At 72.4% G+C, this 115,343-nt stretch carries 85 protein-coding genes and 2 pseudogenes (1 of these 87 cut by a window edge); 35 read left to right on the forward strand and 52 right to left on the reverse strand.

What is annotated here, in order from left to right; genetic code table 11:
- A protein-coding gene (locus tag WMF28_RS25350) for a glutamate synthase subunit beta (protein ID WP_437595882.1) crosses the window boundary here: on the forward strand, positions 1–668 show its 3' portion. 772 nt of this gene lie to the left of the window's left edge; only the last 668 of its 1,440 coding nucleotides appear in the window; its start codon lies off the left edge, out of view; the stop codon is at positions 666–668.
- 9 nt (positions 669–677) lie between these two features.
- A complete protein-coding gene (locus tag WMF28_RS25355) occupies positions 678–1,667 on the forward strand; it encodes an MDR/zinc-dependent alcohol dehydrogenase-like family protein (RefSeq protein WP_437595883.1) in 990 nt (329 codons plus the stop codon).
- A 108-nt stretch (positions 1,668–1,775) separates the two neighbouring features.
- Here the strand turns inward: WMF28_RS25355 and WMF28_RS25360 are convergent, their stop codons facing one another.
- Both WMF28_RS25360 and WMF28_RS25365 read right to left on the reverse strand, forming a co-directional pair.
- On the reverse strand, positions 1,776–3,092 hold the full coding sequence (locus WMF28_RS25360; RefSeq protein WP_437595884.1) for a GRAS family protein: 1,317 nt from the start codon (positions 3,090–3,092) through the stop codon (positions 1,776–1,778).
- Positions 3,093–4,097: 1,005 nt separating this feature from the next.
- On the reverse strand, positions 4,098–5,492 hold the full coding sequence (locus tag WMF28_RS25365; protein WP_437595885.1) for a sigma 54-interacting transcriptional regulator: 1,395 nt from the start codon (positions 5,490–5,492) through the stop codon (positions 4,098–4,100).
- A 206-nt stretch (positions 5,493–5,698) separates the two neighbouring features.
- Here WMF28_RS25365 and WMF28_RS25370 point away from each other — a divergent pair, with 206 nt between their 5' ends.
- The gene (locus WMF28_RS25370; RefSeq protein ID WP_437595886.1) at positions 5,699–6,346 is read left to right on the forward strand and encodes a hypothetical protein; all 648 of its coding nucleotides are present in this window, start codon (positions 5,699–5,701) and stop codon (positions 6,344–6,346) included.
- Between the two features lie 128 nt (positions 6,347–6,474).
- On the opposite strand, the gene WMF28_RS25375 is transcribed toward WMF28_RS25370, so the two are convergent.
- From WMF28_RS25375 to WMF28_RS25405, 7 genes are all read right to left on the reverse strand, one after another.
- Positions 6,475–7,893, reverse strand: a complete 1,419-nt coding sequence (locus tag WMF28_RS25375; protein ID WP_437595888.1) for a T9SS C-terminal target domain-containing protein — start codon at positions 7,891–7,893, stop codon at positions 6,475–6,477.
- An 82-nt stretch (positions 7,894–7,975) separates the two neighbouring features.
- Positions 7,976–10,912, reverse strand: a complete 2,937-nt coding sequence (locus WMF28_RS25380) for a TonB-dependent receptor domain-containing protein (RefSeq protein WP_437595889.1) — start codon at positions 10,910–10,912, stop codon at positions 7,976–7,978.
- 197 nt (positions 10,913–11,109) lie between these two features.
- Complete coding sequence (locus WMF28_RS25385) at positions 11,110–11,541, reverse strand: ExbD/TolR family protein (RefSeq protein WP_437595890.1); 432 nt, start codon at positions 11,539–11,541, stop codon at positions 11,110–11,112.
- Positions 11,542–11,551: 10 nt separating this feature from the next.
- Complete coding sequence (locus WMF28_RS25390; RefSeq protein ID WP_437595891.1) at positions 11,552–12,013, reverse strand: ExbD/TolR family protein; 462 nt, start codon at positions 12,011–12,013, stop codon at positions 11,552–11,554.
- The gene (locus tag WMF28_RS25395) at positions 11,964–12,674 is read right to left on the reverse strand and encodes a MotA/TolQ/ExbB proton channel family protein (RefSeq protein WP_437595892.1); all 711 of its coding nucleotides are present in this window, start codon (positions 12,672–12,674) and stop codon (positions 11,964–11,966) included. Before WMF28_RS25395 ends, WMF28_RS25390 begins: the two co-directional genes overlap by 50 nt.
- Before the next feature lie 57 nt (positions 12,675–12,731).
- Positions 12,732–13,502, reverse strand: a complete 771-nt coding sequence (locus WMF28_RS25400; RefSeq protein ID WP_437595893.1) for an energy transducer TonB — start codon at positions 13,500–13,502, stop codon at positions 12,732–12,734.
- A gap of 177 nt (positions 13,503–13,679) precedes the next feature.
- Positions 13,680–14,387: a response regulator gene (locus WMF28_RS25405; protein ID WP_437595894.1), complete on the reverse strand. Its 708-nt coding sequence runs from the start codon at positions 14,385–14,387 to the stop codon at positions 13,680–13,682.
- Positions 14,388–14,576: 189 nt separating this feature from the next.
- On the opposite strand from WMF28_RS25405, the gene WMF28_RS25410 reads away from it, so the two are divergent.
- On the forward strand, positions 14,577–15,149 hold the full coding sequence (locus WMF28_RS25410; RefSeq protein ID WP_437595895.1) for a serine O-acetyltransferase: 573 nt from the start codon (positions 14,577–14,579) through the stop codon (positions 15,147–15,149).
- Between the two features lie 41 nt (positions 15,150–15,190).
- Here the strand turns inward: WMF28_RS25410 and WMF28_RS25415 are convergent, their stop codons facing one another.
- From WMF28_RS25415 to WMF28_RS25460, 10 genes are all read right to left on the reverse strand, one after another.
- Positions 15,191–16,429 (reverse strand): PrsW family intramembrane metalloprotease, encoded by a 1,239-nt coding sequence (locus WMF28_RS25415; protein ID WP_437595896.1) that lies wholly within the window; start codon positions 16,427–16,429, stop codon positions 15,191–15,193.
- Between the two features lie 716 nt (positions 16,430–17,145).
- Complete coding sequence (locus WMF28_RS25420) at positions 17,146–17,835, reverse strand: LolA family protein (RefSeq protein WP_437595897.1); 690 nt, start codon at positions 17,833–17,835, stop codon at positions 17,146–17,148.
- Positions 17,836–18,093: 258 nt separating this feature from the next.
- Positions 18,094–18,633: a crossover junction endodeoxyribonuclease RuvC gene (gene ruvC / locus WMF28_RS25425; protein WP_437595898.1), complete on the reverse strand. Its 540-nt coding sequence runs from the start codon at positions 18,631–18,633 to the stop codon at positions 18,094–18,096.
- A 3-nt stretch (positions 18,634–18,636) separates the two neighbouring features.
- Entirely contained in the window at positions 18,637–20,145 is a 1,509-nt protein-coding gene (locus tag WMF28_RS25430; protein ID WP_437595899.1) for an FAD-binding oxidoreductase, read from the reverse strand.
- Between the two features lie 49 nt (positions 20,146–20,194).
- On the reverse strand, positions 20,195–22,393 hold the full coding sequence (locus WMF28_RS25435; protein WP_437595900.1) for a hypothetical protein: 2,199 nt from the start codon (positions 22,391–22,393) through the stop codon (positions 20,195–20,197).
- A 41-nt stretch (positions 22,394–22,434) separates the two neighbouring features.
- On the reverse strand, positions 22,435–22,635 hold the full coding sequence (locus WMF28_RS25440; RefSeq protein ID WP_437595901.1) for a hypothetical protein: 201 nt from the start codon (positions 22,633–22,635) through the stop codon (positions 22,435–22,437).
- A gap of 235 nt (positions 22,636–22,870) precedes the next feature.
- Complete coding sequence (locus WMF28_RS25445) at positions 22,871–24,376, reverse strand: PQQ-dependent sugar dehydrogenase (protein WP_437595902.1); 1,506 nt, start codon at positions 24,374–24,376, stop codon at positions 22,871–22,873.
- A gap of 392 nt (positions 24,377–24,768) precedes the next feature.
- Positions 24,769–26,310 carry a serine/threonine-protein kinase gene (locus WMF28_RS25450; RefSeq protein ID WP_437595904.1) on the reverse strand — a complete coding sequence of 514 codons (1,542 nt, stop codon included), beginning with the start codon at positions 26,308–26,310 and terminating at the stop codon, positions 24,769–24,771.
- Between the two features lie 341 nt (positions 26,311–26,651).
- A complete protein-coding gene (locus WMF28_RS25455) occupies positions 26,652–27,737 on the reverse strand; it encodes a tetratricopeptide repeat protein (protein WP_437595905.1) in 1,086 nt (361 codons plus the stop codon).
- Positions 27,738–27,838: 101 nt separating this feature from the next.
- Positions 27,839–29,398: a serine/threonine-protein kinase gene (locus tag WMF28_RS25460; RefSeq protein ID WP_437595906.1), complete on the reverse strand. Its 1,560-nt coding sequence runs from the start codon at positions 29,396–29,398 to the stop codon at positions 27,839–27,841.
- 244 nt (positions 29,399–29,642) lie between these two features.
- Between WMF28_RS25460 and pdxH the strand changes: the two genes are divergently transcribed.
- Both pdxH and WMF28_RS25470 read left to right on the forward strand, forming a co-directional pair.
- Positions 29,643–30,230, forward strand: a complete 588-nt coding sequence (gene pdxH, locus WMF28_RS25465) for a pyridoxamine 5'-phosphate oxidase (protein WP_437595907.1) — start codon at positions 29,643–29,645, stop codon at positions 30,228–30,230.
- Between the two features lie 62 nt (positions 30,231–30,292).
- The gene (locus tag WMF28_RS25470) at positions 30,293–30,436 is read left to right on the forward strand and encodes a hypothetical protein (protein WP_437595908.1); all 144 of its coding nucleotides are present in this window, start codon (positions 30,293–30,295) and stop codon (positions 30,434–30,436) included.
- Positions 30,437–30,468: 32 nt separating this feature from the next.
- On the opposite strand, the gene WMF28_RS25475 is transcribed toward WMF28_RS25470, so the two are convergent.
- A complete protein-coding gene (locus tag WMF28_RS25475) occupies positions 30,469–30,927 on the reverse strand; it encodes a globin domain-containing protein (protein ID WP_437595909.1) in 459 nt (152 codons plus the stop codon).
- Between the two features lie 294 nt (positions 30,928–31,221).
- Here WMF28_RS25475 and WMF28_RS25480 point away from each other — a divergent pair, with 294 nt between their 5' ends.
- The gene (locus tag WMF28_RS25480) at positions 31,222–32,817 is read left to right on the forward strand and encodes a sigma 54-interacting transcriptional regulator (RefSeq protein ID WP_437595910.1); all 1,596 of its coding nucleotides are present in this window, start codon (positions 31,222–31,224) and stop codon (positions 32,815–32,817) included.
- 100 nt (positions 32,818–32,917) lie between these two features.
- Here WMF28_RS25480 and thpR read toward each other — a convergent pair whose 3' ends face one another.
- Complete coding sequence (gene thpR, locus WMF28_RS25485; RefSeq protein WP_437595911.1) at positions 32,918–33,505, reverse strand: RNA 2',3'-cyclic phosphodiesterase; 588 nt, start codon at positions 33,503–33,505, stop codon at positions 32,918–32,920.
- A 17-nt stretch (positions 33,506–33,522) separates the two neighbouring features.
- A complete protein-coding gene (locus WMF28_RS25490; RefSeq protein WP_437604310.1) occupies positions 33,523–35,430 on the reverse strand; it encodes a M2 family metallopeptidase in 1,908 nt (635 codons plus the stop codon).
- Positions 35,431–35,651: 221 nt separating this feature from the next.
- Here WMF28_RS25490 and WMF28_RS25495 point away from each other — a divergent pair, with 221 nt between their 5' ends.
- Both WMF28_RS25495 and WMF28_RS25500 read left to right on the forward strand, forming a co-directional pair.
- Positions 35,652–35,912, forward strand: coding sequence for a hypothetical protein (locus tag WMF28_RS25495; protein WP_437595912.1), 261 nt, complete (start codon positions 35,652–35,654; stop codon positions 35,910–35,912).
- Positions 35,905–36,945 carry a phosphatase domain-containing protein gene (locus WMF28_RS25500; protein WP_437595913.1) on the forward strand — a complete coding sequence of 347 codons (1,041 nt, stop codon included), beginning with the start codon at positions 35,905–35,907 and terminating at the stop codon, positions 36,943–36,945. The genes WMF28_RS25495 and WMF28_RS25500 overlap by 8 nt, the downstream gene beginning before the upstream one ends.
- 73 nt (positions 36,946–37,018) lie before the next feature.
- On the opposite strand, the gene WMF28_RS25505 is transcribed toward WMF28_RS25500, so the two are convergent.
- From WMF28_RS25505 to WMF28_RS25540, 8 genes are all read right to left on the reverse strand, one after another.
- On the reverse strand, positions 37,019–37,852 hold the full coding sequence (locus WMF28_RS25505) for a glutathione S-transferase family protein (RefSeq protein ID WP_437595914.1): 834 nt from the start codon (positions 37,850–37,852) through the stop codon (positions 37,019–37,021).
- A gap of 41 nt (positions 37,853–37,893) precedes the next feature.
- A complete protein-coding gene (locus WMF28_RS25510) occupies positions 37,894–39,363 on the reverse strand; it encodes an alpha-amylase family glycosyl hydrolase (RefSeq protein ID WP_437595916.1) in 1,470 nt (489 codons plus the stop codon).
- A 252-nt stretch (positions 39,364–39,615) separates the two neighbouring features.
- Entirely contained in the window at positions 39,616–40,575 is a 960-nt protein-coding gene (locus WMF28_RS25515; RefSeq protein ID WP_437595917.1) for an MYXO-CTERM sorting domain-containing protein, read from the reverse strand.
- A 64-nt stretch (positions 40,576–40,639) separates the two neighbouring features.
- Complete coding sequence (locus WMF28_RS25520; RefSeq protein WP_437595918.1) at positions 40,640–41,245, reverse strand: hypothetical protein; 606 nt, start codon at positions 41,243–41,245, stop codon at positions 40,640–40,642.
- 59 nt (positions 41,246–41,304) lie between these two features.
- Positions 41,305–44,445 carry a hypothetical protein gene (locus tag WMF28_RS25525; protein ID WP_437595919.1) on the reverse strand — a complete coding sequence of 1,047 codons (3,141 nt, stop codon included), beginning with the start codon at positions 44,443–44,445 and terminating at the stop codon, positions 41,305–41,307.
- A 179-nt stretch (positions 44,446–44,624) separates the two neighbouring features.
- Positions 44,625–44,753, reverse strand: a complete 129-nt coding sequence (locus WMF28_RS25530; protein WP_437595920.1) for a hypothetical protein — start codon at positions 44,751–44,753, stop codon at positions 44,625–44,627.
- 186 nt (positions 44,754–44,939) lie between these two features.
- Complete coding sequence (locus tag WMF28_RS25535) at positions 44,940–48,116, reverse strand: hypothetical protein (RefSeq protein WP_437595921.1); 3,177 nt, start codon at positions 48,114–48,116, stop codon at positions 44,940–44,942.
- Positions 48,113–51,265 carry a hypothetical protein gene (locus tag WMF28_RS25540; RefSeq protein ID WP_437595922.1) on the reverse strand — a complete coding sequence of 1,051 codons (3,153 nt, stop codon included), beginning with the start codon at positions 51,263–51,265 and terminating at the stop codon, positions 48,113–48,115. Before WMF28_RS25540 ends, WMF28_RS25535 begins: the two co-directional genes overlap by 4 nt.
- A 191-nt stretch (positions 51,266–51,456) precedes the next feature.
- On the opposite strand from WMF28_RS25540, the gene mug reads away from it, so the two are divergent.
- Positions 51,457–51,969 (forward strand): G/U mismatch-specific DNA glycosylase, encoded by a 513-nt coding sequence (gene mug, locus WMF28_RS25545; RefSeq protein ID WP_437604311.1) that lies wholly within the window; start codon positions 51,457–51,459, stop codon positions 51,967–51,969.
- A 165-nt stretch (positions 51,970–52,134) separates the two neighbouring features.
- Here the strand turns inward: mug and WMF28_RS25550 are convergent, their stop codons facing one another.
- A complete protein-coding gene (locus tag WMF28_RS25550) occupies positions 52,135–52,653 on the reverse strand; it encodes a hypothetical protein (protein WP_437595923.1) in 519 nt (172 codons plus the stop codon).
- A 252-nt stretch (positions 52,654–52,905) separates the two neighbouring features.
- Between WMF28_RS25550 and WMF28_RS25555 the strand changes: the two genes are divergently transcribed.
- From WMF28_RS25555 to WMF28_RS25565, 3 genes are all read left to right on the forward strand, one after another.
- Positions 52,906–55,452 (forward strand): PAS domain S-box protein, encoded by a 2,547-nt coding sequence (locus tag WMF28_RS25555; protein ID WP_437595924.1) that lies wholly within the window; start codon positions 52,906–52,908, stop codon positions 55,450–55,452.
- 275 nt (positions 55,453–55,727) lie between these two features.
- Positions 55,728–56,222: a YtxH domain-containing protein gene (locus WMF28_RS25560; protein ID WP_437595926.1), complete on the forward strand. Its 495-nt coding sequence runs from the start codon at positions 55,728–55,730 to the stop codon at positions 56,220–56,222.
- A gap of 10 nt (positions 56,223–56,232) precedes the next feature.
- On the forward strand, positions 56,233–56,781 hold the full coding sequence (locus tag WMF28_RS25565) for a hypothetical protein (protein ID WP_437595927.1): 549 nt from the start codon (positions 56,233–56,235) through the stop codon (positions 56,779–56,781).
- 120 nt (positions 56,782–56,901) lie between these two features.
- On the opposite strand, the gene WMF28_RS25570 is transcribed toward WMF28_RS25565, so the two are convergent.
- From WMF28_RS25570 to WMF28_RS25580, 3 genes are all read right to left on the reverse strand, one after another.
- Entirely contained in the window at positions 56,902–58,014 is a 1,113-nt protein-coding gene (locus tag WMF28_RS25570; protein WP_437595928.1) for a CBS domain-containing protein, read from the reverse strand.
- Positions 58,015–58,358: 344 nt separating this feature from the next.
- Complete coding sequence (locus WMF28_RS25575; RefSeq protein ID WP_437595929.1) at positions 58,359–58,592, reverse strand: hypothetical protein; 234 nt, start codon at positions 58,590–58,592, stop codon at positions 58,359–58,361.
- The gene (locus WMF28_RS25580) at positions 58,589–58,804 is read right to left on the reverse strand and encodes a hypothetical protein (protein ID WP_437595930.1); all 216 of its coding nucleotides are present in this window, start codon (positions 58,802–58,804) and stop codon (positions 58,589–58,591) included. Before WMF28_RS25580 ends, WMF28_RS25575 begins: the two co-directional genes overlap by 4 nt.
- A 405-nt stretch (positions 58,805–59,209) precedes the next feature.
- Here WMF28_RS25580 and WMF28_RS25585 point away from each other — a divergent pair, with 405 nt between their 5' ends.
- The 9 genes from WMF28_RS25585 to WMF28_RS25625 all read left to right on the forward strand — a co-directional run bounded on the left by WMF28_RS25585 (position 59,210) and on the right by WMF28_RS25625 (position 74,772).
- Positions 59,210–59,830 carry a hypothetical protein gene (locus WMF28_RS25585; protein ID WP_437595932.1) on the forward strand — a complete coding sequence of 207 codons (621 nt, stop codon included), beginning with the start codon at positions 59,210–59,212 and terminating at the stop codon, positions 59,828–59,830.
- 489 nt (positions 59,831–60,319) lie between these two features.
- Positions 60,320–64,780, forward strand: a complete 4,461-nt coding sequence (locus WMF28_RS25590) for a response regulator (RefSeq protein WP_437595933.1) — start codon at positions 60,320–60,322, stop codon at positions 64,778–64,780.
- Between the two features lie 320 nt (positions 64,781–65,100).
- Positions 65,101–65,538 carry a hypothetical protein gene (locus tag WMF28_RS25595; protein ID WP_437595934.1) on the forward strand — a complete coding sequence of 146 codons (438 nt, stop codon included), beginning with the start codon at positions 65,101–65,103 and terminating at the stop codon, positions 65,536–65,538.
- Between the two features lie 275 nt (positions 65,539–65,813).
- On the forward strand, positions 65,814–67,622 hold the full coding sequence (locus WMF28_RS25600) for a protein kinase domain-containing protein (RefSeq protein WP_437595935.1): 1,809 nt from the start codon (positions 65,814–65,816) through the stop codon (positions 67,620–67,622).
- 558 nt (positions 67,623–68,180) lie between these two features.
- On the forward strand, positions 68,181–68,552 hold the full coding sequence (locus tag WMF28_RS25605; protein WP_437595936.1) for an STAS/SEC14 domain-containing protein: 372 nt from the start codon (positions 68,181–68,183) through the stop codon (positions 68,550–68,552).
- A 534-nt stretch (positions 68,553–69,086) separates the two neighbouring features.
- Complete coding sequence (locus tag WMF28_RS25610) at positions 69,087–70,697, forward strand: tryptophan halogenase family protein (RefSeq protein ID WP_437595937.1); 1,611 nt, start codon at positions 69,087–69,089, stop codon at positions 70,695–70,697.
- 31 nt (positions 70,698–70,728) lie between these two features.
- On the forward strand, positions 70,729–71,802 hold the full coding sequence (locus WMF28_RS25615) for a monodechloroaminopyrrolnitrin synthase PrnB family protein (RefSeq protein ID WP_437595938.1): 1,074 nt from the start codon (positions 70,729–70,731) through the stop codon (positions 71,800–71,802).
- 102 nt (positions 71,803–71,904) lie between these two features.
- The gene (locus WMF28_RS25620; protein WP_437595939.1) at positions 71,905–73,602 is read left to right on the forward strand and encodes an NAD(P)/FAD-dependent oxidoreductase; all 1,698 of its coding nucleotides are present in this window, start codon (positions 71,905–71,907) and stop codon (positions 73,600–73,602) included.
- Between the two features lie 57 nt (positions 73,603–73,659).
- The gene (locus WMF28_RS25625; RefSeq protein WP_437595940.1) at positions 73,660–74,772 is read left to right on the forward strand and encodes a Rieske 2Fe-2S domain-containing protein; all 1,113 of its coding nucleotides are present in this window, start codon (positions 73,660–73,662) and stop codon (positions 74,770–74,772) included.
- Positions 74,773–75,071: 299 nt separating this feature from the next.
- Here WMF28_RS25625 and WMF28_RS25630 read toward each other — a convergent pair whose 3' ends face one another.
- Positions 75,072–75,230 (reverse strand): hypothetical protein, encoded by a 159-nt coding sequence (locus WMF28_RS25630; RefSeq protein ID WP_437595941.1) that lies wholly within the window; start codon positions 75,228–75,230, stop codon positions 75,072–75,074.
- 360 nt (positions 75,231–75,590) lie between these two features.
- Here WMF28_RS25630 and WMF28_RS25635 point away from each other — a divergent pair, with 360 nt between their 5' ends.
- Both WMF28_RS25635 and WMF28_RS25640 read left to right on the forward strand, forming a co-directional pair.
- On the forward strand, positions 75,591–75,800 hold the full coding sequence (locus tag WMF28_RS25635; RefSeq protein WP_437595942.1) for a hypothetical protein: 210 nt from the start codon (positions 75,591–75,593) through the stop codon (positions 75,798–75,800).
- A pseudogene (locus tag WMF28_RS25640) lies at positions 75,791–76,015 on the forward strand (YetF domain-containing protein); the annotation flags it as partial. The gene WMF28_RS25635 and the pseudogene WMF28_RS25640, both read left to right, overlap by 10 nt.
- Before the next feature lie 72 nt (positions 76,016–76,087).
- On the opposite strand, the gene WMF28_RS25645 reads toward WMF28_RS25640, so the two are convergent.
- From WMF28_RS25645 to WMF28_RS25665, 5 genes are all read right to left on the reverse strand, one after another.
- Positions 76,088–77,593 carry a DUF2330 domain-containing protein gene (locus WMF28_RS25645; protein ID WP_437595943.1) on the reverse strand — a complete coding sequence of 502 codons (1,506 nt, stop codon included), beginning with the start codon at positions 77,591–77,593 and terminating at the stop codon, positions 76,088–76,090.
- A 162-nt stretch (positions 77,594–77,755) separates the two neighbouring features.
- On the reverse strand, positions 77,756–79,192 hold the full coding sequence (gene trmFO, locus WMF28_RS25650; protein WP_437595944.1) for a methylenetetrahydrofolate--tRNA-(uracil(54)-C(5))-methyltransferase (FADH(2)-oxidizing) TrmFO: 1,437 nt from the start codon (positions 79,190–79,192) through the stop codon (positions 77,756–77,758).
- Positions 79,193–79,229: 37 nt separating this feature from the next.
- Positions 79,230–81,821, reverse strand: a complete 2,592-nt coding sequence (gene topA / locus WMF28_RS25655) for a type I DNA topoisomerase (protein ID WP_437595945.1) — start codon at positions 81,819–81,821, stop codon at positions 79,230–79,232.
- A 131-nt stretch (positions 81,822–81,952) separates the two neighbouring features.
- A complete protein-coding gene (locus tag WMF28_RS25660) occupies positions 81,953–82,924 on the reverse strand; it encodes a DNA-processing protein DprA (protein ID WP_437595946.1) in 972 nt (323 codons plus the stop codon).
- 82 nt (positions 82,925–83,006) lie between these two features.
- The gene (locus WMF28_RS25665; protein ID WP_437595948.1) at positions 83,007–83,810 is read right to left on the reverse strand and encodes a hypothetical protein; all 804 of its coding nucleotides are present in this window, start codon (positions 83,808–83,810) and stop codon (positions 83,007–83,009) included.
- A 79-nt stretch (positions 83,811–83,889) separates the two neighbouring features.
- On the opposite strand from WMF28_RS25665, the gene WMF28_RS25670 reads away from it, so the two are divergent.
- Both WMF28_RS25670 and WMF28_RS25675 read left to right on the forward strand, forming a co-directional pair.
- Positions 83,890–84,894: a hypothetical protein gene (locus WMF28_RS25670; RefSeq protein ID WP_437595949.1), complete on the forward strand. Its 1,005-nt coding sequence runs from the start codon at positions 83,890–83,892 to the stop codon at positions 84,892–84,894.
- Positions 84,891–85,694 (forward strand): glycerophosphodiester phosphodiesterase, encoded by an 804-nt coding sequence (locus tag WMF28_RS25675; RefSeq protein WP_437595950.1) that lies wholly within the window; start codon positions 84,891–84,893, stop codon positions 85,692–85,694. The genes WMF28_RS25670 and WMF28_RS25675 overlap by 4 nt, the downstream gene beginning before the upstream one ends.
- Positions 85,695–85,740: 46 nt before the next feature.
- Here WMF28_RS25675 and WMF28_RS25680 read toward each other — a convergent pair whose 3' ends face one another.
- From WMF28_RS25680 to WMF28_RS25690, 3 genes are all read right to left on the reverse strand, one after another.
- Positions 85,741–87,225, reverse strand: a complete 1,485-nt coding sequence (locus WMF28_RS25680; protein WP_437595951.1) for a serine/threonine-protein kinase — start codon at positions 87,223–87,225, stop codon at positions 85,741–85,743.
- Between the two features lie 139 nt (positions 87,226–87,364).
- On the reverse strand, positions 87,365–88,252 hold the full coding sequence (locus WMF28_RS25685) for a LolA family protein (protein WP_437595953.1): 888 nt from the start codon (positions 88,250–88,252) through the stop codon (positions 87,365–87,367).
- A 169-nt stretch (positions 88,253–88,421) separates the two neighbouring features.
- Complete coding sequence (locus tag WMF28_RS25690) at positions 88,422–90,284, reverse strand: HTH domain-containing protein (protein ID WP_437595954.1); 1,863 nt, start codon at positions 90,282–90,284, stop codon at positions 88,422–88,424.
- 548 nt (positions 90,285–90,832) lie between these two features.
- Between WMF28_RS25690 and WMF28_RS25695 the strand changes: the two genes are divergently transcribed.
- Complete coding sequence (locus WMF28_RS25695) at positions 90,833–91,225, forward strand: hypothetical protein (protein WP_437595955.1); 393 nt, start codon at positions 90,833–90,835, stop codon at positions 91,223–91,225.
- 48 nt (positions 91,226–91,273) lie between these two features.
- Here WMF28_RS25695 and alaS read toward each other — a convergent pair whose 3' ends face one another.
- The 3 genes from alaS to WMF28_RS25710 form a co-directional block, all read right to left on the reverse strand.
- Positions 91,274–94,027 (reverse strand): alanine--tRNA ligase, encoded by a 2,754-nt coding sequence (alaS, locus tag WMF28_RS25700; RefSeq protein ID WP_437595956.1) that lies wholly within the window; start codon positions 94,025–94,027, stop codon positions 91,274–91,276.
- Positions 94,028–94,192: 165 nt separating this feature from the next.
- A complete protein-coding gene (locus tag WMF28_RS25705; RefSeq protein ID WP_437595957.1) occupies positions 94,193–95,008 on the reverse strand; it encodes a HEAT repeat domain-containing protein in 816 nt (271 codons plus the stop codon).
- 279 nt (positions 95,009–95,287) lie between these two features.
- On the reverse strand, positions 95,288–97,474 hold the full coding sequence (locus tag WMF28_RS25710) for a TIGR04551 family protein (RefSeq protein ID WP_437595958.1): 2,187 nt from the start codon (positions 97,472–97,474) through the stop codon (positions 95,288–95,290).
- A gap of 391 nt (positions 97,475–97,865) precedes the next feature.
- Here WMF28_RS25710 and WMF28_RS25715 point away from each other — a divergent pair, with 391 nt between their 5' ends.
- The 8 genes from WMF28_RS25715 (at position 97,866) to WMF28_RS25750 (ending at position 108,467) form a co-directional block, all read left to right on the forward strand.
- On the forward strand, positions 97,866–99,932 hold the full coding sequence (locus tag WMF28_RS25715) for an OmpA family protein (protein WP_437595959.1): 2,067 nt from the start codon (positions 97,866–97,868) through the stop codon (positions 99,930–99,932).
- A 134-nt stretch (positions 99,933–100,066) separates the two neighbouring features.
- Positions 100,067–100,858, forward strand: coding sequence for an OmpA family protein (locus WMF28_RS25720; protein ID WP_437595960.1), 792 nt, complete (start codon positions 100,067–100,069; stop codon positions 100,856–100,858).
- Positions 100,859–101,136: 278 nt separating this feature from the next.
- Positions 101,137–101,460, forward strand: coding sequence for a hypothetical protein (locus WMF28_RS25725; RefSeq protein ID WP_437595961.1), 324 nt, complete (start codon positions 101,137–101,139; stop codon positions 101,458–101,460).
- 1 nt (position 101,461) lies between these two features.
- Entirely contained in the window at positions 101,462–102,826 is a 1,365-nt protein-coding gene (locus WMF28_RS25730; protein WP_437595962.1) for an efflux RND transporter periplasmic adaptor subunit, read from the forward strand.
- Positions 102,827–102,835: 9 nt separating this feature from the next.
- Positions 102,836–105,970 (forward strand): efflux RND transporter permease subunit, encoded by a 3,135-nt coding sequence (locus WMF28_RS25735; protein ID WP_437595963.1) that lies wholly within the window; start codon positions 102,836–102,838, stop codon positions 105,968–105,970.
- 3 nt (positions 105,971–105,973) lie between these two features.
- Entirely contained in the window at positions 105,974–106,552 is a 579-nt protein-coding gene (locus tag WMF28_RS25740) for a TlpA family protein disulfide reductase (protein WP_437595964.1), read from the forward strand.
- Positions 106,553–106,600: 48 nt separating this feature from the next.
- A complete protein-coding gene (locus WMF28_RS25745) occupies positions 106,601–107,224 on the forward strand; it encodes a methyltransferase family protein (protein WP_437595965.1) in 624 nt (207 codons plus the stop codon).
- A 130-nt stretch (positions 107,225–107,354) separates the two neighbouring features.
- Positions 107,355–108,467: a hypothetical protein gene (locus WMF28_RS25750; protein ID WP_437604385.1), complete on the forward strand. Its 1,113-nt coding sequence runs from the start codon at positions 107,355–107,357 to the stop codon at positions 108,465–108,467.
- A 95-nt stretch (positions 108,468–108,562) separates the two neighbouring features.
- On the opposite strand, the pseudogene WMF28_RS25755 reads toward WMF28_RS25750, so the two are convergent.
- From WMF28_RS25755 to WMF28_RS25780, 6 genes and pseudogenes are all read right to left on the reverse strand, one after another.
- Positions 108,563–109,135: pseudogene (locus WMF28_RS25755) on the reverse strand (serine/threonine-protein kinase); the annotation flags it as partial.
- A gap of 68 nt (positions 109,136–109,203) precedes the next feature.
- A complete protein-coding gene (locus tag WMF28_RS25760; protein WP_437595967.1) occupies positions 109,204–109,539 on the reverse strand; it encodes an NAD-binding protein in 336 nt (111 codons plus the stop codon).
- A complete protein-coding gene (locus WMF28_RS25765) occupies positions 109,524–110,465 on the reverse strand; it encodes a universal stress protein (RefSeq protein WP_437595968.1) in 942 nt (313 codons plus the stop codon). Before WMF28_RS25765 ends, WMF28_RS25760 begins: the two co-directional genes overlap by 16 nt.
- Before the next feature lie 165 nt (positions 110,466–110,630).
- On the reverse strand, positions 110,631–113,330 hold the full coding sequence (gene valS, locus WMF28_RS25770; protein WP_437595969.1) for a valine--tRNA ligase: 2,700 nt from the start codon (positions 113,328–113,330) through the stop codon (positions 110,631–110,633).
- A gap of 188 nt (positions 113,331–113,518) precedes the next feature.
- The gene (locus WMF28_RS25775) at positions 113,519–114,256 is read right to left on the reverse strand and encodes a ferredoxin--NADP reductase (protein ID WP_437595970.1); all 738 of its coding nucleotides are present in this window, start codon (positions 114,254–114,256) and stop codon (positions 113,519–113,521) included.
- Positions 114,257–114,489: 233 nt separating this feature from the next.
- Entirely contained in the window at positions 114,490–114,696 is a 207-nt protein-coding gene (locus WMF28_RS25780; protein WP_437595971.1) for a hypothetical protein, read from the reverse strand.
- Between the last annotated feature and the right edge of the window lie 647 nt (positions 114,697–115,343).

The following is a 115,343-nucleotide window of genomic DNA, read 5'->3' on the forward strand; positions in this document are numbered from 1 at the left end:
TGGATTTCCTGACGCAGCAGAACAAGCGGGTCGCCGGCGACGTGATCCCCGACAGCGAGGCGATCCTCGCGACGGGCAAGCGCGTTGTCGTCATCGGCGGCGGCGACACCGGCTCGGACTGCCTCGGCACGAGCCACCGGCACAACGCGGCGCACGTGACGCAGCTCGAGCTCCTCCCCCGCCCGCCCGAGCAGCGCTCGCTGACGAACCCGTGGCCCGCGTGGCCGCTCATCCTCCGCTCGTCGTCCTCACACGAGGAGGGCGGCGAGCGCGACTGGTCGGTCTCGACCACCGCGTTCCTCGGGGACGAGCACGGGCACGTGCGCGCCCTCAAGGCGACGCGGGTGAGCCTGGAAGGCGGGAAGTTCGTGCCGGTCCCGGGGAGCGACTTCGAGATCCCGTGCGAGCTCGTCCTTTTCGCGATGGGCTTCGTCGGCTCCGAGCGCGAGGGGCTGCTCGAGCAGCTCGGCGTCGCGATGGACCAGCGCGGCAACGTGAAGGCGCCGGGCGGGTGCACGAGCGTGGAGGGCGTCTTCGCCGCCGGCGACATGTCGCGCGGCCAGAGCCTCGTCGTGTGGGCGATCGCCGAGGGGCGCAAGGCCGCCGAGGCGGTCGACGCGTACCTCATGCAGCCGGCGAAGCGCCGGCTGGCGCTCGCGGCAGGCTAGAGCTCGCCCGTGCGAGCGCTGGTCTGGGACGGCACGGCGGCGCGCGTCATCGACCGCGACCCGCCCTCGATCACGGCCGGCATGGCCGTGGTCGAGGTGCGGTGCGCTGGGATCTGCAACACGGATCTCGAAATCACCAAGGGTTACATGGGTTTCCGCGGCACGCTCGGGCACGAGTTCGTCGGGGAGGTCGTGGACGGGCCGGCCGCCTGGCGCGGCCGTCGCGTGGTCGGGGAGATCAACTTCGCGTGCGGCCTCTGCACCACGTGCGCGCGCGGGCTGGGGCGTCACTGCCCGGCGCGCACGGTGATGGGCATCGTCGGCGCCGACGGCGCGCTGGCGGAGCGCGTCGCGGTGCCCGTGGCGAACCTCCACGCCGTGGACGACCGGGTGGACGACGAGGAGGCGGTGTTCACCGAGCCGCTCGCGGCGGCGTTCGCGATCCTGGAGCAGGTGCGCGTGGCGCCGGGCACCTCGGCGCTCGTGTTCGGCGACGGGAAGCTCGGCCTGCTCATCGCCCAGGTGCTGCACCAGGCCGGCGCCCGCGTCCTCGCGGTCGGCAAGCACGAGGAGAAGCTCGCCCTGCTGCGCGCGCAGGGCATCGCGACCGAGCTCTTTCGCCCGGTCGCGCCGGCCGACACCGGCGCCGCGCCTCCTCAGGGCACCTGGGCCGGCGAACCGGCCGAGCTCGTGGTCGAGGCCACCGGCACGGCCGAGGGGTTCACGAGGGCGGTCCGCGCGACCCGGCCGCGGGGCACGCTCGTGCTGAAGAGCACGGTCGCCGGGCTCTCCAGCGTCCACCTCGCGGACCTCGTCGTCCACGAAATCACCGTGGTCGGCTCGCGCTGCGGGCTGTTCGACCCAGCCCTGCGCGCCCTCAAGGGCCGGACCGTCGACGTCCGCTCGCTCGTGTCGGCCCGCCTCCCGCTGGAGCGCGCCGAGGAGGCGCTGCGGGCCGCCGCTGCGCCGGGCGCCCTCAAGGTGCTCGTGACCCGCTGAGCTCATCCCTGAGCTCGGCGGTGGCACTTGCTCTTACCCATCTCCCGAGATGCGACTGCGGCCACAGATGCCGTGTGCAACGGCGAGGCGTCCCCGACGAGCGAGCGCTCAGCCGGCCCGGCGGAACAGCCCGGAGATGAACCGCGATGGCGGCGGCACCGGCCGCGGGCGCCACGCCGACGCGGACACGATGGACACCCCATTGCGCATGAGCAGCAGCGCCGGCTCGTCCGCCCGGACGTCGAAGCCCTGGCTGAGGCGCAGCCCTCCGCGGACCGGCGGCTCATGCTGGGAGACGCGCAGCGGCTCGAAGCCGTTCATACGGAGGCGGCGCTGCCAGGCGCCGCGGCGCTCGTGCCGCTCGACCCGCGCCGCCCCCTCGCCCACCACCACGTTCATCACCTCCTGACCGAAGAAGACCTGCTCGATGGTCTCGCGCGCGGCGATGTGCGGCGGGAGCAGCGCCTCGAGCGCCTGGAATACCGCATAGTAATGGCCGATCGCCTCGGAAAGGCGCGGGAGGAACTGGAGCGCGTTGTGCTCCACGTCCGGCTCGACGAGCGTCAGCACGCGCGGCGACAGCGCGCGGATCCTCGTGAGGATTGTGTCGCGGTTCGCGGTGGCGTGCACCGAGGCGTCGGGTACGTGGTGCAATGCAAACGCCGCATTGACGGCGATGGGCGCCGTCGCGCGGGACGCAATACGGCTCCAGTCGACGCGCTCCACCGAGGACGCGACGCCGTGGAACTCGAAGGGGACCTTCAGCCGCTCCGCCCATCCCCCGATGAACGCGCCCGCCCAGCGCAGCCGCTGCTCGGGATCCGGGCCCCGACACGGCAGGTCGATCCCGGTCAACCGGACCCGCGGCGGACCGCCGGGCCGCGTCGCCAGCCGATGTAGCAGGAACGGCCACTGGGTACCGCCCCCGACACCGATGTCGATAACGTGGATCTCCTGCTCGTCCTGGAACGCCTCGACGATCGCCGCGTTCGCGCTGAGATATCCGAAACGGATGAGCGGCGTCGCGTGCACGAGCAGCTGAAACGCCGCGAGCATGTCCCGCGGTCCAGCGCTGCGCAGGTAGAGGTTGCCATCGCCGGAGCGATCTCCGTCCAGACGAGCGAGCAACGCTCGGCCGAACACACCTGAAATGCGCTCCGACGCGTCCCCCGTATCGGGCTCCGCCCGCAGGATGCCCTCCAAGAGGGCCCTCGCGCTCTCGCCATCCCCTGCGTCGATCGCCTCGCCCGCCGCCAGCAGGCGGCTCAGGAACGGGCGGCGCCGGGAGTGGGTCTGCCGGGTGCCCGAGCTTGGCTGCTGTCCGAGCCCGGGTCCGGACGCGGCCGAGCTTGTCGGCCCCTCGATGTGCTCTCGTAGGCTGACAGACGCCTCTTCGGCCGATGCGTGTCTACGGATCGCGTTCATGGTGTCCAGGGCTGTTCAACCAGGCAGCCCGCCGTCCTGGCTGGGCTCTCCGCGATCGGCCGAGTTCAAGCGCGAACGCATGACGTCGATCACCTCGCAGGAGCCGGGGGTTTCAATGTTTGCTGATGTCGCTGCGGGAGAGCCCGACGGCGAGCCGGGAGCAGGCGTTCGGCGGCCGCGCGCCCGCGGTAACGCTGCGAAGCGCAGCGCACGCCCATGACACGACGGGACCTGAGCTCGCACGAGGGCCCGACAGACAACTCTCTGTACATCGATGAAGCCGCTCGTCCGGTCAAGTCCAAGATCATGATTGTGCATCGCGCTCCCTTCTTCGCGCGCCTCGCACCGTCCGAACCTGCCTTCTGGCGGCAGACGTAGGCTCTCGTAGGCACCGCGCGAGGCAACCGCGGCCGCCTCCCAGGAAGGAGTCCCCGCCCGCCGCGGGGCGCGGGCGGACCGCGATGCGCGCGGCCTCGACGTCGCGGCCTGGCGGCTCGCGCGCAGCGCGACGACGCGCGCCACGCGCAGGACACGGCACACCTTATCGCTGCTTTCTTCAGAGCGCATCGCGCCCTCCGACCTGGCGCGCCGCGCGCGCGCCGGACTCGTTGACTTGACCCTGGTCGTGACAGCACCTCGGGAGACGGGGCTTACACTCCACATTACAACCCGCAACACCACGTCTGTAAAGTCCCTATACATGGGCGCTCGGTCGATCGAGCCGGCGTTGCGTCGCCGGATGGAGGCAACCCTGCGACGACCGGCCTCCTCGACGCCCGGGCCTGGTTCGCCGGAGAGGAGCGGCGCCGCGGCCCAGCAATCGCCCGAGGGAACCAGCGCGCTTGCTGGAGGCAATGTATGGAACGAACGTCCTGTCGGCCTCAGCAGCCTACGCCCGGAGCGACTTCGTCATCGAGGCGCAGCGCGGCGGGCAGGCGCTTTCCATCGATGCCGTGCCGCCATTGACGTGCTCCTGTACCTGTGCTTACGAGGCCGGTGAGCTGCTCAGTCGTTATCGGACAGATCGCTCCCATCGGCGAAGTGGGAGCGATCCACGCCATTCTTCTCTAGCCAGCGCCGAACTCGATTCCTGTGCACGCCGAGCCTGCTGGCCGCACGAGACACATTGCCTCGCTCGAGGCGAAGCGCCTCGGCGATCTCATCTTCGGGCGGCGCCTGGCTCGCGCGCGAGGGGCCCGGCCTACCATCGCTGCCTGTCTGCCGGGTGCGCGGCTCCAGCGTCTCCGGGCCCAGCCCGATGCCCGCGAGCGGGTCGAGATCCTTGGCCTCGACCGTGCGCCGGCCCTCGTCGAGCGCGCGCGTCACGGCGCGCCGGGCCTCGCCGACGAACTCGCGCAGGTTCCCTGGCCAGCGGCGCATCGCGCACGCGATGATCATCGAATGGTGAGTCGTCGGCGGCGCCTTGCCGTAAGCCGTGCCGACCGCCTTCGCGCATTGCGTGAGCAGCCAGGGGATCTCCTCGGTGCGCTCCCGGAGCGGCGGGAGTCGGACCTCGGGCCGGCCGATGCGGTAGTAGAGATCGTCCCGGAAGCGGCCCTGGGCGACCCGCGCGCGCAGGTCGTGTGTCGCGGCGCAGATCCGGATCTGCACCGGGCGAGGCGCGACCGCGCCGAGCTCGAGCACCTGCCGGGTGTCGATCGTCCGCAACAGCTTCGCCTGGACGGCCGCGTCGAGCTCGGCCACCTCGTCGAGGAAGAGCGTGCCCCCGTGGGCGGCCTGCACGTAGCCCTCGGTGTCGTGCGTCGCGCCGGAGTAGGCGCCGCGCCGGGCGCCGAAGAGGAGCCGCTCGGCCAGGCCCTCCGGGATGGCCGCGCAGTTGACGGCCACGAACGGCCCGCGCGCCTGCGGCCCCGCCTCGTGGTAGGCGCGCGCCGCGAGCTCCTTGCCCGTGCCGCTCTCGCCCGTCACGAGGAGGCTGTCGCCCGCGGCCGCGGCGCGGAGGATGGTGTCGTAGACAAGCTGCAGCCTGGGCCCGAGGACGCTCTCCTTCTCGAGCTGCACGCCCCCGCGCGAGAAGCTCCGGATGTCGGCGAGCGCGAGGAACACCGACGTCCCCGCGCCGACGATCTGGATCGCCTCCCTCCGGACCTCGCCGCGGATGGGCTCGCCGTTGACGGACGTCCCGTTGGTGCTGCCGAGGTCCTCCACGGTCCAGGCCGCCCCGTCGTACGCGATGCGGGCGTGTCGCCGCGACATGAGCGAGTCATCCACCAGGGGCACGCCGGCGACGCCCCCGCGCCCCAGCACCACGGCGCCACGATCGAGGGGGATCGGCGCGCATCGCGGCTGATCCCCCGAGAAAATCAGCACGATTCCGGGAACAGGCTCGGCGACCGAGGTCTCCGGGGGAACCGAGACGCGGACGGTGGAGTGGTCCATCAGGATCTATCTTACCTGTTCAAGAACCTGGCCGGCCAGTGGCCGGCCATCCCATCGGTCGCTTCGGGCTACCAGGGCAGAACTCCTGGTAAATCAAGGTCCTCCCGTTCGCCAGGCTCGGCACGAGTTGTGCTTGTTTTGCCGGTATGGTGGCCTCTGCAAGAGCTCGCATCCATCGGGAACGGGGGTCCGCCCTCGAGGTGAACATGGGTTCCGGCCGCAACATCGACGACGCGGGCCGCCGCTCACCCCGGCGTCTGCACACATCCCGCACCCTGCCGAGCTTCCCTACCCATCCCGGCCTCCAGAGCATCAGCGGCCTCCGCGGCGCGCTCGAGTTCCTGGAGTGGCCGGCCTCCGAGTGGACGCTCACAGACCTCCAGGATTGGTTCGTGGACAACCTCGTGAGCCCGGGTCTGATGAAGCGCCCGCAGATCGTCCGCGAGCCCGGCGCGACGCCCGTCATGCTCGACCCGCGCGCCGACGGCGGCAGCAACCTCGAGGAGCTGATCCACAAGGCCCGCGGTCGCGTCATCACGGCGCTCCGGGGCCTCATCGCTCCCGTCGCCGACGATCGATTCCTGAACGCGGCCATCTACGGGGGCAGGGTCCGCCGGGCCGCGGTCGGCGGCCGTCCCGTCTGGGTCGCCTCGCCGCGCGAGATCGACTTCCTGGGCGACATTGTGCTCAGTTTGCTCGCCGCCGACATCCTGCTCGATCGCGAGTTCTATCGCGCACACCTCTGCATCTGTGAGGTGTGCGGGAGGGTGTCATTCAAGGACAACCCGGACGCGCGAGGCGTATGCAGCGAGCACCGGAGCAGCGTGTCCGGGTTCACGCCGCGGGTGCGCTGAGCGCCTGCGGCGGAGGCGTGATGATGGAGACGATAAAGGCCGGCTGAAGAGCCGGCCTTCGTCATTTCTCTCGCCACGGATCCCGTCCGCCCGTCACGCGACGACGCGCCCGCGTGGACGGCGCGGCGTCAGTTCGCGTCGAACGAGACCCAGGCGCCCGCCGCCCAGGTGTCATCCGCCTTGAAGGCGCCGATGTAGCTCGCCTCCGCGTCGAAGAAGCCGTCGTCGGGCGGCGTCGCCGCGTTGTCGACGAGCGTGACCGCCGGCCGGAAATCGGGCGCCTTGGCGAAGCAGTCGGCGAGCCCCGGATCCTCGACGCTGTTGGACGCCTCGCCCTCGAACCACGCGATCTCGTCCGCTCCCGCGTCGTCGTCGTCATCCAGCTTCGACTCGGTGGTCTCGTTCGCGTCGCTCTCCACGTGGGCGATGTTCGCCGCGATGTTGCCGAAGAAGATCGAGCTCGCGAGCTCGACCTCGGTGAGCTCGTCGCGGAGGTCCACGCCCGCCTCGAAGCCGGTCACGATGATGTTGAAGAGGTGGGCCTTCGTCGCGTGGCGGAGCAGCATGCCGTACTGCTGCTTGTCGACGTCCTTGTTCTTGCCGCACAGGGTCGCGTTGTAGATCGTCGGCTCGCTGACCGGCGTGTTGGTCGATGAGTCGGCGTCGTTGTCGCCCTCGAAGCCGTTCGTGTCGTCGGCCACCGACGGATCCTGCTGGACCGCGATGAACTGGAGCTTGCCGACGTAGCCGAGGTCCCAGTCGATGCCGTCGTCGCCGTTCTGCGCGCAGATGAGGTGCTTCGCGTTGACCGTGCCGCCGAAGAACTCGAAGCAGTCGTCGAGCGTGTGGTGGACCATCACGTGATCGACCGTCGTCCCGGAGCCCACCCCGGCGAAGGTGAGGCCGTTCACCTCGTTGTCCTGAGAGAGCAGGATCCCGCTGTACTCGATGCGCACGTACTCGAGGACGCCGCTGTTGTCCTCCGGCTTATCGCCGCCATACTCGGTTCCTTCGCCGGTGATACCCTCGACGGCGGCCTTGCCGCCTTCGACGTTGATGGGCGCCTCGCCGAGCAGGATGACGCCGCCCCAGTCGCCCGCGGCGCGGTCCCCCTTCTCGCCCTGGCTCGTGAACACGATGGGCTTGTCGGCGGTGCCCTTGGCGTGGAGCTTCGCGCCGGGCTTCACGACCAGCGTCGCGAGGCTCACCTTCTCGCCCATGATCGTCGTGCCAGGCTCGACGGTCAGCGTGGCGCCGGGCTCGACGAAGACGATCCCCTTCATGAGGTAGCACCTGTCGGCGGTCCACGTCGCGTCGGCGGTGATCGCTTTGGTGACCTCCACCGGGGCGGCGCAATCGGCACCACCACCACCACCACCACCACCACCGCCGCCGCCGCCGCCGCCACCACCACCACCGCCGCCGGAGCCGCTCGTGGACGAGGAGCTGGTCGTGGTCGGGGAGATCGACTCGTCGTCCCCGCAAGCGGCGAGCGCCGCGACGGAGAGCGCCGAGGCGCAAGCCAGGGTAATTCCTAATGTACGCATGCTATTTACCTCCTGGCGACCCAACATGCATCACGCGGGCGAAATCGCGGCGATCGCCGCGTGACGATTCAATGGCACGCGCTCAATAGGTGTACGAGGCGCTCAGCGTCACGGTCGTTCCGGTATTGTATTGACTGACGATCTTGTCGTCGTCGTTCGCTTTGCCCTGCGTGACGCGAACCGGAGCATCGATGAGGTTCTCGCCGGCGAGCTTCAGCTCGACGTGCTCGCCGATGCGCTGGGCGACGGTCAGGTCGATCTGGTGCCGCGGCTGCTCGTACTCGTCCTCCAGCCCTTGGCTCCCCACCCTCCTGAGCCGGGCGCCGAATACGTTGTAGAGGAGCCGGGCGCTCGCTCCGGTCGACTCTCCGGTGTAGTCGAGCCCCAGGTTCACGACGAAGGGGGATTGCCCGTGGAGCGGGTGCGCCGGATTGCTCTGGATTTTGACCCCGCCCGCGCTGGCCTCCGGATCGACCGTCACCTCCGAGGTAACGAACGTGAGGTTGCCGAGCGCGGTGACCTCCCGCAGGAGCGGGGCGATGAAGCCAAGGCCCTTCCTGAGCTCGATCTCGACGCCGGCGACATGGCCCACGTCTCCGTTCACATAGGTGAGCCTGCCCCTGCCGCCGTTCGGGAGGATGACCTCCTCGATCGGCCCCTGGAAGTGCTTGTAAAACACGCTGACCGCAGCGACCTCGCCGGCCGTCGGGAAGATCTCGAAGCGGAGATCGCCGTTCACGACGCTCGTCCGCCGGAGCTCGGGATTGCCTTGCGCTTCTCTGCCGCTATAGCCCTCCTGATACAAGGTCGGGCTGAGCTCGCGGAGCTGGGGACGAGCCAGCGTCCTGGCCACGCCGAACCGGACATTCGAGTTCGAGCTCGCCTTGACGATGATGTTGACCGCGGGCAGGAGATCGATCTTGGCGCTCTCCACGTTGGTCTCGGGGTTCGCCGGAGAGTACCTGTCGAACGCCCTCAGTGACAGCGCGGAGGCCTCGATCCGGGCGCCGAGCACCGCGCGGAGCCATCGCGTCGCGGCGGCGTCGGTCATCACGTAACCCGCGTAGAGATCGTCGTTCGCCGTATAGGAGTCGGTCTCGCGCGTGATCTCCTCCAGCTCGAGCACCGCGCCGATGTTCTCGTCCGAGAACAGCCGATCCGGCTCCTGGCGCAGGAGCATCGAATCCGAGCCAGGACGCTGCTTGAACCGGAACCGGCGCGCGTTGAACCCGCGCTCTCGACGGTTGAGCAGGCCGCCCACCTTCAGCCGGGTCGGGGTGTCCCCGCGGACGAGGGGCTGGGTATAGGAGAGCTGCCCGCCGTGGCTCACGTCGCTCATGTCGCTGAAGAAGTGCGCGCCGCTCAGCGTGCCCTCGTCCCACGAGAAGGCGCCGCTCGCGTCGTCCCGGATGTAGACGGCTTCCCTCGTGTCGGGCTCGTCCGAGGTCGCGAGAGAAATCGATGCTTTCCAGTCGACGGTCCCGCCGAGGAGCGTCCCGATGCGATGCTCTCCCTGGAGCTGACCCAGGGTGAGCGATCGCGAGATGAACCGCAGCAGCGTGTCGCGAAACGCGCTGTCACCGCGGCTCGGGTTCCCGTCGGCCTGGCTGGCCAGGTCGTCCGACGAGCGGCTGTGGAGCCCGGTGAGCGTTACCTTGTGGTCCGGAGCCGGGTTGTAGGTGACGCTGGCGAAGCTGCCCCAGGACACCTGATCACGGATGCTCCCCGTCGCGATGTCGCTGGCGCGAATGGGCTCGCCGCCTCGAGGGTCGGGGTCGAAGTCGCCGAGGGCCTCGTTGGCGCGCGGAGAGAACTTCCGGCCGTAGCTCAGGGTGGCGATGTAGCCGAGGCGCTGCTCGCCGCCGAGCTTCAGCGTGTCGCCGACGACCACGCTGCCGCTCCCGTTCGGCGGAGTGAACGCCCGCGTCGTCGCCATCGACGAGTTGATCGCCCTGCCGTAAGCCGTCATCTCGTCCCTCGTGAGGGTGCCGCCGCCCGGCTTGGGGCCGAGGCGCACCAGCTTGTAATCGGGGATCTCGCCCGGCAGCGCGCGGGCGCCGCCGTCGATCCCGAGCCAGTCGGTCCCGGATCCGGCGTAGCTCATGCGATCCCGGAACGTCGCCTGGCTGTTCAGGCCGAGCGACAGCGAGGCCTGGAAGAGGAACCTGGTCGGGAGCTCGCGCGTGTTGACCTGGACCGAGCCGCCCGCGAAATCGCCGGGGATGTCGGGGGTGAACGTCTTGACGACGGTGATGTCGCTGAGGACCAGCGACGGGAAGAGATCCAGCGGGACAGCCTGCCGGTCGGGCTCGGGGCTCGGCAGCGGGGCGCCGTTCAGGAGGGCGTTCGTGTAGCGCTCGCCCAGGCCGCGCACGTACACGTATCTGCTGTCCACCACGGTCGCTCCGACGATGCGCTTCGCGGCCTCGGCGGCGTTGCGATCGGGCGTCTTCGCGATCTCCTTCGCGCCGACCGCGTCGCCCACGTGCGCCGCGTTCTTCCGGATGAGCAGCTGCGCCGCGACGCTCGCCCGCTCCGGCTCGAACTCGACCTCGATGACCTCCTCCGCCTGCTGATCCGGATCGAGGCCGACATCGATCTGGCTCACTTGCCCGGCGGTCACGCGCACGTCCTGCACGCGCCGGGGCCTGTACGCCTCGTACCAGATCCGAAGCTTGTAGCTCCCCGGCGGGAGCTCCAGGCGGTAGCGGCCGTCGAGATCCGCGATGGCCTTGAGCTTCGTCCCGACGACCGACACCTGGGCGTCGAGGAGGGGCTCCTTCGTGGCGGCGTCCGTGATGACGCCCCACACGGCGCCCTTCCCCGCCGGCGGCGGGCGCGACGGGCTCGGCTCGTCGAGGCCCCCGGCGTCCTCCGCCGCCGGGGCGCCGGCCGGGGTCCCCGCGCCTTCGGGCGGCGGCGCGGCCGCTCCAGGGTCGCCCTGGGCGAGGGCCGTGGCCCCCCAGCAAAGCGGCGCCACGAGCGCTGCGACTACCCCCGAGATCCTTCTGCGATTCATGCACCTGTCCCTTCACGCCCCGAGCTCGGGCGCGCCTGTCGATCCGATGGCTGGGCGCACCTGCGCCCGTCGATGAGGAGAGCGGAGAGCCAGCTACCCGCCGCCCTCTCCTGTGCGCCGCGCCGCGAGCGCGCCCTGGGACGTCGGCCCCGCGCGCGCCCTGTCAGCGCCGCATCGGGGCCGAGCGCCGCGCCGGCTCAGCGCCCGGTCTTCTCTGTCAGGACGGCGATCGTCTTCGCCCCGCCCATGCGCGCGGCGTCCATGGCCTCCACCGCGACCGCGTAGACGGCCTCGTCCTCCGCGTCGAAGTAAAGCACGCTGTCCGAGCGCGCCGCGAAGATGCGGGCGAGCCGCTCTCTCAGCTCGCCGCGCTGCACCTCGGCCTGGTTGATGCGGATGACGCCGCGCTGATCCACCGTGAGCACCACGGGCTTGCTGGCGTCGTCGGGGGGTGGCGCGAGCTTCGCGGTGTCGTCCTTCTTGGGCAGGTTCAGCCAGAACTGCTTCGCGAGCAGCGGCGTCACGACCATGAAGATGATGAGGAGCACGAGCACCACGTCGACGAGCGGCGTCACGTTCATGCTCGGCGCGACGCCGCCCCTCTTGCCTCCGCCCTGCGAAACGCTCATCCCCACGACGCTAGCCCTCCTCCGGCTCCGGGGAGGCCCCGCCGCCCCGCTGGCTCACCTGCAGCGAGATCCCGCCGAAGCCGACCTCCTGGCACAGCGCGAACGCCTCCCGCACGCGACCGTACTTCACGGAGGCGTCGCCCTTGATGACCACCCGGCGCTCCGGCTCCGCGGCGCGGATGGCCCGCAGCCTCTCTCCGAGCGACGGGAGGTCGGCTACGGCCTCCTTCTCCAGGAACACGGTGCCGGCGCCGGTGATCGTCACGTAGATCGGATCGAGCGCCGATCTCGACCTCCGATCGGGCTGAAACACCGCCGGGAGGTCGACCCGCTCGCCGTGCTCCATCTGGGGCGCGATCACCATGAAGATGATGAGGAGCACGAGCACCACGTCGACGAGCGGCGTGACGTTGATCTCCGGCTCAGGCGGCGGCTGCCGACCCGAACGACCGCTCTCCGCTCGAACGCCCATGCTCGTTCTCCATTTCATCGATGAGCTCACCCGCGCTGCGCTCGAGCGCGAGCTCCACCGCGGCGATGCGGGTGGTGAGGTAGTTGAAGCAAAGCACCGCCGGGATGGCGACGCCGAGCCCGAGGGCGGTGACGATGAGCGCCTCGGAGATGCCGCCGCTCACGGCGCCGAGGCCGCCCGAGCCGGTCGAGGCGATGGTCTGGAAGGCGGTGATGATGCCGATGACCGTGCCGAGCAGCCCGACGAACGGGGCCACCGAGCCCACCGTCGCCAGCACCGAGAGGCCGCGGCGCAGGTCGGCGGAGATCGCCTCGCGGCGCCGCGACACCTCGCGGCGCGCGAGCTCCACCGGGGGCACGCCGCCCTCGCCGGCGTCGACGGCGCGCTGGAACCGGCGCACCGCCGCCGCGACGAGCCGGGCGAGCGCAGAGCGCCCGTACCGGTCGGCGATCGCCGCGAGCCGCGCCGTGTCCCACGCTTCCATCACCGGCCGCGCCTCGCTCGCGAAGCGCCGGCTCTCCGAGGCTTGACGCGCCAGCGCGATGAGCCGCTCCACCACGACAGCGACGCTCGCCAGCGCCATGAGCACGAGGGCGAACGCGACGAGCTTGCTGAGGAGCCCCATGGTCGCCCAGATGTGCCCGAGATCAAACTGCATCATGGCTCTACTCCTTCACTCCTCTCGCGAGACGCCGCCTCCGCGGCCGCGCGCTCGACGTCATCTCTTCGCCTTGAAGGGGATCCTGACCGTCTTGAAGGTCGACACCGGCCTCCCCTCGTGAACCGCCGGCCGGTAGCGCCACGTCTTCACCGTCGCGAGGACCACGTCGTTGAAGAGCGGATGGCCGCGGACGATGGTGACGTTCGTGACCTCGCCCGTCTCGGTCACCACGAACCTGACGACCACGGTGGCCTCTACCCCTGCGCTCAGCGCCGCCTCGGGGACGGAAGGAAGCGCGTTGGAGAGCGCGACCGGCGGCGTCGCGTTCTCGGGGAGGTGAATCGGCCCTCTCGGCGGCGGCGGCGGCGGGGGTGGCGGCGGCGGCGGGGGCGCCGCCACGGCGGCCGTTCCCGTGCCGCCGGGGACCCCGCCGGGCACGCCGCCCGGCGCACCGCCCGGCTCTCCGTAGGTGTCGTCGTCGCTCGCCGTGGCCTGGCTCGGGTCCGCCTCCGCCGGCGCCTCGGAGGGCACCGTGGTCGGCGCGACGAGCGCCGGGCGCCGGGGCGCCGCGGGGCGAGGCGCCGGGGCCTCCGCCGCCGGCGGCGGGGGCGCCGGCGCCGCTGCGACGGGAGGCGCCTCGGGGAGCCGGGCGGCGAGCTTGACGTCGACGACCTCCTCCTCGGGCGGAGGCGGCCGGATCGCGCCGCTCAGGCGGGCGGCGGAGAGCGCGATGCCCGCGAACAGCAGGAGCCCGGCCGCGTACCCGATCGCGAGCCGCCTCGCTCGGTCAGGATCGGCCTCCCCCGCATTCCACGTCTCAAGGTGCATCGAGGCTCCCGGCGCCAGCTAGCGAAAAGACCAGAGCTCCACCCGAGCTCCAAATAAGGACGAGCGGCTTCAATGGGTTATCCCATCGTGGGATTCAACATTCGCACTGTATACCAGCTTGCGTTACGGCAGAATGGCGTGGCGGCAACGATTGTCGCGGATCGCCCGGCATCGCGATCACGCGCTGCGGCTCTCGGGCACGTCGGGCGACGCGGCGAATCGATAGCCGATACCGCGGACGGTCTGGATGTAATCGCCCGCGCGGCGCAGCTTGTCGCGCAGGCGCTTGACGTGGGTGTCCACGGTCCTCGTCGTGATGCTCACGTCGATGCCCCAGACGCCGTCGAGGAGCGCGGTGCGCGTCTGCACGCGCTCGCGCGCCTCGTACAGCGCGACGAGGAGCTTGAACTCGAGGAGCGTCAGCTCGACCTCCTCGCGATCGACCCACACGCGATGTGCGCCCTCGTCGATCCGGAGACACCCGAACTCGATGCACCGCTCCCCGTCCCCGGAGGACTTCGCGCGGCGGAGCACGGCCTGCACGCGCAGCACGAGCTCCCGCACGCTGAACGGCTTGACGACGTAATCGACGGCGCCGAGCTCGAAGCCGACAATGCGGTCGACCTCGTCCCCGCGCGCCGAGACGATCATCACGGGGATACGCTGGGTGTCGTCGCTCTGCTGGAGAGCGCGGCACACCTCGGTGCCCGAGATGTCGGGCAACATGAGATCGAGCAAGACGAGATCGGGTCGCTGGTCCAAGGCCAGCCGGACCCCCTCACCGCCCTGCCCCGAGAGGAGCACCTCATGCCCGGCTTGCCTGAGGTTGTAATCGAGCACCTTCTGGAGCGCCGGCTCGTCCTCGATGACCAAAATCCGCGACATGCTGAATAGCGCGTGTACCCGAGCGATGTGACGGGCCGATGACCGGAGGGCAACAGCGCGGTGCGCCGGCTCCTCCGGAGGAGAATGCGCCGCGGTCTCTCCTGGAGGTGGGCCCGCGCAGCAGAGGGGGTGCACGGTCGCGCGGCGAAAGCTCGCACGGTCGGGGCGAGGTGCGCTAGTCTCGCGGGGATGCTGCGGACTTTGCGACTCATCGCTGCCGACGTGCGCAAGAAGGCGACATGGTGCTACGGCAGCGACCCATTGCCGACGCTCCTGAAGACGCTGGCGACCGACGGCACGGCGGCGATGGTCCTCTACCGGTTCACGCAGGCCGCGCGAGCCCACCGGATGCCCGTGGTCGAGATGCTGCTCAACAAGGCGACCAACCTCGCCGGCGGCTGCGTCATCGGGCGGGGCGCGGACTTCGGGCCGGGCTTCGTGCTCATCCACTCGAACGGTGTCGTCATCAACGGCAACGTCCGTGGTGGCACGAACGTGCTCATCGAGCACCAGGTGACGATCGGCGCCGATCGGCGTCAGACGCCGGTGCTCGGGAGCGACCTCTTCATCGGCGCGGGCGCCAAGATCGTCGGCGGCGTCACGGTCGGCGACGGCGCCCGGATCGGCGCCAACGCCGTGGTCGTGCACGACGTCGCGCCGAACACGACGGTCGTCGGCATCCCCGCGAAGCCCGTGCAGCGGCGCGAGGACCGCCCCGCCCCCCGCCCCATCACAGACGACACAACCGGCTCACAGAGCTGACCCCCCACCGCGCGCCTGGGCTCCAGCTCCAGAGCGGCAGTCTAGCGAGGAGAGCGGGCGTGGAGCTCTTGCCGGAGCTGCGCGATCTCGTGGCGGAGCGGACCGATGAAGTCGGCGCTGATCGTCCGGTTCCGCCCCTCCAGCGCGCGCGCCGTGTGCCACTTGCTGAGCGCGAGCCGCGCGCCGGCGCGGATGAAGCTCCGCCCGGTGGCCCCGCGCCAGCCGAGGGTGCACCGGAGCCGGCCGATCGGCGAGCAGACGAGCTCGAGCTCGTCCTGGGTGAGCATGCCGAGCGCGACCTCGTCGCGCAGATGATCCCGGATCACCCAGCCCTTGCGGACGACGAGCGCCACGATGATCCCGAAGAACGACGCGACGAAGCATAGCCAGAGCAGCAGCCACGGCATGAAGAGGTCCCCCATCGCGCGCCCCAGCGCGGTCGGGAGGAAGTTCCACACCGCGTGCAGCGCGACGCCGAGCAGGTAGCCGCCGATCGGGGCCGCGACGCGCACCCAGGTCTTCGACGACTCCCGGGCCAGGCCGAAGCCGATCCCGGTCATCGACGTGAACAGCGGGTGGAGCCAGGGCGTGAACACGCCGCGCAGGACGAAGGTCCCGGCGAGCACGTCGCTGCCCTGCATCGAGGCGCGCGCGTAATAGAGCACGTTCTCCACCGCGGCGAAGCCGAGCGCGCAGAACGTGGCGTAGATGATGCCGTCGACGATGCCGTCGAACTCCCGGCGCAAGAAGTAGAAGAAGCCGAACACGCCGAGCCCCTTGAAGAGCTCCTCCGCGAACGGGGCGCTGACCGACGCGCTGACGAGCTCGCCCACCGGCTCGCCGAAGTTGCTGGAGACGCCGACGTGGACGCCGGTGTTGATCAGGATCGAGAAGCCGGTCGCCGCGAGCGCACCCCACAGGAACGCCATCAGCAGGCACCACCACGGCTCAGGATCGTACCGATCGATGACCATCGGGACGAAGAGGTAGAGGACGAGCGGCGGGAACGCGAAGAGCGCTCCGACGAGCATGGCGCTCAGCATGCTCCCCCCGGACTCGATCACGCCGAAGAGCGTGAAGATCAGGTTGAGGACCGCGCCCGCGATGATGCCGTTGGCCCACAGCCACAGCCCGGCGATGCGCCGCCGCCGATCCGGGTCGGGCCTTCGCGCTACCCGGATGACCGCAGGGTAGCCGGCGTGGGGATGCGCGGGCGCAGGGTGCGCGGCGCCGTACAGCGCGGGAGCGCCGTGCGGCGGAGCAGGGCCCTGCGCTGGCATCGGCGCACGGGCTGGCGGCCAGTAGCCCGGCGGCGCGTGCCCGTAGCCCGGAGGCGCATGCCCGTGTCCCGGAGGCGCATGCCCGTGTCCCGGAGGCGCATGCCCGTGTCCCGGAGGCGCATGCCCATGTCCCGGAGGCGCATGCCCATGTCCCGGAGGCGCATGCCCGTGTCCCGGAGGCGCATGCCCGTGTCCCGGAGGCGCATGCCCATGCTGCCCGTGCCCCTGCGGCCAGTGCGGCGGCTGTCCCGAGGAGAGCTGCCCCGCGCCGTGCGCCGGGGACCCCGAGCGAACCTGCCCGCCACCAGGCTGGGCATGCTCGCTCGGGCGCTCCGCCGGCCGGGGTTGCTGCGGCAGGCCGGGGAAATCGGGACGGCGTCCGTGGGCGTTGTTCATGGATCGAGCGCTCTCGCGAAATCCTCGTGACAGCGGGTGACCTTCAGCCGAGACGAACCGCCACCGCACACGTGGAGCCGCCAGAAGCGGCGACGATCCGAGGCGGGCAACGGCAGTCTCGGAGCTGTCGCTCACACCCGTCGGATCGAAGCATCACACGATATTTCTACCACGGCAGGGACGCGCCGGGCAGATCTCCCAGCAGCATCGGCACGTCGCGCGGCCGGCTAGGAGCGCGGGCGCCGTGACGCTCCGCTTCCTCGATCTGTGGGCAGTGGCAGCGCGGCGGGGCTCCGCGCCGGAAACATGGCGGGATGACGTCAGGGGCGGACGACGCGCGTGCCGGGAGGGGGCGTGAAGTCGAACTCGTTCTTCGCGGTCGGCTGATTGACGACCGGCGACGCGAAGTCGAACCGATTCCGGTTGCCCTGCGCGTCGAGGATCAGCACGCGCCGGACCTGGTTGGTCTGCCCGTCCACGTAGAGGAGCATCTTCTGATAGGCAGGGGTCGCCTCCTTCGGCGTCCCCTCGAGGACATAGCCGCCCTCGAACTTCATCTGCGCCGGGTCGAGCAGGCGCAGCGAGAAATCCTTCGTGAGCTGCCCCTTGCCCATCAGGAACGAGAGCGCCGCCGGGTACTGGGAGCCCTTCACCGGCGTCTCGAACATCTGCTCGTTGTCCTTCTCGTAGACCTTGATCGTGACGCCGTCGGAGACGACGCGGTTCCCGTTCGGCGCGTCGTAGACCCAGCTCATCTTGCCGGGCTTCTCGAAGATCACCTTGCCAGTGGAGACCTTCTTCACGTCCTGGACCTTGATCGTGTAGGTCTGCGTGAAGCTCGCCTTGAAGGTCTTCGTGGAGTCGTAGAACTGCTGGACGCGCCTGCCGAGCTCCTCGGCGGTAGGGCCCGCTGCCTGGGACTCGCCGGCGGTCGCGAGCACGACCGTGACAGGCGCCGTCAGCCCGATGAGGCACGCGGCGGCCAGGCGGTAAAGTGAGGTTCGCGTCATCCTTCCCGATCTCCTTTGATGTCCAGAGGCGTGTCGCCTCCGCGCTTCGTGAGACAGGGGCGCCGGTGATGCACCGCCGGTTCCCCCGGCGACCGCCGCCCTCGCTGAAGCCGGGGCGCGCCGCACGTTTTCACCTTGGACGCGGCGCGGGCGCGTCCGATGCAGGCTCCATAGCACACGGGGTGTGCGCCCGAACCGCCCGGGTCGCGCCCGGCGGATCCACGTCGAGCCCAGCCGCCGCGCCCCGCAGGCCCACGCTCAACCCGGGCGCGCCCGTCGCGGTCTGGCCCGGGACCGGACGGGCGCGCCGGACGCCGCCAGCGCGGCCGCGAAGCCCGCGGCGCTGAGGTGGGTCATCGCGATGGCGAGCGCGTCGGCCGCGTCCGGCCGCGGGGGCGCGGCGAGGCGCAGGACCGCGGTCATCACCTGCGCCACCTGCGCCTTCTCGGCCGCGCCCCGGCCGACGATGGTCCGCTTCACCAGCGCCGGCGCATACTCCGAGATCGGCACGCCGGCGCGCGCCAGCCGCAGCAGCACGACCCCGCGCGCGTGGCCGAGCTTCGCCGCGCTCTGCGCGTCCTTCGCGAAGAACAGGCTCTCCACCGCCGCCGCGTCGGGCGCGTGCGCGGCGATCACCTTGCCGAGCTCGTCGTCGATCTCCACCAGCCGGCCGGCGAACGTCCCGGTCGTGTCGACGTCGATGACGCCATGCGCGATGTGCTCGATGCGCGTGCCCTGCCGCACGAGCAGGCCCCAGCCCAGGTGGCGCGAGCCGGGATCGATGCCGAGGACCCGCATCGACTAGCAAGCCCCGTGCGACGGCGCCGCGACGTGGGTCGGGAAGCCCGGCGCGCGCTCGGTCCCCCCGTCGCGCTCGCCCCGCTCGACCGCGGTGAGCGCGCGCCGCGGGAAGATCTTGTGCGGGTTGAGCAGGCCCTTCGGGTCGAAGACCGCCTTGATCCGGCGCTCGAGCGCGATGAGCTCCGGCGACTGCTCGAGCGCGAGGAACTCGGCCTTCGACGTCCCGATGCCGTGCTCGCCGCTCAGCGTGCCGCGCATGCCGATCACCGCGTGAAACAGGCGCGACAGCGCGATCTCCACCTGGGGGACGAGCTCCGGATCGTTCCAGAGCAGGTTGACGTGGAGGTTGCCGTCCCCGGCGTGGCCGTACGTCAGCATGCGGACGCCGGTCGCCGCCGAGATCTCCGCGACCTCGTCGAGCAGCGCCGGGATCTTGTTGCGCGGGACCACGACGTCCTCGGAGATCTTGTAGCGCGCCATGGCGCGCGTCGTGGGCGAGAGCTGGCGGCGCGCCTCCCAGAGCCGGTCGCGCTGCGCCTTGTCCTGCGCGACGAGGACGTCGAGCGCCCCGGCGTCCATGCAGACCTCCCCCACCCGCTCGGTCTGGACCTCGCAGTCCGCGGGCTCGCCGTCGACCTCGATGATCAGCATCGCGCCCGAGCGCTCGTCGACCCCGACGCCGCGCGCCCGGACCGCGTCGAGCGTCGAGCGGTCGAGCAGCTCGAGGCAGCGCGGCACGACGCCGGCCGCGACGAGGGCGCTCACGGCGCGCCCGCTCGCGTGCACGTCCGGGAACAGGCAGAGCAGCGTCATGACCGACGGGGGCTTCGCGATCAGCCGGAGCGTCGCCTCGGTCGTGATCGCCAGCGTGCCCTCGCTGCCGACGAGCAGCGCCGTGACGTCGTAGCCCGTCACGCCCTTCACCGTGCGCCGGCCGGTGCGGAGGCGCGTGCCGTCGATGAGGATCGCCTCGAGGCCGAGCACGTACTCGCGCGTGACGCCGTACTTGAAGGCGCGCGGGCCGCCGGCGTTCTCGGCGATGTTGCCGCCGAGCGCGCACATCTTGAGCGAGTTCGGATCGGGCGGGTAGAAGAGCCCCTCGGCCTCCACGGCCGCGTGCAGGTCGGCGAGGATGACGCCCGGCTCGACGACCGCGACCTGCTCCTCGCGGCTGATCTCCTTGATGGAGCTCATGCCGATGGTGGCGATGACGATGCCGCCCGCCACAGGCACCGCGCCGCCCGACTTGCCGCTGCCGGCGGCGCGCGGCACGACCGGCACCTCCGCCTCGCTCGCCGCTCGCACCGCCTTCTCGATGTCGGCCGCCGAGGACGCGAGCACGACCGCATCCGGGCTCACCGGCGGCTGATCCGACTCGTCCCCCGCGTAGGCGGCGCATCCCTCGGCCGACGTGATGACCTTCGAGGGGCCGAGCGCGCGCTCGAGGAGCCGGCGCGCCTTGTCGATGGCCGCCGCCGACGGGCGCGGGAACGTGGGGTGAAGTCGCATCTCGCCTATTTACCGCGGATCGCGCGGCGACGCTGCGGGATCCGCGCGGTCAGAGTAGATCGAGGAAGGCGAGCAGCGCCTCGATCGCCCCGGCGTCCAGCGCGCCGAGGTCCTCGCCCGCGGGGGCGCCGTCGTGAAAGAAGGCCCCCGACGCGGCGGCGGCGCTCGGCCCGCCGTCGGCGGCGGCGCGGCCGCCCGTGTCACCGAAGCGCGCCCGCTCGAGCACCTCCCGCAGGCTCTTCGCCGAGCCGTTCGTGAAGTACGGCCGCTTCTTGTAGAGCCGCCGGAGCGACGGCACCCGCGCGCCATCCTCGTGCACGTACGGCACGACGCCGGTCTTCTCGTACCCGGCCCGGCCCCACACGATCGCCCCCTCGGGCGCGAGCACGAGCTCCTCCCAGCGCTCGAACGGCGCCGCGGAGCCGGGATCGTCGCTGCGGAGCACGGGCGCGTGGCAGCGCGCGCAGCGATCCCGGAACACCCGGGCGCCCTCGCGCTCGAGCGGGGTGAAGCGCGAGCGGCCGAGGGCGGCGGGGTTCGCGCGGTGCGAGAACGCCATGAGAAAGCTCATGAGCGCGCGGCGGAGCGCCTCGGGCGGCAGCCCGGCGCGCGCGGCGTCGGCCAGCCCGAGATCGACGAGCCACGGGGCGTCGGCGGCGGAGAGGGGGAACCACGGGTCGTGGCCGCTCAGCGCGCCGGCGACGCGGAACTCGTTGTCCGCCACCGCGGTGAGATCCGGATCGAGGGCGCGGGAGAAGTGGGGGCGGTTGTTGAACAGGCCGAGCAGCGGCTTGGTCGTGGCGCGCACGTCGCCGCGGCCCGTGTGGTGCGTGCGGCCGTCGACGTAGCCCTCGAAGTGGCACGTCTCGCACGTGAACCGGCTGAGCGGCCCGTCGGTCCGGTTCCAGGGCGCCATCAGCGACGTGAAGAAGAGCGCCTCTCCGAGGCGGAGCTCCTCGGAGCGAGCGTCCTCGCCGCCGTCCTGGACCGGCCGCTTCGAGACGCTGCCCTCGTCGCCCGCGTCGAGCAGCCACGCGTCGAGCAGGGGGTTCGCATAGGCGAAGGCGCCGCCGCCGAGCGCGACCATGCCGGCGACGCCGGGGGCGAGCGGGCGGGTGGAGACCTCCGGCGCGGCCGAGAGGCCGGCGTCCGTCGCGCGGAAGAGGAGCTCGGCCCGGCGGTCGCCGCCGTAGCCGGTCGCGACCACGCGCACGCCGGCCGCGCCCGGGAGCGCCGAGAGCGCGATCGCCTTCGGGGTGAGCACGCCGAGCTCCGAGACGTTCACGGCCGAGAGGCGCGCCGCCTCGGGCCGGGCGCCGGTGGTGACGCGGTAGAGGAAGACGAACGAGTCGATGTAGCCGAACGAGCCGCCGGTCCGGTCGAGCGGGCGATCCTCGACCCCGCCCGCGGCGAGCAGGAGCCCGCCCCCGGCGTCGGCCGTCTCGAGCGCGTCGAAGCTCCAGATCGGGCCGTCGTGGCGGATGCGCGCCGCGCCGCCCGGAAGCGGGCGGCCGTCGGCGCCGACCGGGAGCACGACGAGCGTGTGGTCGAGGAGGCAGTCGACGATCAGGTGGCGCGCGAGGCGCACGACGCGGAACGGGCCGGCGCCGATCGGCTCGTCCCAGCGCTCGACCTCGAGGCGCCCGTCCGCGCGGGCGGGACCAGGGCGCAGCGTGAGGAGCGCGCCGGCGCGCTCGTCGAGCGCATAGAGGACGCCCTCGGGGCCGGCCGCGACGTCACGGACGCCGTGGAGTCCCGCGAGCTCGATGCGCCCCGCGGGCTCGAGCGAGGCGCCGCGCACGACGTAGCGGAAGAGGACGGGCGACGCCTCGCCGCTCGCGAAGATCTCGCCGGACGGCATGACCGCGACCCCCGTCGGCGAGGCCGGCGCGGGGGCCCGGGAGAGCTCGCGCAGCGACGCGTCGAGCAGGACGAGCGCGTCGCGGCCGCGGAGCGGCGAGAGCAGCGCGGGCGCGCCCGGCGCGGCGGGGCGACCCCGCGGATCCACGGGGCGAAGCGCGATCGGATCGGGCCCGAGCAGCCGGTCGGAGCTGGGCAGGCGGGAGAAGTCGGTCGCGGCGCGCCGGGACGCCTCGAAGCGCCGCAGCGGATCGAGCGGGTCGGGGCCGCCGCCGCCGGGGGCAGGCGCCACGGAGCCGGGGCCGCCGCCGGGGGCAGGCCCCGCGGGGCGGCCGTCGCAGGCCGCGGCGGCGAGGCCGAGCGAGAGCGCGAGGCGGAGCGCGGCCATGCGCCGATGCCACGGGGCAGCGGGCCGAGCCGCCGCGCCGATCACCAGCCGCCGGTGCTCGCCGGCTTGGCGGTCTCGGCCGGCGCCGTCTGCGCGGGCTCGGCCGCCTTGGGCGCGGGCTTCACCGGCTCGGCCGTGGTCGCGGCCTTCGCCGGCTCGGGCGTCGCCTGCTGGTGCTTGTCCTCGCAGCCGATGAGACACACGGCGCCGAGCGCCACAAGCACGGTCAAGACATTCTTCATGGGGCTCCTCCTGAATGAGCGGCGCAAGCGAAGCACATTCGCTGGGCGCTCGGAAGGGGGGCGCTGCGCCCGCGGCGAGCGGACGCGGCACGACGGTTGCTGCGGCAATGGAGGGTTGCTGCGGTGATGCGAAGCGGACGCGCATCGACGCGCGCGCCGGGATGTGCGCGCACAGGCGGGCGCGCGCTGGAGGCAGGGCGCGAGGCGCCGGCTATCCGGCGCCCTGCGCGCTCGCTCACGTCCCGGGGACGATCTTCACGAGGCTGTTGCGGTTCGCCACGAAGTAGAGCTCGCCGGCGTTGTCCTCGACGATCGCGGTGAGCGCCTGGAACGCCGGCAGGCCGCCCTGGCGCGTGAACGCCGGAGCGTTGGGCGTGTTCGGATCGGGGTTCTTGTTGAGGAGCGTGAGGGGCGACGTCTTGTCCCCGCACTGGACGAGCGCGCCCATGCGCGCTCCGGTGTAGTCGCCGAACAGGTACACACCCTTGAGCTGCGGCACCTCGCTGCCCCGGTACACGAAGCCGCCGATGACCGATACGTAATCGCGGAACGGCCCCGTCGCGCTCCGCCGCCGGTCCATGTCGACGATGGGCCGCGTGTGCGTCGTGCCCTCACGCAGGTTGCGTCCGGGGCAGGTATCCGCGTGGTCGCCCTCGTGCTTCGCCCAGCCGAAGTTCAGCCCCGACACGCCCGCGGGAGCGAAGTCGACCTCCTCGTAATCATTCTGGCCGACGTCGCCGATGTAGAGGTCGCCCGTCGCGCGATCGAAGCCGAAGCGCCACGGATTGCGCATGCCGTAATGCCAGGTCCGCGCGCCGTCGCCCGGGAAGGGATTTCCGGCCGCGGCGTACGGCGCGGGAGCGTTCGGATCGAGGCGCAGGATCTTGCCGAACGGCGAGCTCGGGTCCTGCGGTGTCCCGGGCTTGTCGCTGTTGCAGGAACCGCCTCCGTCGCCCGTGCCGACGTAGAGCATGCCGTCGGGCCCGAACGCGATATGGCCGCCGTTGTGGTTCACCATGGAGCTGTCGAGCTGCAGGATCGTCTTCGTGGGCGTCGGGTTGGCCACGTAAGGGTCGTCGGAGCGCTGGTACTCGAGCACCGTGTCGCGGTTCATGCTCGCGCCCGCGGTCGGCGTCATCATGATGTAGAACTTGCCGCTCGTCGCGTAGTCGGGCGGAAACGCGATGGTGAAGAGCCCGCGCTCGTCGTCGAACGAACCGCTGAGGAGCTGGATGTCTTTGCTCACGTCGAGGAAGACCGCCGGCCGCAGCGCGCCGCCCGTGAACACGCGGATCTGCCCGGTCTGCTGCACGAGGTACCAGTCGCTCGATCCCTTCGGCTGAGCGGCGTAAACCATCTTGTCCAGGCCGGTGACGACGGGAGCGAGCGCCAGCTTCCCGACGTCGGGAGCGGCGCTGGCGTCGCACGCCGGCGGCTCGCCGCCGCCCGCGCCGCCCTGTCCCGTGGTGCTCCCGGTCGTCGACGTGCTGCCGCCTGCACCACCGGAACCGCTCCCGGCCCCCGTCCCGCTCCCGGCCCCCGTCCCGCTCCCGGCCCCCGTCCCGCTCCCGGCCCCCGTCCCCGCCGTCCCGGTGGAGCCCTGGCTCCCCGGGTCGGACGTTGTGTCGCCGGAGCTGGTCGCCCCGTCATCGCTGCATGCGCCGGCGCCCAGCGCGAGACACGCGCTGCCAACCAGCGAGAGGGACATCCAGAAAGCCAAGGTCGTTCGCTGCTTTGTCATGGGACGCATTCTACCTGACAGGCGCCGTGGCGCCCACATGATCTATTGCCCGGGCGAAAGAGCCAGGTCTGCAGTCGCAGAGGCCATGGCCCGCGGGCGCCAAGGCAGCCGATAGGCCCGCTCGGCCGCTCGCCGCCGTTCGTCGCTGTCGAATGGCATGGTCTTGCCCATGGAGTCAATCGGGGCATTCAGGTGGAATGCGCCTGACACGCGCCGAGGCGCTCCGGCGATGCACCCGATGTCTCTCCAAGGCAGACATTTGAAACAGAGCGGTAGCCACGAATCCCGTTTGGAGGTCGGGCCAAGCTATATTCCCGCTCAGCATCCTTCTGATCATCGCCTGCACGGATCCCCACCGGCGAGGCCTACCGCCGAGGCTCAACGGACGTCAGTCATCGCGGATCAGAGAAGAGGTCTTGTGGAGGGGGCGGCGGGCGCCGAGGCAGCGGCTGCGCAGGCCGCACCGGCGGCCGTACGACCGGCGCGGGAGCGCTCGCCGGCCGCGCCGTGGGCTCGCTCGCCGGCGGCAGCGCACGCGAAGCCCCGGGCGCGCCTGGCGCCGGCGCGGGGCCGCCGTCGAGCAGCTCCGGGAGCTTGCCGGTCTCGGGCCCGGGCAGCGTCACGGGCGCGGCCTCGCCGTGCCGCGGCGTCTCCGGCGACAGGGAGGCGCCGAGCTCCGTGCCCGGCGCCGAAGGGCGGAGCGCGACCCACCCGAAGCCCGCGCCGACAAGGAGCGCCGCGGCGAGGCCCGCCGCGATCCCGAACGTGCGCGCCCCGGTGCGACCAAGGCTCGCGGAGGCGCGTGCGCCGCCCCAGGAGCGATCCGCGGCCGCGCCGTCGGCCACGAGCGCCGCGGGCGCGCCGGACCACGCGGAGATGGCCGGCACGCCGGGGCCGCCCGAGCTGCCGCCGGGCTGCGGCGGCGCGCTGGCGGGCCCGGGCGCCGTGGAGAGCGGGCGCCGCGGCGACGCGAGCTCGCGGCGCCCCTCCGCGCCGCCCTCGGCGAGCCCGTCGAGGCGGATCCGCAGCACGCGCGCCGCCCGCTCGGCCAGGTGCTGCGCGTGCGGCGGCGCGAACCGGGCGAGCTCCGCCGCGAGCGCGGCGATGTTGCCGAATCGCTCGGCAGGATTCCTCTGGAGGCAGCGGTGCACCGCCCATTCGAGGCGCTCGGGCACGTCGGCGCGCAGACCGCGGAGCGGCGGCGGCCCCTCCAGGATGCGGTCGTAGATCTCCATCACCGACTCGCCATGGAAGGGCGTGGCCCCCGTGAGCAGCTGTACCAGGATCGCGCCCATCGACCAGACGTCGGCGCGCGCATCGACCGTCTTCGAGGAGACCATCTGCTCGGGCGCCATGTAGAGCGGAGAGCCCAGCATCGTCGATGTCTGCGTCATGTCGGACACCTCGGGCGCCGTCGTCTCCGCCGCCAGGGCCATCTTGGAGATGCCGAAATCGATCACCTTGATCAGCGGGCTGCCGTCCGCCCGTTGGCTCAGGAACAGATTGCCCGGCTTCAGATCCCGATGGATGATCCCGAGCGCGTGCGCCTCCGCCAGCGCCTCGCACGCCTGCAGCAGGTAGTCGCACGCGAGCTCCACCGGCAGCGGCCCGCGGTCGCGCAGCAGCGCCTTGAGGTCGATCCCCTCAAGATACTCCATCACGAGGTACGGCTCGCCCCCGGCGAGCTTGCCGACGTCGTACACGCGCGTCACGTGCTCGCTCCGGATGCGCGCCGCGGCCTGACCCTCCCGCAGGAAGCGGGCCACGAGCTCCGGGCGCGACAGCGCCTGCGGCAGCAGGAACTTGATGGCCACCCGCTCGCCGAGCAGGAGATGGCGGGCGGCGACCACCACGCCCATCCCGCCTTCTCCAAGGACGCGCTCGACCTGGTATTTCTCCGCGAGGACGTCCCCCTCGCTGACCGGTGCGCCCATGCATGTCCTCGCCTTCGTGCTCGAAATTATCAAACTGGCGAGGGCGTCACAACTCAGGCGTTCCCGAATGCCTCGCCGTCCACAGCGACGTTGACGCCCGACTGGACCTCTTCCCCGCCGATGAGACGGCTTTACCGGGGTGAGCACGCCCGACGAAGCGCATGACTGGACCGCCGGCGCCGCCGCCCCCCTCACCGGGGCCGCCGCTCCTCCGGCGCCGCCGCCCGCAGCGCCGGAGCCGATCGGAGCGGCTCACCCGGCTCGATGCCGAAGATCGCATTGCAGCCCGCGAGCACAATCACGGCCACGAAGCTGCCACTCCGGCTCGGCTCGCGCTCCGCTCAGAAAGTGCCCGCGATCCACGCGCTCCCGGGGCCGAGGCCGACGCGCGCGCGAAAGGGAGCGTGGCCCGCTCGCCCGCGCCCACCCGCGGATGCCGTCCCGGCGTCGGGCGCAGAGGGCGCGGTGATCCAGAGGACCGCCCCCCCGACCGCGAGGACCGCTCCCCCGATGAACACAACCGTCCCGATGTTGCCCGTCCTGACCGCGTCGCCGCGGAGATCGAGGCCCGTCTGATCGATGCAGCGGCCCTCCTCGTCGCAGTGGCCGCCCTCGGTGGCCTCGTCGAAGGTCGACTTGGCCATGAAGCCGAGCACCGTGCCGACGCCGAGCCCGACCGCGCCGAGCCCGACCCCCACCATGCCGATCGGCCTGCGGATGCTCCCGCCCTGCGGCGGCGAGGCGGTCACCGGCGGACGGGCCGGAGGCGGCGACGCGACCGTCACGCTCGACGTGGCGCTCGATCTCGCGGCGGAGTCCGGCTCGGCCGCGCGCTCGAGCGCGGGCACGGTGACGCTCACCACGCCCGGCTTGTCGATCACGACCTTCGTCTCCCAGGGCTCGTGCCCGGGCGCCGCGGCGGCGATCCGATGCTCGCCGGGGTCGAGCGGCACCGCCGTCCCCCAGAGCGCCCGCCCCAGGGCGATGCCGTCCCGCGTGAGCTCCAGCCCGGAGAGCGCCGCCTCCTTCGGGACCACGATCTGCAGGCGCGAGACGCGCGGCTCGAGCGCGGCGGCCCGGGCGCGCGCCACCCGCTCGCGCTCCGCCTGCCCGGCCGACAGCGAGGCGGCCGCGACGTCGCGGAAGCCGATCCACGCCGTCGCGATCCGGCCCGTGCGCTCGTAGCAGTCGGAGAGGTTGAAGAGGGTGCCGATGCCCGGGTCGATCTGATGGCTCTCGGCGAGCTTCGGGCAGGCCTCGGCGTGCTTGCCCGCGGCCATCAGCGCGCGCCCCTCGTCGAACAGCGCGACCGCGGCGGCGCGCTCCTCCCGGGTGGGCTCCGCGGCGCGCGCGGCCGGCGCGAGCGCCGTGAGCGCGACGAGCGTCGACAGGAGCGCGAACGCCCGACGGCGCGCGCCCCCGATCAACGGTGCGCTGGAGGCCGCCGCACGGTAGCCAGCCTCAGGACAGGAGCTCGAGTGACGACGATGGCAAAGCAAGACGGGACCTCTCTTCAGCTCACGTGATGTCATCGTGGATCGGAAAACAGGTCTCGCGGGCGGGACGACGTGGGCCGAGGCGGCGGCGAGGGCCGCCCGGGCGGCCGCGTCCCCTTCGCTGACACGGCCGGCTGGGGCGCCGCGGACCCGCTCGCCGCCGGCTCCGCCGTCCCGAGCGCGCTGACGACCACGGTCGCGCTCGCCCCCGGTCGCGCCACAAGGCCGCCGTCGGGGAGCTCGGCGAGCCCGCCGGCCGTGGGATCCGCCGCAGGCGCCGCCGCGTCGCGCGACGGCGTCTCCGGCGACGCCGAGGGCGCCGGCGCCCCGAGCGCGACGTCCGGCGCGGGGGGGCGGAGCGCGAACCACGCGAGCCCCGCAGCGCCCAGGAGCGCCGCGGCGAGGCCCGCCACGATCCCGAGGGCGCGCGCCCTGGTGCGACCGCTGCCCGACGAAGCGCGTGTGCCGCCCCAGGAGCGATCCGTGGCCGCGCCGTCCGTCAGGACCGCCGTGGGTGCGCCGCCCCACGCCGCGCCGGCCGGGGCACCCCGGCCGCCCGAGCTGCCGCCGGGCTGCGGCGGCGCGCTGGCGGGCCCGGGCGCCGTGGAGAGCGGGCGCCGCGGCGACGCGAGCTCGCGGCGCCCCTCCGCGCCGCCCTCGGCGAGCCCGTCGAGGCGGATCCGCAGCACGCGCGCGGCCCGCTCGGCCAGGTGCTGCGCGTGCGGCGGCGCGAACCGGGCGAGCTCCGCGGCGAGCTCGGCGATGTTGCCGAATCGCTCGGCAGGATTCCTCTGGAGGCAGCGGTGCACCGCCCATTCGAGGCGCTCGGGCACGTCGGCGCGCAGACCGCGGAGCTGCGGTGGCCCCTCCAGGATGCGGTCGTAGATCTCCATCACCGACTCGCCATGGAAGGGCGTGGCGCCCGTGAGCAGCTGAACCAGGATCGCGCCCATCGACCAGACGTCGGCGCGCGCATCGACCGTCTTCGAGGAGACCATCTGCTCGGGCGCCATGTAAAGCGGAGAGCCCAGCATCGTCGATGTCTGCGTCATGTCGGACACCTCGGGCGCCGTCGTCTCCGCCGCCAGGGCCATCTTGGAGATGCCGAAATCGATCACCTTGATCAGCGGGCTGCCGTCCGCCCGCTGGCTCAGGAACAGATTGCCCGGCTTCAGATCCCGATGGATGATCCCGAGCGCGTGCGCCTCCGCCAGCGCCTCGCACGCCTGCAGCAGGTAGTCGCACGCGAGCTCCACCGGCAGCGGCCCGCGGTCGCGCAGCAGCGCCTTGAGGTCGATCCCCTCAAGATACTCCATCACGAGGTACGGCTCGCCCCCGGCGAGCTTGCCGACGTCGTACACGCGCGTCACGTGCTCGCTCCGGATGCGCGCCGCGGCCTGACCCTCCCGCAGGAAGCGGGCCACGAGCTCCGGGCGCGACAGCGCCTGCGGCAGCAGGAACTTGATGGCCACCCGCTCGCCGAGCAGGAGATGGCGGGCGGCGACCACCACGCCCATCCCGCCTTCTCCAAGGACGCGCTCGACCTGGTATTTCTCCGCGAGGACGTCCCCCTCGCTGACCGGTGCGCCCATGCATGTCCTCGCTCTGCGTCTTCGCTAGTATCAAAACGGAGAGTGCGCGACAACGCGAGCTTTCCCGGAAACCCGGAAGGAAGAGCCTCCACGCCCTCCTCGCCGCGAGGGCGCGCGCATCGCCGCCGAGAGAACGCGCGCCCCTTGTGTCCTCGCCGCCTCGACAGGGCGCGCGCAGGGCCAAGGGCTCGTTCGGGTTCGCCAGGCGCGCTCGCTGCCTGTATATGCATGCCGCAATTTCACCATGACCAACGAGCCGACCGACCCCTTCGCCCTCGCGCGCGAGCTCCTGGAGCAGCGGCAAACCACTGAACCGACCGACGCGACCGCCATGACGCTGGCCACGGCGGATGCGTCCGGGCGCCCCTCGGCGCGGATGGTGCTGCTGAAGGGCATCGACGAGCGCGGATTCGTGTTCTTCACCAACCACGAGAGCCGCAAGGCGCTGGAGCTCACGGCGAACCCGTTCGCCGCGCTGTGCATCCACTGGGCGAAGGCGGCCGAGCAGGTCCGCGTCGAGGGCAGCATCGAGCGGATCAGCGACGCAGAGTCGGACGCCTACTTCGAGACCCGCCCGCGGGGCAGCCAGATCGGCGCGTGGGCGTCGCGGCAGAGCGCGCCGCTGCCCTCGCGCGAGGAGCTCGTCGCGCGGGTGCGCGAGATCGAGGCCCGCTTCGAGGGACGGCCGGTGCCCCGGCCGGCGTTCTGGGGCGGCTACCGCGTGGTGCCGGAGCGCATCGAGTTCTGGCGCGGCCAGGAGAGCCGCCTGCACGACCGCGTGCTCTACCTCCGCGACGGCGACCGCTGGCGCGTCGAGCGGCTCTACCCCTGAGCGGCGCGGTGGTCGATCGCGCGCGCCGTCACGCTCCGTGACGTGCGCGCGCGGGAGGAGCCATGAAGTCGAAGGCCGACTATTTCTATTTCGAGGCGAAGACGAAGCGCGAGCGCATCAGCGTCGCCGTCGCCCTGGTTCCGCGTGCCAGCGATCCCTGGCGCGCGGAGAGGCGAGCGCGACGCGCGCGCCAAATCATAATATAGCGAATTCGTTGATACTTTGCCGAATCGGCGCGCTAGCCGCCGACCTGCGCCGCGGACACCGACGCGTCGGGTCGGCCGGCGCAGTACGTCTTCGCTCCGCGCTGCATGAGCGAGGCGATCGCGCCGAGCGCGTCCGTCCAGGCCTGCTGGTGCTCGGGGGTCCAGTCGGCGGCGGCGACCTCGGCCATCGCCGAGATCAGCGCGTCGGCGACCCAGGGGTACATCGCGTCCGTGACGCCGTAGTCGACGTGCTTGGCCCCCATCGCCATGAGCTTCTCCTCGAGCCAGGACGCGTCTTCCAGCCGGTCGATGACCGCGGCGAGCGCCTCCGTGAGCATCTTCTCCTGTTGGTCCTGGCTGTTGCGCCCGAAGAGCGGCTTCACCTGCGGATACCGCGAGAACAGGATGCCGTAGAAACGGTGTGTGAGGTTGGGCTCCCTCTCGATCACAAGCTCGAAGCTCTCCCGCAGCAGGCCCACGTTCAATCCCATGACAACCCTCCGAGCCGGGCGCGGTGCCCGCGCGCCAGCCGTTTTCTTCGCCATCCAGCTCCCCCGCCGGCGCACAGGACATCGCACGGGCCGTGCCATGAGCGTCTCTCCCGCAGATCGCGCCGATCCCGCCCGCCCGGCGCGCGCCGCGTCGGGCGACGGTTTCCTCCAGGAAACCAGGCCCGCGACCGCGCGCGGCAGCTCCGGCGACGCCGCGCCCGCAAGGCGCCGAGCCGCGCTTGCGCCGCCGGCCCCCAGGGTGTCTCCTGCGGTGGTTTCCGGAAGGAAACCGCCGTGGCATCCGTCTCCTCGAGGAACCCCGTGACCCTGATCGACGCCGTGCTCAGCCTGTCCGAAGCGCCCGTCCGCGACGAGGCGCTGCAGCGGATCCTGCGCGCGCTCGCGCAGGTGACGGCGGCAGACGCGCTCTCGGTGCTCACGGCCGCAGAGGACGGGTCGGTCGGCGTCGCCGCGCAGATCGGGCTGTCGCCGGCCGCCCTCGGGATCAGCTTCCGGCCCGCGGAGCACCCGCGGCTCCGCAGGGCGGCCCTCGCGGCCGGGCCGATCCGGTTCCTCGACCCGAGCGAGCCGGACCCCTACAGCGGCTGGCTGCTCGGCAGCGCCGGCGAGATCAACCCGATCCACGCCTGCATGGCGGTCCCGCTCCACGTGCAGGGCCGCCTCGCGGGGCTGCTCACGCTCGACGCCTGCGATCCCCACGGCCTCCGCGGCCTGCGCGACGAGGACGCGCGCGTGTTCGCGGGGCTCTGCGCCGGCGCGCTGCGGCTCGACGCCGGCCCCGCGCCGGCCCTCGCCACGGAGGCGGGCCTCGCGCTCAGCGGCGCGTCCGGGGGCCCGGCGCTGCCCGGCAGGTCGGCCGCGATGCAGCGGATCGAGCGCGAGATCGCGATGCTCGCCCCGCTGCCCGGGCCGGTGCTCATCACGGGCGAGACGGGCGTGGGCAAGGAGCTCGTCGCCCGCGCGCTGCACGAGCGGTCGCCCCGGGCGGGGCGGGCCCTCGTGATCGTCAACTGCGCGGCGATACCGGCCCAGCTCGTCGAGTCGGAGCTCTTCGGCCACAGGAAAGGCGCCTTCACCGGCGCCACGGCGGCGCGCGCCGGCCGGTTCGAGGCGGCGCACGGCGGGACGCTCTTCCTCGACGAGATCGGCGAGCTCCCGCTCCCGGCGCAGGCGCAGCTCCTGCGCGCGCTGCAGGAGGGGGAGATCCAGCCCGTGGGCGAGGACCGGGCGCGCCGCGTCGAGGTGCGGGTCGTCGCGGCCACGAACCGCGATCTCCGGCGGGAGGTCGCGGAGGGTCGCTTCCGCGCCGATCTGTTCCACCGGCTCTGGGTCTACCCGATCTGCGTGCCGCCCTTGCGCGAGCGGCGCGAGGACATCCCGGCGCTCTCGGAGCGCTTCGCCGCGGAGGTCGCGGCCGAGCTCGGCGCGGAGCGCGTGGACTTCACCGGGCCGGCGCTGCTCGCGCTCACGCAGGGCGCCTTTCCAGGCAACGTCCGCGAGCTGAAGAACACCGTGCAGCGCGCCGCGCTGCGCCGGACGATCGCGGAGGGCAAGAGCGCCGCCGGCAGGCAGCTCGTGCTGCGGCGCGAGGACATCGATCCCGTCGTCGGCGACGCGCCGGAGCGCCCCGGCGCGCTGCTTGTCGAGCCCGCCGGAGCGCCGCTGTGGCTCGGGGACGCGCCGCCGGAGGAGCCGGTGGAGCCGCTGGTCGAGGCGCTGGAGAGGGCGCGTCGCGAGGCGTTCGCGCGCGCCTTCCGGGCCGCCGGCGGCAACGCGGCGACGGCGGGCCGGCTGCTCGGGCTGAGCCGCTCGTTCGCCTACAAGGAGGCGGTGCGCCTCGGGCTCATCCCCGCCCCGCGCAAGCGCTGACGAGCTCGCGGAGGCGGCGCGCCTCGGGCCCGGGCCGGCGCCCGGGCCGCGCGCGCGCCGAGGAGCTCGAGAGCGACGCTGTCGCCTCGACGGGCGAAGCTCAGCGCCCCTGCTCCGGGGCGCCGATCCCCTCCAGCGGTACGCGCGCGAGCGCCGTGTAGCGCGCGCCCTTCGGGGTCATCTCGCTCTGGTAGACGATGATCTCCTCGATCCTCGTCTCGCCGAAGTCGACGTTGCCGACCGCCTGAGCGCACGCGTCGAGCGCCGGATCGCCGCGCGGGTCGCGCGACCGGGCGAGGGTGAGGTGCGGCGCGAACGGCCGGTCCTCCGGCACATAGCCCGTCGACATCGAGAGCGTCTGCTCCAGGTCGCGGTGGATCGCGGTGAGGGCGCCGACCGCGCCGCCCACGCCGAGCCAGAGCACGCGCGGGCGGCGCCGCGTACCGAACGCGCCGCCCTTCTCGATGCTCAACTTGAGCGGCCTGTGGAAGGCGGCGACGCTCCCGGCCGCCGCGATGACGAGCGGCAGGCGCTCCTCTCCGATCTCGCCCATGAAGGCGAGCGTGATATGCAACCCGGCAGGCTCCACCCACTTGGCGGACGGGGCCCGGGGCGAGATCTCCCGCAGGAGCTCTCCGACCTTGGCGAGGAGCTCGGCTCCTGGATCAACAGCGACGAAGACACGCACAGCTCACCTACGCTCGATTACCACCCACAGACTTCACCCTTGTTCTGCTCCTTGAGCCACCTCCTGAGCGGCTCGAAGTACTCCAGCATCGCGCTCGGATCGGCCCCGGTCTCGCCCGTCATCGCCTGCATCGCCTCCTGCCACGGGCGGCTCGCGCCGAGCGACAGCATGGCGCGCAGCTTCTCGCCAGCGGCCTCGCTGCCGTGGATCGAGCACGCATGGAGCGGCCCCGTGTGCCCGGCCGCCTTGCAGAGCGCCCGGTGGAACTGGAACTGATAGATGTGTGCGAGGAAATACCGCGTGTACGGGACGTTCGCCGGGACGTGGAACTTCGCCCCCGGGTCGAAATCGGCCTCGCTGCGCGGCACGGGCGGCGCGACGCCCTGGTACTTGAGCCGGAGCGCCCACCACGCCTTGTTGTAGTCGGCCGGCTTCGTCCTGCCCGAGAAGACGTCCCACCGCCACTGGTCGATGAGCTTGCCGAACGGCAGGAACGCGATCTTGTCGAGCGCCTTCTTGAAGAGGAAGTTGATGAGCCCCTTGTCGTCCGCGGGCACCCTGTCGATGAGCCCCAGCGTCTTCAGGTAGCTCGGCGTCACGGAGAGGGCGAGCGTGTCCCCGATCCCCTCGTGGAAGCCGTCGTTGGCGCCCGCCTGGAACAGGATCGGGAGCTTGTAATACTGATGGTTGTAATAGATGTGCCCGAGCTCGTGGTGGATCGTGATGAGATCCTCCTCGGTCGGCTCGATGCACATCTTGATGCGGAGATCGTCCCGGTCGCCCACGTCCCACGCGCTCGCGTGACAGACGACCTCGCGATCGACGGGCTTCTTGAGCAGCGACCGCTCCCAGAACGTCGCCGGCAGCGGGTCGAAGCCGAGCGAGGTGAAGAACCGCTCGCCGAACGAGACCATCTGCTTCTCGTCGAGCTTCTTCGCCTTGATCTTGCGCGTCACGTCGAGCGAGGGCTGGCCCTTGTACGGCTCCATGAGCGCGTAGACGTTCGACCACTCCTGCGCCCACATGTTGCCGAGCACGTGCGCCGGGATCGGGGCCTTGTCGCCGATCCTGTCCTTCCCGTGGATCGCGCGCAGCCTCGCGCGCACGTAGCAGTGCAGCTCATCATAGAGCGGCTTCAGCTTGCCCCAGAGCCGCTCGGTCTCGCCCTCGAACGCGTCGGGGGGCATGTCGTACCCGGCCCGCCAGAGCGCGCCGACGTCCGGGAAGCCGACCTCCGCGGCCCCCTTGTTGCCGAGGGCGACGTAGCGCTCGAACTTCGGGCGCAGCGGCGGGGCGATCGCGTGCCAGCCCGCCCACGCATCGAGCAGCTCGTCCCACTTGCGGCTGGTCTTCAGGATGCTGGAGAGCGCGTCGAGCGCGAGGCACTTCGGCGCCGCCGCGCCCGCCGCTGGCGCGGCGCGTCCCGGCTTGCCCTCCGGGCAGTACTTGCCCTTGCCGTAGAGGCTCGTCATCTCGACCGAGAGCGCGGCCAGCTCCGCGCGCTCCGCCGGGTCGCTCGGCGCCGGCAGGGTGGTCGAGATCTTGAGGAGCGTCAGCTGGCGGGCGAGCTCCGCGGGCAGCGCGAGGCCATCGAAGCGCCTCGCCGCCTTCATCGCGCGGTTGAGGTACTCCATGCTCGCCTCCTCGGCGGAGGCGGAGAGCGCGTCGGTGTCGTCCGTGATGAAGGTCTGGTTGACCCACGCCGCGCGCGCGGCCTGGAGCCGCAGCCTGCGCAGGTCCCTGTCGACGCCGGCCAGGAAGGCCTGCGCCTCGGCCACGCTGGGCGGCGCCTCCTGCGGGGGGGCGGCCTGAGGCCGGGGGGCCGCGGGCGCCGCCAGGGGCGCGGGCGCCCCTCCGCCGGGAAGCGGCGGCGCCGGAGACGCGGCGCCGCTGCAGGCCGACCCGAGCCCGAGCGCGACGAGCATCAGGGGGCGCAGGATCGCCGTCCGGGCGGGGGAGTAGCGGACCACGGGCCCTTCATACACGCCGGACCGTGCCGAGGGAACCAGGAGCGACGTGCGATCGTCGCGGCTCGGCCCCGCCGCTCCTCCCCCGCTCCCCGCTCCTCCCCCGCGACCAGGACGAACCGGGCTTGCCGTGACGGCTGCCAAGCGGCCCTGAAGTACCGTTACAATGCGGACCCACCATGAGGAATGCTCTCGCGCCCAGGCCCACGCTCCCGGCGGTCCGCAGCCTCGCCGCCTCCGCCCCGCCCGGCGCCTCGCTCGCCCGAGGACGCAGCGCGCAACCGATGCGCGACGGCCCGGAGCAGCGCCCTGCCGCGTCGATCCGCGAGGAGGCGACGGGGGACAGGGCGAGCTGCGACCTCCAGGGCCGATGCGGGCAGAGCCCCTACCGCGAGGCGCAGGCCACGACCCTGTGCGCGCCAGGCGGCGGCCATGAGTGAGCTCGAACATTTCTCCTTCGTCATCCCCGGCGAGCTCGCCGGCATGGCGTACCCCCACGCGCCGCGGGCTGTCGAGGAGCTCGCGGAGCTCGGCTTCCGCAGCATGGTGTCGCTCTCGCGGCGGGCGCCTCCGCCGCACGCGCTCGGCTCGCTCGTCCACCTGCACTGCCCGCTCGCGGACTTCACGCGCATCCCGAGCGTGGACCTCCTGCGCGCCGTGGCGTTCCTCGACCGGGCGCCGCGGCCGATCGTCGTGCACGGAGAGGGCGGCATCGGGCGCACCGGGGTGGTGCTCGCGTGCCGCCTCGTGTCGCTGGGCCGGTCGCCGGCCGAGGCCATCAACGAGGTGCGGCGCGCGCGGCCGGGCTCGATCGACGACCCCGAGCTCGAGGCGTCCGTCGCGGAGTTCGAGCTCTTCTACCGGAGCGAGCGCGAGCAGTCGACGCCGGTCCCCTTCAACTTCGCGTCCGCGTCGCCGCTCGACAGGGTCGTGCACGGCGCGGAGCGCCCCGGCTTCGGGATGGCGCTCTGGTCGGCCTCCGGGATCCGCTCGTCCGTGGCCCCGACGCCGGGCGCCGCGCAGCAGCCCGATCCGAGCGACGGCCCCATCGAGGCGTGGCTCGGCTTCATGGCCCGGCACGGCATGCGCGAGGTGCTGTGCCTGCTCGATGAAGGGGAGCTGGCGCTCCACCGGATCCCGCTCCTCGGCCGCTACCAGCGCGAGTTCCTCCGGGTGACGCACGTGCCGCTCGAGGGGGGCGCGATCCCCTCGCCCGACGCGCTGGAGCAGGCGCTCGTCGCGCTCCGGCGCGCGGAGGCAGGCGGCGCGCCCATCGTTGTGCACTGCGCCTCCGGCGCGGGCCGCGCGGGCATCGTGCTGGCGGCGTGGCTGCGCGCCCGGCACGGCCTCGCCCCCGAGGCGGCGCTCGGGGCGGTCCGGGATCACGCGCGGCACTTCGGGGCGCATCGCGAGCCGCTGAAGGCAGGGCCGGCGGTGCGGGACCTGCTCGCGAGCGTGCCGGCGCGCGGGTGAGCGCGGGCAGGCCGGCGCGCGGGTGAGCGCGGGCAGGCCGGCGCGCGGGTGAGCGCGGCGGCGGCGCCGTGCGTCACCCGCCGGCGTGAAGCCCGGCCTTCCGGTGCCGCTGCTCGCGGTACAGGCGCTGGACGAACGCGCCGGCCGGCTCGTCGCGGAGCGACGCGACGAGGTCGCGGAGGCCGGACGGCAGCGCGCCGGGCGGCGGGAGGGGCACCGGGTGGCGCTCGGGCACGAGCAGCGGCGCGGCGAGCGCGGCGAACGCGAGATCGGCGGCCGAGAACCGGTCGCCGACGAGGAACGGACGCCCGTCGCGCAGGCGCTCGTTCACCGCGTCGAAGACCGCGCGGATCTTCCCCCGCGAGCGGTCGGCGCCGACGGCGTCGATGCGCATCGCGCGCTTCATGACCGCGCGCGCGACAGGAAAGTAGGCGCGAAAGGCGCCGCGCCCGAGCCAGAAGCGCGGCGCCGCGCCGGCGCCCTCGAGCGAGCGGAACGAGCCGCTCATCAAGGCGAAGGCGGCCTCCTCGTCGGGCAGGAGATGAAAATACGCGACGCGGCGGGCGGCGGGGCCGAGCTCGCGGTCGAAGCGCTCCTCGAGCGCCTCGACCTCGGCCCGGCGCGCGCCGGGCTCGCCGAGGAAGAGCGCGTGCTCCGACGGGACGAACGCGTCGGCGTAGCGCAGGATGTCGGTCGAGTCGCCGAGCACTCCCGCCCGCGTGACGAGCACCGGCACGGAGCGGCGCCCGCCCGCGCGCAGCGCCGGGAGCGCGTGGGCGAGCGGGAGGTAGGCGTCCTCGCGGTACGGCACGCCGGCGCGGTCGAGCGCCCACCGCGCCTTCTCGCAGTAGTGGCTGAAAGGGATGGTGATGAGGCGGAGAGGCGCGGCCGCGCCGGCATCCGACATGAGGACCTCCAAGCTCGGAGCGACCCGGGCGCGCCGGCCGCTCAGCGCCGGATCTCGAAGAGGTGGGTGCCGTACGCGGGGAGCTCGACGCCGAGGCCGCGCGACAGATCGACGAGCTCGTCGCCGTCGCGCGGGTGCTCGTTGCCGGTCATGAGGTCGACGAGCAGGACCTTGCGGCCGGCGATGCCGGCCATGTCGAGCGGGATGCGGCACCCGCTGCGCGACGGGGCGAAGTTGACCACCGCCACGAGCGGCGCCGCGCTGCGGGGCGCGCCGCAGGCCGGGAGCGGCTCCCACCGGTAGGCGACGAACGCGTCGGCGCCCGGGCCGCGCGGGGTGAGCGTGGCGAAGCTCCCGGTGCGCAGGATGGGACGACGCACCGCGGCGAGGAGCCGCTCGTGGAAGGCGAGGCACGCCTGATCGACCGGCTCCTCGGGGGCGCGGGCGAGGTGCAGCGAGGCGCGCACCGTGCGCCCCTCGAGCTGGCCGTGGTGGATGAACCGCATGCCGGGCACCGTCGCGGCGATGAACTCCGCGGCCCGGCGCCGGTCGGGCGGGAGCACGGCCGCGATGCGCGGCTCGTCGTGGTGCTCGATGAAGCGGACGCTCCGCCGCTGGTAGTCGGGCGTGGCCGCGAGGTGGCCGCGGACCGAGGACGCGGAGGCGTGGCTCAGCCGATCGTAAAGGCTCTTGTCGAAGGTGTAGTCGAACCCGAGCATCTGCAGCCGCCACTCGAGATCCCAGAACGCCTCGGCGATGAAGACGAAGCTCGGGTGGTCGCGGCGGACGGCGTCGATGGCCTCCGCCCAGAACTCGCCGGTGGCCTCGGCCTGTCGCGCTGCGGGCGGCCGCTTGGCCCACGTGTGCCGGAAGACGTCGTCGAGCACGAGCATGGCCATGTCGCAGCGGACGCCGTCGCAGCGCGAGGCGACGCTGCGGAGCGCCTCGGTGGAGGCGGCGCGCGTCGCCGCGAGGCGGTAGTCGAGCTGGGCGGTGTCGGGCCACGGCGGGATGTAGGGGTCGCGCCCGCTGAGCGGGGCGCCGTCGTCGCCGACGACGAAGCACTCGGGCTTCTCCTTGACCCAGTGGTGGTCGCGCGCGACGTGGTTGGGGACGAAGTCAAGGAGGATCCCGATGCCGCGCGCCGCGAGGCGCCGGCGCAGATCCGCGAGCGCGGCGTCGCCGCCGAACGCGGGGCTCACCTCGTACCGCGCGACGGCGAACGGGGAGCCGGCCACGTCGGCCTCGGTCCAGTCCGGCAGCACGCGGTCGTACTCGGCGCGCAGGTCGGGGTGCGTGAGCGAGAGGCGCGAGCCCTCCTGGCCGAGCGTCCAGACGCCCATCAGGTACACGTAGTCGACGCCGAGCGCGGCGAGCCGGTCGAGCGCCGCGTCGGGCACGCTGGCGAGCGTCACCCTGGCCTTGGCGGCGCGCGAGAGCTCATGGAGCCAGACGCGCACGAAGACCGCGTACAGCAGGGGGTGCTGGTGGGCAGGGACTAGGGAGCTCATCGATTGGATTGGGACGGCGGGCCCGCGAGGGAGTCGCGGGCAGGCGGCGTCGGCAGAGGATTGTCTGCGGGCTCGGGTGGTCCCTGCAAGGGCGATCGCGAGGTTGGGGGCGCCGCGGGCCGAGGCCGCGCGCGCCGTCCAGCGCAGAGGCTGTCTCACAGAGACCCGTCCGCCCAGGCTGCCGGCGCAGGCACGGGTGCTCGGCGCGCGCTGCGACCGATCGCGGCGTGCGCCCGACCGCGGCGTGCGACGCTAGCCGCGGCGCGCGCGGCGCCTTCGAGCGAGCGCGGCCGCCGCGCCCAGGGCGACGAGCGGCAAGGCGAGGGGCGTCGAGGCCTCCTCGGGCGAGAGCCGGCAGCCGCAGCCGCCCTGCTTCGGCGAGACCGGGGGCGGCGCCTCGTCGGGCGGGATCTCGGCGTCGGAGGGCGCCTCCGCGGGGTCGGACGCGGGCTCGGCGTCGGACGCCTGCTCCTCCTCGGCCCCGTCGCTCTTCTCGGTCTCGGCGCCGGCGCTGTCCGCCTTGTCCTTCTTCTTCTTCTCGCCGGTGAAGACGATCGCGCGGCGATCGATGATCTCGTTGTCGCCCTTCAGGGTGATCTTCTGCCTCTGCCCCATCTGCACGCCGTCGCTCGCGCGCTTGATCACGAGGTCGTACTCGCCGGCCTCGAAGCCGCGATCGCGGCGAAGGACGAAGTCGAACTTGGTGATCGAGAAGACCTTGCCGCTGCCGTCGGAGAAGCCGACGTCCATGCTCTCGTTGATCGACTGCTGGTTCTGGAGCGGGATGCGGTTCAGGATCGGCTTCTCGGGCGACTGGTCGGTGAGCGCTCGCTCGTAGTGCACCGTCGGCGTGAACGAGAACAGCATCGGGATGTGCGAGAGGTGCGGCGTCCCTCCGTAGTTGATCGTCATCTTGAGCTTCCAGCGGCCGCCGTCCTCCTTGGGCGCGCGATCGGCGATGGTGACGGTGCCCGCCGCGTGCGCCGCGGTCGCGGGCAACCACGCCCCGATCAGGGCGAGCGCGGCCGCGACGACGCGCGCGAGCAGGAGCCCGCGGCCGCCGCCGGCGAGCAGGAGCCCGCGGCCGCCGCCGGCGAGGCGGCGCGCCGCTCCGGCGCGGGCGTGGGCGGGGCGGGCGTGAGAACGCTCGGCGCGCTGACGTCGCGCGCCGGGCTGAGAGAGGTGACCGGTTCGAGGTCGGGCGGTTCGCATGCGCAGCACGCTACCAGGGATTTCTTGGAAACGAGGCGCGGACGAGAGGGCCGGCGGCGCGGGCTCAGTCCGGGAACCAGAGCAGGTCGTCGGAGGTGGGCTTGTAACAGGCCTGGCGGCCCGCCTCCTCGTTGTCGGTGCAGCTCGCGTTGTCGAGGCAGTCGATGATCTCGTAGCGGCCGGCGCCGTTGTAGATCGAGGTGAACATCGCGCGCTGGGCCGTCTCGAGCTTGCTGAACGCGGTCTTGCAGTCTGCGACGGGGATCTTCTCGCAGCGGGCCATGCGCGCGCAGCGGGAGTCGATGACGGGCTTCGCCGTCGGCTCGTCCGGGTTGATCTTGACGGCCACCTCGTCGTTGCACTCGAGGATGATCTGGCTCCGGTCAGGCGAGCTCTCGGTGGAGGCCTCCATCCGCCGCGAGAAGCAGCTCGTCATCGCACGGAGATAGGTGGGCGAGGAGGTCGGGTAGGCGGCCTTGCACGCGTTGAGGTGCTCCCAGGACGCGCCGGCGCGCTGGAGCTTGGCGAGCGCGGCGCACCACTCGGCCTGGGCGGCGATGACGCCGTCGCGGTCGGGAAAGCTCGTAGGCCGCTCGGAGCAAGCGATCACCGGGCCGAGCATCGACGCGGCCACCGCCATCGGCAAGGCCAAGGATCGAAGGGCGAGCATGGGCCGACCCTAGCACGGTGGTCCGCCGGAGCGGAGTTTCCGGGAACGCGCCGCGCGCATCAGGGCCGGTCCGGCAGGAGCTCGCAGCGGAGCCCCGCGCCGCCGCCGCGGAGGGCCGCGGCCCCGCCGGGGCCGAACACCGCGCCGAGGTCCTGCGCGCCCCGGGCAGCGGCGCGGATCTCGATCGCCTCGACGCACAGCGCCCCGCCGCCGCCGGCGAGCAGCGCGGCCCCGGGGGCGTCCTCCTCGAGCAGCGGGGTCCCGCTCCTCGACGCCACCCGCAGCGTGACGGGCAGCTCGGCGATGAACCGGTGGGACGGCCGAGCGCCGCCGCAGTCGCCGGCGCCGATCTCGGCGAGCGACGCGAGGGATCCGAGCGGCTCGAGGGGGCCGACCTGACCCCGGGCGACGTCGAGCGGCCCGGCGACCACCTCCCCCGAGGCGACCGAGTAGCCGACGAGCGCGAGGCCAGGGGCGTCGAGCCGCCGGCCGAGGGTGAGCCGGGCGCCCGCGACGTCGGGGACAGGCGCGAGCCCGGCGACCGGGAGGGTGGCCCGCCGGGTGACGAGGAGGAGGCTCCGCTTGCCGGCGTCGAAGGCGAGCAGGTCGCCGCCCGGCAGCTCGGCCGCGGCGGCGATCGTGCCGGCGTGGTCAAACGGCAGCAGCGCCGGGGGCGCGGCGCCCGCGCGCACGCGGAGGCCGCGCCGCCCCTGCGGTCCGCTGGCGTCGAAGAGCAGCAGCAGCTCCACGGGCGCTCCGGCGCCGGGCGCGAGCAACACGGGGACGGCGGCGCCGGAGGCCGCGGCGAGCGAGCGGTCGCGGAGGGACAGGCGGCGCGGCGCGGCGGCGGTCGCGAACGGATCGAGCACGCTGGCGGTGAAGACGCCGTCGCGGAGCGTGCCCAGGGGGGAGAACGGGGCGGTCCACAGCGAGACGGCCGGGGGCGCGCCGCCGAAGAGCCGGGCCGCCGCGGAGGCGCCCGGCGCTGCGAGCGCGACGCGGGGGGCGCGGCCCGGAGCGGGACGAGCCGGGGGGCGCGCCGCCGGGAGGGCGGCAGGGGGCGGGAAGGACGGAGGGTCGCCGTCGAGACGGCAAGAGACGAGCGGCGGAGGGGCGGTCCGGGGCGCGGGGCTCGCCGCGGGGGTGTAGGGCGGCGGCGCGCTGCGCGGCGGCGGCGGAGGGCTGCCCCAGCCGAGGCGGACGAGGCCGTGATCGCCCATCGCGCAGCCGATCGGAGAGCAGGCGAAGGGGGTGCCCTCGTCGAGCGGAGGCTCGATCTGGCGAGCGGGAGGGCCCTCGACGGGGCGCCACGAGCGGCCGCCGTCGGTCGACTCGAAGTAGCCCGGCGGGTCGTCGCCGGTGGCGGCGAGCGCGAACCGGCCGCCGGCGACGACGTGCGCGACGGCGGCCGGGAGGGGATAGACGGTGGTGCCGCCGCGCGCGTCGATGCGCAGGCCGGCGATGCGGCCGCCGCGGCGGCGCGAGAGGAGGCGCGCGGCGGGCCCGGGCGCGCCTTCCGCCGGCAGCGCCGCGTGGTCCGGGGAGGCGCCGCCGGCCGCGTCGGGCAGGTGGAGCCAGCCGCGCACGGCGCCGTCGTCGTCCTCCCAGAAGTCGGTGTCGACGAGGCGCGGCGAGGCGGGGTCGGCAAGCGCCGGGAAGACGCCGCCGGCGAGCGCCGGGTCGCGCTCGCGCACGCGGATCACGCGGACGCCCTCGGATGGGCTCGCGGGACGGGGCTCGCGGCCGCGCGAGACGGGAGGCGACGTGCGCGGCGCTTCCTCGTCCCCGGCGCTCCACGGTCGCGGCGCTTCCTCCTCGGCGGTCCGCGTTCCCGGCCCCCTCGGCGCCGCCAGCACGAGCGCGGTCACGGTCCCGCGCTCGCCGGCGATCCAGCGGTAGAGGCGGGCGGCATCCTCGCCCTCGATCCGGCGCTCGACCCAGCGGCCGCCGCCGGTGCGCACGCACACGCGCGCGGCGTGCTCCTCGGCGAGCACGCCGCTGCCGGACGAGCCGCGCTCCGCGATGGCGCGCGGCTCGTCCGGCAGCGGCAGCGCAGAAGGCCAGGGCGACCGCTCGCCGTCCGGCGAGTCGGCGCCGTCCGGGCTCTCCTGGAAGTCGTGGATCCCGGGAGGCGCGCTGCCGCACCGGCCAGAGAAGGCGAGGCGACCTCGATCGTCGCCGACGAACGTCCCCCGCGAGGGCGCGATCGGATCGGGGTCGCGGCCGCGGGGCGGGAAGGTGGCCTCCAGCCGCGGCGCGGCGAGCGTCGTCTCGAGCCGTAGCACCTGGGCGGCCTCGTGCGCGCACGCGAGCAGGACGTCCTCGCCTGCCCGGAACGGCTGGCAGCGCGCATAGCGCGGGTCCAGGCCCTCGATCGCCGCGTCGGCGATGGGCTGGGCCGTCGCCGCGGCGAGCACGGCGAGGTCGCCGTGGCGGGCGACGAGCAGCCTGCCGCCCGGGAGGAGGGCGCCGGTGGCCGCAGCCAGCGCGAGCGCCTCCGGGGCGAGCGCGCGGCCCGAGGAGGCCTCGCGCGGCGGGTCCCGCGCCAGCGGGAGGTGGAGCGACGGGCTCGGGCTGTCGCGCGGCGGAGCGGGCGTGGCAGGCACGAGGCCGGCGGCGGTCACGCGGAGCGCAGCGCCGCCCGAGGGGCCGAGCAGCGCGACCTCCCCGCCCCCCTCCGCGAGGAGCGTCGTGGCGAGCCCGTGGGTCTCGAGCACGTCGATCCAGGTGGCGCCCCCGTCGAGCGTGACCGAGGCGCGGCCGAGCAGGTCGAGGCGCGCCGCGCGCCGCGCGTCGACGGCCACGGCGTCGACCACGCCCGCGGCGCCGAAGCGGCGAAGGGCGAGCGTGGACGGGTCGATCTCGAGGAGCCCCCGATCGCTGCGCAGGAGGATCGCGTCGAGGTACGGCCGGGCGCCGCCGGGGGCGCCGACGTCGGCGATGGGCGCGAGCGCGCCGAGGAAGTCGCTGGCGCGGTAGACGCGGCCCTCGGACCACAGGACGAACCCACCCCCGAGGCGCGCCGGGATCGACCGGAACCCGCGGAGCAGCTCGGACGCGGGCGCGGCGCCGAGCACGACGCCGCCCTCGAGGCGCACGCGGATCCCTTCGTGGAGCGCCGGTTGCCGGCCGGGCGCGGGCGAGCCTTCGCCGGACGCGGCGGCGGCGTCGAAGAGGACCCCGACGCCCTCGGTGAGCACGTAACGCGCCGGAGCGAGCGGCGGCGCGTCGGAGAGCGCGGAGGCCGGGGGACCGGCCCGCCGCGGAGCGCGCTCCGGGGCGGCGCTGCAGGCAGCGGCGAGGGCGAGCCCGAGCAGGACGCCTGCGCGGGAGGGCTTCGCGGCGACGGCGGCGCGGCGCAGGAGCGAGCGCCGCGGCGTCAGCAGAGCGCGCCGGCGGCGAGCTTCGCGCCCCGGACACCGCCGATCCGCCGGGCGAGGGCCGCGCGCTCGACGCGCTCCCGTGCGGACCGGGGGAACATCGCTCTGGGCTCGCTCTGCCGTTCCATCTTCAAGCGCCTCCAGCGCCCTCCGCGGGGCTCAGGCGGCGCACTGTAAACGATCCGAGCGAACGCCGCAGCGCGCTCCTGGCCCGGACCGCCCGGGCGCAGCGAGCGCCGCCTGGACCCGCGTGAGGCGGCTCGCTCCGCCGCCGCGCGCCAAGGCCGAGCCGATCGCGAGCACGCGCGCTCGCCTCAGCGCCCCCTCACGACCGCCTTGCACTGCACCGGCTGCCGCACCTCCTGGCCGTGCTGGACGAGCACGAGCGTACCTCCACCAGCTCCCTGCGCCGGCTCGCCCCGCCGCGCGGGCGCGGGGCTCGGCCCGCCGCGCGCGCCGAGCGAGGCCGCGGGCGGCGGCCCCGCGAAGCGCGCGACGAGCTTCTTCACGACGCCGGGCGGCTCGTAGAAGCCGAGGTCGACCTCGTAGCGCTCGTCCCGCACGGTGAGCTCCACGGCGTCGAGGCACGCGCGATCGCGCGACCACCGGATCACCGCGACGCCGGCCGTCCCGGCCTCGGCGATCCCCGGCAACGCGCCGGGCGCGAGGCCGATCTCCGTATCGAACGGCAGGACCACGCGCGCCTCCCCGCGGCGCGGCGCGCACGACGGCTCGCTGCCCGCGATGAGCTCGCCGAGCGGCGCGAGCGCCTCCTCGGGGCCCAGCTCGCCGAGCTCGGGCTCGACAGGCGAGAGCACCGCGCCGCCGTCGCCGGCGACCGCCACGGCGACCGGCGCGCCCGCGCGCACGCCCGCGCCGAAGGCGAAGCGCGCCTGCTGCGCCGCCGCCCGCCCCGAGCGCTGCCGGTGGAGCTCCCGGAGCGCCGGCGGCGGCCCGCTGCCCCCGGATCGCGCGCTCGTCGACGCCCCGCGCGCGGACCCCGCCTCTCCGCGCAGGTCGACGGCGCTCACCGCGAGGCCGTCGTACCCGGGGCTGAGGAGCACCGCGCGATCGCCGAGGTCGACGCCGACCGAGAGCCGGGGGACGCAGCCGCCGATCGGCCGCGTCACGCGCGCGGCGTCCAGCAGGCCGGCGAGGCACGCCTCCTTCGGGCCGACCGCGACGGGGGCCACGCGGCCGTCGCGATCGATCACGAGCCCGACCTGCGCCTCGTAGGGCCGGTACGCGAGCTGGGGCAGCCCGGCGCTCGCGAGCGGCACGGTCGCGCGGCGGATCTCGGCGCGCAGATCGAGCGGGGCGATCCAGGCGAGCTCCGCGTCGGCGAAGGCCGCCGGCTGCGCGCCGCCGAACGACGGCAGCGTCAGCACCCCGAGGGTGCCGAGCCGCAGCGGGCTCGTCGCGCGCAGGGGCGGCGCGGCCACGGCGCCGAAGCCGTACGACTCCGGCACGCGCGCGGCGGCGATCGGCCCCGCAAAGCTGCAGGCGAGCCGCGCGATGGGCGGCGGGACCGGCGGCCGCGCCGACCCGTCGCGCTCGCGCCGCGGACGCCCGGCGGACCGCTCCGCCGCAGCCGCATCGGGCAACGACGCCCCGCGCTCCCCGCCGCCGCTCGCGGCCGACGCCCACCCGAGCCGGAGGAACGGGCCGAGGCGGCATCCCACCGCGGAGCAGCCCGCGAGCCCGGCCGCCGCGCTGCCCGGCGGCGGCGCGACGGGCGCCCACCGCCTCCCGCGATCGATCGTCTCGAAGAGCCTGCCGTCCTCCGCCTCGACGAGCGCGAACGGGCCCGACGCCTCGATCGAGCTCGCGCGCGCCGGCAGCGGGAGGCGGCGCAGCCGGCCGGCGGCGTCGATCGCGATCGGCGCGAGCCGGGCCGCGCCTTGCACGGGGAGCCAGCCCTCGATGGCGCCGCCCGCGAGCACGGCGAGCGCGCGCGAGAGCAGCTCCGGCCGCCGGTCGCCGTACGCGGGCAGGACGAGCGGCGGCTCGCCGCGCGCGATCCGCACGACGCGGAGCGCGCCGCGCACCTCGACGCGCTCGCCGTCCGGCAGGAACGAGCCCGATCGCGCGACGAGGGCGACCGCGCCCCCGCCGCCGCGCGGGATCCACGCGAGCACGTCGGTCGCGTCCGCCGGATCGAGGCGGTGCTCGACCCAGACGAGAGGCCCGCTCCGCACGCAGAACACAGCGCTCCGCGGCGCCGGGTCGCCGGCGAACGCCGCGCTCGAGATCGCGCGGAGGTCGAGCCACGGCTTCGGCAGCCCCTCGCACGGCCCGAGGTAACCGAGCGCCTCGCCGTCCACGCCGACGAAGCGACCGGCCTCCCGCTCCGGCTCGGGCCGGAGCTCGAACGCGCGCTCGATCCGGAGCGCGCGCGGCGCGCGCGCGTCGCTGGCGACGTCCACGACGCTCGCGCGATCCGGGCCGGCGCAGACGGCGAGCAGCGCGTCGCTCGCGCGAAACGGCGCGCACTGGCCGCTGCCGGGCGGCAACGGCGCGACGGACGAGGCGCGACCGGTCGCGAGATCGATGCGGCCGATGGAGCCATCCGCGGCGATCACCGCCCCCCCGTCGGCGAGCGGCAGGCCCGAGGCCACGGCGCCCGCGAGCTGCTCGAAGGGGGCGCCGGGGAGCCACCCGGAGTCGACGCCGGCCGGCGGCCGCGCGCGCGGGGCGCGGGGCTCGCCGAGGCGGCCGCTCGGATCGACGGCGCGCTCGAGGCCGCCGAGGAGCGAGACGACGATCTCCTCGCCGCGGACATCGAGCGCGATCGCGCCGCCGAGCTCCGCGGTGACGTCGCGGTAGGAAGCGCCCGCGTCCAGCGTGAGGAGCGCGCGCCCGAAGACGGTGAGGCCGAGCGCGCGGCGCTCGCCGGCGGCCGCGGCCGCGACGAGGGACGGCAGGCCGAGCGGCCGCAGCGCGCCGCTCGCGCCCTGGACGACGAAGCTCCCGACCGACGTGATCAGGCCGATGCCGTCGAGCCACGGGAACACGCCGGCGACGCTGCCCGGCAGGGTCGCGAGCCTGCGGAGCTCCCCGGCAAACGTGGCCGCCGTGTAGATCTCGCCGCCGCTCCAGAACACGTAGCGCGGCCCGGTCGGCGCGCTGGCCTGAGCCCAGGCGGGGAACGCTGCGCCGCCGGCGAGCTCCAGGCCGTCTGCGCCGAGCGGCTCGATCCGCTCGAGGCCGTGCAGCTCGACGCGCTGGCCGTTGACGACCGCCCTGCCGACCTCCTCGCCGTCGACGACCACGCGCTCGACGAGGCCCTGCGCCGGCGGCGCGACGTACCGGGCAGGGCCGAGCGCGACGACGGCGGGGGCGCGGCGATGCGGCTCGGGTGCGCCGGGCGGCGCGGGCGCCGACGCGGCCGCCCCGCAGGCCGCGAGCGCCGGCGCGGCGACGAGCGATAGCCGGCCGAGCGCGCGGGAGAGCGCGCCCGGGGGGCGCGGAGCGGCGGCCCCGCGCCTCACTCGCCGCCCGGCCGGGCGCCCGCAGCGCACGTCAGGCGCTGCATCGTCGACGCGGTCCGCAGCACACCTTCTCCGCCTCCCTCCCCGCTCCCCTGCCCGCGCGGCGCCGTCCACCGCGCGATCAGCGCCGCGCCCACCGCCGCCTCGCCGCGCCGCCGCGAGTCGGCGACCGCGAGGTGCAGCGCTTCGAGGCAGACGCGCTCGCGCCCCCAGCGTACCTGCGCGATGCCCTGGTCCCCGGGGGCGATCGCGGGCAACGCCCTCCGATCGAGGCGCAGCGCGCCCTCCGGATCGAGCGCCACGAGCGCGCGCCACGCGCCCCGCATGGCGCGGCAGCGCGCGTCGCTCGCGGCGGTCAGCGTCGACCAGGGCGCGAGCGCGACCACCTCGCCCGCCGTCGCGGCCGTGCGGTCGAGCACCGCGGCCCCTGCGGTCTCGGGGGCCGGGCCGTCGAGCACCAGCACGCCGGTCTCGCCGTCGTCGCGCCGGGCCAGCGCCATCGGCCGGCCCCGCAGCTCCTCGCGGTCGAGCCCCACGATGCGCGCGGGCTGCCAGGGCTCCGGCGTGTGCTCCTCGATGGCCGCGCGGCGCCGGTGCTCGCCGAGCACGAGGGCGCGGCCCGGGCCGAGCAGCAGACCGGGGGCCCGCCCCGCGGAGGCGTCCGCAGGGCTCCGGCGCGGCTCGAACACCGGGAGCGCCCGCGCGCCCCCGGGGCCGAGCAGCAGCTCGCCCACGTCGGCGAGGACGAGCAGCGCCGTCTCGCCGCCCGCGGCGAGCAGCGGCACCGAGGTGGCCCGCTGCGCGCCGCGCCTGCCGCTCGGCGCGAGCTCGGTCGCGTTCAGCCGCAGCACCTCGCCGCGCAGGTCGAACGGAGGGCGAAACAGCGCGCTGTGCGTCCGCGGCGCCGCGGCCTTCGGGCCGCCCTTCCCCGGCGCCGCCTCCTCGACCGGCGGCGCCTCCTCGGCCGGCCGCGTGGCGCGCTCGGGCGCCGGCGCGTCAGCGACGATCTCCAGCGTCTCGCCGTACGGCGTCGACACGGTCCATCGCTCCGCGCCGGCCGCGGGCGCCGCCTGCGGGAGCGGCGCCGGCAGGCCGACCGGCGCACACGACAGCACCGGCAGCCCCGCCGTCGTCTCCTGCGGCCGGCCGCCTCCGCTCGGGCAAGCCGCCGCGCCCGCCCCGCTCGCCTCCGCAGCCCCGCAGCCGGGGCCCGGCGCGGGGGCGACGTCCGGCGACACCTCGCCCGCGCCCCAGCCGAGCCGCACCACGCCGGCCAGCGCGCAGCCGAGCGCGGAGCACGCGCCCTGGAACGACGACGGGGGCACCGGCGAGCGCCCCGCAGCGCGCCACGTCCGGCCGTGATCGAGCGTCTCGTGGAGCTCCGCGCCGCGCGTGACGAGCACGCCGTGATCGCCGGTCACCACCATCCCCGCCGGATCCGGCGGCAAGGCGTGCCCCTCGATCCCCCCGTCCGCCGCGATCGAGACGCCCAGGCTCGCTTGCCTGACGGGATCGGGCCACTCGACCGACGACAGCCACCCGTCGACCCCGCCGTCCTCGCGCGCACGGAAGCGCCGGTCGACGAGCACCCGCGCCCCGTCCCGCGGAGGCGGCGTCCAGTACCAGCCGGGGAGATGCCCGCGCAGCTGCACGACCCGCACGCCCCCCTCGTCGCGGCCCAGCGGCGCGCCGACCGGCGCCGGCAGCGCGTCGCGCTCGCCCTGCAGCAGCGCGACAGCGCTCCCGTCCCGACGCGGCGCCCAACCGACCAGCGCCTCCGCCCCGCCGATCTCGACCGCGTGCTCCACCCACGCGCCCGCGCCGCGCCGCACGCAGATCCTCGGCGAAACCACGACCGCTCCGTAACGGCGATCGCGCTCCTCGTCGCTCACGAGCCGCGGAGACGCCGCGCAGCCGCCGACGTAGCCGAGCGCGCCGCCGTCATCGGCCACGAAGAACCCCTCGTCGCTGAAGGCGCGCTCCACCCGCGGCGCCTCGCCGCGCTCCGAGCGCAGGACGTAGCTGCCGTAGCCCTCGTAGTCGTCCCACGCGCACAGGAAGAGCAGCCCGTCCTCCGCGCGCATCGGGGCGCAGTCCAGCCCGTCCGGAAACCAGCCGGCGAGCCGCTCGCGCGTCGCCCCCGTGCGCGCGTCGATCCGCGCGACCCCGCCCTCCAACACCCCGAGCGCCGTCCCGTCCGGCAGGAGCGCGCCGGCGGAGACGGCCGCGTCGAGCGGCGCGAGCTCCTCGACGGCCAGCTCCCCGCGCCCGCCGGCCCGGGGGCCCGCGAAGAGCAGCTGGAACGAGCCGCCCGGCGACATCGCGCGGAGATCGCCGTCGGGGCGCCCGAGCGACCCGTCCGGCAGCACGGCCACACGCCCGAGCGCCGTGCCGAGCCAGAGCGCGTCCGGCGCGACGACGAGGCCGCGCGAGGCGAGGCCGATCCGCCGGCCGACATCGCTCCATGTCCTGCCGCCGTCCACGGTCGTCGCCGCGCGGCCGAAGACGTCGAGGCGCGCCGCGCGCGCCGCGTCCAGCGCGGCGAGATCGTGGATCGCCGGCGCATCGAGCGCCCGGCCGCGATCCTCGCCCGGCAGGAGCGCCCGCGGCCCCTGCTCCGTGAAGACCACGACGCCGCGCAGGCCGTTCCGGGCGCCCCGCACGGCGCGGGCGCCGCCGCCGATCGCCACCTCCGCGAGCGGCCCCGTGAAGCCGCGCGACCGGAACGCCCTGCGCCGGGTCCAGTGCAGGAAGCCCCCGCCGAGGTGGGGCGCGACCGCGAGCGACCCGACGACCGGATCGCCGGACGCCCACAGATCGGGCTCCCACGCCGCCGCGACGACCCGCCCGCCCCCGCCGAGCTCGAGCCGCGCGCCGGCCGCGACGACGCGGTCCACGACGGCCGCGTCCGGTCCGCCGTGCGTCACGCGGAACACGCCGTCCGCGAGCCCCTGGACATAGCGAGCCCCCGCCGGCGCCGCGCCTGCCGCGCCCGACACACCCGACACGCTCGACACACGCGCAACCTGCGCAGACCGAGCGGCCCCCGCAGCGCCGCGCGCAGGGGCCGGCTCGGGCGCGAGCGCGCAGGCGGCCGCGAGGAGCGCCGTGAGCAGACCGAGCGAGCGCGCCAGCATCGGGGAAGACACGACGGTATCCGCTGTACCGTCCCCGTCCAGAGCCGATCCGCCTCGCCCAGCCGACAGCCGCGCTCTCCCCTCGCGCCCCGTCGTAAGCTGCGGCCCACGGCGCGCTGCGCCCGCCCGGAAAGCCCGTGCCCACCCCTCCCCGACCTCGAAGGCCCACCCGCGAAGAGCTCCTCGCCGCCACCGGCACGACGGTGCCGGACGTCATCGGCCCCGACCTCCGCGTCCTCTTCTGCGGCATCAACCCGGGCCTCTACACGGCCGCCGTCGGGCACAACTTCGCCCGCCCCGGCAACCGGTTCTGGCCGGCGCTGCACGCCGGCGGGTTCACCGATCGCGTGCTCGCTCCCTCCGAAGAGCGCGAGTTGCTGAAGCTCGGTTATGGGATCACCAATGTGGTCGAGCGAGCGACCGCATCGGCCGATGAGCTGTCCGCCGACGAGCTCGCCGCCGGGGGGCAACGGCTCGCGGCCAAGGTGCGGCGCTACCGCCCCCGCTTCCTGGCCGTGCTCGGGATCGGCGCCTACCGGAGCGCCTTCGGCAGGCCCCGCGCCGCGCCCGGCCCGCAGCCGGAGACGCTCGAAGCGACGAGGCTCTGGGTGCTGCCGAATCCGAGCGGGCTCAACGCCAGCTACCAGCCGGAGAAGCTCGCGGCGATGTTTCGCGCCCTCCACGACGCGGTCGCGTCTACCACCGTCTCACCGTGAGCTGCTGAGTCCGCCGACTCCGCTCTCCGGGAGGGGCTGCCCGCCTGCCGCCGTCGCGCGAGCTTCGTGTTGCGCCGACTCGGCTGTTCCCCCTCAGGCCAGCTCGGCGGTCGCGGTCGACAGGCGGGCTCCCCGCGGACGCGCGCTCGCCGCTTCGCCGCGCGCCTACTCGGGCAGCGCGCTCTCCTCCTCCTGAGGCACCTTTGCGCGCGCGCTGCGGGCCTCCTCCCGCAGGGCCGCGAGGCCGGGCGGCCCCTCGGGCGAGTGCGCGCCGCGGTTGCTCACCGCAGCGAGCCAGGCCATCGGCGAGTCGGGCATCCTTTGCGTGACGAGGAGCACTCCGCGCGACGCGTAACGCGAACAGCCCTCTTCGCACATGGGCAGCACGAGGCCGAGCCCGCCGCCGCCGCCTCGGCTCACGAGGGGCGCCACGCGCATCTCGGCCGGAGGCGGCGCGAAGGCGGCCACCATCGTGCGCCCGACCAGCGCCACGAACGCCCTTCGAGACGTCGCGGGCGGCTCCGCCGCCTGGATCGCGGCGCGCACCGACGCGTCGGACCGGCCCGGCGGGAGCGCGTAGAGCCCCGCTCCGTCGGCCGCGTTCGCCGGCGACGGCGGCAGCGCGCCCACGAGCGCTCCGCCAAGCGCGCCGACGAACGAAGCCAGCTTGAATCCGAATCGCATAGGTGCTCCCTCGGCGGCACATCCAGCAGGCCCCATGCCAGCCACGCGCGGCCGGCTGCCGCGGCGCATCGCGACGCCGGCGCCTGTCGCTCCGCTCGCCGCGCGTGCCGGATCGCCACAGCGTGGCGCGCGGGTCCCGGCGCCGCGCGGCGCGGTGCGACACGGTGGCTGGGATGCTGGAGAATCGGCCGCTGCCGTGCGAGCGCCGCTTTCGCTTGCCAGACGGTCCGGGCGCCGTTAACCGTCATCGTTATGCCCGACAGAAGGCCAGGGCTGAGCCCTTACGAGAAGAAGGCCCCTCTCCCGCCTGGCGCCCCCCTCCCCTCCACGCCTTCCGAGCCCGTCGCGAGCATTCTGCTCGTCGACGATCACCGCCCGAACCTCCTCGCCCTCGAGGCCGTGCTCGATTCGCTGCGCCAGCGGCTCGTCACCGCGCAATCCGGCGAGGAGGCGCTCGAACACCTCACCCGCGAGGAGTTCGCGCTGATCCTCATGGACGTGAAGATGCGCGGTATCGACGGCTTCGAGACGGCCGCTCGCGTGAGGGGGCTCGATCAGGCGAGGCACACGCCGATTATCTTCATCTCGGGGCTGCCGGAGGACGAGGATCGACTGTATCGCGGCTACCGCGAGGGCGCGGTCGATTATGTCGTCAAGCCGTTCAATCCCGACATCCTCCGCGCCAAGGTGGCCGTCTTCGTCGAGCTGCACCGCAGGGCCGAGCAGATCAAGCGGCAGGAGGCGGCGCTCCGCCAGCTGGAGCGCCAGGCGAGCGACGAGGTGTTCCGGCGCATCATGGACACCAGCATGATGGGCCTGCTCTTCAGCGACTACGAAGGGCGCGTGATCGAGGCGAACGACTGCTTCCTCTCGATGGTCGGCTACACCCGCGAGGACCTCAAGGCGGGCTTGCTCACCTGGCAGCTGCTCTCCCCCCCGGAGTACGAGCACGTGCATCGCGACGCGGTCCACGAGCTGAGCGTCCACGGGGCCACGAAGCAGTTCGAGAAGGAGTACATCCGCAAGGACGGCAAGCGCGTGGCGGTCCTCGTCGGCTCCGCCCGCATCGAGACGCAGCGGCGCAACCTCACCTACGTGCTCGACATCAGCGAGCGCAAGCGCGCCGAGGCCAACGTCAGCCTGTTCGCAGGCGCGGGCGAGATCCTCTCCTCGTCGCTCGATTTCCGCGTGACGCTCGGGCAGCTCGCCCGGCTCGTCGTCCCGCTCCTCGCCGACTGGTGCGCGGTGGACATCCAGGCGCAGGACGGCGTCATCCAGCGCGTCGCCGTCCAGCACACCGACCCCGACAAGGTGACGCTCGTCCGGCAGATCGAGGAGAGGTACCCGGTCGATCCCGGGGCGAGCCGCGGGGTGCCGAAGGTGCTCCGGACCGGCGAGACCGAGTGGGCCCACGACATCCCGGACGCGTTGATCGTCGAGAACGCGCGGGACGAGGGGCACCTCCGGATGGCGCGCCAGCTCGGCCTCCGGTCGTACCTTGTCGTGCCGCTGGCGGCGCGCGGGCGCGTCCTCGGCGCGATCACGCTCGCGCACGCGGAGTCGGGCAGGCGCTACACGAAGGCGGACGTGCAGTTCGCCGAGGAGCTCGCCCGGCGCGCCGCCCTCAGCGTCGACAACGCGCTGCTCTTCGAGCGCGAGGTCACGGTGCGCAAGGAGGTCGAGACGCTCGCGGAGGAGCTGAAGCACAGCGAGGCGCAGTTCCGGCTGCTCGCCGAGACGATGCCGCAGCTCGTGTGGACCAACCGCCCGGACGGCCATCACGAGTACTTCAACCAGCGCTGGTACGACTACACGGGGCTGACGGCCGAGGACACGGGGGGCGAGGGCTGGAGCCGGATCATCCACCCCGAGGAGCACGAGCCGGCGATCGAGGCGTGGCGGCAGGCGCTCCGCACGGGCGAGTCGTACGAGAGCCAGTGCCGGCTCCGGCGGGCGGACGGGGTCTACCGCTGGTTCATCGGCCGGGCGGTCGCGGCGCGCGACGGGTCGGGCCGCATCGTGCGCTGGTTCGGCACGTACACGGACATCGACGATCAGAAGCGGGCCGAGGAGGAGCGGCAGCGGCTCGTCCAGGCGCTGGAGCGCAGCAACAAGGAGCTCGACCAGTTCGCGTACGTCACGAGCCACGACCTCAAGGCGCCGCTGCGGGGCATCGCCAACCTCTCGCAGTGGATCGAGGAGGATCTGAACGACAAGATGACGGCGGAGAGCCGGAAGCAGCTCGATCTGCTCCGCGGGCGCGTCCACCGGCTGGAGAACCTCATCGACGGGATCCTGAGCTACTCGCGGGCGGGCCGCGTCCGCGAGAAGCCCGAGACGATCGACGTCGGCAAGCTCCTCCGGGAGATCGTCGAGCTGCTCGCGCCCCCACCGGAGATGCGGGTGGAGATCGCCCCCGACATGCCGGTCCTCGTCACCGAGCGCGCGCCGCTCCAGCAGACGTTCCTGAACCTCATCAGCAACGCGCTGAAGCACGCGGGGCGCGCCGATCCGGAGGTCCGGCTCAGCGCGCGGGACGCCGGCCCGTTCTGGGAGTTCTCGGTCTCCGACAACGGCTCGGGCATCGCGCCCGAGTACCACGACCGGATCTGGGGCATCTTCCAGACGCTGAAGGCGCGTGACAAGGTCGAGGGCACGGGCATCGGCCTGTCGGTCGTGCAGAAGATCGTCCAGAGCAAGGGCGCGCGCGCGTGGGTCGAGTCCGCCGTCGGCGCCGGCGCCACCTTCCGTTTCACCTGGCCGAAGCTCGAGGCCAGAGAGCCCTCCTCGCCCGGATGACCCTGCCGGTCGCCGCGCGCTGCGCGTGACGCAGCGCTGCTTCAGATCCTGAGTTCACATCTTACGTTTGCGACGGCGCGGCGGCGCGGCGCTGGGGCGGACTGGGGCGGCGCGTCACGACAGATGTGGCATTTCGTCACGGAGGCGTCACGGTGAGGGGCGCGGCTGCGGGGGTAAGCGGGCCGTGCAGCGCGATCCGGGGGTTGGTCCGGGGCCTGCAATGCATCCGCTCACGAACCGGCGGACGTCATGTCCGTCACAAGGAGACGAGAGCCATGGCGAGACTGAATGACGCGGTTGGGACTGCGAAGGGTGTGTACGAGGCGGCGGCTGGCGGCGCGGGTGTCGTCGCGACGACGGCGAAGATGACCGCGTTCGACGTCGCGAAGGCGGCCGCCGGGATCGCCGCGACCGTCGGGGCGCTCGGCGTCGACGACGTGCTTGGCTGGGTCGGCCTGGCGCGCAAGCGGAGCCCGCTCACGACGCTCGCGTTCTTCGGCGCCGGCGTCGCGGTGGGCGCGGGCGTGGCCATGCTGCTCTCGCCGAAGTCCGGCGAGGCGCTGCGCCGCGACATCCTGAACCACCTCGACGGCCTGAAGCGCCAGGCGACCCGCGGGGTCGAGCAGGCCGAGCGCACGGCCCACGACAAGGTCGACGGCGCCGTCGACGCGGTGAAGGGCGCGGTCTCGTCGTCCGAAGCCGGGAACTCGCATTACGGCACCGAGGGCGGGCGAGCCCAGGGCGGCGAGAGCGGTCACCACCTGAGCTGAGGCGTAAGCCGTGTGGCTCGAAGCCATCATCACGAGGGAGGATCTCGTCCAGGTGCTGGGCGAGTTCCTCCCTGTGAAGATCCACCTGGACGACGACGAAAAGACCGACCGCTGGCTCTACCTGGGCAAGGCGACCCACATCAACCTGGTCGAGGACATGGGCCTGCGCGTCACATGTCCTGCGGAGCTGAAGTGGTCCATCGCGGGCGTGAACCCCACCATCCAGCTCGACGAGCTCAGGGTGCTGATTTCCCCCGAGATCATCGAGAGAAACAAGGGGAGCGTCCTCGCGTTCAACGTCGAGCTCGAGGAGGCTGACATCCGCGGCCTCCCCTCGATCATCGACCACACCATCATGAAGGCCGTCAACGCGGCGCTTGCGAACAAGAAGCCTGAGTGGAACTTCACGAAGACGCTCACGAACACAGTGGGTCTCCCCTCCAACCTCGATCCGATCGAGGGGCTGCACATCGGGGTCGCCTGGGGCAAGCGGCGTATCCGTCAGGACGCGCTCGTGCTCGTGGTCTCCTTCAAGCTCAATTTCGTGCGAAACGATTGAGAGGCGCTCTGAGTCTCCGCCTCTCAGCGACGAGCCCCAGACGCCCCGCCCCCATCTCCGGGGGGCGGGGCGTCTCCACTCGATCCCGGCAAGCCTCAGCTCAACCGCAGGCCCCCCCAGCTACCCCGCCTGAGCCGCCAGCCGGATCCTCCCGAGCCTCCCCCCGCGCCCCCGCGTGAGCGCCCCCGCGATGTCCGAGTGCTTCACGAGCCCGAGGTAGCTCTCCCCGTCGAAGACCGCGACAACCGGCGTGTTCTTCTCGACCATCTTCCGCCCCACCTCGTCGAGCGACACGTCCGCCGCCACCCGCGGCACGTCGCAGCGCATGATCCAGGCGATGAACGACCCCTCCTCGCCGGCAGCGAGCGCGCGCATCACATCCGTGCGCGTCACGATCCCGATCACGCGATCCTCGTAGACCACCGGGAAGTCGGGCTCCTGGCTCGCGAGCATGCGCCGCGCGGCGTCGCGCACGAGCTCGCCGGGCCACAGCTGGACCGCCCTGCCCTCGCGCGCCTCGGACGACGCGACAGGCGCCATCACCGCCTGCGCCGCGCTCCACTCCCGCCGCGCTCCCAGGAAGAGGAGCGCCGACAGCACCGCGATGAGGAGCTGACCGCCGATGAGCGCGATGAAGAACAGCAAGGCCGCCGTCGCCTGCCCGATCGTCGCCGCCATCGACGTCGCGAGCCAGGCGCCGGTGAGCGGCGACAGCGCCTCGCGCAGCACCCGCCCCCCCTCGAGCGGCAGCGCGGGGAACAGGCCGAGCAGCGCGATCCCGAGGTTCGCGCTGGCGATCCACACGACCGCCGTCTCGCGCGAGGGCGCCTCCGCCGCCTGCAGGACCGACGCCCACCGCAGCTCCTCCGCCCCGTGCTGGGCCCCGGCGGCCACAAAGAGGAGCACCGCCAGCGCGAAATTCGCCGCGAGGCCGAGGGCGCCGCTCTGCGCCCACCCCGCATCGGGCCGCGAGCGCCTCGCGATCGCGCCGATCGGTGAGAGCAGCACCTCGCTCAGCCGGAGCCCGAGCTGCCGCGCCACGATCCCGTGCACGAGCGCCTGCAGCGCCACGCACGCGAACAACGCCGCCCCCAGCGCGCAGCCGAAGAGCGCGCCGCTCCCGCCGTGCCGCGCTCCCCACTGGAGCGCCCCGATCGGGATGAGCAGGCCGAACGCCGCGTGCGCAACGACATCGATTCCGCCGATCCGCGTGATCCTGATGACCCAATTCATGGCGTGTTGCTCCTGGATTCCCGCGCAGGCAGCTGCGCAGAGCGGGAGGGGCAGTGACGACCTGCCACGCCCCAGTCCCCCCGGGGCGTGGCGAAACCTCGTCGCGCGGTCGACGGCTGACGGGCCAACGTGCCGGATCTTTCTATGTTCACAGCAAATCACATGCCGCTTTCTGCGCCTGCCGGCGAGCGGCGCCCACCGCCGCGCAAAGGCGGGTCGCGGCGGGCGATGGAGCGCGCGGAGGGGCGCGAAGGTCCCTTCCGCGCTCCGCTTGATTCATCGGGTCGACGCGGGCGCGACGGGGCGCTCACGCGGCCGTGATGCGCCGGATGAGCGCGCCGGCGTCATCGCCTCTGCCTCGATGTCGCGGTGTGGCGTTCCGCTACGCAGCGGGCGCGCTCCAGGGCGCGCGCGTCCAGCACCTCCGTGAGGATCCCTACCCTGCGCATGAGCAGGCACGCGACCCCGCCGATGAACAGCGCCGAGAGAAGCGACCGCAGATCGGCCACGAGGTCCTGACCGAGCGGCGTCATCTTGGCGAGGCTCGCCGTCAGGATGATCCCGAGACAAAGCGTCACGGGGCCAATTGCCGCGTCGAGCGTCTTTTCGTCCCATGGCGTCGCCGTCCGTCGCACGACGACCGGACCGGCGCGCCGGAAGAGAGCCCCACAACCAGCCGAGCGAGCGCGAAGCCGACCGGAACGCTCGCCGCGACGATCACCCACGACCACAAACCGTCGGCCGGGAGCCCCAGCCGGGCGCCGAGCGATTCAACGTCCGAGTTCTGCATGGGCCTGCTCCTTCAACCAGCGCCGCGCGCGCCGTCACGTCATGCCAGGTCCACCCCTGAGGCACGGCCCCCGTGGCCCCCGCGAGCGCGACGGGAGGGGCCATGACGCGGCGAAGCGCCACGGGCTCATCCATCCTGTATGCGGCATTGCCACGGCACAGAGCGTGCCGCCGAGTCCGCTCCGGCATTTCCCTCGGGGTGTCCGGCGCGCTCTGCTGGCGAACAGCCCACATCGCGATTACAGGTGGAGGCAGCCCTGCCACGCTGCGACAAATCGCTACAACGCCGCACGACTCCCCCTTGTCCGTTCCGTTCCAACAATCTGCGCTGGCCCGGCATGCGGCGTGCAGCTAAGTCAATCAGAGAGTCGAGATCAGCTGAAGAGACGCAGCAAAGGACTCGTTTATGTCAGAGCGCCGAAGCCAGGTCGATGATTTCACGCGGCTCACCGAGGAGACGGAGCGGCTCGCGAAGCACGTCGAGGATCTCCGGCTCCGGATCGCCGCGACGACCGCGAAGCGGCGCGCATCATCCGGCACGCTCCCTGCGCAGAATGCTGCCGCGATCGAGGGGCTCCTCGGCTCACCCTCGGAGCGGCCGCATCCCGGCTCGCTCTCGGAGCGGCCGCATCCCAGATCGCTCTCGGAGCGGGCCCTCGACGCCATCGAACGGCCGCACGACGCCGCCTCGGAGCGGGCCCACGACGCCGCCTCGGAGCGGGCCCACGACGCCATCGAGCGGCCGCACGACGCCGCCTCGGAGCGGCCGCACGACGCCGCCTCGGAGCGGCCTCACGACGCCGCCTCGGAGCGACCGCGCCCCCGTCACTCTCCGTTTCCCGAGCGCCCCTCGTGCCTCGCCAGCGTGTCGCGATGGCTGCCGCCGCTGAGGCCGGGGCGAGAGGCGATGGATTCGGGCGTCCACGAGAGGATGGGTGAGGCAGGGCGTTACTGCATCGTCACGCCACGCGAGAAGCCCAGCGCTCCCCCGCCGAGGCGCCGGACGCCCAAGGCCGACGTGGCCTGAGGCAGCGCCTCGGCCACCACCTGCGCCGGCGCAACACCCGCGCCCATGCGCAACCCCCGCGCCACGGCAGCATGCGGCCAGCGCGCGCACGCGGCGCGAAGCTTGCTCGGATGCGCGCCTGCGTAGTATACGAAACCCATGCTGCGGCGCGGCGGGTGCAGACGCGCATGGCCACCGTGCCTCGAAGCCTGAACCCGATGGGCCCCGACGGAATCTTCACGGTCGGGCCGCGAGAGCCCCGCCTCCTGGCGGCGCGAGGCGCCCCGCCGAAGCCCGAGGCGGTCGCTGATTCCGCCGCGCAGGCGAGAGGGCAACTCCACCTCTCCTCCTCTCGCCGCCTTGCGATGATGCCACGGCGCCCGGGGGGCGCGCCGGGGCGCCGGGTCCCACCGCTTCAGGCGCTCCGGGGTCCCTCCGCGGCCCAGGCGCGCTCTCGTTTCCCTTGACAGATTGGCCCTGCCCGCAAGGCAGGGCCAGGAGAACAGCGGCATGGAGCAGCGAGGCGACCTCGGCAAGGCCCGGAAAGCGAAAGCTGGCAGTGGCAAGAGCAAGAAGGGCGTGTCCGGCGAGGGGTTGCACGGCGCCGCACGCGCGACAAAGGCCCCCGCGGCGGTGAGCCCGCCCATCGAGCGCGACAGGCTCGACCGGCGGGCGCTGCTGACCTCGCTGATGAGCCTCAAGAAGGGCGATTTCTCGGTGCGGCTGCCCGTCGACTGGATCGGGCTCGACGGAAAGATCGCGGACACGTTCAACGATGTCGTCGAGCTCAACGACCGGATGGCGAAGGAGCTCGACCGCCTGAGCCGCGTGGTCGGCAAGGAGGGCAAGCTCTCGCAGCGCGCCTTCATCGGCGAGGTGAACGGCGCGTGGGCCGACGAGGTCGCGTGCATCAACGCGCTGATCGGCGATCTCGTCCACCCCACCGCCGAGACGGCGCGCGTCATCGGGGCCGTCGCCAAGGGCGATCTCTCGCAGGTCATGGCCCTGGAGGTCGACGGCAGGCCGCTCGACGGCGAGTTCCTCCGGACGGCCAAGACCGTCAACACGATGGTCGAGCAACTCGGCTCCTTCGCGTCCGAGGTCACCCGCGTCGCGCGCGAGGTCGGCACCGAGGGCAAGCTCGGCGGACAGGCCGACGTCCGCGGCGTCGCCGGCACCTGGAAGGACCTCACCGACAACGTGAACTCGATGGCCGGCAACCTCACCGCCCAGGTGCGCAACATCGCGACCGTCACCACCGCCGTCGCCAACGGCGACCTTTCCAAGAAGATCACCGTCGACGTCAAGGGCGAGATCCTCGAGCTCAAGAACACCATCAACACGATGGTCGATCAGCTCAACTCCTTCGCCTCGGAGGTCACCCGCGTCGCGCGCGAGGTCGGCACCGAGGGCAAGCTCGGCGGGCAGGCCGACGTCCGCGGCGTCGCCGGCACCTGGAAGGACCTCACCGACAACGTGAACTCGATGGCATCGAACCTCACGGCGCAGGTGCGCAACATCGCGACCGTCACCACCGCCGTCGCGAAGGGCGACCTCTCCAAGAAGATCACCGTCGACGTCAAGGACGAGATCCTCGAGCTCAAGGACGCCATCAACACGATGGTCGATCAGCTGAGCGCTCTCGCGGCCGAGGTCACCCGCGTCGCGCGCGAGGTCGGCACCGAGGGCAAGCTCGGCGGGCAGGCCGACGTCCGCGGCGTCGCCGGAACCTGGAAGGACCTCACCGACAACGTGAACTCGATGGCCGGCAACCTGACGAGCCAGGTCCGCGGCATCGCCAAGGTCGTGACCGCGGTCGCCAACGGCGATCTCAAGCGCAAGCTGATCGTCGACGCGAAGGGCGAGATCGCCGCGCTCGCGGACACGATCAACGGCATGATCGAGAAGCTCGCGACGTTCGCGGATCCGGTGACGACGATGGCGCGCGAGGTCGGGGTCGAGGGCAAGCTCGGCGGGCAGGCGAGCGTGCCCGGCGCGGCCGGCACCTGGAAGGACCTCACTGACAACGTGAACCAGCTCGCGGCGAACCTCACCACGCAGGTGCGCGCGATCGCCGAGGTCGCCACCGCCGTGACCAAGGGCGACCTCACCCGGTCGATCAAGGTCGAGGCGCAGGGCGAGGTCGCGGCGCTGAAGGACAACATCAATGAGATGCTCCGCAACCTCAAGGACACGACGCTGAAGAACAGCGAGCAGGACTGGCTCACGAGCAACCTCGCCAAGTTCTCGCGCATGCTCCAGGGGCAGAAGGCGCTCCTCACCGTCGGCAGCCTCATCCTGTCCGAGCTCGCCCCCGTGGTCGCGGCGCAGCAGGGCGTCTTCTACATCATGGACTCCTCCCGGGAGGAGCCCGTCCTGAAGCTGCTCGCGAGCTACGCGTTCAAGGAGCGCAAGCACGTCGACAACCAGTTCAAGCTCGGCGAGGGGCTCGTCGGGCAGTGCGCGCTCGAGAAGAAGAAGATCCTCCTCGTCAGCGCGCCGCCCGACTACATGACGATCACGAGCGGCCTCGGCGAGGCGCCCCCGGTCAACATCATCGTGATGCCCGTGCTCTTCGAGGGGGAGGTGAAGGCCGTCATCGAGCTCGCCTCGCTCGAGCGCTTCAGCCCGACCCACCAGGCGTTCCTCGGCCAGCTCACCGAGTCGATCGGCATCGTGCTCAACACGATCGAGGCCAACATGCGCACCGAGGACCTGCTCAAGCAGTCCCAGTCGCTGGCGCGCGAGCTCCAGAGCCAGCAGGAGGAGCTCCAGGAGACGAACGCCGCGCTCGGCGAGAAGGCGCGCCTGCTGGCCGAGCAGAACGTCGAGGTCGAGCGGAAGAACCACGAGGTCGAGCAGGCCCGCCAGGCCCTCGAGGAGAAGGCGCGGCAGCTCGCCCTCACGTCGAAATACAAGTCGGAGTTCATGGCCAACATGTCCCATGAGCTCAGGACCCCGCTGAACAGCCTCCTCATCCTCTCGGACCAGCTCTCCAGGAACAACGACCAGAACCTCACCCCGCGGCAGGTCGAGTTCGCGAAGACGATCCACGCGTCGGGGACCGATCTCCTGACGCTCATCAACGACATCCTCGACCTCTCGAAGATCGAGTCGGGCACCGTCGTCGTCGACGTGGGCGAGATCAACTTCAAGGACCTGTCCGATCACGTACAACGTACGTTCCGGCACGTCGCCGAGTCCAAGAAAGTCGATTTCGAGCTCGCCTTCTCGTCGATGCTGCCGTCCTCGATGCTCACCGACGCGAAGCGGCTGCAGCAGGTGCTCAAGAACCTGCTGTCCAACGCCTTCAAGTTCACCGAGCGCGGCAGGGTGATCCTGGAGGTGACAGTGGCCCGCGACGGCTGGAGCCGTGAGAACGATGTGCTCAGCCGGGCCGACGCGGTGATCGCCCTCTCCGTCCACGACACGGGCATCGGGATCGCGCCGGACAAACAGCAGATCATCTTCGAGGCGTTCCAGCAGGCGGACGGGAGCACGAGCCGCAAGTACGGGGGCACCGGGCTCGGGCTCGCGATCAGCCGGAAGATCGCGCGGTTGCTCGGCGGCGATCTCACGCTCATCAGCGCGCCGGGCCGCGGCAGCACGTTCACGCTCTACCTGCCGCGCACCTACCGGCCCGTGCGCGCCGCGCGGCGGCAACCGGCGTACGTCCTCGACGCGCCGCCCGCCCTCGGCGAAACCGTCCACAGCAGCTGGCCCTCGGAGCGCATGGCCACGGTCGCGGACACGCAGATCATCGACGACAGCGAGACCGTCCGCCCCGGCGACCGCGCGATCGTGATCGTGGAGAACGACACAGCGTTCGCCCGTTTCCTCGTGGACGTCGTGCGAGAGCACGGCTTCAAGGCGGTCGTCGCCGTCCGCGGCGCGACGGGGCTCTCGCTGGCGCGCGAGCTCAAGCCGTCGGCGATCACGCTGGACATCAACCTGCCCGACATCGACGGCTGGCGCGTGCTCGACTGCCTGAAGCGCGATCTGTCGGCGCGGCACGTCCCGGTCCAGGTGATCACGACGGAGACGGAGGAGGAGCGGAGCCGCGCGCGGCGGATGGGCGCGGTGGGGCTCCTCATCAAGCCGCTCAGCAGCCGGACGGCGCTCGACGAGGCGTTCGCGCGGCTCGACGGGCTGGTCAGCTCGCCGCGGCGCCGGCTGCTCGTTGTCGAGCCGGACAGGGCATCGGGCGATCCCGTGGTCGAGCTGCTCGGGGACGAGGGGCTCGCGATCACCAGCGTGACGACGGGCCAGGAGGCGCTCGCCGCGCTCGAGCGCGAGCCGTGCGACGCGCTCGTCCTCGGGCTGCGCCTGCCCGACATGCCCGGCTTCGAGCTCATCGAGCACCTCGACCGCGCCGGGCGCTTCGCCGATCTGACGGCCATCGTGTACACACCGGCCAATATCGCCGGGGACGACGAGGTGCAGATCGGCCGCCTCGCGCAGCGGCTGCCCGTGAAGCACGTCCAGTCGAGGGAGCGCCTGCTCGACGAGGTCACGCTCGCGCTGCACCGCCGGATCTCGGATCTGCCCGAGCCGAAGCGGCTCATCGTGGAGCAGCTCCACGAGTCGGCCGCCGCGCTCTCCGGCAAGTTCGCGCTGATCGTCGACGACGATTTCCGCAACATCTACGCGCTGAAGACCGTCCTCGAGAGCCACGGGATGACCACGCTCGCCGCCGATACGGGCAAGGCCGCCATCGAGCGTCTGGAGAGGACGAGCGGCATCGATGTCGTCCTCATGGACATCATGATGCCGGAGATGGACGGATACGACACGATGCGGGCGATCCGGAATCGGCCCGCCTTCCAGACGCTGCCGATCATCGCCGTCACGGCCAGGGCGATGAAGGGCGATCGCGAAAAATGCCTGGAGGCCGGCGCGACAGACTACATCTCCAAGCCGGTCGACACGGAGCAGCTGCTCGCGCTGCTCCGGATCTGGCTGCATCGCTGAGCTCGCTTCATCCCCGGCTCACCGCCGCGCGACCGTGTCCGAGCGCGCGCGGGTTCGTCTTGGCTGCAATGACGCCCCAGTGTGGCGTCTCTGCGCAGGCTCGCGCGCCGACCGTCCACAGCCGACGGCGCAGGACAGCGCGCATTGGAGGCATTCTTTGCTGGCACGGAGCCTGCTGTGCCGGCGTGGGACTCCAGAGTACAGAGAGGGGACGCGCCCGGCGAGGACGTTCTTCGGGAAAGGAGCCGTAGGTGAGGGCAAAGCTGGTGACCGGTCTTGTGAGGACACGGCTCGACGCCGAGAGAGCGGTTGAGCGCGTCATGAGCTGTGGATACAAGCGCGATTCCATCAGCCTTGTCATGAGCGACGCTGCGTGCAGCCCCCCTGTCGACGGCGGAAACGGATCGATGGCGGACGTCGGCGGCGCGGTGGGGGCGGCCTTCGCCGCGTTCGCGGGGGTCGGCGCGAGCGTGGCGTTCCCTGGCCTGGGGCTCGTCGTGGCGGGCCCCATCGAGGCAGCGCTCGCGGAGGCGGGCGGCGCGGCCGGCGGTCTCGTCGGTGCGCTCGTCAGCGCTGGAATCCCCGAGCACCGCGCGCGCATCTACGAGAGCGGCCTGCGGCAAGGAGTGATCCTTGTGGGCGTTCATGCGACCTCGGGGCGAGACGCTGAGATCCTGGAGATGATCCTCGAGTATTCCGGCGCCGAGAACGTCCGGAGCGAGAGCGCGCAGCGACGTCCTTATGACAGCTTCATCTAGTCGGCTCGCGGGGCGGGGCTCGCGTGCTGCCGGGGCGCTGCTCGGCGCGTGGCAACTTGCCTCGCACGGTCGCGCCGCCGCTGACGGCCCCGCGCGGCATTTCAGGCGCTCCCCGAGAGGAACGCCTGGCACGAGCGATGCTCCAGGTTTGGCCCGTGGCGAAGCGTGACGTGGTGGGCGGCGGATGGCCGAAGCAGGCGGCAGGAGAGCGCATGTCGAGCAACATGACCCAGAGGCTCGAGCACACCTTAGGGGAGCGCTTCGAGGCCGGCACGGTGGTGGGCGACAAGTACCAGCTCCTGCGCAAGGCGGGAGAGGGGGCGATGGGCTCTGTCTGGGTCGCCGCGAACACGGCGCTCGAGGCCAACGTCGCCATCAAGGTGCTGCGGCCGGAGATGCGCTCTCCTGCGATCGCGGAGCGCCTGCTGCGCGAGGCGCGGGCCGCGGCGAAGCTCAGTCATCCGGGGATCGTGCGCGTCTTCGATCTCGGCAAGACCGCGGAGGGCACGCCGTACATCGTGATGGAGCTCCTGGAGGGCGAGGCCCTCCGGGACGTGCTCTGCCGCGAGCAGCGGCTCTCGCCCGAGGCGGCGCTCGCGATCCTGCTGCCGGTCGCGAGCGCGATGCACGCGGCGCACGAGCGCGGCGTCGTCCACCGGGACCTCAAGCCGGACAACGTGATGCTCGCGGCACAGGGCGACGGGAGGATCCATCCGAAGGTCGTCGATTTCGGGATCGCGAAGGTGACGTGGACCGAGCCCGAGTCCGGCTCGACGGGCGCGGCCGTGATCGGGACCCCGCAGTACATGCCGCCCGAGCAGGCGCTGGGACAGGGCCGCATCGATCATCGCGCGGACATCTGGGCGCTCTGCACGATGCTGTACGAGTCGATCGCGGGCGAGACGCCCTATGCCGGGGAGCAGGGATTCGGGACGCTTCGGGCGGTCATCCAGGATCCGGTGCCGTCGCTCGTCGAGCGGTGCGGCACGGACCCGGCGCTGTGGTCGCTCATCGAGCGCGGGCTGCGCAAGGCTCCGGCGGATCGCTGGGGGAGCATGCGTGAGCTCGGCGTCGCGCTCGCGACGTGGCTCCTCTCGCGGGGTGTCTCGGAGGACGTGTCCGGCGCGTCGCTCCGCGCGCAGTGGCTGGACGAGCGGGCGAGCCAGCTCCCCGCGCAATCGCCGCGGTCGATGGTGGTGAGCGCTGCGCCGACGCTGCACTCGCGCCGCGCCGACGAGGCGCCGGAGCAGGGCTCCTCCTTCGCGTCCGCGCGCAGCGCGCCGGCGGAGGCGGCGCGCCGGCGGATAGAGGAGAGCGGCGAACGCGCGTGGTCCGAGGCGACGGTGGCGGTGAACCTGCGCGAAGCGTCGGCGCCGGCGCGGCGACCGCCGTGGCGGCAGCGCTTCCCGCTGCGCCGAGCGGCGGCCGCGGGGTTCGTGCTGATGGCGGGGGCGACGGCGTGGAGCGTGGCGCCGATCGTGGGCGTGGGGGACGCTCCGCTGAGCCCGGTGCAGGTCGCGCCGGGCGCGCTCGCGACGGCGCCGTTCGCCGGGGCATCCGGGGCCGAGCCGCCGCGCCCGCCGGCCGGGGCGAGCTCGCTCGCGGCCAGCATGGCGCGCGGGGTCGCCGTGGTGCCGCCGCCGGCGGTCTCGCCCTCTCCTGCTGCGCCGGCGCGCGCCAGCAAGGCCGCTCCGTCAGCGGCGCCGACCGCCGTCGCCGAGACAAAGCAGCCTGTTCGGGTGCCCGCCGCCCTGCCGGAGCTGCCAGCGGCCGACGCGGGGGCGGAGGGGGCGGAGGCGCCGGTGGTGCCAGCGCAGAGGATCGCTGCCGGCGGCTTGACGGCACTGGACGGCGGCCCGTCCTGCTCCGCCGCGGGGATCGAGGCCGGGAACGCGGCCTGCCCGCCCCCCGCCGACGCCTCGACCCACATCAGGGAGGACGAGGACGCCGGCGCGCTCCAGGGCGCCTCGGTCCAGGGCGACGCGGGCGCTCCCTCGTCAGCCACAGAGGAAATACCGCCAGCGCCTGTCGAGGACGCCCCGGCCGACGACGCGCCGGAGGCGCCGGGCTCCGAGGCGCCCTGATCCGCGCCTGAACCGCCCATCGTGAAGCTCCCGCGCCGCGCCAGGAGCCAGGAGTCGATAGCAGCGGAGGCACGCAGGGCGCCCCGCAAAGCCAACGATCGCGCCCTGGCAGCCGGAGCTATGCCCCGCTTCCTGGACCGATCAACGCAGGCCCACGCAACCAGGAAATTCCCTAGGGACACGCCAAATTCAGCCTACGCCATTCTGAAGTTTGTTCTCCCAGTTCGTTAGCTGGTGGACATTTCGGACCAATACCGTATTGTCCGCCCTCCAGGCGCGCCGTGTTCTGTCTTGCACAAGCGCCTTGTTTATCATTCCCTTAGCGGGACGAGCATCAGAGGTAGGGGCATGTGGGGGCCGGACTGCCGCGCTCTCGGGAGGGGGAGCGTCATCGGCGTGGCTGGAAGTGCGCGCGGAAGCTCCTGCAAACGTGGAGCGAGAGCGCGGCTCTTCCATCCCGGTGACGGGCCTTATTGAACGGGCCGCGGAGCGATCGCACCACCGGGAGCTGTCGGGGTGTCCCCAGATAAAGATTGGCACGAACGGAGAAATGAAACGATGAACAGCGACGGCAGCTTCTGGGTGGAGCTAGTGGGAGAAATCATCGTCGTGCGCGTGCGCGGCCGCCCGACCGAGGACAGCATCCGTGGCTGCCAGGACGCTGTGCTGATGCTCCTGCGCGACACGGCGCGGAGCAAGATCCTGTACGACACGCTCGAGATGGTCGACCCGACTGCGGATCTGGCGATCGCGCAGCAAGCCCTGGACGTCCAGATCGCGGATCGCCACATACGCCGCGCGATCGTCGTGCCCAACGCGCGGCTCGCCTATCTGTCACGCATCGCGTTCGGGGACGGGGAACACCGCGTCTTCTACAACGATCTCTCCTCGGCCTTCGTGTGGCTGCAGGACACGCCCACTTCCACCTGAGCAGCGCACCGCGGGGGCTCCTTGAGCAGTCGTGAGTAGCCCGCCGCGGGGCCTGCGGCGCGGTGAGCTCATGCCTCGCGGTCAGCCCGGCTGCGCCGCAGCGAGCCGCCGATTCCCTGCCGCTGCCGCGCGCGCGGCAAGCACGCGCGAAGCGCGCGCCGTCCCCTGCGCCGTTCAATCCAAACCGTAAATCGACACCTCAGCAGCAATTCGCGCTCAAGCATCCCGTTAGCAGTCGTCAAATTCCTGCGAACGCGGGCTTATTCCACGCCATGACATGATTATGGCGTTCCGTACAGGACATGATTATGGCGTTCCGTACAGGACATGATTATGGCGTTCCGTACAGGACACGACCATTTGTCTTGTTCGGATAACTTTAAATGCTAACAATGCTGAGCTCGTCCGGCACGCACGGGATGTGTGCGCCGCGCTCGAAGCGTAAAAAACATTACATCGTCCTGCGCAGGCCGGTGGAATCATCGCGCGCGTCCGCGGGGCGCTGGCCTTCATTGCTGAGGCAAAGGAGCGATCATGAGCGACCTGATCGAGAGCATCGTCATTCTGGGCGGTGGAACTGCGGGCTGGATGGCTGCCTCGTATCTTTCCAAGGCCCTGCAGCACAAAGTGAAGATCACCCTGGTTGAATCCAAGTCCATACCCAAGATCGGGGTCGGCGAGGCGACCATACCGAATCTTCAGAAGGCTTTCTTCGATTACCTCGGCATCCCCGAGCGACAATGGATGAAGCACGTCAACGGCGCCTTCAAGACGGGAATAAAATTCGTCAACTGGAAGAAGACGCCGGAACCGGGGCGCGAGAACGCCTTCTACCATCTGTTCGGCAATTTGCCGGCCTGCGACGGCATCCCGCTCGCGCACTACTGGGTGAGGAAGCACAAGGAGGGTTTCACCGAGCCCATGGCGTACGCCTGCTATCCGCAGCCGGAGGCCCTGGACGCGAAGCGCGCCCCGTGCCTGCTCGACGGCACGAGGCAGATGTACTACGCCTGGCACTTCGACGCGAACCTCGTCGCCGACTACCTGAAGCATTGGTCGATCGAGCGAGGGGTCACGCACATCGTCGACGACATGGTCGACGCGACCCTCGACGCCAGGGGGCACATCGCCAGCGTGTCCACGAAGGAGGGGCGGACGCTGCGCGCCGACCTCTACATCGACTGCTCGGGCTTCCGGAGCCTCCTCATCAACAAGACGCTGAACGAGCCCTTCCTCGACATGTCCGACCACCTGCTTTGTGACAGCGCTGTGGCGAGCGCGGTTCCGAACGATGACGCGCAGTTAGGGGTGGAGCCGTACACGTCCGCCATCGCGATGAACGCCGGGTGGACGTGGAAGATCCCGATGCTCGGCAGGTTCGGGAGCGGGTACGTGTTCTCGAGCAAATTCACGTCGCGCGAGCAGGCCACCGCCGACTTCAGGGCGCTCTGGGGGCTATCGGAGAGCCACCCGCTGAACCAAATCAAGTTCAGGGTCGGGCGGAACGCGAGGAGCTGGGTCAAGAACTGCGTCGGCATCGGCCTCTCGTCGTTCTTCCTGGAGCCGCTCGAGTCGACGGGCATCTACTTCATCTACGCGGCGCTGCACCAGCTGGTGAAGCACTTCCCGGACACGTCGTTCGATCAGCGTCAGATCGACAGCTTCAACAAAGAAATCGCGTACATGTTCGACGACTGCCGGGACTTCATCCAGGCCCACTATTTCACAACGTCGCGGGACGACACGCCGTTCTGGCGCGCGAACCAGCACGAGTTGCGGATCTCCGACTCCATCAAGGAGAAGATGGAACGGTACAATGCCGGCCTTGTGGTAACAGCGACGAACCTCGAAGAATCCAGCTACTACGACAACTTCGACTACGAATTCAGGAATTTCTGGCAGGACGGAAACTACTATTGCATCCTCTCCGGCATGGGGTGCCAGCCGGAGCGCGTGCTGCCTGTGATTCGTTACCGGCAGTCCTCCATCGACAAGGCGGAGGCGATGTTCCGCGAGATCAAGCTCCGCTCCGAGCAGCTGAAGTCCAGCCTGCCCACAAACTACGAGTACCTTCAGGCGCTGCAAGGCGGGAGGGTGGGCACGCTCCGTCAGCCTCACCCGACCGAGCCGTCCTCGCTCGCGTAATCGTGCCCCCAGCCGCTCCCAGTGTACCGCTATGGAACCGGGCAACAATTTCGCTTCGCTGCACGCCGCGATCGCGGCACGCAATCCCCTGAACGCGACCGCCACGGTGCTGCGGCTGCGGATGTTGAACCAGGAGAAGGACGTGGGGGGCATCTTGCATCACCTGCGAGACATCCTTCCGCGCCGGGAGCAGGTCAAGGCGTACGACTTCGCGGACGCCGCGGCCGCCATGCGCGACATCGGCTTCTTTCTGGGTTCCCTCAAGAGGCACGGGCACGAGCCCGTCGAGGCGATGCCTGGTCTGGAGCCGCTCCTCCTGGATCTGGCCCAGGCCACCGGCTTGCCCCCGCGAGAGACCCTTCTGCACGTGACCGTCTGGAACCCTCCCGGCGATCACGTGGAGAGGACGTACACCTGCTCTCGTGACGAGGTCCACCTCCTCGAGAGCGTCCGGATATCGATGGCCGCGCTGGAGTCCGCCATTCATCGCACCGTCGTGCTATCCGATGTATCCGTCCGATCGAGCGCGTTCGCCGCGACGTGCGATGACATCACGGACAACCTCCAGAAGATGGTGGAGTCCATCGTCTACGCTCGGCGGAACATTTCGCCCAGCGTCTTCATCCACGAGCTCAGGCCATTCTACGATCCCATCCGCGTCGGAGGCAGAGAGTACCTGGGCCCCGGCGCGGTCGAGATGCCGCTCTTCCTGTTCGACCATATCCTGTGGGGCTCGCGCTCGGAGTACCAGCCATACATCGATTACAAGCAGACGTACTTGCCTTACATCCTCCCTCAGCTGCGGGACATCTACGCGCGGTTCGACGGTCGAGCGCCGCTGCTCGACCGAGTGCTGGAGGAGGCGAGCGCGGCAGGGGCGGAGTCTGACATCGTCCGGAATGGCTTGCGGTCGCTGGACAAGATCTTCGATCTCCTGACGCGCTTCCGCGCGCCCCACCTCCGGATGGCGGAGGAGGCCTACCGAGCCGGCGAGGAGGTGCACGTGGTCGGCAGCGGAGGTTACGCGCCCACCTTGCTCAGCGAGCTCCTCACGCTCACGCGCGACGCTCGGTCGCGCCTCTCTGTCGTGCTGCGCAGATCGTGAGACGACCGCGGATCGAGCGAGACGCTCGACCCGCCTGCCTCACGACCCCAGCGGCACCACGACGAGCACTCTCACCGAACCACGACAGGAGAACCTCTTTCGATGCAACATCGTGACCACAAGGCCAACGGCAAGAGCAATCATTTCGACGTGATCATCCTTGGCTCGGGGATGTCGGGCACGCAGATGGGCGCGATCCTCGCCCGGCAAGGCTTCCGCGTGCTGATCGTCGAGGAGTCGTCCCACCCGCGGTTCACCATCGGAGAGTCCAGCATCCCCGAGACCTCGTTGATGAACAGGATCATCGCGGACCGCTATGGGGTGCCCGAGATCAAGACGATCACCTCGTTCTATACGACCTCGAAGAAGGTCGCCTCCAGCACGGGCATCAAGAGGAATTTCGGCTTCGTGTTCCACAAGCCCGGCCAGGAGCACGACCCGACGGAGTTCACTCAGTGCATCATCCCGGAGCTGCCGTGGGGCCCCGAGAGCCATTACTTCCGGCAGGACGTCGACGCGTACCTCATGAACGCCGCGATCCGGTACGGCTGCACCGTCCGCCAGCGGACCACGATCACGGACTACGAGGCCGACAAGACCGGCGTCGCGGTGACCACGTCTCAGGGCGAGCGCCTCACGGGTCGATACATGATCGACTGCGGCGGTCCCAGGGCGCCGCTCGCGGCCAAGTTCGGGCTCCGGGAGAACCCCTGCCGGTACAAGACGCACTCGCGCTCTCTGTACACGCACATGGTGGGCGTCAGGCCGTTCGATGAGATCTTCAGGGCCAAGGGGCAGCGCTGGAGGTGGCACGAGGGCACCTTGCACCACATGTTCCATGGCGGCTGGCTGTGGGTGATCCCGTTCAACAACCACCCCTGGTCCACGAACGAGCTCGTGAGCGTGGGCCTGCAGTTCGACCCTCGTATCCACCCGAAGACGGACATCCCGGCGCAGCAGGAGTTCGACGAGTTCCTCGCGCGCTTCCCGAGCATCGCGGCGCAGTTCAAGGAGGCGAAGCCCGTGCGCGAGTGGGTCAAGACGGACCGGCTGCAGTACTCCTCGACGCGCACCGTGGGAGACCGCTACTGCCTCATGCTCCACGCGGCGGGCTTCATCGATCCGCTCTTCTCGCGCGGGCTCGAGAACACCGCCGTCACGATCCACGCCCTCGCGGCGCGCCTCATCAGGGCGCTCCGGGACGATGACTTCTCTCCGGAGCGCTTCGAGTACATCGACCGCCTGCAGCAGGCGCTGCTCACGCACAACGACGACTTCGTGAGCTGCTGCTACACGGCGTTCTCCGACTTCCCGCTCTGGGATGCCTTCCATCGCCTGTGGGCCGTCGGTACCATCCTGGGGCAGTTCCGGCTGATCCAGGCGCACGCCAAGTTCAACAAGACGCGGAACGAGGACCACCTGGACCACCTGGACGACAACCCGCCCTACCTTGGCTACCTGTGCGCCGACATGGAAGGCTACCACCGGCTGTTCAACGACGCCAAGGCGGAGGTCGAGGCCGTGGCCGAGAAGCGTAAATCGTCCGCGGACGCCGCGGCGAACATTCACCGCATGATCGACCAGGCCGACTTCGCCCGGCCGCTCTTCAGCTTCGGCTACTGCGTCACCGGCGCCAAAAGATACGTCAACCACTCCAAGTACAGCCTGCTCCCCGCCGCGCGCCTGTTCCACTGGACCCAGACCGCGGCGCCCCCCGAGGTCAAGAGGTACTTCGACAGCCCCATGCTCTCTCTGCTCAGGTCCTACGTACAGGCCCGGGTGGAGATGGTCATGAGGTGAGCGCTCGCAGGCCCTCTCGACTTCACAACACCGTCTCGGCCGCCGAGGAGCTTGGAGATGATCGACATCGCTGAAATCGAGCAACACCGCGACAAACCGACTTCCAGAGCGGAGTACGCGACCACGGACCTCGCTGCGAGCTGGTACGTCGCGATGCGGTCCACGGATCTGAAGAAGGAGCCCGCAGCGCTCAAGATGTTCGGCCAGCTGCTGGTCGCATGGCGCGACGGATCGGGTCGCCCCGTGGTCATGCACCGCCACTGCTCGCACCAGGGCGCGAGCCTCGCCGAGGGCAAGGTGGTGGACGGCTGCATCCAGTGCCCGTTCCACCACTGGCGGTTCGACAACGCGGGCGCGTGCGTGCTCATCCCTGGGCACAGCACCTCGGTCCGCAGGCTCGAGCCGATCCCTCGCACCGCACGCCAGTCGACCTACGCCACCTGCGAGCGGTACGGGTACATCTGGGTCTGGTATGGTACGGCGACACCTCTGTTCCCCCTGCCGGAGCTGCCGGGCGCCGACGAGGGCGATCAGGACGGCTACATGTGCCTGAGGTTCGCTTACGAGACGAAGACGTCGGTGCTCAGGATCGTGGAGAACTTCTACGATGCGCAGCACGCAGCCCCGGTGCACGAGCTGCCGGTCTCCGCCTTCTCGCTAGGCGCGCTCGACGACCATCGCCAGTCGAAGCTGGACGTCGAGGCGCTGGCCCAATCAGGCGCGTGGTTCGGCGGGGTCATGGAGTTCCACGTCGACAGGTACTTCGGGCTCATGGGCGTCGTCTCCCGCCTGGTGGGGCTCCAGATGAGCAAGATGAGCCTCCGGTTCGACGGCTACCCCGGCGGGTGCATCATGACGGTCCTCATCGATGACGAGGAGAAGTACAAGCTGCTCCAGTGCGTCACGCCGGTGGACAAGGACGAGACCAGGCTGCACGTCCTGATCACGATCAAGAAGGACAGCAGCCTCCTGCGGAACGCCGCCAACTACGTCCTCTTCGGCATGCAGACGAAGGTCGCGGCCGGGTACGACGTCGCGATCTGGAACGCGATGAAGTCGAACGGCGGAGGGGCGTACATCAAGTACGACCAGCTGGTCTTGAAGTACAGGGCGTTCTACCGGAGCTGGGTGGACAAGGTGGTCCAGGGGCAACCGGGGCGCGCGGCGTAAAGAGCGGGCCCGGAGCTCGCGGATCCCTTGGGCCCGCGGTAGCAGTCAACCTCCTCCTTCCACGCGCAGGTCGTCATCACGCGTCGGTCCGCACGGGCGCGCCCGCTGCAGCGTTCCAGCATCGTACGATGCGACGTCCCCTCCTCGTTCCCGGGGCGCGCGGCGCTCCCGGGGGGACAGCCTAGATCCCGAGGGCTTGGAGCCGCCCGCCCTCGCGGAGCTCGCGCACGCCCGCGGAGCTCGCGCACGCCCGCGGGGCTCGCGCACGCCCGCGGGGCTCGGCTCCAGGAGGTCGAGGCTCAAGCTCGACAGCGCGTGGCGCAGCCGCGCGAGCGGCGCTCGTAGGTGACCGCGGGCGGCCTGGGCGCGTCGGTGATGAGCTCCACGTCGTCGTAGACGCCGCCCGTCCAGTAGTGGATGGAGCGCCCATCGGCCTCTTCGCCCTGGAGCCTGGACAAGCCAGCACCGAGCAGGTCATGTCGAATCCCGAACGCCGAGCGGCTGCAGCTCGATTGCCGCGGTGGCCCGTATACCCTCGCCACAACGGCTGAAGCAGCCCGTGTGCCACCTCGCCAACGCGCGATCGCGCGGGATGTCCGACGGAGCAGACGCGCGACGTGGCAGACTGCCACGCTCGACCGCGGCGCAACTGCGCTGCCGGAGTAAGATGCCTCTCCGGCGCAGCCCAGCTCTACATTTTCCTCCGCGAGCTGACCGCGACATCACTCTTGGCTCGCCTCGCGCAACGTAACCCTCTCGTGCGATGGGGAGCGCGGCGCCAAGGTGCCGCTCCGCACCTTTATCTTCCCCTGACAGCCATGGAAACCGTAGCCCGCGTCGCCGTCGTCTATGTGTTCCTCGCCGTGGCGTTCCGCGTGCTCGGCAAGCGCGAGCTCAGCTCGCTGTCTGCCTTCGAGCTCGTCACGCTCATGCTGATTCCGGAGATCGTCTCTCAGGCCCTCATCCGCGAGGCGTCGCTCGCGAACGCGCTCGCGGGCGTGTCCCTCTGCTCGTGCTCGTGTTCCTGACGTCGGTCCTGACGCACCTCGTCCCGCGGGCGTCCAAGGTCATCGACGGCTCGCCCACGGTCCTTGTCGCGAAGGGTCGGCTCCTGGAAGAGGGGTGCAACCGCGAGCGCATCCAGCCGGAGGAGATCGTGCCCGAGATGCACAAGAGCGGGCTGGAGCACCTCTCCCAGGTGCGCTGGGCCATCCTGGAGGCGGACGGCGATCCGAGCATCATTCCGGAGCAGGGCCACGGCCTGCCCGTCGCGCGGCGGGGGGGGGGGCGCGGGACGCGGGCGTCTGAGCGCCGGTCAGGCCAGGCGGGAGGCGAAGCGGCGCGCGCCGCGGCGGGCGATCGCCGCCGCGAGGGCGAGGGCGCCGAGCGTCATGCCCACGAGCGTGCCCTGCCCGCGCGTCCGCGAGGCGCGGTCGCCGTCGACGAGGGGGAGCGCCGCGCCGCAGAGCACCTCGGCGTGGACGCTCACGCGGGCGCGCATCCAGTTGTCGACCCGCTCCTGCTTCGCGGGGATCAGCTCGAGGTCCGTGTCGAGCGCCGCGCGCGGCAGGTTCGCCTCGAGGCGCGTGAGCCAGACGTCCTTCGGGTGCAGGCCGACCATCGCGACCGCGAGGTCGTCGAGCGGGGGGTCGCTCGGATCGAGCGGCCTGCACGCGAGCTCGCGCGCGTCGATCTGTCCGGAGGCGACCTCGCCGCAGCTCGGATCGTCGAGCCGGACGCCGGCGGGGCACGGGTTCGCCACGACGCGGCCCTCCATCGCGATCTCGGCGAAGCGCACGGCGCACGCGGAGTCCTGGGCCTCGCCGTTCGCGAGCCCCTGCTGGACGAACGCCGCGGCGATCGTGTCGACCGGGGTGGTCGAGCCGCTCGTCGTGTACTGCACGCCGAACGGCGCCGCGGAGCTCGACACGCGCGAGAACAGCGAGCCCTGCTGCGCGTAGGGCGTGAGGAACGCGCGGCCGCCGTCGGCCGCCGCGAGCGCCTTCTCGCGGAGCTCGCCGTAGTTCGAGTCCTGCGAGGCGAAGTCCCACGCGAGGAGGTCGTGGGGGACGGCCGCGGCCGCGAACCCCTCTGGAGCGAGCCGCGCCTCGCTGATGGTGAAGAGGGTGATCGCGACGTTCGCGCCCGTCCCGGCGGCGACCATCCGGAGCGGGAGCGTGGGGCTCGCCCCCGGCATGACGACCCGCACCGGCTTCATCTCCTTCACGTCCTTGCCCGGCTGGAGCTTGAGGGCGATGAAGTCGAAGCGCTCCTCGACGTAGGCGTCGATGACCGGCTGCGTCGATGCGTCGACGCCGAAGCCGTTCGCCTCCAGCCACTTGTTCAGCGCGCCGGGTGTGTCGGTCGCGAGCGTCACGGTGTCGTACGGGCCGACGGTGCCGCGGTGGACCACCGTGACCTGCTCGCCGCCGAACGCCCCATCCGCGAAACCTGCCGAATCGCTGCTGCCCAGCGCGCCGCAGCCCCCCCCGCTCGAGGCGCACATGGAGTTGGGCGGGGTGATGCGGACCGACGTGGCCGCGTCGAGCGTCTCGAACCAGGCGTCCGAGCCGACCTCGATGGTCGCCCCGGGCTTCACCGGGAGCACCCAGGCGAACTCGCTCGGATCGCCGGCGTACTGGATCTGATCCCAGAGCACCGACTGGACGGGCGACAAGGAGAGGACCATCCGGTGCGCGTTGACGACCGTGGTCTCGGTCGTCGGGGCGAAGCACCCACCGCAGGCGAGCGCCTCGCGCGGCGGCAGGAGCGTCGCGAAAGGAACGGCGAGCGCAAGGAGCGAGAACAAGCGAAGTTTCATCGGCTACCTCCATGGGCGCGGGTCCGCGCGCGCGGCTCCCGGAGCGCGCGGGCGGCGCGCAGCGCACCACCGCCAGGGTATCCAAGCCCGCGCGTGGCGGGCAGCCCGCGCACGATTGGCGCGTCGCTGGCGCGCGGCGTCATGGCCCGCCGGGGCCGCCCGTCAGCCCGCTGCCCACCATGCGTCGAGGTCGCGGAGGGCGCGCTCGGCCATCGCCTCGTAGCGCGCGCGCTTGCGCAGCCTGCCGCTCGCGGGATCCAGCGGCGCGATGTGCGCCCAGGTGATGTTCGACGGCTGGTACGACGGCTGCGTCCGGCCGAGGTGCGTGAGGATGCCGCCGAGCGCCGTCGTGGGCGGCGGCGGCCGGAGCGGCTCGTTCCGCAGCTGCTGCGCGAGGAGGAGCGCGCACACGAACCCGGCCGCGGCGCTCTCCACGTAGCCCTCGACGCCCGCGATCTGTCCGGCCAGGTGCACGCCCGGGAGCGCGCGGAGCTCCATCGCCGGGCCGAGGAGCGCCGGCGCGTTGACGAAGGTGTTCCGGTGCACGGAGCCCATGCGCAGGAACTCGGCCTCCTCCAGGCCGGGCACCATCCGGAACACCCGGAGCTGCTCGGCGTACTTCATGCGCGTCTGGAAGCCGACCAGGTTGTACGCCGTCGCCGCCTCGTCCTCCGGGCGCAGCTGGAGCACCGCGTACGGGCGCCTGCCGGTGCGCGGATCGGTGAGCCCGACCGGCTTCATCGGCCCGAAGGAGAGGGTCTGCTCGCCGCGCGCGGCCATCACCTCGCACGGCAAGCACCCCTCGAAGTAGCGCACGTCCTCGAAGTCGCGGGCCTCCACCTTCTCCGACGCGACGAGGGCCCGGACGAACGCCTTGTACTGCGCCTCGTCGAAGGGGCAGTTCACGTACGCCTCGTCGCCGGCCTCGGCGTCATCGCGGCGCTCGGCCGCGTCCTCCGGCGACGCGGCGCGCTCCGGCGGCGCGGCCCCCTCCGGCGGCGCAGCTCGCTCGCCGCGGAGCGCGCCCCCCTTGCCGTAGCGCGACTGCTTCCACACGCGCGACCAGTCGATCGAGTCGGCGCTGACGATCGGCGCGATCGCGTCGTAGTAGGCGAGGTGCTCGGCGCCCACGGCCGCGGCGAGGCTCGCCGCGAGGGCGTCGGACGTGAGCGGCCCGGTCGCGAGGATCACGGGGCGCCCTTCGGGGATCTCCGTCACCTCCCGCCGCTCCACGGCGATGCGCGGGTGGGCCTCGATCGCCCGCGTCATCGCCTCGGCGAACCGCTCGCGGTCGACCGCCAGCGCGCCCCCGGCCGGCACCGCGGTCTCGTCGGCGCATCGCAGGGCGAGCGAGCCCACGCGCCGGAGCTCTTCCTTGAGCAGCCCCACCGCGTTGCTCAGCGCGGCGCCGCGCAGCGAGTTCGAGCACACGAGCTCGGCCATCCGATCGCTCGTCTGCGCGGGGGTGCGCTTGTGCGGCTTCATCTCGACGAGGCGCACGCGCAGCCCGCGCTGCGCGAGCTGGTACGCCGCCTCGCAACCGGCCAGGCCGCCTCCGACGACGACGACGTCGTCGTGCGGGCTCTCCGCTCCGTTCATACAGGTGTCACCAGAGGGTGGGGGGTTCGCGGCCTTCTTAGCTCGCCGTGCGCCGGGCGCGCACGGCCCGCGCGGGCTTTTCGGCTGCCCCCTCCTGGGGCGCGCCGGCCGGAGGCGCGGCCTCGGGCCGGGCGGCCGGCGCGGGCTCCGCCGGCTCGGGCCGGGCGGCCGGCGCCGCCGCGGCGCTCGCGACGGCGTCGAGGGAGGCCGCGCCGTTCGCTGCGCCGTCCTCCCCCTCCGCCTCGACGATCTCCTGCTTGAAGCCGCACTCCTTTGTCGCGCAGACGAGCATCGCCTTCTTGCCGGCGGTGCGCGAGACGAACTTCGCGCCGCACTGCGGGCACGGGATCGGCACCGGCTTCTGCCAGAGCTTGAACTCGCACTTCTGCTCGGCGTTCCAGTTCGAACATCCGTAGAAGGTGCGCCCGCCCTTCTTGCGGGGCCGGATCTCGATGAGATCGCCGCCGCAGCTCGGGCACGCGACGCCGAGCGGCACCGGGCGCGTGTTCTTGCAGGTCGGGTAGCCGGTGCACGACAGGAAGTCGCCGAAGCGGCCCGTCTTGATGATCATCGGCTTCCCGCACTTGTCGCACGAGATGTCGGTCTCGCGGACGGCGGCTGTCCCCCGCGTGTCGGACAGGTCGCGCGTGGCCTTGCACTTCGGGTAGCGCTCGCAGCTCAAGAACCAGCCGTTCTTGCCCCACTTCTTGAGCATCATCGACCCACACTCGTCGCAGACGATGTCGGTCTTCTCTGCCTCGGGCTTCCACGGCGCGAGCTTCTTCGACTTGTCGAGCTGCTCCCTGAACTTCTTGTAGAAGCGCTTGAGCAGCTGCTCGCGCTTCAGGTTGCCGGCGCCGACCTCGTCGAGCTCCTCCTCCATCTGCGCCGTGAAGTTCGGATCCATGATGTCGAGGTTCGACCGGACGAGGCCGTCGACCACGAACTTCCCGAGGAGCGTCGGCTGGAACGCGCCGCCGTCCCGCTTCTCCACGTACGCGCGCTGCTGCACCTTGCTGATGATCTCGGCGTACGTCGACGGGCGGCCGATGCCGCGCTTCTCCAGCTCGCGCACCAGCGAGCCCTCGTTGTAGCGGGGCGGCGGCTGCGTGAACTTCTGGTCGGTGACGACCCCCGGCGGCGACACGGCGAGCGCCTCGCCCTCCTTCATGTCAGGCAGGAGCGCCTCCGAGTCCTCCTCGGCCGCGGGCCCCGGCGCCGCTCGCTCCGCCTCGGCGGCGCTCGCCTCGGCGGTCGCAGGCGCGGCGCCTCCGCCGCCGTCCGGCGCGGCGCCGGCGCTCTCCTCCTCGCCGGCGAACTCCTGCTGGCCCTCGGTCACCTGCAGCCAGCCGGCGAACTTCAGGATCCGCCCGCTCGCCCTCGCGAGGTAGCTCCGGTACGCGGGCGCCGCGATCGTCGGCGAGACGTCGATCTCGACGGTCGTGCGGTCGTAGACCGCCGGGCTCATCTGCGAGGCGACGAAGCGGTTCCAGATGAGCTTGTACAGCTTGTACTGCTCGTCCTTGAGGTACTTCTTGATCGAGTCCGGGTGGATCTCGACGCTCGTCGGCCGGATCGCCTCGTGCGCGTCCTGCGCGTTCTTCTTCGACTTGTAGATGTTCGGGCGCTCGGGGACGAACTCCTTGCCCCACCGCTTCGCGACCACGCCGCGCACCTCGGCGATCGCGTCGTCGCTCACGCGCGTCGAGTCGGTACGCATGTACGTGATGAGGCCGACCGGGCCGCCGTCGCGCTTGAGGTCGATGCCCTCGTAGAGCGCCTGCGCGATCTGCATCGTCCGCTTGGCGCCGAAGTGCAGGTAGTTCGTCGCGTCCTGCTGGAGCTTGGACGTCGTGTACGGGGCGGGCGGGTTGCGCTTCTGCTCGCGCCGCACGACCTTCGCCACCTGGTAGCCGGCCGTCTCGAGGTCGGCGCGCACCTTCGCGGCGACCTCGCCGTTCGTCACCTCGAGCTTCTTGCCGTCGGCGGAGGCGAGCTTCGCGACGAACGGCGCGCGCTGCGGCGGGCTCGCCGCGGTGAGGCCGACCGCGATGTTCCAGTACTCCTCCGGGACGAACGCCTCGACCTCGCGCTCGCGATCCACGATGAGCCGCAGCGCGACCGACTGCACCCGCCCCGCGGACAGGCCGAACGCGAGCTTCGACCACACGAGCGCCGAGACGTCGTAGCCGACGATGCGATCGAGCACGCGCCGCGCCCGCTGGGCGTCGTAGAGGTTCTCGTCGAGCTTGCGGGGGTTGTGGACGCCGTGGTCGACCCCCTTCTTCGTGATCTCGTGGAACTCCACCCGCGCCACCTTGAGCCTCGGGTTCTTGATCTCCTCCGAGATGTGGAACGCGATCGCCTCCCCCTCGCGATCGGGGTCGGTCGCCAGGAGCACCTCGTCCGCCCTCTTCGCGGCGGACTTCAGCTCCTCCAGCACCTTCTCCTTGCCCTCGATGACCTCGTAGGTCTCGGCAAAATCGTTCAGCACGTCGACGGCGTTCTGCTTCTTGGGCAGGTCCTTGACGTGCCCCTTCGAGGCGAACACCTCGTACCCGTTGCCGAGATACTTCTTGATGGTCTTCGCCTTCGCCGGCGACTCCACGATGACGAGCGTCTTGGCCATCACCACCTTCTGAGCAACGAGATATGGGCTTGTTGAGAGGATTTGAAGGGCGCCCTTCGGTGCGGGGGAGGCCCCCCGCGAGGAGGCAGCCACCCGAAACCGCACTGGGCAGGGTGGGCCGGCGCGCCCCTTCAACGAAGAGTCCGCCGAAACAACCCGGCGGGCCCCTCTACTACTACGGCGTGGAGCGTCAACGTCAAGAGTGCCTCCACGGCGTGCCTGGGCGGAAGCCCCGTCCTCTCGCAGACCTCATCCACGTGCGCCGGGTGGGCGTCCAGGGCGTCGAGGACGGCGCGCTCGGCCGCGCTCATCGCCGGGATCTGCGCGGTTTTCTCGGGCGGGGCGCTCGCCCGCGGGGCGAAGGCCGCGTCGGGCAGCGGCAGGGTGCCGGCAGCGGGCGAGCTGTTGCGCAGCGAACGCCGCGCCCGCCTGCGGGGCGGCGGCGCGGGCCCGCCGAGGACGTCGATCACGTCGGCGGCGCGCGTGACGGGGCGCGCGCCGGAGGCGAGCTCCAGCGCGCAGCCGACGCCGCGCGGGCTCCACGGGGCGTGGGGGACGACGCAGAGGTGGCGCCCGAGGCGGCGAGCCGCCGCGGCGGCGGAGCGGGCGCCGCTCTCGATGCCCGCCTCGACCACGACGGTCGCGAGGGTGAGCGCGGCGAGGACCGCGTTGCGCTGGAGGAACAGCCCCGGCAGCGGCGGCGTGTCGTCGGGGACGCGCGCGAGCAGCGCGCCGCCCGCGGCGAGGATGCGATCGAAGAGCGCCGCGTGCTCCCGCGGGTAGGGGTGCGCGTGGCCGCCGCCGCTGACGACCACGGTCGGCGCGCGTGCATCGAGCGCGCCCTCGTGCGCGGCCGCGTCGACGCCGCGGGCGCCGCCCGACCAGATCGAGAAGCCCGCCTCGCCGAGCGACGCGGCGAGCTCGCGGGTGAACCGGAGCGCCTCGTCGCTCGCGGCGCGCGTCCCGACGATCGCGACGCCCGGGCGCGACGGGAGCGCGCCGCGCAGGTAGAGCGTCGGCGGCGCGGCCTCGGACTCGGTCACGAGGGCCCAGAGCGGCGCGGGGTAGGTTGGATCTGCGGGCAGGATCTCGATCGACGCCATACGCGGCGTGTCGACCGGCGCGCGGGCCGAGTTGCGCGAAATGAGGAGCGCGCGGCCCCGCGCGTCGCGGGCCGCCGCGGCGCTACCGGAGCGGCGCGGCGCCGGGCGGCGCCATGCCGGGGGACGGCGCGCTCGGCGGCGCCGTGTCGGGCGGGGTCGCGCCGGGCGGCGCCGCGCCGGGGGGAGCGGCCGGGCGCGGGCCGCGGTAGGCCTGCACGAGCACGACGCCCGCGCCGCGCCGCACCTGAGCGTGCAGGCTCACGGCGAGCGGCGCGTCGCCGGGCAGGGTAAAGCACGCGCCCCGGCCGCCGATCACCGCGATCGGCCCGCTGTCCGCGTCCTGGGCGACGATCTCGAGCGAAGGCGGCGCGCCCTTCGTGACGAAGAGGTCGACCTCGATCACGCCGAGCCCGCCCTGCGCGATGAGCACCGCGCACGCCTCCGGCGCGACGCGCACCGGGATCGCGGCGCTCTCCCCCTCCCCGATCGCGAGCGACACGACGTCGCCCTGCGGCGTCATCCCCCTCGCCTCGCCGCGCGCTGTGTTGGCGAGCGCGAGGGCGGTCACGCGCGGCGCCGGCGCGCTCGTCGCGGGCCGCTGCTGCCCCGCGCGGCTCAGGAACAGACGCGCCGCCTCCGGGTCCGGCGCGGGCGCATCGCTCGGCGGCGGCGGGTTCCGCGCCGCGCGCGCGGGCGCGGCGGCCGGCGCGGGCGGCGGGCTAGGCTGCAGGACCTCCGCGCGGGACGCCGAGGCGCCGGCGCCGCAGCCCGGAGCGACGAGCGCGAGCGCGAGCGATGCAGCGAGCCGCGCGGCGAGCGATGCAGCGGACGAGCGGCGCGCCGGCCTGAACGGATGCAGTGCGAGGAGAACGGGGGCGCGCCGCACGGCGCGGAGACTACCAGAACCGCCGCGCGATGCCCGGTCCGCGAGCGGCGGGCCGTGGGTCGTGCTACCCCCTCGCCCGATGAAGCCCAGGGACATCGTCGTCGCGACGCACGGCCACTGCTTCGACGGCATGGCGAGCGCGGCGCTGTTCACCCGCTTGATGCAGGCGCTCCGCCCCGGCGAGCCGCTCGCGCTCCGGTACCGCTCCTGCGGGTACGGCCCGGGCATGTCGATGATCCCGCCCTCGTGGCTCGACGGCGACGAGAACGCGATCCTCGACTTCCGCTACACGCCGACGAAGAAGCTCACGTGGTACTTCGACCACCACATCACCGGGTTCGGCTCGGACGACGAGCGCGACGCGGCGCTCGCCGGCGCGTCGCGCTCGCACGCCGTGGGCGACGCGCCCCACGTCTTCTACGACGCCGCCTACGGCTCGTGCACGAAGCTCATCGCGGACGTCAGCCGCGCTCACTTCGGCGTCGAGATGTCCGGCGTCGATGAGCTCATCCGCTGGGCCGACGTCATCGACACAGCGCGCTTCCCCTCGGCCGAGGCCGCCGTGAGCCGCGAGGAGCCGATCATGCAGCTCGCCTCGGTCGTCGAGCACCACGGCGACGGGCGCTTCCTCGCCTCCGTGGTGCCCCGCCTCGTCGAGCGGCCCGTGAGCGAGGTGGCGCGCGCGCCCGACATCCAGGATCTCTGGCGCCCGCTCTCCCTCTCGCGGCAGACCTTCGTCGCGCGCATCGAGCGCGGCGCGCGGAAGCTCGGCCGCGTCGTGCTGGTCGATCTCTCCGACGCGCCGCTCGAGGCGGTCGGCAAGTTCATGACGTACGCGATGTTCCCGGACTGCGTGTACTCGGTCACGCTCTCCCGGCAGAAGCAGCACTACAAGCTCTCGGTCGGCTACAATCCCTGGTGCGGCGTCGCGCGCGATCGCGACATCGCCCCCATCTGCCGCCGCTACGATGGGGGCGGGCACCCGGCCGTCGGCGCGGCGTCCTTCCCGCTCTCGGCGCTCGAGCGCGCGCGCGAGGCGGCCCGCACCATCGCGGAGGAGCTCAACGAGGAGCCCGAGCGGTGATCTGGGCCGAGCAGCGCTTCCGCCGGAGCGCGCGCGAGCCGGGGCAGGCGACGTCGCGGGGCGAGCCCGGGGCGGCGGCGTCGCGCGCGCCGCTCCTCTTCGGGCACCGGGGCGTGCGCGGCGAGGGCGCCCCCCCGGAGAACACCCTCGCCGCCTTCGCGGAGGCGGCCGCCCAGGGGGCCGACGGGATCGAGCTCGACGTGCGGGTGTGCGGCTCGGGCGAGCTCGTGGCGCTGCACGACCCGGACCTCGAGCGGGTGACCCAGGGCGCGGACCCGCGCGCGGCCGCGGCGCTCCGCTGGGACGAGCTCCGGCAGGTCGACCTGGGCGGCGACCGGGTGCCGCTCCTCTCCGAGGTGCTCGCGTTCGCGCGCGGGCGGCGGCTCGCGGTCAACGTCGAGATGAAGCGCGACGTGCCCGACCGCGCCGCCGTCGCGCTCGCGACCGCGCGCCTGCTGCGCGCCTGGGATCCTCGCCACCCGGTGCTCGTCTCGTCGTTCGACCCGGTCATGCTGGCGTCCTTCAGGGTCATGGCGCCGGCCGTGCCGCGCGCGCTCCTCGTTCACCGGAGCCGCTACCACGACGCCGCCGTGCGCCTCGCCCCGGCGCTCGGCGTGCTCGCCGCGCACATCGAGCGGACGATCGCGTCGCCCGAGCGCATCGCGCTGCTGAAGCGGCAGGGGCGCGTGATCAACGTGTGGACGGTGAACGATCCGGGGGAAGCGCGGGACCTCGCGGCGCTCGGCGTCGACGGGCTGATCACCGACGCCCCGCGCCGCATCCGCGACGCGCTCGCGTGACCGACCAGCCGCCGCCGACCGGGGCGCCATCGGGCGCGACCGGCCGCTAGCGTCGCTGCCAGGGGTCGATGATCTCGCGCGCCCGGTGCGGGCCCCGACGCGGAGCCGACCGCGCCGGCCGGTCCTTTCGCGCGGCGGACGCCGCCGGCGCCGCCGTGCCCGAGGGCGCCGGCGAGGGCGGCGCCGTGTCCGCGGCCGGCGCGTCGGCGGCGACGAGCTGGAGATCCATCTCGGGCGTCGACGTGCGGGCGACCTCCACCGGCGGCGAGGCTGAGCTCACGGGCGCGAGCTGGAGCGGCGCGACCACGGGAGCGGCGCCCTCCTTGCCCTCCTTGCCGATAGCGCGCAGCGCCGTGATCGCGATCGTCCCGCTGAGCACGAAGAGCGCGCCGCACGCCAGCAGCCAGCGGAGCGTCGCGCTCGCGCGCGGCCTGCGGGCGTCGTGGACCTCCCCGGCCGCGGCGGCCGTGAGCGTCCCCTGCTCCAGCGGATCGGGCAGCGGCGTGAGCGCGTCCTTCCGCGGGCCTGCGCCCCGGTCCTCGGCCCCGAAGAGCGCGCCGAGGTCGCCTGCCCCCGTGAGCTCGGCCGCGCCGCCCGGCGACAGCCCGAGCAGCGTCCCCGTGCGCGACGTCACCGGCTCCGGCCGCGGCACGGAGGGCGCAGGCAGCGGGATGCCGAGGTCGCCCGCCGCGGCCACGAAGGCGTGCACCATCTCCTGCGCCGACTGGAACCGCTGGGCCCTGTCGCGCGAGAGCGCGCGCAGGAAGAACGCGTCGAGCTCGGCCGGCAGATCGCTCACGAGCTGCGTCGCCAGCGGGATCGGCTCGACGAGGATCCGCGACAGGACCGCGCCGAGCACGTCGCCCTCGAACGGGAGCTTGCCCGTGACCGCGCGGAAGAGGATGACCCCGAGCGACCACAGGTCGCTGCGCGCGTCGAGGTCCTTGTCGCCGCGCGCCTGCTCCGGGCTCATGTAGAACGGGGAGCCCAGGAGCTCGCCGGTCTTCGTTGTCTCGTCGCTGAGGAGCTTGCCCGTGAGCTGCTTGGCGATGCCGAAATCGAGGACCTTGACGATCTCCTCCTCGTCATCGACGCGCGAGAGGAACAGGTTGCCAGGCTTGAGGTCGCGGTGGACGAGCCCGGACTCGTGCGCCCGGCGCAGCGCCTTGCCGGTCTGGAGAGCGATGCGCGCCGCCTCGGCGACCGAGAGGCGCCGGACCCGCCTCAGGCGGCGGCTCAGGTCCTCGCCCCGGAGCAGCTCCATGACGAGGTACGGGACGGTCCCCTGGATCCCGTAGTCCTGCACGCTCACCACGTGCGGGCTCTCGAGGTTCGCCGCCGTGCGCGCCTCACGGTAGAAGCGCGCGCGGAACTCGGGCGAGGCCGCGTGCTCCGGGTCCATGAACTTGATCGCCACCGGCGCACCCAGCTGGACGTGCCGGGCCACCCACACGGAGCCCATCCCGCCCCGCGAGAGCGGCCCTTCCAGGCGGTATTTTTCGCCGACGATCGTTCCCGGCTCGACGTCCATCGCCGACTCCTCCCGCCACGGCGAGGTGGATTGCGCAGATCTAGACGTTCAACCGGGCGGCGTCCACGCCGTAAGGCGAGCGCGGCCGGCGCCGCCGGTGAGGTACGTAGTCCCCACAGGAAACACCTGCGCGCCGGACTCAGTCCTGGCAGTCGACATAGCGACGGACGACGCCGCCGGGGATCGGCTGGGTGAAGGCCCCTGAGATGAGGGGCGGATTCCACTTCGCCTCCTTGTATTGAAAGATGACGTCGTCCTCTGTATTGGGCACCCGCATGCGGATCGAGCGGGGGATCTCGGCCTCGCAGGCGCCGCCGCTCGGCGGGATCGGATCGTCGATCCCCTCCGGATCGACGCGCGGCGCCGCGGTGCGGATGATCTCGTGATGGCTGAGCTCGGCGTGATAGAGGTCCAGCCCGCGCTGCGCGACCCGGACCTCCCTGACGCGCAGGCGCTGCTGGCTCCACGGCAAGCGCCAGTCGTCCGGGCGCGGCTCGAGGTGGATCTCCTCCACCGCGTCGCGGGTGCTCTGGATCAGCACGCGGTAGAAGCCGTCGCCGTCCCAGGCGATCGAGGCGCCGTTCGGCTCGTGCACGAGCACCGGCGCCTCGCCGCGAAGCAGCGAGACGAGCGCGTGCCCGGGGATGGGCACCTGGGTGAGCCGCGACAGGTTGCACGCGCTCGCGGGCCCATGCAAAAGCTGCTTCTCCCCGACATCGAGCATCTGGAACAGGGTGCCATTCGACGTGAGCGTGTAGAGCGTCGCGCCGAAGGGGCTCACGATATCGAAGCGGACCCGATCGGGATTGACCGCCAGGATGTACACGTCACCGCGGATCCTCCCCTGACGCGAGAAGTGGTCGATCTTGGCGGTGCCCTGGACGCCGTTCACGCAGGCATACGTGGCCTTCATCCGGCCGAGCGCCGCGTCGGCGGTCGGGAACCGGGATGGCGGCGGAGCCACGGAAGCACAGCCGGTCACGAGCACGGCGAGGGACGCGGACCAGGCGATCGCGCGATGGCGCATGGGCGCGGACGCTGACAAGGATCGCCGAGCCCGTCAACCGCGGAAGCGGTGCGGGCGGCGTCACCGTGGAGGAAGGGCGCCGAAGACGGCGCCGAGGGGGAGGAGCAGAAGAGCGGCGCCGCGCGCATCCGGCCGGAGCGAGCCCCCGGCCGGACGCGCGCGGCCGGGGTCAGGACGCCCGGAGCGCCTCGAGCAAATCGACGTCAGGGATCGCGATCGGCAGGCGGGCGCGGAGGACAGCGACGTCGTTCTCCTCGCAGACGCGAGCCACAGCGAGCCCGTCGAAGAGGGAGATCGGCGCGGTCCCCGGGATCGCGGCCTCCTCGCGCGCGCCGGAGAGCATCTGACCGGCGGTCAGGATCCAGCCCGCGGTCGCGGGGCCGTAGTGGTGGAGCGAGCCGCGCAGCTCGGTGACCCGCTCGCGGCCGACCTCGCGGCCGTCCCGACGGACGACCAGCGCCAGCTTGATCTCGTCGCCCGCCGTGCGGAGCGCCCCGGAGAAGTGGCTCTCGCCGCCCGGCGCCCCGGCGCGGCGCACCGCGCGCAGCTGGCCGAGGCCGATGCGCTCGAGGGCGAGGACACAGATCTCGACGAACGCGTGGCCCGGGAGCTCGGAGAGCTTGCGCGCGAAGGCGCGCCGCGCGGCGTCGCGGTAGCGGTCCACGGCGGCGAGCGCCTCCTGCTCCAGCCGCGCGAGGTCGCCCGGCAGCAGCCAGTCGGTCAGCGCGAGCCGGCCGCCGGCGAAGCGGAAGCGGGGCCGCTGCCCCGCGGCGATGCGGCGCGCGTTGTCGGCGCGCACGGCGGCCGCGACCTGGGACTGCACGAGCTGCACGTCGCCGGCGAGCCGGCCGCGGCGCTGCGCCGTCTCCGCGATCTGCCGGAGCGAGACCGCGCCCGCGTTCCGGTCGAAGGTCGAGAGGATCCCCGCGATCGCATCGGCGAGATCGCGGCCGGCCAGGTCGTCGAGCGCGTGCCCCTCGCCGCCCGTGAGCTCGATCACCTGCGGGCCGCGGTAGACCGGCTCGGCGCCGAAGCCCTCGGCGCGCTCGGCGCGCTCGGGACGGTCGAAGCGCTCGGGTCGGTCGGCGCGCTCGGTGCGCTCGACGCGCTCGGTCCGGTCGGTGCGCTCGGTCCGCTCGGAGCGCGGCGGCTCACGGCCGTTCTCGCGCCGCGCCTCGAACACCGGCGTCGCGACGTAGGAAGGCAGCCCACCGGCGTTCGGGGTGGCCTCCGCGGTCCCGCGGCCGCGGCGGCGGCGGCGGCGGCGGCGGCGTCCCTCGCCCTGATCGCCCGACGAGCCGGGGGTCGCGCGGTCGTCGCCGCCGAGGATCGGCTGATCGTCGTCGTCCTCCTCGTCGAAGAGCTCCGCGGCGCCGGCGACGGCCTCGGCGCGCATCGCCTCGTCCGGCCCCGGCGGCTCGGCGTCCTCGATCTCGCCCTCCTCCTCGTCGAGGTAGGCGCCTACGGCCCGCGGGGACGAGGGCGCAGGCGACGGAACGGCCTCACGCGCTGCCGGGATCTCCACCCCGTTCAACCCGGCCATCTCGACCGCGTTCGTCGCGCCGGCCACGACCTCCTCGTCGTCGTCCTCGTCGTCGAACGCCGGCGCAGCCTGCGCCGCCCCAGCCGCGGCCTCGACCGCCTCGCCGTCGACGGCCAGAGCGCCCGGATCGCTCTCTTCCACCGCCTCGCCGTCGGCGGCCGCCTCGAACAGGGTCGGCTGCTCCCCCTTGCGCGCCTTGACCGCCTCGGGCTTGCCGCCGCGCTTCGCCTTCTTGCCGTCGACCCCGGCCTTGATCGTCTTCTCGTCCCACTCACGCAGCGCGAAGACGCCCGGCTTGACCCGCACCAGGGGGTTGTCCGCCGTGTCCTTCTTCAGCGTCGCCGCCAGGCGGGCGCCCATCGTGACCTCTGGGCTCTTGCCAACGTGGCTAAGGAGGTTCTTCTCGATCGCGATATCGGTGATCTCTTTATAGTGAAGCGGTCTACCGATGAGGCGAAGGACCTCGGCGGCTGCATCCGTGAACGTCATCTTTGTTCGCCCTTCGGGGCGCACCGCTCGGCGGGCGCCCTCGTCGTCCCCATCGCGGCCGCCCCGTCCTGCTGTGGCTGACGAAGCGCGCGGGATACCCCACCGCGGCCGGGAAACGCACATTCGCTCCCACTCGGCCACGACGCGCGGAACGGCCTGCTCGTAGCATGCACGGGAACCGCGGTCAACGGGCGGCGCGATCTGCCTCAAGATAAGCCGCTGGCCGAGCTCTGGGGTGTGGAACCGGCGCGCGGCCGGCGCGATGCCCGGGTCGGCCGCGCGTGGCAGCGAGCGCGCGACGCGGGCGTGAGCGTGGCGCGGGCGTGAGCGCGGCGCAACTGCGCGCGGGCCCTGCTGCACAAGCATCGATGTCGCGCGTGAGCGGCTGTAGGCCAGTCCGGAACACGGGATAAGCCGGAGACGGGAAATCGGTGGAGCGGTTGTCGGAGCGGTTGTCGCAGGGCGCGAGGGCTCCCGCGCGGCCGCGGCGGCCACAACATCGCTTTTGCGCTTTGCCATCTCCTGGATAAGGGGGTTACGCTGCGTGGGTGGAGCTTTCGCGGCTGCTCGATGAGCTCACCCTGGCGGCCGACAGGGTCGGCATCGCCGTCAGGATGGAGGCGTTCGATCCGCACCTGTCGGACGCGCGCAATCCGCGCGGCGGGCTCTGCACCGTGCTCGGCCGGCGGCTCATCCTTGTCGACGCCAATGCGTCGCTGCCCGATCGCATCGCCACCATCGCGACCGCGCTCGCGCGCGTGGACCTGGAGTCCATTTTCCTGCCGCCGATCGTGCGCGCGACCATCGGCGCCCACGCCCGCGGCGCGCGGCCGCGGGCGCCCGCGCCGGGCGAGCCGGTGCGGCTGCCGACGCGCCACGGGAGGAGCGGAAAACCCCCGAAGCTCCTCCCGCTCGCCCGCACCAAGTGGCGTGACGCCTGAGCGCGGCGGCGCGCCCGCCCCCCTCGGGCGCGCCGCGCGTGCAGCGCGCTACGATGCGAGCGCCCGCTCGACCTCGGCGTAGATCGCCGCGATCGCCGCATCCAGCTGCCCGACGTCGGTCCCGCCGGCCTGCGCCATGTCGGGGCGGCCGCCGCCCGAGCCGCCCACGATGCGGGCGATCGGCTTGATCAGCTCCCCGGCCTTGAGCCGCTCGGTCGCCGGCTTGGAGACCATCACCGCGAGCTGCGCCTTGTCGCCCACGGCCGCGCCGAGCAGCACCGCCGCGCGATCGCCGAGCTTGTCGCGCAGCTTCTCCGCCAGGTCGCGCAGCGCGCCCGGGTTTGTGCCGTCCGGCATCCGGCGCGCCAGCACCTTGATCCCGCCGATCTCCCGCGCGCCCTCCAGCATCGCCTCGATGCCGCCGCCGCCGCCGCCCTGCGCCGGACCGGCGCCCTCCAGGATCCGCCGCTCGAGGTCCGCCACCTTCTTCTCGAGCTCCCGCTCGTGCGCCACGATCTTCCCGATCTTCTCGGCGAGATCGCCGCCCTGCGCCTTCGCGACCTGCCGCGCCCGCGCGAGCTCGGCCTCGACGCCCCGCGCGTAGCCGAGCGCGTTCAGCCCCGTCGACGCGAGGATCCGGCGCACGCCCGCGGCCACGCCGCCCTCGCTCGTGATCTTGAACAGCCCGATGTCGCCGAGCGCGCGCGCGTGCGTGCCGCCGCAGAGCTCCACCACGTCGGGCGTCATCGTGAGCATTCGCACCGTGTCGCCGTACTTCTCCTCGAAGATCGCCATCGCGCCCCGCCGCCGCGCCTCGTCCATCGGCAGGATCTCGGTCGTCACCCGCGCGTTCGTGAGGACCTTCTCGTTTACCAGATCCTCGATCCGCGCGATCTCCTCGCGGGTGAGGGGCCTGTTGTGCGTGAAGTCGAAGCGGAGGATGTCCGGGCCGACCCGCGAGCCCTTCTGCTGCGCGTGCTCCCCGAGCACCTTGCGCAGCGCCCAGTGCAGGACGTGCGTCGCCGAGTGGTTGCGGCGCGTCGCCGACCTCGCCGCGTTGTCGACCGCCAGGTGGACGCGCTGCCCCACCTCGATCGCCCCCTCGCGGACCACGCCCTCGTGCACGACAAGCCCGGCGACCGGCTTCTGCGCGTCCTTCACCTCGACGCGCGCCCCGTCCGCCGTCACCTCGCCGCTGTCGCCGACCTGGCCGCCCGACTCGGCGTAGAACGGCGTCTCGCGGACGACGATCTCGACCGCCTCCCCCGCCTCCGCGCGCGGGACAGGCGTCCTCATCTTGCGCGCCTTCTCGCCCTCGCCCTGCGCCTCGACCCGGAGGATCGCGACGATCTCGCTGTCGCCCTCCTCGTGCTCGTAGCCCGTGAAGACGACCGGCTGCGCGAGCTGCGCGCGCGCGGCGCGGTGCGCGGGATCCACGGCGGCGTTCGGATCGATCGGGCCGTCCGCCTCGGCCGCGCCGTGGATGACCGCCTCGGCCCCCGGGACGTCGACGTCGAAGTTCGACTCGGCGCAGATGACCTGCGTCAGATCCAGCGGGAAGCCGTAGGTGGTGTAGAGATCGGCGGCCGCGGCGGCCGGGAGCGTCCTCTCGCCCGACGAGCGCATCTCCGCGAAGCGCTCGTCCAGGATCTTCATCCCGCGCTTCAGCGTGGAGCGGAAGCGGACCTCCTCGTCCTCGGTGACACGGGCGATGAGCTCCCGCCGGTCCCTGAGCTCCGGATACGTCTCGCCCATCCGGCGGACCACCTCGAGCGCGACCTCGTGCAAGAACGGCCTGTCGATCCCGAGCCGGTGCCCGTGCCGGATCGCGCGGCGCATCACGCGGCGGAGCACGTACTCGCGCCGCTGCCGCTCGGGCATCACGCCCTCGGCGATCAGGAACGCTGTCGTCCGCGCGTGATCGGCGATGACCCGCATCGACACGTCGTCGTCGGCGCTCCCGCCCGTGTACGGCTTGCCGCTGAGCTCCGCGGCCTTGTCGACGAGCCCCCGGAGCAGATCCGTATCGTAGTTCGACGTGGCGCCCTGGAGCACGCTCGCGATCCGCTCCAGGCCCATACCCGTATCGATGCTCGGCGCCGGCAGCGCGACGAGCGGGCCGTCCTTCTCGACGCGCTCGTACTGCATGAACACATTGTTCCAGATCTCGGTCCAGCCGGTGCCGTCCATGCGCGGCTCCTCGCCGAAGCGCGAGACGTCGGGCTCGTTCCCGTGGAAGAAGTGGATCTCGGAGCAGGGCCCGCACGGGCCGACGTCGCCCATCGTCCAGAAGTTGTCGGCCAGCCCCAGCCGGAGGATCCGGTCGTCGCCGAAGCCGGTGACCTTGCGCCAGATCGCCGCGGCCTCCTCGTCGGCAGGAAAGCCCCCCTCGCCGTTGTAGATCGTGACCACGAGCCGCGAGGGAGAGACCTCGTAGACCTTCGTCAGGAGCTCCCAGGCAAAGGCGATCGCGTCTTCCTTGAAGTAGTCGCCAAAGCTGAAGTTGCCGAGCATCTCGAAGAACGTCTGATGGCGCGCGGTCACGCCGACGTTCTCCAGGTCGTTGTGCTTGCCGCTGATCCGGATGCACTTCTGGCTCGAGGCGGCGCGCTGGTAGGGGCGCTTGTCCTTGCCTGTGAACACGTCCTTGAACGGCACCATGCCCGCGTTCACGAACATCAGCGTAGGATCGTTCTGCGGCAGCAGCGGCGCGCTCGGAACGACCTCGTGCCCGCGCTGGGCGAAGAACTCGAGGAACGTGCGTCGGATCAGATCGGAGCTGGCAGGCGTTGCGATGGACATAGGAGGAGGCGCGGTCTAGCACGACCGGAGAGCGGCTTCCGCCCGCTCGATGCGCCGGCCCCGGCCGCTGCGGACGCGCGCGCGCCGGCCGGGCCCGCCGGCGCCGCCGGACGATCGCGGCCGGCGGCGCCGGCGGGCCTGGCCGGCGCCGGCGCGGCGCGCGGGTCAGCGGCCGGAGGGGACGACGCTGCTGCCCGAGGCGGCCTCGAGGGCGAGGGGCGCCCGCTGCAGCGCGCTCTCGATCGCGCCCGCGACGGCGTCGGTCTGCAGCTGGGCGAGCTCCCGCCGGCCGCTGGCGCGCCGCGCCTCGGCGACCGCCTGGGCCGAGCCGGTCATCGAGCCCTTCAGCGTCTGGCTGGGCATCTCGCGGATCACGTACTCGACCCTGGCCGAGAAGCCGATCCCGTCGGACCCCTGGCGCCTGTTCAGCTGCGTGACCGAGCCGTCCAGCGTGAAGGCCGGCAGCTTGCGGCTCTTGCCCTGCGCCGCCACGTCCGTGCCGTCGGCGACGACCTCGATGTCGGCGAACTGCGCCACGCGGTTGCGCGTCTGCTGCTTGAGCAGCGAGCCGATCATCGCGTCCTTCACGCCGGAGCGGTTCTCGAACTTGCCCAGGCTGACCAGGAAGCGCGCCTTCGCCGACGACCTCGAGAGCCGCTCGATGGCGGCCTCGATCGGGCGCTTCCGGCCGGCGGCGGGCTCGAGGTTGAGCGCCGCCTTGAGCGCCGGCACCGCCGCGGGGTTGCCCAGCGCGCCGAGCGCGGCCGCGGCCGAGGCGCGCACCGCCGGGTGCGGATCCTTGAGCGCCTTCTCCAGGGCGGGCCGCGCGCCCTGGCTCTTCGACCTGCCGAGCGCCAGCGCCGCCGCGACCCGCAGCCGGTAATCCTTGCCTACCGCGATGTCGCGGAAAGCGGACGTGTCGCCGTCCTGCGCGCTCGACAGGGAGGTCGACCCGAGGACCATCGAAGTCGCCAAGAACATCGCAATGAAGAGACGACGAACCATCACGTCCCTCCGGAGAACGGCGACCCTCGCCACCTGCTCTCCTCGGTGAACCACGGAAGTCTCGCGACGCGCCTGGCGTCCAGACGGTCTTATCCTTGGCCAGGACGGTCGCGAGATCAAGGCTCCTTTGGCCTGCGATGGCTCATGCAGGACTCGTGACGAGGGCGACGACGTCGTCGCTTCACACCGCTTTACCGCCCCGAGCGCTCATTTCCAGACACACTGCCACGAATGAGCCCAGGGCGGCTTGTCGACTCAGAAGAGGATACCGAGATACCAGCGCACCGTCTGTGCGGTCTCGAGGTCGATCTTCTGGGCAGCCTGCTCCCCCGGGAGCTGGCCGAGGCCGCCGAGCGGGAACAGCACGCCGTACTGCACCGCCGTGTAGAAGCCGCCCATCTTGTCCGGATCGTCGTTGAGCGTCCCGTCCTTCGACTGGAAGTACAGCTGGCCGTTCAGCTCGAGGCCGAGATCCCTGGAGTTCCCGGGCGCCTGCACGAACTCCGAGGCGCGGCTCCAGATGGCCGCGGCGCCGATGCCGGCGCGCTGGCCGTTCTTGTCACGAGCGAAGTCCCAGTCCACGCCGGGGCGGAAATAATACGCCCCCTGGACCCGAGACAGGATGTTCCTGAACAGGATCTGGTCGACGCGGTAATCCGGGTGGAAACGGAAGGTCGAGTAGGTGCGATCGGTCGAGTTCTGGGGGTCCATGCCCTCGGCCACGGGCTTGAGGGAGGGCACGTCGTCGTCGCCGGTCGCGTAGCCGAAGCCGAAATGCAGCCGCAGCCGGCCCTCCATCTCGGTGAGCTCGGCCTGGGTCGCGATCCCGAACTGGCGGATGCCCCAGCCGGTGTCCTTGTCGGAGAGGACGTTCGCGTAATCGGCCTCATCCTGCCCGCGCAGATCGAGGGATCCGTAGATCATCGCCGCCTCGAGCTCGAAGCGGAACTTCTTGTAGAGGAACTGGAACCACACGTCGGGGAGGATCATCTCCGCACCCCGGTGCCGGTACCCAGCCGCGACGGCGTCGGCGCTCGCGCCGAGCGAGGCGGACGTCTTGGCGTCGAGGCTGCCGGCGTAGTCGTTCGCCAGGGTCTGCTGCCGGTAAGCGAAGTAGACGCCGCCGTTCACGACCGTGTTGCCGCGGGCGAGCTCGAGCTTCTGGAGCTCCGGGTTCTTGCGGCGGACGGCGACGAACACGTACTGATCGACGTCATCGGCCTGGGCGAGGTCGTAGGGCTGGCCCTCCAGGTCGTGGAGGGAGGCGCTCGTCGCGCCCTCGTTGGTCCAGTCCCACGCACCGGCGAAGTAGAGGTCGTATTTCTTGATCCCCGTGACGAACATCAGCCGATCGACGGTCGACTGGTAATCGGAGTCATGCCCATCGCCGCTGTTCGCCACCATGCCGAGGCCCCAGTGGTTCGGCATGCGGCCGAAGCGCAGGAGCCCTACGGGGGTCATGTACTCGCCCCAGATCCGCTTGACGGAGATCGAGTCCTTGGGTGAGTTGATGCCGGCGCTCGGCGCCCACTGGGTGCCGGCGAAGGCCCCGAGCGGCGAGTACCCGCCCCGGCGGACGACCTCGTAGCCGCCGCTCGCCCCCGGCCGGTTCGCGTAGCCCTCCGGGGTCGAGCCGAGCACCACGTTGTCGAGCAGATCGACCTGCGAGAGGATCCGCAGGTTGTCGCTGATGTGCAGCTCGGGGTTGAGCCGGAAGCGCATGTTCGCGCCGGCCTGGGTGTCGTTCGTGCACCGCTCGAACGTGCGCGAGCCGCCGCTCGTTGTCTCGCTCGGGTTGCAGAGGTTGACCGGGTGGTCCGCGTTGTAGGAGTTGTCGGCCGGCTGCGGCCAGAGCGCCTTGTCGCGCGCGTCGAGGCGGCCGAGGGCGAAGCTGTTGAAGAGCTCCCACCGGAGCCGGTAGTAGCCGTGGAACTCGAACGTCGGCCGCGCGTGGGACCACCAGTCCTCGGCGTAGACCTCGCTGGGCCGGGCGCCGATCTCCCCCTGGGTCGCCTTCCGCTCCGGCTGCTCGGCGGCCGTGGCCGCCGCCGGTCCTTCCGAGGCCTCCAGGCCGGCCGGCTGCGGCGCGGCGGGGGCGACCGTGTCGCCCGGCGGCATCAGCGGCTCGCGCGACGGCGCCGGGGGCTCGAGCGCCTCCACGTCGTTGCCGCCGACCGGCGCCGCGCCGGGCTGCACCGGCGCCGCGCCGGGCTGCACCGGTGCCGCGCCGGGCTGCGCGCCGCCGGGCTGCGGAGCAGGAGCGCCCGCCTGGCCGGCAGGCGGCTGCGCTGGGGCCGCCGGCGGCTGGGCCGGCCGGCCCGCCGGCTGGGCGGACGCGGAGGACGCGCCCAGCACGAGCGCGAGCGCGAGGCCCGACCGGAGGCGACGGCGAGGGGTGCCAGGGCTGCACGACGTTCCCGGAGACCGCAACGAGATGGGCATCTGCTTGGTTTCGTTCGCGCGTTTTCGCCCCGCGCGCAGGAAGAGGTTGAAAGTTCCGAGCTCTCGGTGGCCCGGAGGCCGGGGGCCGATGTCTCATGCCCGGCTTGTGTGGTCAAGGCGCCGCTCGGGGCCGACCTCTGGAACCCAGACCCCGGAACGCCGCGCGGGCCCCCGCGCCCCATCGCGCACGGTCGCTTATTTGAGCCCTCTTGGAATTCCGCGCATGATCCGGGAAGATCCACCCGCAGCGGTGGATGCCGCCGGGCGTCTCGGCTGCCGTACTCGCCTCACCGTCCGCGCGGGGCGCCGCTGTCCCGGCGCACGTCCGTCCTGCAAGGCGCCGTGCGCTGCAGGATGCTCACCGACCGGGAAGATGTGTGAAAGGGGATAGATGAGAACGCTGCGAGCGCTGAGTCTGCTGTCGATCGTGGGCGCTGGGGTGGGGCTCGCCTCGAGCGTGGCGCGCGCGCAGGAGGCGGCCCGCGAGGGGGAGTTCTCGGTGCAGCGGTTCGAGCCGGCGCCGGGCTCGAAGAACTACCTGAGCGTCGAGGGCGCCCGGATGGAGGCGTCGCTCGGGGTCACGGCCGGCCTGATGTTCGACTACGCCCGGGAGCCGTTCGTCGTGGAGAGCTGCGTCTCGGCGACCGACTGCTCCGCGCCGGACGCGCGGGACAAGCGGGAGGTGCCGGTCATCTCGGACCTGCTGACCTGGAACCTGCTGGCCTCGATCACGCCAGCGCCGTGGCTCCAGGCCGGCCTGCGCTTCCCCGTCGCCTACGCGAGCGGCCAGGGCATCGACGCCGCGACCGGCGCGGCGCCCGCGGAGGGGCTGAAGGCGTTCGGCGCGGGCGACCCGACGCTCGAGGTCAAAGCGCGGTTCTTCGGCGGGCCGCGGGATCCGCTGGTGCTCGGCGCGGCGGCCGACGTGAGCTTCCCGCTCGGGCACGCGACGAGCGAGGGGAGCTACCTCGGCAGCTCGTCGCCGGTGACCGCGGGGCTGCGCCTCATCGTGGACGGCAGCGCCGGGCCGCTGTCGTTCGGGCTCAACCTGCGCGGCAAGCTGCTCCCCGAGACGGCGCGGATCGCGACGACGGAGGTCGGCCCTGTCGAGTTCCGCTACGGCGGGGCGCTCGGCTACCAGATCAACCCGACGCTCCGCGTGCTCGCCGAGGGGTACGGCGCGACCCAGTTCAAGGCGCGCGGCGGGACGAACTCGCTCGAGGTCGACGGCGCGCTCCAGATCGCCCCGCGCGACCTCGGCCTCGTGTTCACGGTCGGCGGCGGCGCGGGCATCGTCGAGGGCATCGGCGTGCCCGTCGCGCGCGGCATCGCGGGGATCCTCTTCGTGCGCGAGCCCGGCGACGCCGACGCCGACGGGATCGGCGACGCGGCGGACCAGTGCCCGACCCTGCCCGAGGACCGGGACGGGATCTTCGACGAGGACGGCTGCCCCGAGGACGACGGCGACGGGGACGGCATCCCGGACGAGAGCGACCGCTGCCCGGCGAAGGCGGAGGTCATCAACGGGCTCGACGACAAGGACGGCTGCCCCGACGAGCTGGCGGATCGCGACAAGGATCGGGTCCCCGACGCCCAGGACAAGTGCCCGGATCAGGCGGGCCACGTGCTCCTGCCCGAGCACTACGGCTGCCCCGACAAGGACGAGGACGGCGTGCCGGATCGGGTCGACAAGTGCGTCGACGCGCCCGAGGACACCGACGGGTTCGAGGACGAGGACGGCTGCCCCGACCCGGACAACGACCGCGACGGCGTGCTCGACGCGCAGGACGAGTGCGTCGACCAGCCCGAGGTCAAGAACGGCTTCAAGGACGAGGACGGCTGCCCCGACGAGCTCCCCGACACCGACGGGGACGGCATCCCGGACGAGAAGGACAAGTGCCCGACGCAGCCCGAGAACCTGAACGGCGTCGAGGACCTGGACGGCTGCCCGGACCGCGGCGCGAGCCTCGTGCAGGTCGGCGAGGAGGACATCAAGATCCTCCAGCGGATCGAGTTCGCGCTCAACAACGACAAGATCCATGGCGCGCAGAGCTTCGCCGTGCTCGACGCCGTTGTGTCGGCGCTGATGCTCCACCCGGAAATTTTCAAGGTGGAGGTCGCGGGCCACACGGACAACGCGGGGCCGGCGGACCTGAACCGCGCGCTGTCGCAGCGACGCGCCGAGGCCGTTGTCGCCTACCTCACGCGCAAGGGCATCGATCCGAAGCAGCTCGTGGCGCGGGGCTACGGGCCGGACAGGCCGATCGACGACAACAGGACCGCCAAGGGGCGCCAGAAGAACCGGCGCGTCGAGTTCACCATCCTGCACTCGGTGAAGAAGCCGCTGCAGGCGCCCGGCGATCCGGCGGCGCCGGCGGCGACAGCGCCGCCCGCCTCGACGCCGGCAGCGCGGCCTGCGGATCCACTGCCGCTGGCCCCGCCGCCGCCGAAGCCCTGATCCCTCCTGTCCCACGGCGCACGGCCGCGTGGACGGGCGGAGCCCGGCGTCCTCCCCTCTGGATCTCTCGCCCCGTCTGAGCGAGGCTCTGGCCCGCGGCACCGCGCTCCGCGGTACGGAGCCATGGAGAAAGCATGAACCGGACACTCATCGCGCTACCTCTCGTGCTGTCGTCGCTGTTCGCCGCGGGCTGCGGCCACTCCGAGCAGGAGTGGAAGGCGCAGCTCGCCAAGTACAACGACCTCCAGAACCGGAGCCAGAAGAAGGAGGCGGAGCTCGAGAAGGAGCTCGCCGAGGCGAAGCAGCGCGTCGAGGAGCTGGAGAAGCAGCTCGCGGACCAGGGCGCCGACATCTCGAAGATGACCTCGACGCTCGAGGACCGCGAGAAGGCCCTGGCGGAGTACAAGGCGCGCGCGAAGCAGCTGGAGGCGATCCAGGCGCGGTTCAACCTGCTCCGGAAGAAGCTCGAGGAGCTGACAAAGCTCGGCCTGGAGGTCCAGGTCCGCCGGAACCGGATGGTCATCTCGCTGCCCGGGGACGTCCTGTTCGACTCGGGCAAGGACACCCTGAGCAAGGAGGGCCAGGCGATCCTGAAGAAGATCGCGGACGTCATCCGCGGGGACAAGTCGCTGGTGGACCGCGATTACCAGGTCGCCGGGCACACGGACAGCCAGCCGTACAAGAACGGTCCGTACTACGACAACTGGGGGCTGTCGCTGATGCGCGCGCGGTCCGTGCTGCTGTTCCTGATCGGGCGGGAAGGCCAGCTGCCGACGCGGCACTGGAGCGCGGCCGGGTTCGGGGACACCGACCCCATCGCGAACAACGCCACGCCGGCCGGCAAGCAGAAGAACCGCCGGTGCGACCTGATCGTGATGCCGGACGTGGACGAAATGCTCGACCTGACGAAGCTCGCCACGAAGTGAGGGCGGGCGGGTGAGCGGGGGCTCGCAACGCGCGGGCCCCGCGTCGCCGCGGGGGCGGGCGGGGCGGTGTTCCGGGCCGGCAATTCGTGAGCTGGCTCACGTCGACATGAAAAAGCTGGGTGATTTCGAGATCCTGGCTCCTGAATCAACCACAACGCGTTGAGGTGGCGGGCGTCCGGGGACGCCGGCGACCTCAACGCGCTCAGGCGCGCGGGAGCGACGGCATGCCTGAGACGCGTCCGCTCTGTGACGTTGCGAACAACAAGGAGAAAAGGGTCATGAAGATTCGTTCCATCCCGCTCGTGATCTGCGTCTTTGCCCTCGGTGCTGCGTCGTGCTCGAAGGAAGCGCCGAGCGCCGGCAAGGCGGCGCCCGAGCCGACGCAGGCGGCGCACGCGCCAGCCGACGTGAAGCCCGGGTCCCACGAGGACTGGTGTGGAGAGCACGGCGTGCCCGAGTCCCAGTGCACGCGCTGCAACCCGGATCTGACGCCGGCCTTCAAGGCCACGGGCGACTGGTGCGCGGAGCACGGGCTGCCCGAGTCGCAGTGCCTCAAGTGCAACCCCGACCTGAAAATCGTCAGACCGCCGAAGGGGAGCTGAGATGCACGGCCGCCTTCACGTTGTTTGGTTACTGCTCCTCGCCGCTCTTTCGGGGTGCGGGGCGAAGGGGACCGGCAACGCGGCGCCGGAGAAGGCCGAGGCGACGCCCAGACCGGCGCCGGCCGTCGAGGGCGCCATGTGCAAGGAGCACGGCGTGCTGGAAGCGCTCTGCACGAAGTGCAATCCGAAGCTCGCCCCGGTCTTCCAGGCAAAGGGGGACTGGTGCAAAGAGCACGAATTGCCGGAGTCCATCTGTCCCATCTGCCACCCCGAGCGCGGCGGCAAGCCGGCGGCCGACGTGGCGAGCGACGGAGCGCCGGCCGACGGGACGAAGGTCAAGCTCAAGACCAGGGACACGGCGCGGCTCGCCGGCATCCTCACGACGAAGGCCGTCGAGCGACAGGGCAGCGGAGGCATCCCCGCCACCGCCAGGATCGTCTACGACGCGCTCAAGGTGGCGGAGCTCAACGCCCGCTCTCCGGGGGTCGTCCGGCAGCTGCACGTGGACGTGGGCTCGGCGGTCAAGAAGGGCGCGGCGCTCGCCGTCATCGACAGCGCCGACGTGGGGGCCGATCGCTCGCGGCTGGCCGGCGCGCTCTCGCGCCTCAAGGTGGCCGAGGAGCACCTGAAGCGCGAGGAGCAGCTCGAGAAAGAAGGGCTCGCGGCGCGCAAGAGCGTCCTCGCCGCGCAGCAGGAGCTCGACGCCGCCCGCGCCGAGCGCGCCTCGCTCGCGGCCTCCCTGGCCGTCGTGGGCGCCAGCGCGGGCGGGGGCGGGGGCTACACGCTCACGACGCCGCTCGCAGGGGTCGTGACCCAGCGCAAGGCGACCGTGGGCAGGCTCGTCGGCGTCGAGGAGACCCTGTTCGAGGTGGTCGACGTCTCGAGCATGTGGGCCGAGCTCGATGTCCCCGAGACCGACCTCCCGGCCGTCTCGCTGAAGCAGCCGGTGGTCATCGAGGTCGACGGCATCGAGGGGCGCGAGCTCCGAGGGGAGATCACGTACGTGGCGCCGGCCATCGACCCGGCGACGCGCACGGCCAAGGCGCGCGTCCCGCTCGAGAACCCGGGCGGCGCGCTGCGGGCCAACATGTTCGGCCGGGCGCGCATCCTCGCCCCCGCGCGCGCCGCGGTCATGGTGCCCCGCGCCGCGGTGCAGCGCGCGAGGACGGTGAAGCTCGTGTTCGTGCGGCTCGCGGAGGACCAGTTCGAGGCGCGGCGGGTCGAGATCGGGGCGACCGAGGGCGACCTCGTCGAGGTGAAGAAGGGCGTGCGCCCGGGCGAGGAGGTCGCGACCGAAGGGAGCTTCCTGCTGAAGACCGAGACCCTCAAGGAGAGCATCGGCGCCGGCTGCTGCGGCGAGGACTGAGGCGCGGTCATGCTGAACGCCGTCATCACGTGGTCGCTCCGCCACCGGCTGCTCGTGATCCTCGCCTCGATCGGCCTCTCGCTCGCGGGCATCCTCGCCTTCCGCCGCCTGCCGATCGACGCCTTCCCGGACACGACGCCGGTGCAGGTGCAGATCAACACCGTCGCCCCTGCCCTCTCCCCCGTCGAGATCGAGCGCCAGATCACGGCGCCCGTCGAGCAGGCGATCTCGGGGCTGCCGAGGCTCGAGGAGGTCCGCTCGCTCTCGCGCTTCGGCCTCTCGCAGGTGACGGCCCGGTTCGAGGACGACACGGACATCTACCTGGCCCGTCAGGTCGTCATGGAGCGGCTCCAGACCGTGGCGCTGCCGTCAGGCATCGATCGCCCGGAGCTCGGCCCGGTCGCCACGGGGCTCGGCGAGGTGTTCCACTACGTGGTCACGGGCAAGGGCAAGTCGCTGAGCGAGCTGCGCACGGTCCACGACTGGGTCATCGCGCCGCAGCTCCGCTCGGTGCGCGGCGTGGCCGAGGTCAACGCCTGGGGCGGCGACGAGCGGCAGATCCAGGTCCTCGTCGACCCGGCGGAGCTCACGGCGCGGGGGCTGTCGCTCCACGACCTGGCCGGAGCGCTGGAGCGCAACAACGCCAACGTGGGCGGGGGCAGCCTGGACCAGGCCGGCGAGTCGAGCCTGATCCAGGGCATCGGCATCGCCACGCGCGTGAGCGACATCGAGGACATCGTGGTCGCCGCCAAGGACGGGGCGCCCATCCGGGTGCGCGACGTGGCCCAGGTGGTCGAGGGGCGCGAGATCCGGCGGGGCGCGGTCACCGCGGATGGCCAGGGGGAGGTCGTGCTCGGCCTCGGCTTCATGCTGATGGGCGAGAACAGCCACGACGTCACGACGCGGCTCAAGGCGCGCCTCTCCGAGGTCAAGAAGAGCCTCCCGGAAGGGATCGACGTCGCCGTCGTGTACGACCGCACCGAGCTCATCGACCGGGTGCTCGGCACCGTGAAGAGGAACCTGCTCGAGGGCGCGCTCCTCGTCGTCGCGGTGCTCTTCGCCTTTCTCGGTAACCTCCGCGCCGGGCTCATCGTGGCCTCGGCCATCCCGCTGTCCATGCTCTTCGCCTTCGATCTGATGCTGCGCGCCGGCGTGGCGGGGAGCCTGATGAGCCTCGGCGCGATCGACTTCGGCCTCGTCGTCGACAGCTCGGTGATCATGGTCGAGAACTCGGTCCGGCGGCTGTCGGAGGACACGAGCGACCGGAGCACGACGGACGTCGTGCGCGACGCCTCGCTCGAGGTCCGCAAGCCGACGATGTTCGGCGAGCTCATCATCATGATCGTCTACCTGCCGATCCTCGCCCTCGAGGGGGCGGAGGGGAAGCTGTTCCGGCCGATGGCGCTCACGGTGATCTTCGCGCTCGTCGGCTCGATGATCCTGTCGCTCACGCTCATGCCGGTGCTCGCGAGCCTCCTCTTGCCGCGCCGCATGAAGGCGCGCGAGAACGCGCTCGTTCGCCTGCTGAAGCGGGCCTACCGGCCCGTGCTGCAGCTCGCGCTGCGGTGGCGCTGGGCGGTGCTCGCCGGCGCGGCGCTGCTCCTCGGCAACGCGGTCTTCCTGGCGACGCGGCTCGGCGCCGAGTTCGTGCCGCGGCTCCGCGAGGGCACCCTCGTCGCCAACACCGTGCGGCTCTCCGGGGTCTCGGCGGGCGAGTCGATCCGCTACGGGACCCAGCTGGAGCGGGTCCTGCTCGACAGGTTCCCGGACGAGATCGAGCGCGTCTGGACCCGCACGGGCACCGCGGAGGTGGCGACGGATCCCATGGGGCTCGAGCTGTCCGACATGTTCATCACGCTCAGGCCGCGGGAGGCCTGGAAGCGCGCCGCGACGCAGGACGAGCTCGTGCAGGCGATGGAGTCGGAGCTCGCGGGGATGCCGGGCATGCGCGTCATCTACACGCAGCCGATCGAGATGCGGGTCAACGAGATGGTGGCGGGGATCCGGGCCGATCTGGGGGTGAAGCTGTTCGGCGACGACTTCGACACGCTGAAGCAGAAGGCGCGCGAGATCGAGGCCGCCCTCAAGAAGATCCCCGGCGCCGCGGACGTTGTGACCGAGCAGATCACAGGCCAGCCCGTGCTCGAGATCGAGGTCGACCGCGCCGCCATCGGCCGGCACGGCATCGCCGCCGCCGATGTCCTGGAGGTCGTCGAGGCGCTCGGCGCGCGGGAGGTGGGGCAGCTCCAGGAGGGCGAGCGCCGCTTCCCCGTGGTGCTGCGCATCGACGATCGCTACCGGGAGGACCCGGCCTCCATCGGCCGCATCCTGGTCACGTCGGCCGGCGGGGAGCGCATCCCGCTCGCGCGGCTCGCGAAGATCCGCACGGCCGAGGGACCGACCGCGATCCACCGCGAGTGGGCGAAGCGCCGGATCGTGGTGCAGGCGAACGTCCGCGGCCGCGACGTGGGCACCTATGTCGAGGAGGCGAGAGCCAGGCTGGATCGGGAGGTCGAGCTCCCGCCCGGCTACTACGTCCGCTTCGGCGGGCAGTTCGAGCACCTCGAGCGGGCACAGGCACGCCTGCTCGTCGTGGTGCCCGTCGCCCTGGGGCTGATCCTGCTCTTGCTCTACTTCACGTACGGGCGGCTCCTCGATGCGGTCCGCGTCTTCACGGGTGTCCCGTTCGCCGCGATCGGCGGCGTCGTCGCGCTCTGGCTCCGCGGCCTGCCGTTCAGCATCTCCGCGGGCGTCGGGTTCGTGGCGCTGTCGGGCGTCGCGGTGCTCGGGGACATGGTGCTCGTCTCCACGATCCGGCAGCTCACCGCGGCCGGGATGCCGGTGCGGGCCGCCATCGAGCTCGCGGCGGAGCGGCGCCTGCGCCCGGTCCTGATGACGGCGCTCGTCGCTTCGCTGGGCTTCGTGCCGATGGCGCTGAACACCGGGGTCGGCGCCGAGGTGCAACGCCCGCTCGCGACGGTCGTGATCGGCGGCGTGATCTCCTCCACGCTGCTCACGCTGCTCGTTCTGCCGGTCCTCTACAGCGTGGCCGGTGGACGTCTCCGCACGGACGCCGCCGGCGAGCCGGACGCCGCCGAGCGCCCGCCGAGCGCCGGCGCGGCCCTGTCGCCCGCTGCGGAGTAGGCGATGAGCGCGCGCTCCCGCCTCCGCGTGGCCGCCGCTGCTGCGGGCGTCCTGGCCCTGGTTCAGGCGCTCGCGGCGGGGATCTACTGGGCCGTGGAGCATCGGCGCGAGGCGGAGCGGCCGGGTCGTCCTTTTGCGTACGAGCAGCTCAGCGGCGCCCAGCCGGTGCCGGACGTCGCCTTCGAGCAGCCGGACGGGACCTTGCTCCACCCGGGCGCGCTGCGCGGCCGGCCCGTGCTGCTCCATTTCTGGGCCACCTGGTGCGCCCCGTGCCGCGCTGAGCTCCCGCTGCTGCTGGAGCTTGGCCGAGAGGTGGAGCAAGCCGGGAGGGTCCAGCTCGTGGCCGTGAGCGTCGACGAGAACTGGGAGGTCGTGCGCGCCTTCTTCGGGGGCGAGGTCCCTCCCGGGGTCGTGCGGGCCGGATCGCCCGCCGTGCAGCGGCGGTTCGGGGTCTCGACGTTGCCTGACACCTTCCTGGTGGAGGCGGACGGCAGGATGGCCCTCCGGTTCACGGGCGCGCGCGACTGGCGAGCGCCCGAAGCGAAAGCGCTGTTGATTGGACAGGAGCGAGCAGGCCCCTGACCGCTCAGCTCCCTGCAACCCTGTTGAACAGCGAGACTGGAGCTCAAGATGACTCGTCCCTGGTTCGCCCTGGCTCTGTACGCCGTCTACATGGCGCTCGCGTTCGGGTGGCGGTCGCTCCGGCAGCGCCGTGCGACCGGATCCACGGGCTTCCGCGGCATCTCGGGGCCGCCGGGATCGCTGCCGTGGGTCGGCGGGGTGCTCTTTGTGCTCGCGATCCTGCTCGGTGTGGCGGCCCCTCTCGTGGAGCTCGCGGGCTGGATAGGGCCGCTTGTCGAGCCCGGCGCTCTGGTCGTCGGGCTCGGCGCGGCCATGACGATCGCGGGTACGCTCGGCACGCTGTGGTCGCAGGGCGCGATGGGTGAGTCGTGGCGCATCGGCGTCAGCGAGGCGGAGCGCACGAGCCTCGTGACCCGAGGACCGTTCGCCGTGGTGCGGAACCCCATCTTCAGCTTCATGATGCTGGCCGCGCTCGGGATGGCGCTGATCGTCCCGAACGCCGCTGCGCTCGCCTCGTTCGGGGCGCTGGTCTTCGCGATAGAGCTGCAGGTCCGGTGGGTCGAAGAGCCGTACCTGCTCGGCGCCCACGGCGAGGCTTACGCAGCGTACTGCGCGAAGGTAGGGCGCTTTGTGCCTGGCCTCGGCGTCGGGGTCCGGTCGCCTTTGCAGTGAATGCAGAGGACGGCCAGAGCGCCGATTCTCAAGCTCCGGCCACGTGCGATAGCCGAGCTCGGCAGCGCAGCGAACGCGCTCGGCCTCGGCGCCCGCTGGGCGCGGAATGCATCTTGAACCGCCCTGATCCATGAGCGACGAGGCTGTGCATCCTGGTGACGCAGCGGGGGCCGCGGCGCTCCCGCTGACCGAGGCGACAAGCGAAGCGGGCGAGCGCGTGCGCCCGGTCGACGCATGGCTCGAGGAGCTCTTGTCCCGCGCGGTGCGCCGCTACAACCGGCGGCCTCGCCCCGCGACGATCGCCACGTCGACCGGCGTGACGGAGCCGACCGACGCGCGCGCGGTCATCCGGCGCGCCTGCATCCGCTCGGCGCTCGCGGGTGGCGCGACCGGGGCGTTCTCGACCGGCGCGGCCGCAGCCACGGCCGAGACGAACGGGCTCGGCGGGCTCATCGCGATCCCTGCCGCCATACTCGCGATCGGCGGCGAGACGGTGCTCCGGCTGCTCCTGCACGTGCAGATGCTCTGCGAGCTCGCGGATCTCTTCGGGCACCGGTTCGATCCAGACGAGCCGGCCGACGTGTGGGCGCTGCTCGCCCTCACGTTCGGCGTCACGGAGCACCCCCAGGACACGGACGATCCGGCGGGCGTGCTCGTGCGCTCGGCGCGCGAGCGCGGCTCGGATGTGGCCAGGCAGCTCACGGCGCGGCTCGCCGGCGAGAGCGTGGCGCGCAACCTGGTGCCCGTGCTCTCGGTCGCCTCGTCGTCGATCACGAGCTGGGTGGTAACCCGGCGCCTCGGGGATACCGCGCGCAGATATGTGCGTTACCGGCGCGCGCTCGACGGGGCGCTCTGCGACGAGACGCTGCGCCCGCACCTCGATCGGCTGTTCGACGGGCTCTGGTTCATCTTCACCGCCGACGGCCGCCTCAAGCCGGAGGAGACCGCGCTGCTCGCGGCCGTGCTGCGGCAGCTGCCGGCCTCGGCGCGCGCTGGCCTGAACGAACGGCTCGCCGACGACATCGCCTGGATCGAGCGCCTCCGCGGCGTGCCGGAGGGCGCGCGCGCCCCGCTGCTGCGTGCGCTCGAGATCGCGGCGGCCGTCGACAAGGTCGCGTCGCTGCGGGAGCGGAAGCTCCTCGCCCACGCCGCGGCGGCCCTCGGCCTGAGGGTCGACGAGGGCGGGCTCGCTCGGATGATCCGCGAGTTCGAGGAGATCGGCACCCTCGGCGTGGCCGCGTAGCGCGGGCCGCCGGCGCCACGACGCGGGGGAGGGTCGCGATCCACGGCGCAATCGGTGCCGACGCGCGCATCGATCCGTCGACGGTCGACAACGAGGCGGGCGTCGACCGACGACTCGTTGCGCGCCTGCTCGGGGGCCATGTACCCGGGCGTGCCGAGGATCGCGCCGGGCGCCGTCAGGCTCCGCGCGAGCTGGATGTCGCGGGCGATGCCGAAGTCGAGCAGCGTGGCGCGCTCGACGGCGCCGCCCGCGAGCATCAGGTTGCTCGGCTTGAGGTCGCGGTGAACGATGCCGAGCTGGTGCACGGCGCCGAGCGTCGCCGCCACCCGCGCCGCCAGCCTCACGCTCTCGATCACCGAGAGCGGTCCCTCGGCGAGCCTCTCCTCCAGCGTCACGCCGTCGAGCCACTCCATGGCCAGGTAGGGCCGCCCTGCGCCGGTCATCCCGTGCGCCACGTACTGCACGACCCCTGGCAGCCGCAGCGTGGCGAGCGCCTCCGCCTCCCGCGTGAACCGGCGCAGGTCGTGCATGCTCGCGCCCTGCAGCACCTTGAGCGCGACCGCCTCGCCCGACAGCCGGTCGCGCGCGCGGTACACGTCCCCCATCCCGCCGGCGCCGGCGAGCCGCTCGATCTCGAACCGATCCTCGATCACATCCGCGGCGCGCATCGCAACGCCAGTGTACTTCGCGCGAGCTCGGACCCCTACGCCCCTCGCGCGCGGCACGTCCCCCTCGCTCACGCGAGCGAGCGACGGACAACCGCGAGCGAGTGCTCCATCACGCTCGGCTCCACACGGAAGCGGTGCAGCGCGCGACGACCCAGCTCCAGCGCGAGCTCCATCTCACCGATGACCGCCTCGTCCGCGCCCCGCTCCTGAAAGAAGACGCGATTCTCCTGGCTGTGGGTCCGGGCCAGCACGGTCGCTCCCGGGCTGACCTCCCGGGCGTGCTCGAGCGCCCGGCGAACCGCCATCCTCTCGGGAATGCAGAGGATCGGCAGGTGCGCCGTGCGCAGGCGCGCCCGGAGGAGGCCGCCGCTCTGCATCAGGTCGGCCGTCAGGTGGTCTGACAAGGCGGCACCACCAGGACGTCGCACGCCACCGCGCGCAGCACGTCCCCGGCCACGGTCCCCAGGAAGGCGTGCGCGACGCCGCTGCGGCCCTGGGTTCCGAGCACCAGGAGATCGTTCTCCGCCTTCTTGACGGCCTTCGCGATGAGCGCCCTCGGCGACCCGTACTTGACGCGGGTCTTCCAGGCCGGCGCGTCGTCCGGCGGGACGTTCGCCTCCGCGAGCGCAGCAGCCAGGATCTGCGCCAGCTCGTGGAGCGCCTTCCGCCGGTACTCCTCGAGGCACGCCTCGGCCTCCTCCAGGGACAAGCTGGGATAGGCCCGCTCGACGTACGGAGCGTCGTAGGCGTGGATGACCGATACCGTCGGGCGCGGCGGCGGGATCACCCGGAGCAGCGAGGTGACGACGTCACGAGCCGCGTCGTCGAGCGCCAGCGCGAGCGCTGGATGCCGGTACGGGGCGTGCGGGCGCAGGCGAACCACAAGCACCGGAAGCCGCGCTTGCCGGAGGACGCGCTCGGCGGTCGAGCCCAGGAAGAGGTCGCGAAGCCCGCGGCCTCCGCCGCGACCCACGACGATCAGATCGGCGGCGACGGCGGCCGCATGCTGGACGATCTCGACGGCAGGAGCGCCTCCCCGCACGGCATGCTGGATCGTGACAGTCCGGGGCAGCGTCCGGGCCAGGGCCGCCACCTCGGCCTGGAGCGCCTTCCTCGCGTCGTTCTCGGCGCGCTCCCGGGAAAGGGACTTGAGCCCCTCGGGGACCACGTGCAGGAGGGTGATCCGGGCGTCATCCGCCAGGGGCAGGAGCGCGGTCCGCCCGACCACCCGATCCGACGCCGCCGAGAGGTCCACGGGGACGAGCAGCGAGCGGAACCTGCCGGGCGCATGCAGCGCTTCGTGGTGCGGTGCGGGGGTGCTCTGGGTCATCGGTCAATCCTACCCGCCCTGCGTGACGGCGCGAGGAAGCGCTCGCGTCGCGTCGATGGCGTCGTGGCTGCCCGCCGCGTCATGGCGGTTCCCCTCGCAGCCCGGCTCCCCGCAGCAGGGGACGGAGCTCGCCGCGCGGGCCGAGCTCCCTCCCCTCGGGCCGGGCTACTCCGTGGCCGCCGCCTCCCCCGCCCCGGCCGCCGCGCCCGCCGCCGCCTCCACCTCGCAGCGCACCACCACGACCTCGCCGTCCGCGAGCTCCGGCCGCTCCACGAGCGTGTGCGCGCCCGCGCGCACCGCCGCGAGCAGGTCGCCCAGCGAGGGCCGCAAACGGGCGAGCGTCGCGGCGTTCGCGCCCAGCGCGAGATCCGTCACCACGCGCCCCACGCTCGCGCCGAGCTCGCTCTTGCGCTTGTTGACGGCCGCCATCGCCCCCGCCGCGAGATCCAGGAGCCCGGCGTCCGCCGGCGCCGCGACGTCCGCGAAATCCGCCGCCGCCGGCCACGTCGCCCGGTGGATCGAGGCCTGCCCCGTCTCCTCCGCGTACACCCAGCGCCAGACCTCGTCCGTGATGTACGGCAAGACCGGCGCGAACAGCCGCAGCAGCACCGACAGCCCGAGCCGCAGCGCCGCCACCGCCGAGCCGCGCGCCGCCTCCCCGGCGCCGCCCTCGCCGCGCGCGCGCGCCTTCGCGAGCTCCAGGTAGGCGTCGGTGAACCAGCGCCAGAAGAAATCCTCGGTGCGCTCGAGCGCCGCCGCGAACTCGTGCTCATCGAACGAGCGCGTCGCGTCCGCCACCACCGCCGACAGCTTGTGCAAGAACGCCCGGTCGAGCTCCTCGGAGACCGGATGGAGCTCCGCGGACTGGCTGAGCACGTACTTGCTCGCATTCCAGATCTTCGTGACGAGGCGCTTTCCGATCTTCAGCACCTTCTCGTCGAACGCCGTGTCCGTGCCGAGCCGCGCGCTCGCCGACCAGTAGCGGACCGCGTCGGAAGAATATGTATCGAGCAGGTGCATCGGCGTGACGACGTTGCCCTTGCTCTTCGACATCTTCTTGCGATCGGGGTCGAGGATCCACCCCGAGATCGCGATATGACGCCACGGGATCGACGACTCGTGCAGCATCGCCTTGGCGATCGTGTAGAACGCCCACGTCCTGATGATGTCGTGGGCCTGCGGCCGCAGATCGGCCGGGAACAGCCGCGCGTGGCGCTCCTCGTCGTCCCCCCAGTGCGAGCTGATCTGCGGTGTGAGCGAGCTCGTGAACCACGTGTCGAAGACGTCGGACTCCGCGGTGAAGCCGCCCGGCTGGTCGCGCTGCGACGGCTCGTACCCGGGCGGCGCGTCGACCGTCGGGTCGACCGGGAGCCTCTCGCGGGTCGCGAGCAGCGGCCTGTCGTGATCCGGGTTGCCCTCGGCGTCGAGCGGATACCAGACAGGGAACTGCACGCCGAAATAACGCTGGCGGCTGATGCACCAGTCGCCCTGGAGCCCCTCGGTCCAGTTGCGGTACCGGAGGCGCATGAAATCCGGGTGCCACGCGATCTTGTCGCCGAACTCGAGGAGCTCGGCCTTCTTGTCGGAGAGCCGGACGAACCACTGCCGCGTGGGCACGAACTCGAGCGGCTGGTCGCCCTTCTCGAAGAACTTCACCGCGCGCTCGATCGGCTTCGGCTCGCCCCGGAGCGCCGGGCCGGCGCCGGGCGCCGCCGCGTGCTCGTCGCGGCGGAGGAGCTCGACGACCGCGGCGCGCGCCTGCTTCGCCCCCTTGCCCTGGAGCGGCGCATAGGCGGCGTTCGCCGCGGCCGGGTCGCGGCTCTGCCACTCGCCCTCGCCGAACGTCACCGGGAGGAGACGGCCGTTCTTGCCGAGCATCTGCCGGAGAGGGAGCTTCTGCTCCCGCCACCAGATCACGTCCGTCGCGTCGCCGAAGGTACAGACCATCAGGATGCCCGTGCCCTTCTCGCGATCGACGAGCGGGCTCGGGAAGATGGGCACCGGGGCGCGGAAGATCGGGGTGAGCGCCGTCTTGCCGAAGAGGTGCCGATACCGCGGGTCCTCCGGGTGCGCCGTGACGCCGACGCAGGCCGCGAGCAGCTCCGGGCGCGTCGTGGCGATGATGAGCTGCTCGCCCGTCCCCTCCACCGCGAACGCGATGTCGTGGAACGCGCCGGACTGCTGGCGATCCTCGACCTCCGCCTGGGCCACGGCGGTCTGGAAATCGACGTCCCACATCGTGGGCGCGAAGACCGAGTAGAGATGGCCCTTCTCGTGCAGATCCAGGAACGACAGCTGCGCCGTCCTGCGGCAGTGATCATCGATGGTGGCATACTCGTGCTGCCAGTCGACCGAGAGGCCCACCCGGCGGAAGAGCGCCTTGAAGACCTGCTCGTCCTCGCGCGTGACCTTGTGACAGAGCTCGATGAAGTTGGGCCGCGACACGATGCGCGGCGGCTCCTTCTTCATCGCCTCCGGCGACGCCTGCGGCAAGGTCAGGCCGCGCTCGTACGGCGTGCGCACGTCGGTGCGGACGTGGAAGTAGTTCTGCACGCGCCGCTCGGTGGGCAGGCCGTTGTCGTCCCAGCCCATCGGGTAGAAGATGTTGAAGCCGCGCATCCGGCGCTGGCGGACGACGACGTCCGTGTGCGTGTAGCTGAAGACGTGGCCGATGTGCAGCGAGCCCGAGGCGGTCGGCGGCGGCGTGTCGACGACGAAGGTCTCCTCGCGGGGACGCGACGGGTCGTATCGGTACGTCCCGTCGGCCTCCCACACGTCGGCCAGGCGCTGCTCGGCGACGGGCGAGTCGAAGTGCTTCGGGAGCGTCGCGGGATCGATGGTGCGGAACGTCTTCTTGGTCGTCACGTGGTCACCTGCAGAACAGACCCGCAGGAACCGCCCGCGGGGGCGGCATCCTACGTCGTACCCAGGGTGCCGCTCAAGGCGCGCCGCGCCGCGGGGCGGCGATCCGCGACCGCGTCCGCCCGAGGCCGGCGGCTCCCCCGTGGCGCCGTGACAAGGCCGGCGGCGCCGCCGCGGACGGGCCCGGAGGCTCAGTCGTAGCGCTCGACGTGGACGTGCTTGCGGGGGACGCCGAGCTCGCCGCGGGCGAGCTCGCGGACGGACGAGACCATCCGATCGAGGCCGCAGATGAAGACGTGCGGGGCCGGATCGCCGCTCTTCTCCGCGAGCTCCCGGTAGAGCTCGGGCGCGTGCGCCTGCACGTAGCCGCGGCGGCCGGACCACGAAGGGCCGCCCCGCGAGAGCGTGATCTCGTAGCGGATCCGGTCGGATCCGCGCGCCAGCGCCTCGAGCTCGTCGCGGTAGATGGCGTCCTCCTCGAAGCGCGCGCCGAACAGGATCCACAGGTGGGGCGCGGCGAGCCCTGCGCGCAGGGATGCGTGCAGCATGCTCCGGAGCGGCGTGATGCCGGTGCCGGTGGCGACGAACAACGAGGGCGAGGAATCCCCGGAATCGCGGGTGAAGAGCCCGTGCGGACCGATGGCGCGGAGCGTGGCGCCGGGCTCGATCCGGTGCAGGTGCTCCGAGCCGGCCCCGCCCTCCACCAGCGTGACCGCGAGATCGAAGCGAGGCGAGCCGTCGGGAGCGGATGCGATCGAGTAGGCGCGCTTCACCTCGCCGCCCGAGAGCGGGAGCACGAGGTTGACCCACTGTCCTGCCTCGAACAGGAACGACCTCCCGTCGGCGCGCTCGAACGAGAGCTCGCGCACGAAGGGGCTGAGAGGCCGGGCGGCGACGAGGCGGGCTTCGAACGGTTCGGCGTGGATCATGGTCGGGCCCGGCGAGGCTCAGGCTGCGGGAGCCGCGCGGGTAGCGAGGTCTTACCGCAGCCTGCGCCTCGGCCCAATCACGATCGAAGCCGGGAGGGCGCCGCCGGAGGACGCGCCATCGCGGGAATCCCGGGCCTCAGGTCCGGGACAACGCCGGAGGGCAGCCACGCCGCCGAGCGCGGCCGGGCCGGAAGCCCGGGGCCCGCGCTCCGGCGGGGGAGCCGGCGCGGGATCTACCGCTGCACGCCCATGCGGCGGCGCTGCGGGATGTTCACCGCCGGCCGGGAGCGGTCCTGGCTGGGGAGCGCGCGCGGCGGGCGAGGATCCCGGTGCGCGGGCTTCGGCGCAGGGGGCTGCCCTCTCTGCGGCGGGCGCGGGTCGGGTGTCTTGGCCGAGCCCAGCGCGAGGTCGGAGACGGGGAGGTGCGCGCGTCGTTGCATAGAATCCTCCATTCGATCGGTCATCACCACATCAGGAAGAGCACCAAGGCTGAACGAAACCTTCGAAGAACCGGCTCTCATAGACCCTCCATTCATCGTACGACCCCGGATTGCAGACAGACCGAACCCGCGACGGACACTGGCTCTCTGGGCCTCTCCATGGCCGCTCGACAGGCGCTCTCTCGACGCACCTCCGCCTCTCGTCGGGACGGGACGGTCCGCCTCGCCGCGCGCTCCCTGTCGAGATGCCTCAGCGTCTCGACGTCAGGAGAGATGGCGAGTCGGCCCGTCGCGCCACGAACCGTCCGGCTCGGTGCTTCGAGCGCGCGGCCAGCGAGCGAGAGACAACCACCAGGAGATCGCGGATCTCCTGGAGATCGACCTCCAGCGCCTCGGGCTCGTCCGCTCGTCGGCCACGCTCCGTCATCATGAGCGCACGACGCGAGCTCGCGCGGGGTTCCGCGGGTCGCCGTCGTGGCGGCTCATACGCGACAACACAAGGACGCCGTGCCACCCTGGGCAGCAGGCGCTCAACCTTGACGGCCGCGCGACGGAGCGGTGGTTTCAGCCGGGAGTGCGCATGGTCGACGCGGGCTACGCGTCGAGAGGAACGCTAGCACTCGGCCGGGAGCATGCCCAGCGATTTT

The organism is Sorangium sp. So ce590, assembly GCF_051521365.1.
Lineage (GTDB): Bacteria > Myxococcota_A > Polyangia > Polyangiales > Polyangiaceae > Sorangium.

Bases quoted from the DNA above. Each gene is read 5' to 3' on its own strand.
- WMF28_RS25360 (WP_437595884.1), bottom strand. From the start codon at position 3,092: ATGAACGCGATCCGTAGACACGCATCGGCCGAAGAGGCGTCTGTCAGC.
- WMF28_RS25365 (WP_437595885.1), bottom strand. From the start codon at position 5,492: ATGGACCACTCCACCGTCCGCGTCTCGGTTCCCCCGGAGACCTCGGTC.
- WMF28_RS25370 (WP_437595886.1), top strand. From the start codon at position 5,699: ATGGGTTCCGGCCGCAACATCGACGACGCGGGCCGCCGCTCACCCCGG.
- WMF28_RS25375 (WP_437595888.1), bottom strand. From the start codon at position 7,893: ATGCGTACATTAGGAATTACCCTGGCTTGCGCCTCGGCGCTCTCCGTC.
- WMF28_RS25380 (WP_437595889.1), bottom strand. From the start codon at position 10,912: ATGAATCGCAGAAGGATCTCGGGGGTAGTCGCAGCGCTCGTGGCGCCG.
- WMF28_RS25385 (WP_437595890.1), bottom strand. From the start codon at position 11,541: ATGAGCGTTTCGCAGGGCGGAGGCAAGAGGGGCGGCGTCGCGCCGAGC.
- WMF28_RS25390 (WP_437595891.1), bottom strand. From the start codon at position 12,013: ATGGGCGTTCGAGCGGAGAGCGGTCGTTCGGGTCGGCAGCCGCCGCCT.
- WMF28_RS25395 (WP_437595892.1), bottom strand. From the start codon at position 12,674: ATGATGCAGTTTGATCTCGGGCACATCTGGGCGACCATGGGGCTCCTC.
- WMF28_RS25400 (WP_437595893.1), bottom strand. From the start codon at position 13,502: ATGCACCTTGAGACGTGGAATGCGGGGGAGGCCGATCCTGACCGAGCG.
- WMF28_RS25405 (WP_437595894.1), bottom strand. From the start codon at position 14,387: ATGTCGCGGATTTTGGTCATCGAGGACGAGCCGGCGCTCCAGAAGGTG.
- WMF28_RS25410 (WP_437595895.1), top strand. From the start codon at position 14,577: ATGCTGCGGACTTTGCGACTCATCGCTGCCGACGTGCGCAAGAAGGCG.
- WMF28_RS25415 (WP_437595896.1), bottom strand. From the start codon at position 16,429: ATGCCAGCGCAGGGCCCTGCTCCGCCGCACGGCGCTCCCGCGCTGTAC.
- WMF28_RS25420 (WP_437595897.1), bottom strand. From the start codon at position 17,835: ATGACGCGAACCTCACTTTACCGCCTGGCCGCCGCGTGCCTCATCGGG.
- ruvC (WP_437595898.1), bottom strand. From the start codon at position 18,633: ATGCGGGTCCTCGGCATCGATCCCGGCTCGCGCCACCTGGGCTGGGGC.
- WMF28_RS25430 (WP_437595899.1), bottom strand. From the start codon at position 20,145: ATGCGACTTCACCCCACGTTCCCGCGCCCGTCGGCGGCGGCCATCGAC.
- WMF28_RS25435 (WP_437595900.1), bottom strand. From the start codon at position 22,393: ATGGCCGCGCTCCGCCTCGCGCTCTCGCTCGGCCTCGCCGCCGCGGCC.
- WMF28_RS25440 (WP_437595901.1), bottom strand. From the start codon at position 22,635: ATGAAGAATGTCTTGACCGTGCTTGTGGCGCTCGGCGCCGTGTGTCTC.
- WMF28_RS25445 (WP_437595902.1), bottom strand. From the start codon at position 24,376: ATGACAAAGCAGCGAACGACCTTGGCTTTCTGGATGTCCCTCTCGCTG.
- WMF28_RS25450 (WP_437595904.1), bottom strand. From the start codon at position 26,310: ATGGGCGCACCGGTCAGCGAGGGGGACGTCCTCGCGGAGAAATACCAG.
- WMF28_RS25460 (WP_437595906.1), bottom strand. From the start codon at position 29,398: ATGGGCGCACCGGTCAGCGAGGGGGACGTCCTCGCGGAGAAATACCAG.
- pdxH (WP_437595907.1), top strand. From the start codon at position 29,643: ATGACCAACGAGCCGACCGACCCCTTCGCCCTCGCGCGCGAGCTCCTG.
- WMF28_RS25470 (WP_437595908.1), top strand. From the start codon at position 30,293: ATGAAGTCGAAGGCCGACTATTTCTATTTCGAGGCGAAGACGAAGCGC.
- WMF28_RS25475 (WP_437595909.1), bottom strand. From the start codon at position 30,927: ATGGGATTGAACGTGGGCCTGCTGCGGGAGAGCTTCGAGCTTGTGATC.
- WMF28_RS25490 (WP_437604310.1), bottom strand. From the start codon at position 35,430: ATGCTCGTCGCGCTCGGGCTCGGGTCGGCCTGCAGCGGCGCCGCGTCT.
- WMF28_RS25495 (WP_437595912.1), top strand. From the start codon at position 35,652: ATGAGGAATGCTCTCGCGCCCAGGCCCACGCTCCCGGCGGTCCGCAGC.
- WMF28_RS25500 (WP_437595913.1), top strand. From the start codon at position 35,905: ATGAGTGAGCTCGAACATTTCTCCTTCGTCATCCCCGGCGAGCTCGCC.
- WMF28_RS25505 (WP_437595914.1), bottom strand. From the start codon at position 37,852: ATGTCGGATGCCGGCGCGGCCGCGCCTCTCCGCCTCATCACCATCCCT.
- WMF28_RS25510 (WP_437595916.1), bottom strand. From the start codon at position 39,363: ATGAGCTCCCTAGTCCCTGCCCACCAGCACCCCCTGCTGTACGCGGTC.
- WMF28_RS25515 (WP_437595917.1), bottom strand. From the start codon at position 40,575: ATGCGAACCGCCCGACCTCGAACCGGTCACCTCTCTCAGCCCGGCGCG.
- WMF28_RS25520 (WP_437595918.1), bottom strand. From the start codon at position 41,245: ATGCTCGCCCTTCGATCCTTGGCCTTGCCGATGGCGGTGGCCGCGTCG.
- WMF28_RS25530 (WP_437595920.1), bottom strand. From the start codon at position 44,753: ATGGAACGGCAGAGCGAGCCCAGAGCGATGTTCCCCCGGTCCGCACGG.
- WMF28_RS25550 (WP_437595923.1), bottom strand. From the start codon at position 52,653: ATGCGATTCGGATTCAAGCTGGCTTCGTTCGTCGGCGCGCTTGGCGGA.
- WMF28_RS25555 (WP_437595924.1), top strand. From the start codon at position 52,906: ATGCCCGACAGAAGGCCAGGGCTGAGCCCTTACGAGAAGAAGGCCCCT.
- WMF28_RS25560 (WP_437595926.1), top strand. From the start codon at position 55,728: ATGGCGAGACTGAATGACGCGGTTGGGACTGCGAAGGGTGTGTACGAG.
- WMF28_RS25570 (WP_437595928.1), bottom strand. From the start codon at position 58,014: ATGAATTGGGTCATCAGGATCACGCGGATCGGCGGAATCGATGTCGTT.
- WMF28_RS25580 (WP_437595930.1), bottom strand. From the start codon at position 58,804: ATGCAGAACTCGGACGTTGAATCGCTCGGCGCCCGGCTGGGGCTCCCG.
- WMF28_RS25585 (WP_437595932.1), top strand. From the start codon at position 59,210: ATGTCAGAGCGCCGAAGCCAGGTCGATGATTTCACGCGGCTCACCGAG.
- WMF28_RS25590 (WP_437595933.1), top strand. From the start codon at position 60,320: ATGGAGCAGCGAGGCGACCTCGGCAAGGCCCGGAAAGCGAAAGCTGGC.
- WMF28_RS25595 (WP_437595934.1), top strand. From the start codon at position 65,101: ATGAGCTGTGGATACAAGCGCGATTCCATCAGCCTTGTCATGAGCGAC.
- WMF28_RS25605 (WP_437595936.1), top strand. From the start codon at position 68,181: ATGAACAGCGACGGCAGCTTCTGGGTGGAGCTAGTGGGAGAAATCATC.
- WMF28_RS25610 (WP_437595937.1), top strand. From the start codon at position 69,087: ATGAGCGACCTGATCGAGAGCATCGTCATTCTGGGCGGTGGAACTGCG.
- WMF28_RS25615 (WP_437595938.1), top strand. From the start codon at position 70,729: ATGGAACCGGGCAACAATTTCGCTTCGCTGCACGCCGCGATCGCGGCA.
- WMF28_RS25620 (WP_437595939.1), top strand. From the start codon at position 71,905: ATGCAACATCGTGACCACAAGGCCAACGGCAAGAGCAATCATTTCGAC.
- WMF28_RS25625 (WP_437595940.1), top strand. From the start codon at position 73,660: ATGATCGACATCGCTGAAATCGAGCAACACCGCGACAAACCGACTTCC.
- WMF28_RS25635 (WP_437595942.1), top strand. From the start codon at position 75,591: ATGGAAACCGTAGCCCGCGTCGCCGTCGTCTATGTGTTCCTCGCCGTG.
- WMF28_RS25645 (WP_437595943.1), bottom strand. From the start codon at position 77,593: ATGAAACTTCGCTTGTTCTCGCTCCTTGCGCTCGCCGTTCCTTTCGCG.
- trmFO (WP_437595944.1), bottom strand. From the start codon at position 79,192: ATGAACGGAGCGGAGAGCCCGCACGACGACGTCGTCGTCGTCGGAGGC.
- topA (WP_437595945.1), bottom strand. From the start codon at position 81,821: ATGGCCAAGACGCTCGTCATCGTGGAGTCGCCGGCGAAGGCGAAGACC.
- WMF28_RS25660 (WP_437595946.1), bottom strand. From the start codon at position 82,924: ATGGCGTCGATCGAGATCCTGCCCGCAGATCCAACCTACCCCGCGCCG.
- WMF28_RS25670 (WP_437595949.1), top strand. From the start codon at position 83,890: ATGAAGCCCAGGGACATCGTCGTCGCGACGCACGGCCACTGCTTCGAC.
- WMF28_RS25680 (WP_437595951.1), bottom strand. From the start codon at position 87,225: ATGGACGTCGAGCCGGGAACGATCGTCGGCGAAAAATACCGCCTGGAA.
- WMF28_RS25685 (WP_437595953.1), bottom strand. From the start codon at position 88,252: ATGCGCCATCGCGCGATCGCCTGGTCCGCGTCCCTCGCCGTGCTCGTG.
- WMF28_RS25690 (WP_437595954.1), bottom strand. From the start codon at position 90,284: ATGACGTTCACGGATGCAGCCGCCGAGGTCCTTCGCCTCATCGGTAGA.
- alaS (WP_437595956.1), bottom strand. From the start codon at position 94,027: ATGTCCATCGCAACGCCTGCCAGCTCCGATCTGATCCGACGCACGTTC.
- WMF28_RS25705 (WP_437595957.1), bottom strand. From the start codon at position 95,008: ATGTTCTTGGCGACTTCGATGGTCCTCGGGTCGACCTCCCTGTCGAGC.
- WMF28_RS25710 (WP_437595958.1), bottom strand. From the start codon at position 97,474: ATGCCCATCTCGTTGCGGTCTCCGGGAACGTCGTGCAGCCCTGGCACC.
- WMF28_RS25715 (WP_437595959.1), top strand. From the start codon at position 97,866: ATGAGAACGCTGCGAGCGCTGAGTCTGCTGTCGATCGTGGGCGCTGGG.
- WMF28_RS25720 (WP_437595960.1), top strand. From the start codon at position 100,067: ATGAACCGGACACTCATCGCGCTACCTCTCGTGCTGTCGTCGCTGTTC.
- WMF28_RS25725 (WP_437595961.1), top strand. From the start codon at position 101,137: ATGAAGATTCGTTCCATCCCGCTCGTGATCTGCGTCTTTGCCCTCGGT.
- WMF28_RS25730 (WP_437595962.1), top strand. From the start codon at position 101,462: ATGCACGGCCGCCTTCACGTTGTTTGGTTACTGCTCCTCGCCGCTCTT.
- WMF28_RS25735 (WP_437595963.1), top strand. From the start codon at position 102,836: ATGCTGAACGCCGTCATCACGTGGTCGCTCCGCCACCGGCTGCTCGTG.
- WMF28_RS25740 (WP_437595964.1), top strand. From the start codon at position 105,974: ATGAGCGCGCGCTCCCGCCTCCGCGTGGCCGCCGCTGCTGCGGGCGTC.
- WMF28_RS25745 (WP_437595965.1), top strand. From the start codon at position 106,601: ATGACTCGTCCCTGGTTCGCCCTGGCTCTGTACGCCGTCTACATGGCG.
- WMF28_RS25750 (WP_437604385.1), top strand. From the start codon at position 107,355: ATGAGCGACGAGGCTGTGCATCCTGGTGACGCAGCGGGGGCCGCGGCG.
- WMF28_RS25765 (WP_437595968.1), bottom strand. From the start codon at position 110,465: ATGACCCAGAGCACCCCCGCACCGCACCACGAAGCGCTGCATGCGCCC.
- WMF28_RS25775 (WP_437595970.1), bottom strand. From the start codon at position 114,256: ATGATCCACGCCGAACCGTTCGAAGCCCGCCTCGTCGCCGCCCGGCCT.
- WMF28_RS25780 (WP_437595971.1), bottom strand. From the start codon at position 114,696: ATGCAACGACGCGCGCACCTCCCCGTCTCCGACCTCGCGCTGGGCTCG.